The 115,343-nt window shown below is 51.3% G+C and carries 107 protein-coding genes, 1 tRNA gene, 1 other RNA gene and 2 pseudogenes (2 of these 111 cut by a window edge); 42 read left to right on the top strand and 69 right to left on the bottom strand.

Annotated features, from left to right (window positions below):
* A protein-coding gene (locus tag KJB30_RS02145) for a TolC family protein (RefSeq protein ID WP_214296296.1) crosses the window boundary here: on the bottom strand, window positions 1-909 show its 5' portion. It extends 387 nt beyond the left edge of the window; only the first 909 of its 1,296 coding nucleotides appear in the window; it begins with the start codon at window positions 907-909; the stop codon falls past the left edge of the window.
* A gap of 596 nt (window positions 910-1,505) precedes the next feature.
* On the bottom strand, window positions 1,506-1,655 hold the full coding sequence (locus KJB30_RS02150) for a hypothetical protein (protein ID WP_214296297.1): 150 nt from the start codon (window positions 1,653-1,655) through the stop codon (window positions 1,506-1,508).
* Between the two features lie 101 nt (window positions 1,656-1,756).
* Here KJB30_RS02150 and KJB30_RS02155 point away from each other — a divergent pair, with 101 nt between their 5' ends.
* From KJB30_RS02155 to KJB30_RS02185, 7 genes are all read left to right on the top strand, one after another.
* A complete protein-coding gene (locus KJB30_RS02155; RefSeq protein ID WP_214296298.1) occupies window positions 1,757-2,455 on the top strand; it encodes an AzlC family ABC transporter permease in 699 nt (232 codons plus the stop codon).
* Window positions 2,452-2,781 carry an AzlD domain-containing protein gene (locus tag KJB30_RS02160; protein WP_214296299.1) on the top strand — a complete coding sequence of 110 codons (330 nt, stop codon included), beginning with the start codon at window positions 2,452-2,454 and terminating at the stop codon, window positions 2,779-2,781. Before KJB30_RS02155 ends, KJB30_RS02160 begins: the two co-directional genes overlap by 4 nt.
* A gap of 122 nt (window positions 2,782-2,903) precedes the next feature.
* A complete protein-coding gene (locus KJB30_RS02165; RefSeq protein WP_214296300.1) occupies window positions 2,904-3,899 on the top strand; it encodes an ABC transporter substrate-binding protein in 996 nt (331 codons plus the stop codon).
* Window positions 3,900-3,989: 90 nt separating this feature from the next.
* Entirely contained in the window at window positions 3,990-4,895 is a 906-nt protein-coding gene (locus tag KJB30_RS02170; protein ID WP_214296301.1) for an ABC transporter permease, read from the top strand.
* On the top strand, window positions 4,892-5,689 hold the full coding sequence (locus tag KJB30_RS02175; RefSeq protein WP_214296302.1) for an ABC transporter ATP-binding protein: 798 nt from the start codon (window positions 4,892-4,894) through the stop codon (window positions 5,687-5,689). Before KJB30_RS02170 ends, KJB30_RS02175 begins: the two co-directional genes overlap by 4 nt.
* A 63-nt stretch (window positions 5,690-5,752) precedes the next feature.
* Window positions 5,753-6,292, top strand: a complete 540-nt coding sequence (locus tag KJB30_RS02180; protein WP_214296303.1) for a DUF2284 domain-containing protein — start codon at window positions 5,753-5,755, stop codon at window positions 6,290-6,292.
* A 139-nt stretch (window positions 6,293-6,431) separates the two neighbouring features.
* Complete coding sequence (locus KJB30_RS02185; RefSeq protein WP_214296304.1) at window positions 6,432-7,286, top strand: GGDEF domain-containing protein; 855 nt, start codon at window positions 6,432-6,434, stop codon at window positions 7,284-7,286.
* A 138-nt stretch (window positions 7,287-7,424) separates the two neighbouring features.
* Here the strand turns inward: KJB30_RS02185 and KJB30_RS02190 are convergent, their stop codons facing one another.
* Window positions 7,425-7,832 carry a DUF4124 domain-containing protein gene (locus KJB30_RS02190; protein WP_214296305.1) on the bottom strand — a complete coding sequence of 136 codons (408 nt, stop codon included), beginning with the start codon at window positions 7,830-7,832 and terminating at the stop codon, window positions 7,425-7,427.
* A 29-nt stretch (window positions 7,833-7,861) separates the two neighbouring features.
* Window positions 7,862-8,080 (bottom strand): dodecin, encoded by a 219-nt coding sequence (locus tag KJB30_RS02195; RefSeq protein WP_214296306.1) that lies wholly within the window; start codon window positions 8,078-8,080, stop codon window positions 7,862-7,864.
* Window positions 8,081-8,244: 164 nt separating this feature from the next.
* Between KJB30_RS02195 and KJB30_RS02200 the strand changes: the two genes are divergently transcribed.
* The 9 genes and pseudogenes from KJB30_RS02200 (at window position 8,245) to KJB30_RS02240 (ending at window position 17,329) form a co-directional block, all read left to right on the top strand.
* Complete coding sequence (locus tag KJB30_RS02200; protein WP_214296307.1) at window positions 8,245-8,439, top strand: hypothetical protein; 195 nt, start codon at window positions 8,245-8,247, stop codon at window positions 8,437-8,439.
* 156 nt (window positions 8,440-8,595) lie between these two features.
* Window positions 8,596-9,804 (top strand): class I SAM-dependent rRNA methyltransferase, encoded by a 1,209-nt coding sequence (locus tag KJB30_RS02205; RefSeq protein ID WP_214296308.1) that lies wholly within the window; start codon window positions 8,596-8,598, stop codon window positions 9,802-9,804.
* Between the two features lie 2 nt (window positions 9,805-9,806).
* A complete protein-coding gene (locus tag KJB30_RS02210; RefSeq protein ID WP_214296309.1) occupies window positions 9,807-10,265 on the top strand; it encodes a YaiI/YqxD family protein in 459 nt (152 codons plus the stop codon).
* Window positions 10,266-10,268: 3 nt separating this feature from the next.
* The gene (locus KJB30_RS02215; RefSeq protein WP_214296310.1) at window positions 10,269-10,439 is read left to right on the top strand and encodes a hypothetical protein; all 171 of its coding nucleotides are present in this window, start codon (window positions 10,269-10,271) and stop codon (window positions 10,437-10,439) included.
* 8 nt (window positions 10,440-10,447) lie between these two features.
* On the top strand, window positions 10,448-12,196 hold the full coding sequence (gene cydD, locus KJB30_RS02220) for a thiol reductant ABC exporter subunit CydD (protein ID WP_367618910.1): 1,749 nt from the start codon (window positions 10,448-10,450) through the stop codon (window positions 12,194-12,196).
* On the top strand, window positions 12,193-13,827 hold the full coding sequence (gene cydC, locus KJB30_RS02225; protein ID WP_214296312.1) for a thiol reductant ABC exporter subunit CydC: 1,635 nt from the start codon (window positions 12,193-12,195) through the stop codon (window positions 13,825-13,827). Before cydD ends, cydC begins: the two co-directional genes overlap by 4 nt.
* A gap of 158 nt (window positions 13,828-13,985) precedes the next feature.
* A pseudogene (locus KJB30_RS02230) lies at window positions 13,986-14,303 on the top strand (peptide chain release factor-like protein); the annotation flags it as partial.
* A complete protein-coding gene (locus KJB30_RS02235) occupies window positions 14,300-14,737 on the top strand; it encodes a hypothetical protein (RefSeq protein ID WP_214296314.1) in 438 nt (145 codons plus the stop codon). The pseudogene KJB30_RS02230 and the gene KJB30_RS02235, both read left to right, overlap by 4 nt.
* A gap of 96 nt (window positions 14,738-14,833) precedes the next feature.
* On the top strand, window positions 14,834-17,329 hold the full coding sequence (locus tag KJB30_RS02240; RefSeq protein ID WP_214296315.1) for a glycogen/starch/alpha-glucan phosphorylase: 2,496 nt from the start codon (window positions 14,834-14,836) through the stop codon (window positions 17,327-17,329).
* 114 nt (window positions 17,330-17,443) lie between these two features.
* Here KJB30_RS02240 and greB read toward each other — a convergent pair whose 3' ends face one another.
* The 18 genes from greB to ylqF all read right to left on the bottom strand — a co-directional run bounded on the left by greB (window position 17,444) and on the right by ylqF (window position 37,218).
* On the bottom strand, window positions 17,444-17,920 hold the full coding sequence (gene greB, locus KJB30_RS02245; protein ID WP_214296316.1) for a transcription elongation factor GreB: 477 nt from the start codon (window positions 17,918-17,920) through the stop codon (window positions 17,444-17,446).
* A 174-nt stretch (window positions 17,921-18,094) separates the two neighbouring features.
* A complete protein-coding gene (locus tag KJB30_RS02250) occupies window positions 18,095-18,328 on the bottom strand; it encodes a hypothetical protein (protein ID WP_214296317.1) in 234 nt (77 codons plus the stop codon).
* A gap of 180 nt (window positions 18,329-18,508) precedes the next feature.
* Window positions 18,509-20,152: a capsule assembly Wzi family protein gene (locus KJB30_RS02255; RefSeq protein WP_214296318.1), complete on the bottom strand. Its 1,644-nt coding sequence runs from the start codon at window positions 20,150-20,152 to the stop codon at window positions 18,509-18,511.
* Window positions 20,153-20,286: 134 nt separating this feature from the next.
* Window positions 20,287-22,224 (bottom strand): polysaccharide biosynthesis protein, encoded by a 1,938-nt coding sequence (locus tag KJB30_RS02260; RefSeq protein WP_246545440.1) that lies wholly within the window; start codon window positions 22,222-22,224, stop codon window positions 20,287-20,289.
* Between the two features lie 138 nt (window positions 22,225-22,362).
* Window positions 22,363-23,568: a DegT/DnrJ/EryC1/StrS family aminotransferase gene (locus tag KJB30_RS02265; RefSeq protein ID WP_246545441.1), complete on the bottom strand. Its 1,206-nt coding sequence runs from the start codon at window positions 23,566-23,568 to the stop codon at window positions 22,363-22,365.
* A complete protein-coding gene (locus KJB30_RS02270; RefSeq protein ID WP_214296319.1) occupies window positions 23,565-24,224 on the bottom strand; it encodes an acetyltransferase in 660 nt (219 codons plus the stop codon). The genes KJB30_RS02265 and KJB30_RS02270 overlap by 4 nt, the downstream gene beginning before the upstream one ends.
* A gap of 29 nt (window positions 24,225-24,253) precedes the next feature.
* Window positions 24,254-24,859 carry a sugar transferase gene (locus KJB30_RS02275; protein WP_214296320.1) on the bottom strand — a complete coding sequence of 202 codons (606 nt, stop codon included), beginning with the start codon at window positions 24,857-24,859 and terminating at the stop codon, window positions 24,254-24,256.
* Complete coding sequence (locus KJB30_RS02280) at window positions 24,856-25,998, bottom strand: glycosyltransferase family 4 protein (protein ID WP_214296321.1); 1,143 nt, start codon at window positions 25,996-25,998, stop codon at window positions 24,856-24,858. The genes KJB30_RS02275 and KJB30_RS02280 overlap by 4 nt, the downstream gene beginning before the upstream one ends.
* Complete coding sequence (gene asnB, locus KJB30_RS02285) at window positions 25,991-27,952, bottom strand: asparagine synthase (glutamine-hydrolyzing) (RefSeq protein ID WP_214296322.1); 1,962 nt, start codon at window positions 27,950-27,952, stop codon at window positions 25,991-25,993. The genes KJB30_RS02280 and asnB overlap by 8 nt, the downstream gene beginning before the upstream one ends.
* Window positions 27,953-27,954: 2 nt before the next feature.
* Entirely contained in the window at window positions 27,955-29,022 is a 1,068-nt protein-coding gene (locus tag KJB30_RS18345) for a glycosyltransferase family 4 protein (RefSeq protein WP_214296323.1), read from the bottom strand.
* Window positions 29,019-29,978 carry a glycosyltransferase family 2 protein gene (locus KJB30_RS02295; RefSeq protein WP_214296324.1) on the bottom strand — a complete coding sequence of 320 codons (960 nt, stop codon included), beginning with the start codon at window positions 29,976-29,978 and terminating at the stop codon, window positions 29,019-29,021. Before KJB30_RS02295 ends, KJB30_RS18345 begins: the two co-directional genes overlap by 4 nt.
* A gap of 1 nt (window position 29,979) precedes the next feature.
* Window positions 29,980-31,230 (bottom strand): O-antigen ligase family protein, encoded by a 1,251-nt coding sequence (locus tag KJB30_RS02300; RefSeq protein ID WP_214296325.1) that lies wholly within the window; start codon window positions 31,228-31,230, stop codon window positions 29,980-29,982.
* 1 nt (window position 31,231) lies between these two features.
* Window positions 31,232-32,122, bottom strand: a complete 891-nt coding sequence (locus KJB30_RS02305) for a glycosyltransferase family 2 protein (RefSeq protein ID WP_214296326.1) — start codon at window positions 32,120-32,122, stop codon at window positions 31,232-31,234.
* Window positions 32,122-32,640, bottom strand: a complete 519-nt coding sequence (locus KJB30_RS18195) for an acyltransferase (RefSeq protein WP_281415430.1) — start codon at window positions 32,638-32,640, stop codon at window positions 32,122-32,124. The genes KJB30_RS02305 and KJB30_RS18195 overlap by 1 nt, the downstream gene beginning before the upstream one ends.
* The gene (locus tag KJB30_RS02315; RefSeq protein WP_214296328.1) at window positions 32,633-34,078 is read right to left on the bottom strand and encodes a lipopolysaccharide biosynthesis protein; all 1,446 of its coding nucleotides are present in this window, start codon (window positions 34,076-34,078) and stop codon (window positions 32,633-32,635) included. The genes KJB30_RS18195 and KJB30_RS02315 overlap by 8 nt, the downstream gene beginning before the upstream one ends.
* A gap of 181 nt (window positions 34,079-34,259) precedes the next feature.
* Entirely contained in the window at window positions 34,260-35,309 is a 1,050-nt protein-coding gene (gmd, locus tag KJB30_RS02320; RefSeq protein WP_214296329.1) for a GDP-mannose 4,6-dehydratase, read from the bottom strand.
* Window positions 35,310-35,482: 173 nt separating this feature from the next.
* Window positions 35,483-36,319 carry a PA4780 family RIO1-like protein kinase gene (locus tag KJB30_RS02325; protein ID WP_214296330.1) on the bottom strand — a complete coding sequence of 279 codons (837 nt, stop codon included), beginning with the start codon at window positions 36,317-36,319 and terminating at the stop codon, window positions 35,483-35,485.
* Between the two features lie 20 nt (window positions 36,320-36,339).
* A complete protein-coding gene (gene ylqF / locus KJB30_RS02330; protein WP_214296331.1) occupies window positions 36,340-37,218 on the bottom strand; it encodes a ribosome biogenesis GTPase YlqF in 879 nt (292 codons plus the stop codon).
* A 546-nt stretch (window positions 37,219-37,764) separates the two neighbouring features.
* Between ylqF and KJB30_RS02335 the strand changes: the two genes are divergently transcribed.
* The 3 genes from KJB30_RS02335 (at window position 37,765) to KJB30_RS02345 (ending at window position 41,259) form a co-directional block, all read left to right on the top strand.
* Window positions 37,765-39,489 carry an amidohydrolase family protein gene (locus KJB30_RS02335; RefSeq protein ID WP_214296332.1) on the top strand — a complete coding sequence of 575 codons (1,725 nt, stop codon included), beginning with the start codon at window positions 37,765-37,767 and terminating at the stop codon, window positions 39,487-39,489.
* On the top strand, window positions 39,470-40,405 hold the full coding sequence (locus KJB30_RS02340; protein ID WP_214296333.1) for a hypothetical protein: 936 nt from the start codon (window positions 39,470-39,472) through the stop codon (window positions 40,403-40,405). The genes KJB30_RS02335 and KJB30_RS02340 overlap by 20 nt, the downstream gene beginning before the upstream one ends.
* Window positions 40,406-40,599: 194 nt before the next feature.
* Entirely contained in the window at window positions 40,600-41,259 is a 660-nt protein-coding gene (locus KJB30_RS02345) for a flavodoxin family protein (protein ID WP_214296334.1), read from the top strand.
* 70 nt (window positions 41,260-41,329) lie between these two features.
* On the opposite strand, the gene KJB30_RS02350 is transcribed toward KJB30_RS02345, so the two are convergent.
* Window positions 41,330-41,593, bottom strand: coding sequence for a twin-arginine translocation signal domain-containing protein (locus KJB30_RS02350; protein ID WP_214296335.1), 264 nt, complete (start codon window positions 41,591-41,593; stop codon window positions 41,330-41,332).
* Between the two features lie 358 nt (window positions 41,594-41,951).
* Between KJB30_RS02350 and KJB30_RS02355 the strand changes: the two genes are divergently transcribed.
* Window positions 41,952-42,554, top strand: a complete 603-nt coding sequence (locus KJB30_RS02355) for a GNAT family N-acetyltransferase (protein ID WP_214296336.1) — start codon at window positions 41,952-41,954, stop codon at window positions 42,552-42,554.
* Between the two features lie 155 nt (window positions 42,555-42,709).
* Window positions 42,710-42,947: pseudogene (locus KJB30_RS02360) on the top strand (helix-turn-helix domain-containing protein); the annotation flags it as partial.
* Between the two features lie 32 nt (window positions 42,948-42,979).
* Here KJB30_RS02360 and KJB30_RS02365 read toward each other — a convergent pair.
* From KJB30_RS02365 to KJB30_RS02375, 3 genes are all read right to left on the bottom strand, one after another.
* Window positions 42,980-44,509, bottom strand: a complete 1,530-nt coding sequence (locus tag KJB30_RS02365) for a YifB family Mg chelatase-like AAA ATPase (RefSeq protein ID WP_214296337.1) — start codon at window positions 44,507-44,509, stop codon at window positions 42,980-42,982.
* 121 nt (window positions 44,510-44,630) lie between these two features.
* Window positions 44,631-45,425, bottom strand: coding sequence for a peptidoglycan editing factor PgeF (pgeF, locus tag KJB30_RS02370; protein WP_214296338.1), 795 nt, complete (start codon window positions 45,423-45,425; stop codon window positions 44,631-44,633).
* A gap of 127 nt (window positions 45,426-45,552) precedes the next feature.
* Window positions 45,553-46,146 carry a DedA family protein gene (locus KJB30_RS02375; RefSeq protein WP_214296339.1) on the bottom strand — a complete coding sequence of 198 codons (594 nt, stop codon included), beginning with the start codon at window positions 46,144-46,146 and terminating at the stop codon, window positions 45,553-45,555.
* A gap of 90 nt (window positions 46,147-46,236) precedes the next feature.
* Here KJB30_RS02375 and KJB30_RS02380 point away from each other — a divergent pair, with 90 nt between their 5' ends.
* The 3 genes from KJB30_RS02380 to xerC are packed head-to-tail and all read left to right on the top strand — an operon-like array spanning window position 46,237 to window position 49,400.
* On the top strand, window positions 46,237-48,078 hold the full coding sequence (locus KJB30_RS02380; RefSeq protein ID WP_214296340.1) for a bifunctional homocysteine S-methyltransferase/methylenetetrahydrofolate reductase: 1,842 nt from the start codon (window positions 46,237-46,239) through the stop codon (window positions 48,076-48,078).
* Window positions 48,075-48,491: a hypothetical protein gene (locus tag KJB30_RS02385; RefSeq protein WP_214296341.1), complete on the top strand. Its 417-nt coding sequence runs from the start codon at window positions 48,075-48,077 to the stop codon at window positions 48,489-48,491. Before KJB30_RS02380 ends, KJB30_RS02385 begins: the two co-directional genes overlap by 4 nt.
* 12 nt (window positions 48,492-48,503) lie before the next feature.
* The gene (gene xerC, locus KJB30_RS02390; RefSeq protein WP_246545463.1) at window positions 48,504-49,400 is read left to right on the top strand and encodes a tyrosine recombinase XerC; all 897 of its coding nucleotides are present in this window, start codon (window positions 48,504-48,506) and stop codon (window positions 49,398-49,400) included.
* Between the two features lie 42 nt (window positions 49,401-49,442).
* Here xerC and KJB30_RS02395 read toward each other — a convergent pair whose 3' ends face one another.
* The 4 genes from KJB30_RS02395 to KJB30_RS02410 all read right to left on the bottom strand — a co-directional run bounded on the left by KJB30_RS02395 (window position 49,443) and on the right by KJB30_RS02410 (window position 53,103).
* Complete coding sequence (locus KJB30_RS02395; protein WP_214296343.1) at window positions 49,443-50,129, bottom strand: hypothetical protein; 687 nt, start codon at window positions 50,127-50,129, stop codon at window positions 49,443-49,445.
* Between the two features lie 11 nt (window positions 50,130-50,140).
* Complete coding sequence (locus KJB30_RS02400) at window positions 50,141-50,836, bottom strand: DUF4388 domain-containing protein (RefSeq protein WP_214296344.1); 696 nt, start codon at window positions 50,834-50,836, stop codon at window positions 50,141-50,143.
* A 153-nt stretch (window positions 50,837-50,989) separates the two neighbouring features.
* Entirely contained in the window at window positions 50,990-52,585 is a 1,596-nt protein-coding gene (gene scpC, locus KJB30_RS02405) for a succinyl-CoA:acetate CoA-transferase ScpC (protein ID WP_214296345.1), read from the bottom strand.
* A gap of 227 nt (window positions 52,586-52,812) precedes the next feature.
* Entirely contained in the window at window positions 52,813-53,103 is a 291-nt protein-coding gene (locus KJB30_RS02410; RefSeq protein ID WP_214296346.1) for a Dabb family protein, read from the bottom strand.
* Between the two features lie 161 nt (window positions 53,104-53,264).
* Between KJB30_RS02410 and KJB30_RS02415 the strand changes: the two genes are divergently transcribed.
* Entirely contained in the window at window positions 53,265-53,969 is a 705-nt protein-coding gene (locus KJB30_RS02415; protein WP_214296347.1) for a cytidylate kinase-like family protein, read from the top strand.
* 64 nt (window positions 53,970-54,033) lie between these two features.
* Here KJB30_RS02415 and KJB30_RS02420 read toward each other — a convergent pair whose 3' ends face one another.
* From KJB30_RS02420 to KJB30_RS02490, 15 genes are all read right to left on the bottom strand, one after another.
* Window positions 54,034-54,648, bottom strand: coding sequence for a UbiX family flavin prenyltransferase (locus KJB30_RS02420; protein ID WP_214296348.1), 615 nt, complete (start codon window positions 54,646-54,648; stop codon window positions 54,034-54,036).
* Window positions 54,645-55,505 (bottom strand): UbiA-like polyprenyltransferase, encoded by an 861-nt coding sequence (locus tag KJB30_RS02425; protein WP_367618911.1) that lies wholly within the window; start codon window positions 55,503-55,505, stop codon window positions 54,645-54,647. The genes KJB30_RS02420 and KJB30_RS02425 overlap by 4 nt, the downstream gene beginning before the upstream one ends.
* 17 nt (window positions 55,506-55,522) lie before the next feature.
* A complete protein-coding gene (locus KJB30_RS02430) occupies window positions 55,523-56,041 on the bottom strand; it encodes a hypothetical protein (RefSeq protein ID WP_214296557.1) in 519 nt (172 codons plus the stop codon).
* On the bottom strand, window positions 56,022-57,527 hold the full coding sequence (locus tag KJB30_RS02435; protein WP_246545442.1) for a UbiD family decarboxylase: 1,506 nt from the start codon (window positions 57,525-57,527) through the stop codon (window positions 56,022-56,024). The genes KJB30_RS02430 and KJB30_RS02435 overlap by 20 nt, the downstream gene beginning before the upstream one ends.
* Window positions 57,442-58,956 (bottom strand): glycogen synthase, encoded by a 1,515-nt coding sequence (locus KJB30_RS02440; RefSeq protein ID WP_214296350.1) that lies wholly within the window; start codon window positions 58,954-58,956, stop codon window positions 57,442-57,444. Before KJB30_RS02440 ends, KJB30_RS02435 begins: the two co-directional genes overlap by 86 nt.
* A 60-nt stretch (window positions 58,957-59,016) precedes the next feature.
* On the bottom strand, window positions 59,017-59,661 hold the full coding sequence (gene fsa, locus KJB30_RS02445) for a fructose-6-phosphate aldolase (protein ID WP_214296351.1): 645 nt from the start codon (window positions 59,659-59,661) through the stop codon (window positions 59,017-59,019).
* Window positions 59,658-59,936 carry a transcriptional regulator gene (locus KJB30_RS02450; protein ID WP_367618912.1) on the bottom strand — a complete coding sequence of 93 codons (279 nt, stop codon included), beginning with the start codon at window positions 59,934-59,936 and terminating at the stop codon, window positions 59,658-59,660. Before KJB30_RS02450 ends, fsa begins: the two co-directional genes overlap by 4 nt.
* Window positions 59,937-59,949: 13 nt before the next feature.
* Entirely contained in the window at window positions 59,950-60,438 is a 489-nt protein-coding gene (gene folK, locus KJB30_RS02455; protein WP_214296352.1) for a 2-amino-4-hydroxy-6-hydroxymethyldihydropteridine diphosphokinase, read from the bottom strand.
* A 281-nt stretch (window positions 60,439-60,719) separates the two neighbouring features.
* On the bottom strand, window positions 60,720-61,589 hold the full coding sequence (locus KJB30_RS02460; protein ID WP_214296353.1) for an SDR family oxidoreductase: 870 nt from the start codon (window positions 61,587-61,589) through the stop codon (window positions 60,720-60,722).
* Between the two features lie 80 nt (window positions 61,590-61,669).
* Window positions 61,670-65,245 carry a pyruvate:ferredoxin (flavodoxin) oxidoreductase gene (nifJ, locus tag KJB30_RS02465; protein ID WP_214296354.1) on the bottom strand — a complete coding sequence of 1,192 codons (3,576 nt, stop codon included), beginning with the start codon at window positions 65,243-65,245 and terminating at the stop codon, window positions 61,670-61,672.
* A 41-nt stretch (window positions 65,246-65,286) separates the two neighbouring features.
* Window positions 65,287-65,880, bottom strand: a complete 594-nt coding sequence (gene recR, locus KJB30_RS02470; protein WP_214296355.1) for a recombination mediator RecR — start codon at window positions 65,878-65,880, stop codon at window positions 65,287-65,289.
* A gap of 246 nt (window positions 65,881-66,126) precedes the next feature.
* The gene (locus KJB30_RS02475) at window positions 66,127-66,441 is read right to left on the bottom strand and encodes a YbaB/EbfC family nucleoid-associated protein (protein ID WP_214296356.1); all 315 of its coding nucleotides are present in this window, start codon (window positions 66,439-66,441) and stop codon (window positions 66,127-66,129) included.
* A 42-nt stretch (window positions 66,442-66,483) separates the two neighbouring features.
* Window positions 66,484-68,178 carry a DNA polymerase III subunit gamma/tau gene (gene dnaX, locus KJB30_RS02480; protein WP_214296357.1) on the bottom strand — a complete coding sequence of 565 codons (1,695 nt, stop codon included), beginning with the start codon at window positions 68,176-68,178 and terminating at the stop codon, window positions 66,484-66,486.
* 125 nt (window positions 68,179-68,303) lie between these two features.
* Window positions 68,304-68,402, bottom strand: an RNA gene (ffs, locus tag KJB30_RS02485) — signal recognition particle sRNA small type.
* A 127-nt stretch (window positions 68,403-68,529) separates the two neighbouring features.
* Window positions 68,530-68,620, bottom strand: a tRNA-Ser gene (locus KJB30_RS02490).
* Between the two features lie 152 nt (window positions 68,621-68,772).
* Here KJB30_RS02490 and KJB30_RS02495 point away from each other — a divergent pair.
* Window positions 68,773-69,495, top strand: a complete 723-nt coding sequence (locus tag KJB30_RS02495) for a phosphorylase family protein (RefSeq protein ID WP_214296358.1) — start codon at window positions 68,773-68,775, stop codon at window positions 69,493-69,495.
* Window positions 69,496-69,526: 31 nt separating this feature from the next.
* On the opposite strand, the gene KJB30_RS02500 is transcribed toward KJB30_RS02495, so the two are convergent.
* The 3 genes from KJB30_RS02500 to ileS all read right to left on the bottom strand — a co-directional run bounded on the left by KJB30_RS02500 (window position 69,527) and on the right by ileS (window position 73,395).
* Window positions 69,527-69,979 (bottom strand): tetratricopeptide repeat protein, encoded by a 453-nt coding sequence (locus tag KJB30_RS02500; protein ID WP_214296359.1) that lies wholly within the window; start codon window positions 69,977-69,979, stop codon window positions 69,527-69,529.
* 126 nt (window positions 69,980-70,105) lie between these two features.
* A complete protein-coding gene (gene lspA, locus KJB30_RS02505; protein ID WP_214296360.1) occupies window positions 70,106-70,591 on the bottom strand; it encodes a signal peptidase II in 486 nt (161 codons plus the stop codon).
* Window positions 70,592-70,620: 29 nt separating this feature from the next.
* Window positions 70,621-73,395, bottom strand: a complete 2,775-nt coding sequence (gene ileS / locus KJB30_RS02510; protein ID WP_214296361.1) for an isoleucine--tRNA ligase — start codon at window positions 73,393-73,395, stop codon at window positions 70,621-70,623.
* 166 nt (window positions 73,396-73,561) lie between these two features.
* Between ileS and KJB30_RS02515 the strand changes: the two genes are divergently transcribed.
* From KJB30_RS02515 to KJB30_RS02540, 6 genes are all read left to right on the top strand, one after another.
* On the top strand, window positions 73,562-74,605 hold the full coding sequence (locus tag KJB30_RS02515; RefSeq protein WP_214296362.1) for a rod shape-determining protein: 1,044 nt from the start codon (window positions 73,562-73,564) through the stop codon (window positions 74,603-74,605).
* A 113-nt stretch (window positions 74,606-74,718) separates the two neighbouring features.
* Window positions 74,719-75,744 carry a glycosyltransferase family 2 protein gene (locus tag KJB30_RS02520; RefSeq protein ID WP_214296363.1) on the top strand — a complete coding sequence of 342 codons (1,026 nt, stop codon included), beginning with the start codon at window positions 74,719-74,721 and terminating at the stop codon, window positions 75,742-75,744.
* A gap of 16 nt (window positions 75,745-75,760) precedes the next feature.
* A complete protein-coding gene (gene gmhA, locus KJB30_RS02525) occupies window positions 75,761-76,330 on the top strand; it encodes a D-sedoheptulose 7-phosphate isomerase (protein ID WP_214296548.1) in 570 nt (189 codons plus the stop codon).
* Complete coding sequence (locus KJB30_RS02530; RefSeq protein ID WP_214296364.1) at window positions 76,327-77,286, top strand: GSU2086 family protein; 960 nt, start codon at window positions 76,327-76,329, stop codon at window positions 77,284-77,286. The genes gmhA and KJB30_RS02530 overlap by 4 nt, the downstream gene beginning before the upstream one ends.
* Window positions 77,279-78,742, top strand: coding sequence for a bifunctional D-glycero-beta-D-manno-heptose-7-phosphate kinase/D-glycero-beta-D-manno-heptose 1-phosphate adenylyltransferase HldE (gene hldE, locus KJB30_RS02535; protein ID WP_214296365.1), 1,464 nt, complete (start codon window positions 77,279-77,281; stop codon window positions 78,740-78,742). Before KJB30_RS02530 ends, hldE begins: the two co-directional genes overlap by 8 nt.
* A gap of 79 nt (window positions 78,743-78,821) precedes the next feature.
* Complete coding sequence (locus KJB30_RS02540) at window positions 78,822-79,559, top strand: response regulator (RefSeq protein ID WP_214296366.1); 738 nt, start codon at window positions 78,822-78,824, stop codon at window positions 79,557-79,559.
* A gap of 110 nt (window positions 79,560-79,669) precedes the next feature.
* Here the strand turns inward: KJB30_RS02540 and KJB30_RS02545 are convergent, their stop codons facing one another.
* The 4 genes from KJB30_RS02545 to KJB30_RS02560 form a co-directional block, all read right to left on the bottom strand.
* The gene (locus KJB30_RS02545; protein ID WP_214296367.1) at window positions 79,670-80,737 is read right to left on the bottom strand and encodes a peptidylprolyl isomerase; all 1,068 of its coding nucleotides are present in this window, start codon (window positions 80,735-80,737) and stop codon (window positions 79,670-79,672) included.
* A gap of 100 nt (window positions 80,738-80,837) precedes the next feature.
* Complete coding sequence (locus tag KJB30_RS02550; RefSeq protein ID WP_214296368.1) at window positions 80,838-81,788, bottom strand: peptidylprolyl isomerase; 951 nt, start codon at window positions 81,786-81,788, stop codon at window positions 80,838-80,840.
* Window positions 81,789-81,884: 96 nt separating this feature from the next.
* Window positions 81,885-83,603: a SulP family inorganic anion transporter gene (locus KJB30_RS02555; RefSeq protein WP_214296369.1), complete on the bottom strand. Its 1,719-nt coding sequence runs from the start codon at window positions 83,601-83,603 to the stop codon at window positions 81,885-81,887.
* Window positions 83,604-83,654: 51 nt separating this feature from the next.
* Window positions 83,655-84,956, bottom strand: coding sequence for an endonuclease Q family protein (locus KJB30_RS02560; protein WP_214296370.1), 1,302 nt, complete (start codon window positions 84,954-84,956; stop codon window positions 83,655-83,657).
* Window positions 84,957-85,044: 88 nt separating this feature from the next.
* Between KJB30_RS02560 and KJB30_RS02565 the strand changes: the two genes are divergently transcribed.
* Window positions 85,045-85,527 carry a DUF2062 domain-containing protein gene (locus KJB30_RS02565; protein WP_214296371.1) on the top strand — a complete coding sequence of 161 codons (483 nt, stop codon included), beginning with the start codon at window positions 85,045-85,047 and terminating at the stop codon, window positions 85,525-85,527.
* 55 nt (window positions 85,528-85,582) lie between these two features.
* On the opposite strand, the gene KJB30_RS02570 is transcribed toward KJB30_RS02565, so the two are convergent.
* The gene (locus KJB30_RS02570) at window positions 85,583-86,584 is read right to left on the bottom strand and encodes an inorganic phosphate transporter (RefSeq protein ID WP_214296372.1); all 1,002 of its coding nucleotides are present in this window, start codon (window positions 86,582-86,584) and stop codon (window positions 85,583-85,585) included.
* On the bottom strand, window positions 86,577-87,197 hold the full coding sequence (locus KJB30_RS02575; protein ID WP_214296373.1) for a DUF47 domain-containing protein: 621 nt from the start codon (window positions 87,195-87,197) through the stop codon (window positions 86,577-86,579). The genes KJB30_RS02570 and KJB30_RS02575 overlap by 8 nt, the downstream gene beginning before the upstream one ends.
* A gap of 191 nt (window positions 87,198-87,388) precedes the next feature.
* On the opposite strand from KJB30_RS02575, the gene uppP reads away from it, so the two are divergent.
* Both uppP and radC read left to right on the top strand, forming a co-directional pair.
* The gene (gene uppP, locus KJB30_RS02580) at window positions 87,389-88,210 is read left to right on the top strand and encodes an undecaprenyl-diphosphatase UppP (RefSeq protein ID WP_214296374.1); all 822 of its coding nucleotides are present in this window, start codon (window positions 87,389-87,391) and stop codon (window positions 88,208-88,210) included.
* Between the two features lie 27 nt (window positions 88,211-88,237).
* Complete coding sequence (gene radC, locus KJB30_RS02585; protein WP_214296375.1) at window positions 88,238-88,927, top strand: RadC family protein; 690 nt, start codon at window positions 88,238-88,240, stop codon at window positions 88,925-88,927.
* A gap of 87 nt (window positions 88,928-89,014) precedes the next feature.
* Here the strand turns inward: radC and hemG are convergent, their stop codons facing one another.
* Window positions 89,015-90,421, bottom strand: coding sequence for a protoporphyrinogen oxidase (gene hemG / locus KJB30_RS02590; protein ID WP_214296376.1), 1,407 nt, complete (start codon window positions 90,419-90,421; stop codon window positions 89,015-89,017).
* Window positions 90,422-90,565: 144 nt separating this feature from the next.
* Between hemG and KJB30_RS02595 the strand changes: the two genes are divergently transcribed.
* Window positions 90,566-91,468 carry a DnaJ C-terminal domain-containing protein gene (locus tag KJB30_RS02595; RefSeq protein ID WP_214296377.1) on the top strand — a complete coding sequence of 301 codons (903 nt, stop codon included), beginning with the start codon at window positions 90,566-90,568 and terminating at the stop codon, window positions 91,466-91,468.
* 81 nt (window positions 91,469-91,549) lie between these two features.
* Here KJB30_RS02595 and ispF read toward each other — a convergent pair whose 3' ends face one another.
* The 6 genes from ispF to gyrA all read right to left on the bottom strand — a co-directional run bounded on the left by ispF (window position 91,550) and on the right by gyrA (window position 98,163).
* The gene (gene ispF / locus KJB30_RS02600) at window positions 91,550-92,026 is read right to left on the bottom strand and encodes a 2-C-methyl-D-erythritol 2,4-cyclodiphosphate synthase (RefSeq protein WP_214296378.1); all 477 of its coding nucleotides are present in this window, start codon (window positions 92,024-92,026) and stop codon (window positions 91,550-91,552) included.
* Window positions 92,027-92,153: 127 nt separating this feature from the next.
* A complete protein-coding gene (locus KJB30_RS02605) occupies window positions 92,154-92,576 on the bottom strand; it encodes a putative toxin-antitoxin system toxin component, PIN family (RefSeq protein ID WP_214296379.1) in 423 nt (140 codons plus the stop codon).
* Window positions 92,573-92,812 (bottom strand): hypothetical protein, encoded by a 240-nt coding sequence (locus tag KJB30_RS02610; protein WP_214296380.1) that lies wholly within the window; start codon window positions 92,810-92,812, stop codon window positions 92,573-92,575. The genes KJB30_RS02605 and KJB30_RS02610 overlap by 4 nt, the downstream gene beginning before the upstream one ends.
* A gap of 168 nt (window positions 92,813-92,980) precedes the next feature.
* Window positions 92,981-93,994: an NAD(P)H-dependent glycerol-3-phosphate dehydrogenase gene (locus KJB30_RS02615; protein ID WP_214296381.1), complete on the bottom strand. Its 1,014-nt coding sequence runs from the start codon at window positions 93,992-93,994 to the stop codon at window positions 92,981-92,983.
* Complete coding sequence (locus KJB30_RS02620; RefSeq protein ID WP_214296382.1) at window positions 93,984-95,561, bottom strand: HEAT repeat domain-containing protein; 1,578 nt, start codon at window positions 95,559-95,561, stop codon at window positions 93,984-93,986. The genes KJB30_RS02615 and KJB30_RS02620 overlap by 11 nt, the downstream gene beginning before the upstream one ends.
* A gap of 67 nt (window positions 95,562-95,628) precedes the next feature.
* Entirely contained in the window at window positions 95,629-98,163 is a 2,535-nt protein-coding gene (gyrA, locus tag KJB30_RS02625; protein ID WP_214296383.1) for a DNA gyrase subunit A, read from the bottom strand.
* Window positions 98,164-98,867: 704 nt separating this feature from the next.
* On the opposite strand from gyrA, the gene KJB30_RS02630 reads away from it, so the two are divergent.
* The 3 genes from KJB30_RS02630 (at window position 98,868) to KJB30_RS02640 (ending at window position 100,685) form a co-directional block, all read left to right on the top strand.
* The gene (locus KJB30_RS02630) at window positions 98,868-99,305 is read left to right on the top strand and encodes a hypothetical protein (RefSeq protein ID WP_214296384.1); all 438 of its coding nucleotides are present in this window, start codon (window positions 98,868-98,870) and stop codon (window positions 99,303-99,305) included.
* A 73-nt stretch (window positions 99,306-99,378) separates the two neighbouring features.
* Window positions 99,379-99,723 carry a hypothetical protein gene (locus tag KJB30_RS02635; RefSeq protein WP_214296385.1) on the top strand — a complete coding sequence of 115 codons (345 nt, stop codon included), beginning with the start codon at window positions 99,379-99,381 and terminating at the stop codon, window positions 99,721-99,723.
* A 29-nt stretch (window positions 99,724-99,752) separates the two neighbouring features.
* Window positions 99,753-100,685, top strand: a complete 933-nt coding sequence (locus KJB30_RS02640; RefSeq protein WP_214296386.1) for a helix-turn-helix domain-containing protein — start codon at window positions 99,753-99,755, stop codon at window positions 100,683-100,685.
* Window positions 100,686-101,266: 581 nt separating this feature from the next.
* On the opposite strand, the gene KJB30_RS02645 is transcribed toward KJB30_RS02640, so the two are convergent.
* Window positions 101,267-102,757, bottom strand: a complete 1,491-nt coding sequence (locus KJB30_RS02645) for a DUF2779 domain-containing protein (protein ID WP_246545443.1) — start codon at window positions 102,755-102,757, stop codon at window positions 101,267-101,269.
* 107 nt (window positions 102,758-102,864) lie between these two features.
* Between KJB30_RS02645 and KJB30_RS02650 the strand changes: the two genes are divergently transcribed.
* Window positions 102,865-103,866, top strand: coding sequence for a helix-turn-helix transcriptional regulator (locus KJB30_RS02650; protein WP_214296388.1), 1,002 nt, complete (start codon window positions 102,865-102,867; stop codon window positions 103,864-103,866).
* A 72-nt stretch (window positions 103,867-103,938) separates the two neighbouring features.
* Here KJB30_RS02650 and KJB30_RS02655 read toward each other — a convergent pair whose 3' ends face one another.
* Window positions 103,939-105,015, bottom strand: coding sequence for a hypothetical protein (locus KJB30_RS02655; protein WP_214296389.1), 1,077 nt, complete (start codon window positions 105,013-105,015; stop codon window positions 103,939-103,941).
* A gap of 366 nt (window positions 105,016-105,381) precedes the next feature.
* Here KJB30_RS02655 and KJB30_RS02660 point away from each other — a divergent pair, with 366 nt between their 5' ends.
* Window positions 105,382-106,692 carry a hypothetical protein gene (locus KJB30_RS02660; protein ID WP_214296390.1) on the top strand — a complete coding sequence of 437 codons (1,311 nt, stop codon included), beginning with the start codon at window positions 105,382-105,384 and terminating at the stop codon, window positions 106,690-106,692.
* On the opposite strand, the gene KJB30_RS02665 is transcribed toward KJB30_RS02660, so the two are convergent.
* The 6 genes from KJB30_RS02665 to KJB30_RS02685 all read right to left on the bottom strand — a co-directional run bounded on the left by KJB30_RS02665 (window position 106,663) and on the right by KJB30_RS02685 (window position 114,370).
* Entirely contained in the window at window positions 106,663-107,871 is a 1,209-nt protein-coding gene (locus tag KJB30_RS02665) for a Wadjet anti-phage system protein JetD domain-containing protein (RefSeq protein ID WP_214296391.1), read from the bottom strand. The genes KJB30_RS02660 and KJB30_RS02665 overlap by 30 nt on opposite strands.
* Window positions 107,810-109,048 (bottom strand): SbcC/MukB-like Walker B domain-containing protein, encoded by a 1,239-nt coding sequence (locus KJB30_RS18350; protein ID WP_367618913.1) that lies wholly within the window; start codon window positions 109,046-109,048, stop codon window positions 107,810-107,812. The genes KJB30_RS02665 and KJB30_RS18350 overlap by 62 nt, the downstream gene beginning before the upstream one ends.
* Window positions 109,002-111,281, bottom strand: a complete 2,280-nt coding sequence (locus KJB30_RS02670) for an ATP-binding protein (protein WP_246545444.1) — start codon at window positions 111,279-111,281, stop codon at window positions 109,002-109,004. The genes KJB30_RS18350 and KJB30_RS02670 overlap by 47 nt, the downstream gene beginning before the upstream one ends.
* Window positions 111,265-111,897 (bottom strand): DUF4194 domain-containing protein, encoded by a 633-nt coding sequence (locus KJB30_RS02675; RefSeq protein WP_214296392.1) that lies wholly within the window; start codon window positions 111,895-111,897, stop codon window positions 111,265-111,267. The genes KJB30_RS02670 and KJB30_RS02675 overlap by 17 nt, the downstream gene beginning before the upstream one ends.
* A 3-nt stretch (window positions 111,898-111,900) precedes the next feature.
* Window positions 111,901-113,322 carry a Wadjet anti-phage system protein JetA family protein gene (locus KJB30_RS02680; RefSeq protein WP_214296393.1) on the bottom strand — a complete coding sequence of 474 codons (1,422 nt, stop codon included), beginning with the start codon at window positions 113,320-113,322 and terminating at the stop codon, window positions 111,901-111,903.
* 142 nt (window positions 113,323-113,464) lie between these two features.
* On the bottom strand, window positions 113,465-114,370 hold the full coding sequence (locus KJB30_RS02685; RefSeq protein WP_214296394.1) for a LysR family transcriptional regulator: 906 nt from the start codon (window positions 114,368-114,370) through the stop codon (window positions 113,465-113,467).
* Window positions 114,371-114,521: 151 nt separating this feature from the next.
* Between KJB30_RS02685 and KJB30_RS02690 the strand changes: the two genes are divergently transcribed.
* Window positions 114,522-115,343: the 5' portion of an MFS transporter gene (locus KJB30_RS02690; RefSeq protein ID WP_214296395.1), read on the top strand. Its footprint extends 750 nt past the window's final position; only the first 822 of its 1,572 coding nucleotides appear in the window; it begins with the start codon at window positions 114,522-114,524; its stop codon lies off the right edge, out of view.

The following is a 115,343-nucleotide window of genomic DNA, read 5'->3' on the forward strand; positions in this document are numbered from 1 at the left end:
CAAGCCAATGGTGTAGGCGGTATCCTTGCCTTCAACTCCGCCGATGTCCATGCTGGTCGTGTCGCGCCGGAATGCGAGACCGGCTGTAAGATTGGGAATGGATTCAGACCGGGCCAGTGCAACATCCGCATCGCCCCTTGATTTTTCCGCCTCCAGGGCTTTCAGGTCCGGACGTTTCCCGAGCGCCAGCTGCTTCAGGTCAGCCAGATTTTTATTGAGGGAGAGGCCGTTATCCAGGTTTCCTGCAATCGATGGTGCTTCGCCGGCAGGCAGCCCCATGAAGGTGAAGAGTCTGGCTCTTGTTTGCAGAAGCGCCCGCTCGACCTCGATCCGGACACCTTCGCTGCGGGTCAACTCAACCTTGGCCAGATTCATCTCCAATTCGGGGATGTCACCTGCGGCCAGACGGTCCTTGGTAACCTCAAGAAGCTGCCGGTTAAGTTCAATGGAATGGTCCGTCAATTTGAGCCGCTGTTCGGCAAGCATCGCGTCATAAAATACGGCCTTTACTTCTTCGCGTAATGTTCGTTCGCGATCAGCCAACTGCCAGTGGTAGGCCTCCAGTTCGCGCTCAACAACGGTCAGTCGCTTGTCACGCTTGCCTGCCAGCAGAAATTCCTGGGAGACCCCAATCGCCAGGTTGTTTTCGGCACTGCTGCCGGTCAGGGCGCCCGTCCCTCCTTCCAGGTCAAGAGTGGGGTTGGGCAGCAGTCCTGCCCTGGTTCTAGCGGCATCGCGAATGCCTTTTTCTTCACGAAAAGACATGAGGTCGCCATTATTTTGTAACGAAACCTCGACTACCTGCTGCAGTGCAAGTTTTTGTACCTCTGCGAATACCGGTACAGAGGTCAGAAAACACAGGCCTGGCACGAGGAACCATGCTCCTTTTGTAAATACAGTTGTTCCCAAGGGAAAAACCTCCTTCTATTCAGTTGTTTGTGACGAGTTCGAAATGGGTTGTGGACGCATCAGGACGCAGAGATGGATAATCCATCCATGGATGAGGACAAACTGCTCCCGTCGAAGCGTTTTTAGGCTTGAATTTGGGGGGGGACGAACTTGGTAAGGTATACTTCGGGCAAAAACTTGAAGGGATCTGAAACGTGCAACGCCAGAATTGATGGTTTGTAACTGATATGCAGCGGTTGGTTGGTTAGTGGTGCATGGCAGGTGCAGTTAGCACATGTATCGCAACCATCACTATCATTGTGTTGTTCCATGGGAGAACAAGGAGCGTGGTCAGTTGTTGAATGGTTCGAGCAAGATTGAATCACTTTGACGTGATCCTGCATGGCATGCGCACTTTCATGCACGCCATTGATTGTCATGGCCAGCATGATCAGGAGGAAAAATTTGAAAAGGAATTTTAAAGGAATCAGTCTTCGCATATTGAAGTGAAAATATAAGCGGGCACTGCTTCCAATGTCAACGGGCAAATAACGATCAAAGATTATGTGACGCGGTTTATCATAAAGGGCTGCATTCCCCAGCTCTTCGCCTCTCTGTCAGATGGAGCAGGAAGAGCGGCTGCTGTGTTCGAACCCTGTGCCGTCAGGCGAAGGATACCAGGTGCCGGTGACTATCATGACGACATCACCTGCACCGCCTGGTTCAGGAGGAATCTTCGGTCCGCTGCTATCGATCATGCGAGCCAAGGAAATCGATCAGGCCGGGCCAATGCCAGCTGCTTCGCCTTGTCCGGAGGAATCTTCACAAAGCACTTTCCAATGTCGCAAAATTCTGGAAAGATGCGGCCATGTCTTCCACCACCACATCAATACGTTCCGGAATGTCTGCTTCCTGGCCCATCTGTCTGGGCTATTTTCCCATCGGCCTCTCCCTGGGAGTGCTGGCCCAGAAGGGAGGACTGGCCCCCTGGCAGATGGCGCTCATGTCCCTGCTGGTATTTGCCGGCAGTTCCCAGTTCATTGCCGTCGCCATGCTGGGCAGCCAGGCCTCGCCGCTTGCCATTGTTCTGACCACCTTCATGGTCAACCTGCGCCACCTGTTGATGAGCTCGGCCCTGGCGGTGCATTTTCCCGGCGTGAGCCGGCGTTTCCTGGCGCTGTTCGCCTATGGCGTCACCGATGAGAGCTTTGCCGTGAACATGACTCGTTTCAGCCGGGGAGGCTGGAGCCGCCAAAGCGCCATCACCCTCAACCAGGCTGCCAATGCCACCTGGCTGGTCAGCACCGTGGCCGGGGTGTATCTGGGCCAATTCATTCCCAAAGGTGCCCTGGGGATGGACTTCGCACTGACCGGCATGTTCATCTGCCTGCTGGTACTGCAGGTGCACAATGCTGCAGCGGCCCTTACGGCACTGGTCGCCACAGTGGTGTCGGTGCTGGCCTACCTGTGGCTGCCGGGTACCGCCTATGTGATCGTGGCCAGTTGCACAGCAGCCACAGCTGGTTTTTTGTACAGGCGTATGCAGACCGGAAGGGGAATGCGATGAAGATGCCCGATTACCTCTACCTGGTGCTGGGCATGGGACTGGCCACCTATCTCCCGCGCATGCTGCCGCTGATGATCCTCTCCCGGCGCCGGCTGCATCCCTGGCTGAAGGAATGGCTGGAGCTGATTCCGGCCGCTATTCTCAGCGCCCTGATTGCACCCATGCTCTTCACCCAGAGTACTCCCCGCCTGCTCTTCCTGGGTAAGCCTGAGCTTCTGGCAGCCGTTCCCACCCTGCTGTTTGCCATCAAGACCCGCTCCCTGGCCGGAACAGTCATCATCGGCATGCTGGCCTATTGGGCCGTGGGGATTCTGCAGGTCCCTTAAAAAACCATAATCACATTGACCTACAACTACTTAGAGTGTTAATGTGACGCTTTTTGCGCCCAGCCAGCCGTGTGCCGGCAGTCATGGGCTGAATAATTTCACAGGGTGTTCAGGAGGATTTAATGAAAAAAAGAATCAGTCTGTTGGCAGCTTTTTTCATGGTTGTTCTGGTTGCGGTTTCAACGGCTTTTGCCGCTGAGCCTCCCAAAAAGGTCCTGATCGGTGTCTCCAAGATCGTCTCCCACCCGGCACTGGACGCTGTCGTCAAGGGTCTACAGGACGAGCTGGCCGCAGCCCGTGTGGATGCCTCCTACGACCTGCAAAATGCCAACGGCGACATCAACACCGCCGCTTCCATTGCCAATAAATTCCAGTCCGAGAAGGTGAACGTGGCGGTCGGCGTGGCTACCCCCACTTCCCAGTCGCTGGTCAAGAACCTCAAGGGCATTCCTGTCGTATTCACCGCTGTTACCGATCCGGTTAAAGCAGGCCTGGTCGCCTCGCTGAAAAAGGGAGATAAAAACGTCACTGGTGTGTCGGACATGACCCCTGTCAAGCAGCAGATCGAACTGCTGCTCAGGATCAAGAAGATCAAGCGTCTGGGGCACATCTACACCAGCTCGGAAGAGAACGCCGTGGTACTGGCCGGCATTGTCAAGCAGGCTTGCAAGGAGCTGAATATCCAGTTCGTTGAAACCACCGTATCCAAGTCCTCCGAGGTGAAGCAGGCGGTCCAGGCCATCATCCGCCGGGTGGATGCGCTCTACGTCAGCACCGACAACACCGTGGTCTCAGCCTTGAGCGCCGTCTCTGACGTGGCCATGAAGGCCAAGGTGCCGGTCATGTCGGCTGATCCCAGTTCGGCCGAAGCTTACCCTGTGCTGGCCGCCTGGGGCTTCGATTACTACAAGATGGGGCGCGTGACCGGCAAGTTGGTCAACGACATTCTCAAGGGCAAGAAGCCGGAGCAGATTCCGACCCAGTTCATGACCAAAACCAGCGATATTGACCTGCTGATCAACCTGGATGTTGCCAAAAAGCTTGGGCTGACCGTTCCCAAAGATCTGGTCAAGACGGCCAACAAGGTGGTCGAGAACGGCAAACTGGTCAAGAAATAGAGCAATTGGAATCCCGTGATGCCGGTGGCCCCCCTCGCGGACCGGTATCACGGGATTTGCATTTCAAAAAAGGACTAAAGTGGCGTTGCTATGATCGAAGGCATTCTGGTTGAAGGGCTGATTTACGGCATCATGGTCCTGGGGGTATTCATCACCTTCAGGGTCCTCGATTTTCCTGACCTTACGGTGGACGGTTCATTCCCCATGGGGGCGGCGGTGATGGTACAGTGCCTGCTGCTGGGCTATAACATCTGGCTGGCGCTGCTGCTGGCCTTCATCGGAGGAGTACTGGCCGGGGTGGTTACGGCGGTGATCCACAACCACCTGCGGGTGCCCAACCTGCTGGCCGGCATCCTGACCATGACCATGCTGTACTCCATCAACATCCGCATTATGGGCAACCGCGCCAATGTGCCGGTACTCAAGCAGGAAACCATCCTCTCCCGCGTGTCCGAACTGTTCAGCGGCATTATTCCGGAGGACTACGTACTGCTGGTCTTTTTCCTGATCGTGACCCTGGTCATCAAGGTGCTGGTGGACCTGTTCTTCCACACCGATCTGGGCATGACCCTGGGAGCCATGGGCAATAACGAGCAGATGGTCATCTCCCAGGGGGTCAATCCCAAGACACTGAAAACCATCGGCGTGGGTCTGTCCAACGGACTGGTGGCCGTTTCCGGCGCCTTTGCCGCCCAGTACCTCGGTTTTGCCGACGTGGGATTGGGACAGGGAATCATCATCTCCGGCCTGGCCTCGGTCATGATCGGCGAATTCCTGATCATGAAGAGCAACCGCATCGGCGTGTTGACCTTCTGCGCCATCAGCGGTTCGATCCTCTTCCACGGAGTCATGTACCTGGGACGTTATTACGGCTACGTGATCAAGATGACCCCCAACGACCTCAACCTGATCAAGGGGGTGCTGATCATCATGCTGCTGGTGATTACCCAGGCGAAGAAACTTAAGAAAATGACCGGTTCGGTGGTGGCAAAATGATACAGATCAAAGATGTCTCCATGCTCTTCAATCCCGGCACGGTCAACGAGAACCTGGCCATCCGCAACATCAACCTCAAGATCAACGAGGGTGACTTCATCACCGTCATCGGCAGCAACGGGGCCGGTAAATCCACCCTCTTCAACCTGATTGCCGGTACCATCACCCCATCCCAGGGGAGCATCCAGCTCAACCAGCGTGACATTACCCGCGAACCGGAGTACAAGCGGGCCAAGTACATCGGCAGGATCTTCCAGAATCCGCTTTTAGGCACTGCTTCCAATATGAGCCTGGAAGACAACATGATGATCACTTACAAGAAGGGCTTCAAGTGGCTCAGGCGCAGCCTGAACAACCGCATGCGCGACTATTTCAAAACAGAGCTGGTCCAGTTGCGCATGGGGCTGGAGAACCGCATGAAGGAGAACCTGGCCATGTTCTCCGGCGGCCAGCGCCAGGCCCTGACCCTGCTGATGATGGTTCTGTCCAAACCGGACCTGATCCTGCTGGACGAGCACACCGCCGCCCTGGACCCCAAAAACGCCGAGATCGTGCTGGAGCTGACCGATAAATTCATCAAGGAGTACAAGCTGACCTCCATGATGATCACCCACAACATGAGTCATGCCATCGAGTTCGGCAACCGCCTGCTGATGATGGACAAGGGGGAGATCATTTATGAGGTACAGGGGGAGGAGAAGCGGAACCTGACGGTGGAGAAACTGATCGACAAGTTCCACCAGATCCGCCACACTTCCTTTGAAAACGACCGCACGCTTTTGGCCGAGGATTAGTCTGGTTATGGACTTTGTGGACAAAGTGGACTTAATGGACTCAACTATTTCAAGGAAACTTCCATGGCTGACCAGAATGTATTGCAGAAAGTTTTTTACGATCAGGGAATGGGCGACTTTCGCTGGATCGATCCGACCGAAATCGTGGTGGCCCAGTGGGTGCGCCTCAAGTGTCAGTTCGGCTGCGACAACTATGGTCGCAATGCCTCCTGTCCCCCCAACACACCCCCTCTTGCCGATTGCCGTGCCTTTTTCAAAGAGTACCGCCTGGGAACAGTCTTTCGTTTCAACCAGAGCTTCAGCGATCCGGAAGAGCGCCATGACTGGTCGCGCAATGTCAACCGGGCCTTGATTGAGCTGGAACGCAACGTTTTTCTGGCTGGCCATGCCCAGGCCTTCATGATGTTAATGGACAACTGCAATCTCTGCCGCGATTGCGCCAACACCCGCTCCCACTGTCGCAACAAAAAAATGGCCCGCCCCAGTCCCGAAGCAATGGGAGTGGATGTTTTCAGCACCGTAACCAAATACGATTATCCAATCAACGTACTGGATGATTACGGGCAGGAAATGAACCGCTACGCCATCCTGCTTATCGAATAAATTTACCCTCGTAGCACGACCTCTCATCACCCTCCGCACCACCCCTCTTTCCAATTCTTCCCTGAGTCCTAATCACTATGGCTGGTGGTATGAACGGGGTATGATAGAATTGTTTTCAACTCACCAAAGCAGGATCCCCATGATCAAAAAACATGCCTTTCCCATAGCAAACAGTGTCGGTTACACCGCTACGGCAGTCTATCTGGGGTGCGCTGCACTTACAGTAATTATCTTTTATCTTGATCTGATTTTTCCGCGTGGAGTAGCCATCGGCTCTCTATATATCGTGGTAGTGCTGTTGGCTATCTGGTCCCCTGGTACACGTATGATCATGATTGCCGCCCTGATCACCTCTCTGCTGGTTCTTATCGTTTTGCTCTTCAAACCTCCCGCTGAAGCGCCTTGGAAGTCCATTTTCAATCGCGGACTGGCGCTTGTCATTATCTGGATAACAGCCATACTTGGTGCAAAAATCAAGAAAGCTGAGCAAGAGTTGATCAAGATCGCCAGCCACGACTTTCTGACCGGCCTACTCAATCGCCGCGAGATGTATAACCGAATGCATACTGAAATATGCCGCGTGGATCGAGTAGATAAACCTTTTTCTATTCTGATTATCGACATTGATTATTTCAAGCGGATCAACGACAGATATGGTCATGTCACCGGAGACCGGGTGTTGAAAGAAATGTCGGCTATGCTGAAGGAACATTTGCGGGAATATGACTATGTCTGCCGGTATGGAGGAGAGGAATTCCTGGTGGCTGCACCGGAAACCCCCCTTGCCGATGCTCACGAATTGGCCGATCGTCTACGTCGAGAGGTGGAGGCCAAACCTTTCGCCATTCCAGCTCAACCGGCCATTCCGGTCACCATCAGTGTCGGTGTGACTCAACTGGTGAAAGGAGAGCAGATAGAAGCAACCCTCTCCCGCGCCGATAAGGCCCTGTATCAGGCTAAGGAGAGCGGCCGAAACAGGGTCGTTGTAGCTTAGTATCACTTTTTAAAAAAATTGTTTCTCTTAGCGTCTTTGCGGCTTCGCGTGAAAAAGGCCTTTCAACTGATCTCTCGCTCGCTTTGCTTAAGACGCCAAGGCGCGGAGAAAGCCGATTTCCTGGCAATGTCACTGCTTTTACTCCAATCCGCGCCGCTCGATGTTATCCCTGATACGCTGGCTTTTGGTGCGTCCCGGAGGCAGTGTCTCCCCTGCAGGCTGCCCGTTTTTCGGCTGCTCGAGTGAGGGCTGCGGAACGGACCGTGGTGCTTGAGCAGGAATCTCATCCGGCAGACGTCCTCCCGGTGCGCTCTGTTCTTCCAGACGCAGCCTGCGCTCCTGCTCCTTAAGTTCCTGCTGAATCCGGGGATTGCGGATGGTGATATCCTCCCGCCTTCTGACCCGATCACGATATTTTGAAGGAACCTTGTCGATGCTGTCCGTGAAACCGGTTACCCCTTTTTCATTGGTCCACTGGTAAGTGAAAGCACCGGCTGCTGCCGCATGGCAGATCAACAGAAGTGGAACCAGCAAAGCTCTTCCCATGACACGCCTCCGATGGAAACTACAGTCCGTTACTCTTTGAGTTCGAAGGCGACCTTGATCACGACCTGGTACTCGCTGATCCCGCCATCCTCTCCGATATGTCCGCGAATATTTTGCACTTCAAACCAGGAAAGCTTGTCCAGTGAAGTATCAGCCCTGGATATGGCTGTCTCGATGGCCGCCTCGATACCATTGGAGGAAACACCGATCAGTTCAACTTTCTTGTAGATCCTGTCCTTTCCGTACATGGAGCTCTCCTCTGCTCTGATATGTGAACAACCTTAAACAAACGATAACATAAGGCAGGTACGGCGCAACTCCACCGCCATCTCCATTTCATCGCTTTTACTTGTTTCACAGACAGATCAACGTTATTCTCACGAAATTGACAACCGCCGCTCAGGAGTCTTTTATGAAACCTGCCGATGCATCGCCGCTGGACATATATCTGGCCCGGATATGCGAAAACTGCCCGGCCTGCCGCTATGGGCGTCACACGCAGCAGGGGCTTGTCTTTTCACTGGTAAAGAGCGTCGAGAGCAAGATTTGTCCTTTCTGCCGGGCGTACGAGCGGGTACATGGCCGCAAGGCGCATGAACGTGTTTAATCTGTTACTCAGGTTGTTCAAAAATAGTCAGATCGTCGCACCCGCAGACAGCCCCGCGGAGACGTAGCAGCGCTACGTCGCACAAGGCGGGTTTCGAGGACGGCGGCGAGATGGCTGTTTTTCAACAACCTGTTAAAAAAAAAGGAGCCGATTCAGATGCACTCTGATCAAAGAATAGTTGGGCCGGAAACGGTCCAGATGCTGGAACTGGGACATCCCTGGATCATCAGCGACAGCCATACCAAACGGTGGCCCCAGAGCAAGCTGGGCCAGGTGGTATCGTTGACCGATAACAAGGGGCGCTTCCTGGCCACCGCTCTTGTGGACCCCCAGGACAGGATCGTCGCGCGGGTGCTGGCCCGAAAACCGGTCAAGCTGGACCAGGCCTGGCTGAAGAAACGCCTTAAAGCCGCGTTTGATCTTCGCGGGCAGCATGCCGATCTGGGGGACACCAACGCCTATCGTCTGGTGAATGCCGAGGGGGACGGGATCCCCGGCCTGACTGTCGATCGCTATGGGGATTACCTGATGGTGCAGCTTTACTGCGGCGGGTGGCGGCCTCACCTGCCGTTGATTACCCAGGTATTGCAGGAACTGTTGGCACCAAAAGGGATCTATGAAAAGACCCGTCCCCAGAAAACCAGGGAGCTTGAGGCAAGCGGAGAGAGCAAGCGCTACGGCAAGCTGTTGACCGGCACAGCAGCTCCGGAACGCCTGGAGGTACGGGAAAATGGTCTGAATTTTCTGGTGAGCATGGAACAAGGCCTTAATACCGGCCTGTTTCTGGACCAGCGTGCAAACCGGCGCGAACTAATGGCCCGCGTTCAGGAAAAACGGGTGCTGAACCTCTTCTCCTACACCGGCGCGTTTTCCGTGGCCGCTGCAGCATCCGGCGCACATCATGTTACCAGCGTGGATGCCTCCCCCTCCTACACCGAATGGGCCCGAAACAACTTCGGCATCAACCGGATCAATCCCAAACGCCATGAGTTCATCGTTGGTGATTGCCTTTCGGTGCTGGCGGATCTGGCAAATCAGGGTAAACGCTATGACATCATCCTCATGGACCCCCCTTCCTTCTCCACCACCACCAAAAGCCGCTTTACCACCCGCGGAGGAACGTCGGATCTCGTTGCTGCAGCGCTGCCGCTGCTGCCGGAGGGGGGCCTGCTGATCACCTCCTCAAATCATCAGAAACTGGACCTGGCCGATTACCTGAAAGAACTGCGTCGCGCCAGCCTCAAGGCCGGCAGCGAACTGCGGGTCATCTCCCTCAGCAGCCAACCGGAGGATTTCCCCTATCCGGTGACATTTCCGGAAGGCCGCTATCTTAAATATGTGGTTTCAGTGAAAGGAGCCCATTGACGATGCGTATCTGGGTCGATGCTGACGCCTGTCCCCGGGTCATCAAGGAAATCGTTTTTCGCGCCTCAGAGCGCCTGGAACTGCCGGTGATTCTGGTGGCCAATGTGCCCATGGAAAAACACCATTCCCGCCTGATCTCATCGGTAGTGGTTGCGGAAGGCTTCGATGTGGCTGATGATCACATCGCCGAGCAGGCGGTACCGGGCGATGTGGTTATCACAGCCGACATTCCTCTGGCTGCGCGCATCGTGGCCAAGGGAGCGGTGGGACTTGACCCGCGGGGAGAACTGTACACCGAGGAAAATGTCGGCGAGCGACTATCCATGCGCGATCTGATGCAGGAATTGCGCGGAGCCGGGATGATCCAGGGTGGACCGGCCCAGTTTGGATCAACGGATCGCCAGCGCTTCGCCTCTTCTTTGGACACCCTGTTGACCCGCATGTTGAAGGGGAAACGGTAAACCATGAAGAAGCTGCTCACCTGGGGCGCAACCGGTCTTATTACCACTGCCATCCTTGACCCCCTCATCTACGCCATGCTTGATCAGCCAATCCCCTGGCTGCGCGACCTGCTGATGTTTGCAGGAGGCGTGCTCTGCCTCTATTTTTTGATCAAATTCCGTCATGAATGGTGAATGTCCCTGTGAACGATAAAGGTCCACAGGTCGGACAACGCCCCGAAGCCTGGCTGCTTCATGAGGCTGGCAAAGTGCAGGGCGAGCTGGTCATCATGGCGCTGCTCGCTGTGGCACATGGAATGCTGATTGTGCTCCAGGCCTGGCTGCTGGCTAATGCCTGCCAATTGCTGGTTATCGACCGCATGGCGCTTTCCGCCGTGCTGCCCATGGCAGGCGGGGCAGCTGTCGCAGCCCTGTTGCGCGGCCTGCTGGTGCTGCAGATGGAGCGGCACTCCGCCACAGCGGCGGCCAAAGTCAAACAACGCGTACGGCGCATGCTCTACAGCAGACTGCAGGAGCGTGGTCCGGCTGGAGTCCCGGAGACGACCGGGTCATTGGTGGAAGCCATGACCAGCGCCATCGAGGGACTTGAACCGTACATTACCCGTTTTCTGCCCCATGCCGCCCAGGCAGCCCTCCTGCCGCTGATCACCCTGCTCTTTGTCCTGCCTCACGAGTGGCGCTCGGGGTTGGTACTGCTTTTCTCAGCCCCCTTCATTCCCCTCTTCATGATTCTGATCAGTCGCGGATCCGAGCACCTTCACCGCCGCCAGTGGGGACGCCTGTCGCGCATGGCCGGCCACCTACTGGACCTACTGCAGGGCTTGCCGGACCTGAGAATATTCGGAGCCGTGCGGGCCGAAGCTGCTGCTCTGGCAAGGGCTTCAAAGGAGTACCGTGAAGGTACCATGGGGATTCTGCGAATTGCCTTCCTCTCGGCATTTACCCTGGAGTTCTTCGCAACAATCGGCACAGCGATCGTGGCGGTAGTGACAGGATTCCGGCTGCTGAACGGGCAGCTCAGTCTTGGAGAAGGTCTGTTCGTCCTGCTGCTGGCCCCCGAGTTTTATCTTCCCTTGCGCACACTCGGCCTCTCTTACCATGCCCGCATGCAGGGGGCTGCCGCTGCCGAAAAATTAGCCCCGCTCCTGATCCAACCTGCGGACCACGAAAAATCGGCAGGAACGAAGTCCGTTCCACCTGCCAGGAAACCGGAAGTATCCGACGCAAGGGCACCTGACATTATCTTTGAAAAGGTCTCCTTCCATCACGATGGCGAGCGGGGGGGAGTGTACGGAATCGATCTGGCATTACCGGCCGGCAGCATTACCGCCCTGGCCGGAGAGAGCGGCAGTGGCAAAACGACCCTTGCCCGCCTGCTGGTCGGACTCATCCGGCCTCAGACAGGAAGAATAACCATCAATGGAACAGACCTGCAGGAGCTAGATCAGGAAGGATGGCGCGGCCAGCTGGCATGGGTCCCCCAGCAACCCTTCTTCTTCCGCGGCTCGGTCCGGGACAACCTGCTCCTCGGCAGGGCGGATGCTACAGAATCAGAGATATCTTCTGCATTGGAAGAGGCGGCAGCGGCAGGGTTTGTCAGCAGGTTACCCGCAGGGCTGGATACCGGACTTGGTGACCGGGGAGCGGGGCTTTCCGGGGGTGAGTTGCGACGACTGGCAATGGCACGGGCTTTTCTGCGCAACCCTGCTCTGGTGGTGCTCGACGAACCGACGGCAGGACTCGACCGGGAAAATGAACGATTGATGGGAGAAGCTCTGGAACGCCTGGCTGTGGGACGCACGCTGCTGATTATCAGCCACCGTGAAGAGACTCTGGCCCGGGCCGAGCGGGTGGCAGTACTGGCCAACGGCCGCCTGGAACAGGTTGTGTCCCCGGATGAGTATGTGATCCCCCTGGCAGGTGCAGTATGAGAGAGCTGATCGGCATTCTCTCCGGCGCGCGGCGCCAGTGGCCCTGGATGGCGGCCGGAATTGCGCTTTCAATAGTGGTGATTGCTGCCAATTGCCTTCTGATGGCTGTGTCAGGATGGTTCATCGCCTCCATGGCCGTCGCCGGCAGCGCCGGAATCACCTTCAATTATTTCATGCCTTCGGCAGCCCTGCGCGGACTAGCCATCCTGCGCACGGTGGGACGCTATGCGGAACGACTGGTGACCCATGAAGCTGCCCTGCGGGTAGTGGCAGACCTGCGGGTATGGCTGTTCCGTCGCCTGGAACCGTTGGCCCCGGCCGTTCTGGAACGCTATGCCGGCGGCGATGTAGCAGGCCGTCTGCGGGCTGACGTGGATGCGGTTGAGGTCGTCTATCTGCGCATCCTGGCACCACTGGCAGCCGGCTGTTTCACCATTCTGCTTGGCGTGGCCTTCATTGCCTGCTGGAGCATGACTACCGCCCTCATCCTGCTGGTCTTCCTGGCCACTGCAGGCGTGGCCCTGCCGCTTGCAACCCACCGCATGGCGGCCGGACCGGGGGAAAAATCCGTGGAGTTGGCGGCTGAGCTGCGCAGGGAAGTCACCGAGGGTCTGCAGGGAATGGAAGAGCTGATTCTGCTGGGAGCAATGGAGCGCCAGGCTCAGGAGGTCAATCAGCTTTCCGACCGGCTGATTAGAGAGCAGCGGCTTCTTTCAAGGGCAAGCGGCTTCTCGGCAGCAGGCAGCGTTGCCTGCAGCGGTCTAGCCCTTGCCGCTGTACTGATCTGTGCCGGTCAGGAGGTCGCATCCGCTGAAATAGACCCTCCTCTGCTTGTGATGATGCTGCTTTTCTCGGCTGCACTCTTTGAGGCGGCTGCTCTCCTGCCTGCCGCGCTTCAGCAGTTCCCGGCAGCCCGGGAAGCGGTCCGACGCATCAGGGTACTTGCCGATGCTCCACCTCCGGTCCTGGAGCCCGAAGTTCCCGGTAAAACACCCGGCTTGCATGGCATTACATTCCAGCATGTCACCTGCAGCTATAATCCCGGGGCCATGGCGCTGAAGGACTTCGATCTGGAGCTACCCTCGGGATCCTGCACTGCCCTTGTCGGTCCCAGCGGCAGCGGCAAGAGCACGGTTATGGAGATTCTGTTGCGATTTCGCGAGCATGGCGGCATAGTAACCGTGGGGGGAACCGACATCCGCACCATGAGCGGTGATGATCTGCGGAGTCTGGTCTCGGCCCTCCCTCAGCGCCCGCATCTGTTCAACAGCAGCATCCGTGAAAATATTCTGCTGGCCAGACCCGAGGCACTGGAAGATGAACTGCTTCAAGCGGTTGCTGATGCCGGGCTGGCCGGCTGGATCGCCCGACTCCCCCATGGACTCGACACCCTGGTTGGTGAAGAGGGTAGCGCCGTTTCAGGCGGAGAGGCGAGACGCATCGCCCTGGCCCGCGCCCTGCTCAAGGACGCACCGATCATGTTGCTGGATGAACCGACGGAAGGGCTGGATAGCGTGACAGAAAAGGAAGTTGTCATCCGGCTGAAGGAACGGCTGAAGGGAAAAACAGTGCTGCTGGCAACCCATCGCCCGGCATGCCTGGCGCTGGCGGAGCGAGTGGTATATTTTTGATAATATTACAGAATCTTATCTCTCACACGAAGGCACAAAGACACAAAGCAGGTTATGGCCCCAGAGACAGGTTTATTTTGAAAGTATTTTTTCTTCTTGGTGGCTTCGTGGCTTTGTGTGATCAACGCCTTTGGATGGTTTAGTTTGGTATGCATATGATCGAGATACTTGAAACTGACATAAAGATTGAATTCTACCGCGCCTCCGGGCCTGGCGGCCAGCATCGCAATACCACCGATTCAGCCGTGCGAATCAGGCATCTTCCGACCGGGATCGTTGCCCAGGCCTCCGAAAGCCGCTCCCAGCTTCAGAATCGCGAGAAGGCGATGGAACGTCTGAAAGAGGCTCTGGAACGTCGTGAGCGGAAACAGAAAAAACGCATCGCAACAAAGGTGCCCCGCAAGGCTAAAGAGAAACGCCTGACTGAAAAAAAAATTGTTTCCCAGCGTAAAAAACAGCGGTCGGTTACTGAATGAAATCGTCTTCTACTCTTGCCATCACCTGGACCAGGCCGGATCCGGACGAGGAACAGTGGGAGTTTTCCAAGCATCCCGCCAAGCAGGGTTTCTACCATGCCCACAACATAAGCTGGACGCAGATCCTCTCTGCTTCTGAAGAGGGTCGGCTGGAACCGTATCCGCGTTCGGACAGCATTAATGGAATCCGGGTTTCTCTCTCCTACCACCTTTACGATGATTATCTGCGGTATGTTGTTTCAGCCAAACGCGGCTATCGTCTCGGCTATACCAGAATGGAAAAAGACCTTGAACGTGAGGGACACCTTGTCCTGCCTGCCCCGATTGTTCTGCAGTGCGGCCAGGAGGCGCTGCTGTTCTCAGGCTACCGGCGGCTCTGCCTTGCATGGAACCATGGCATTACACCCGGCGTGTGGCTGATACAGCTGGATTAGTTCTGAGAACAATCACCGAATTCCGAGATTTGTGGTATATAGACAGACGACTCAACAGCACTCAAAAATCACCTGAAAAAATAGAAAAGGAATCACATGACACCAAAAGACAACCAGCAGGTTTATAGTCCCGGGCTTACTGAACTCCCCCCGTTGCCGTTGGATGTACCGAGTCTGTCAGAAGACTTCCGCCACTACTATACCCACAATCTGGGGCGTGATAAATATTGCCGCTCGATCCACTACCACTACGCCGCTCTTGCCCTCACCGTACGCGACCGCCTTATGGAACGCTGGAAAAACACGCGGTATGCTTACATCGACTCGGATTGCAGACATGGCTACTACCTGTCGCTGGAATTCCTCATGGGGCGCGCGCTGGGCAATGCCATGCTGAACCTGGGAATTACGGACGAAACATCTCAGGCGCTGTTCGATCTGGGCATTAAAATGGAAGATCTGGTGAGTGCTGAAATCGATGCAGGATTAGGCAACGGAGGGCTTGGGCGACTGGCAGCCTGTTTCCTTGACAGTTGCGCCACTCTGCAACTGCCGGTGATGGGCTATGGCATCCGCTATGAATACGGCATGTTCCGCCAGCGCATCGTCAATGGGCAGCAGGTGGAAGAGCCGGACCGCTGGTTGCGTGACGGCAACCCGTGGGAAGTTGCCCGACCGGAATATACCCAGCGTGTCAGCTATGGCGGCCGCACCGAGTTCTACCGCACAAATGACGGGAATTTTGCCAGCCGCTGGGTTGAGGCCAACAATGTGCTGGCAGTTCCCTACGACATCCCGATTCCGGGGTATCGCAACGGCACGGTAAATACTCTACGCCTCTGGAAGGCCGCTGCTACCGATGAATTCGATCTTGGCGAGTTCAACGCCGGCAGTTATGCCGAATCAGTGGCGGCCAAGAATGCCGCGGAAAACATCACCATGGTTCTGTATCCCAATGATGCAAGTGAAAATGGCAAGGAGTTGCGCCTGCGGCAGCAGTACTTCCTCGCCTCAGCCAGCCTGCAGGACATCATTGCCCGCTGGAACGTGCTCCACAAGGGAGATTTTTCTACCTTTGCCGAAAAGAATTGTTTCCAGCTGAACGACACCCACCCCAGCTGTGCGGTGCCCGAGCTGATGCGCCTGTTGATGGACGAGCAGGGGATGGGATGGGACCAGGCCTGGGATATCACCTCCCGTACCATGGCCTACACCAATCACACACTGCTGCCGGAAGCGCTGGAAAAGTGGCCGATGCAGCTTTTCAGACAGCTACTTCCGCGAATCCTGGACATCATTCTTGAGATCAATGCACGCTTCCTGGCGGTGGTCTCCAACCGCTGGCCAGACGATGGCAATCGTCTCGCGCGCATGTCCCTGATCGAGGAGGGCCCCAATCCCCAGGTGCGCATGGCCTATCTTGCCATCGTAGGCAGCTTTTCTGTCAACGGCGTTGCCGAACTGCACTCACAGCTGCTGGTTCAGGGACTGTTCAAAGACTTTTATGAGCTCTGGCCCCACAAGTTCAACAACAAGACCAACGGGGTCACCCCACGTCGCTGGATAGCCTGGTGTAACGAGCCGATGAGTGCGCTGATCAGTGACACCATCGGCGACGGTTGGGTGGCTGATTTGCAGCAGATCCGCCGTATTGCCCCCCATGCCGATGATGCAGGGTTTCGTGAACGCTGGCATGCAGTAAAACAGGCCAACAAGCAGCGCCTTGCTGACATGGTGTCCCAGGAATGCGGGATCACATTCAACCCTGAATCAATTTTCGATGTTCAGGTAAAGCGTATTCACGAGTACAAGCGCCAACTGCTCAATATCCTGCATGTCATTCATCTCTACAGCCGCATCAAACGCGGAGAGACCACGGGATGGACCAACCGCTGCGTCTTGATCGGAGGCAAGGCTGCCCCTGGTTACTACATGGCGAAACTGATCATCAAGCTGATCAACAATGTAGGCCAGGTGATCAACTCAGATCCACAGGTGGGAGACATGCTCAAAGTCGCCTTTCTGCCTAATTACCGTGTCACTGCCATGGAAATCATCTGTCCCGGCACCGACCTGTCCGAACAGATTTCCACCGCCGGAAAGGAAGCTTCCGGCACCGGCAACATGAAGTTCATGATGAACGGCGCCCTGACCATCGGCACACTTGATGGCGCCAATATAGAAATTCTGGAGGAAGTCGGCGACGACAATTTCTTCATGTTCGGCCTCACAGCCGATGAGGTGGAAGCTATGCGACCCATTTATGATCCCGCTGCCATTATCGATGCTGATGCCGATCTGAAGCGGGTCATGCAGCTTCTGCGCGGTCACTTCAGCATGTTCGAACCAGGCCTCTTCGACCCCATCATAAATGCCATCACCAGTCCCCATGACCCCTGGATGGTGGCAGCTGATTTCCGTAGTTTTATCGATGCACAGCAGCGCGTTGCAGATACGTATCGTGACCGGGAACGCTGGACCCGCATGAGCATAATCAACACCGCCCACAGCGGCAAGTTTTCAACAGACAGGACCATTGAGGATTACAATAACGACATCTGGCGCTTGGAACAGATACCGGTCGCTAGGTAAAGTGTTGCCGCTTTCTTGACTTTCAACGTAAAAGGCGCGGCAGATCCTGATCTGTCGCGCCTTTGTTATTCGGCATCATATGGATTAACTGCTCTTTGAACCGAATGAAAATGTCTATGGTTTCGGTTTTGTTGCACTTATGTCTGTTATATACACAACAAGATCACCATTAGGGCGACGAAGAGTTACTTCATCATCCAGCTTTCGCCCAAGTAGAGCCTGTCCCACCGGCGAATCTATGCTGATACGCCCTATTGCAACATCGATCTCATCGGGTCCCACCAACTGATAGCAGCGTTCATTCCCATCGTCATCCTCATAGGTCACCCAACATCCAAAGGTAACGGACTTGGGACTGACCGGAGTGCTGGCAATCTTGAGTACCTTGAGCCGGGCTCCCAGATGCTTCAGTTTACGATCAATCTCCCGCAGGCGTTTTTTGCCGTAAATGTACTCTGCATTTTCAGAACGGTCACCTTCCGCAGCAGCGTCCGATACGCCCTGTACCACCTTGGGCCTCTCCACGCGCCATAAATAATGATACTCATCCTCAAGTTTTTTCATTCCTGCAGCTGTAATCAGATTGGTCATACATTCACCGCTTTTCTGGCTGCATGATGAACCCGCAGCCACTCAAGATATTTGTGATCATTACTGTGAAACTATTGCACAATCTCGGCAAGAGTATAAAAAAAAACAAGCCGCAGAAACGCAAAAAAGCCGCATCTTACGATGCGGCTTTTTGTACAACTGGCGAAAAAAGAATTACTTTGCAGCAGGAGCAGCAGGAGCAGCAGCAGGAGCTTCTTCTTTCTTCACTTCTTTTTTAGCTTTCTTTGCTTTTTTAGCTTTCTTTGCAGGTTTTTTCTCTTCTTTTTTCACGTCAGCAGCAGGAGCAGCAGGCTCAGCAGCAGGCTTAGCAGCATCAGCAGCGAAAACAACTGCGGAGAAAGAAACAGCAACGAGAGCGGCAACGATTGTGGAGAGAACTTTTTTCATGGGTACTACCTCCTATGGAATGTGTTTGATCTGGTTATTGCACTTGATGTGCCAACACCGTAAATAAATTTAAGTTGTTTATTTATAAGACAATTACTGGAAGGCTATTTTTTCTGTACTTGCAGGGCAACCCTATAACAAACATCAAGCACCTCAAATGAGGCATAAAAAATGTCTATGTCAATACCTGTAGCGAAGTTCGACCATAAACAGCTGATTAGTTCGCTCTGCGCCACTCTCCAAGTTAAAGTTATCAATCTTCTCAACGCCATATACGAATTTGGCATCAGAGTCGCCATAGAACGGCAATGACCAGACAGCACGTCCGGCATGCTTGCGTTCAACTGACTGCATAACACCATTGGGATCATATTGGCCGGAGCTGTTAACTCGCACACGACCGACCATCCCGCGAGTCGTATAGATGTACTCCAGTGCCAGATTATTGCGCGTATCGAACCAATGGCTGTATCGTGTAAAAAAGTCCTGGGTCGCCCCACCTTGGGAATGGCCGATGGGCAGGTTTTTGTAAAGGTAACCTTCAGGAAATGTTCCGTTGGTATAGAGGATCTGATTACCCTGGAAAAACTCAAAACGTAAGTCGTTGCGACCATCGGCAGTAAGCCGCGGAATGTAAAAACCTGCCAGGTAACTTTCCACAATAGGCCAGAAACTGGCCGTATCTTCACCGGAAAACTCACCATACAATTCAGTGTTTGCCAGCCAGGGAATACGGTAGCGCGCCTCGAATCCAGCCAAGCCATTCGAATTATCTGAACTGGTGCCGCCAATCAGGCCGCGTAACGTATCGCCAATACCATTCTTTACTCCCGGCCCACCCACTTGGCGACCAAGATTAAAACCAATTTCCACATTGTCGATTGGTTTAACGGAAAGCTTCAGCGCATAAAACCAGGGCTGGCGCTCAACGCCGTCGGTAATGGTATTCTCAAAACGGGAACCGATCAGTGCATATTTAACTGCTCCGACATAAGGAACAGTGAACGGCTCAGGGCTGGAAATCTTGATCGAATTGAAATTTTCTGCATTATTGCCAAGAGTAATTGAACCTCGATATCCAAGCCCCAGCCAGTTTTCATCCTTGCCGCCCTCAAGCTCCAGCCATTTACCACCCAGCTTGAGGTAGCCGCGGTTGAGTTTAAGAGAAACATCTGAGTCGGTCCTACTATACTGGATCACCGGCTCCAGAAGTCCTGAAGCTTTGTCGCTGACATATCCCTCTACGGCCCAGCGAAGCTCACCATTGTGACCATCACGATATACGGCACCATTGTTGTTTTCTGACAATGGGGCCCCTTCGCTGCCCCGCTGTAGAACTGGGGAAGGGTAGGGATTTTTTGGGCGCAAACCGGATCCGATCCCAAACACTCCATCATTCCCCGGGTCATGAACCGGTCGTTCATAGTTGCGCGGCGCACCATCCAGGTAAACATAGCGGAGGCGCAGGGAAGATATGGGATTGTAATCAAAGAAAGGAACTTTTTTATCAGGAAACTGCCGCAGTGCCACCTCCCTCGGCATAAGCTCGCGGATGCGCGTCACCAGTTGTCGAGCAAAGATATCCTCAGTACCACCAAGACGCTGTTCAGCCTCCAGCAGCAGTCGGGCCGCCTCAGCCTTACTGAAAGGTTTGATCCCTTTGATATCGCTAGTGATCAGTCCAAAGCCGGCAAGCTTTTCCAGATAGCTGTAAACCGGGCTGTCCAGAGGAATATTTGTCGAAGAGAGAACCGCTGCCGATGCAGATGACAACCCCGCAAAAAAGATAAACAGCAGGTATGACAGGATACGAACAACAGCCATCTGAAACGCTCCAGACTTTTAATAATTTGAATATCCCTTTTCCTCCGTTCTACCAGAAGGAAGGAGATATCTGTACGCCAATTTCTAATGGGAGGAGAAAAACAATAGGAAGATTGCCACGACTATGGCAAGTATTATTTTCTGATAGGCAGGATTTTGGCCGTTTCACTTACTACTACAGGCGGGAACAGGTCCGGACGCACTCTCTGGAAAGTAGCAGGCGCTTCACCAGTGAAACTGTATGCGGGTTTAAATTCAGGCACCAGGCACTTCAGCAACTCCATCAGATCATCGATTCGGTCGGTCCTGGCAGCATCATACAGCTTTTCCAGAACCGCCTTCACAGGTTCCAATTCGATATGCACCGGTGCCAGAACTTTAATTTTGTCATGGGCGGTAGGCAGAATGCCCTCACCATCTATCAATAATTCTTCGAACAATTTTTCACCCGGCCGCAAACCAGTTACTACAATATCGATATCTTCATAGGGGACCAGGCCGGAGAGCCTAATCAACTCCTCGGCCAGATCGACAATACGCACAGGGTCACCCATATCAAGCACAAGTATCTCGCTGCCGCTGCTCATACTGCCGGCCTGCAGTACCAGCTGCGTTGCCTCGGGAATGGTCATGAAATAGCGGATGATGCGTTTGTCGGTCACCGTGACCGGACCGCCTTTGGCGATCTGATCCTTGAACAGAGGAATGACACTGCCATTGCTGCCCAAAACATTTCCGAAACGAACGGTTGTGAATTTCGTACCGCTTAAGCGAGAAAGGGCCTGAATGTAAATTTCGGCTGCCCTCTTTGACGCACCCATCACATTGGTAGGGTTGACCGCCTTATCTGTGGAAATCATCACCATGTTGCGAATCTTGCAAGCATGGGCAGCATCGGCCACATTGCGAGAGCCGAAGATATTGTTCAACACTGCCTGGGACGGATTGTATTCCATCATCGGTACATGCTTGTAAGCTGCGGCATGAAACACCACTTCAGGAACAAATGCATCAAATGCGGCAAAAACTTTTTCCCGGTCCCGCACATCAGCCATCAGAGGCAGGATGCGCAACTCCGGAAATCGTGCCACCAACTCCTTCTCAATCTCATACAATGCTGTTTCTGCCTGTTCCAGCAGGATCAGTTTCTCTGGTTTGAACTTTGCTACCTGACGACAGATTTCGCTGCCGATACTTCCTCCGGCTCCGGTAATCAGGACTCGCTTGCCTGTCAGGTACCCGCCGATCAGTTCACGGTCCAGCACCACCGGATCCCGTCCCAACAGGTCCTCGATTTCTACATTCTTGATCTGGGAAATTGTCAGCTTGCCGTTAATCAGTTCCCCGATGCTCGGCAATGTCTTGAAGGTCACATTGGCATTCTTGCAGTTGTCGATAATGCTGCGAATTGTTTGGCCATCGGCAGAAGGCATGGCAATAACTACCTCTTCGATTTCATTCGCAACAATCAGCGATTTAAGCTGCTTGGTTGTACCCAAGACTCGGATTCCGTGCAGCTTCATGCCTTTTTTTTCAGGATCATCATCTACGAAACCGAGAACATTGTAATCCGCACGGGATTGGCGCCTGATCTCCTTGAGCAACAGACTACCCGCTTCACCGGCTCCAACAATCAGAGTAGCCGGTCCCTCGCCACGATGTCCAGTCACATAAATCTCCCGATATACACGCCACACCAGGCGACTTGCAGACAAAAGTGCAGCGAGCAAAAACCAGTCCAGCAAAAAAACGGAGCGAGGAATTGGAGTGAACTGTCGCAGGAATAAAATAGCGGATACAGACAGAATGGAGGAGAGGGTAACTGCCTTGAAAATTTCCAAAGCGTCCTGAACCGATGCATAACGCCAGAGGCTGTTGTAAAAACCTGTCACCAGGAAAACCAGAGGCTTCACCAGCATCACAACGACTAAACATTCCCAGAACAGGTCAAGTTGCTGAGGTGGGATAGTAAAATCAAAGCGCAGCAGAAAAGCAAGACAGAGGGAGAAGGTGATGAGCAGCATATCGCTTAAAAAAACGATCAAGCGACGCTTGGTAAATATGTTCTTCATGGTCGGCACAACCTTGCCTGGAAGGGATTTGGTTGCCGGATCTTATAGAATTTTCATCCAAGATGCAAATTAAAATCAGCAATTGAGGTCAATGAAATCAAAGCAATACCGCACTACGCAGGTTTCTAGAACCCAACCTTAATAAGCGGCTGCATGCATAACCTTTTTCATTGCTTTACAAATATCCTGCATATCCATTTCAGAAAGCGTTGGATGGACCAAAAACATAAGACTTGTCTCGCCCAATTCCTGTGCAACCGGCAAACGCTTGTCTGGTTGCAGACCGCAAAAAGCTTTTTCCAAATAGATTTCACTGCAGCTTCCGCTGTAACAAGGAACTCCTTCTGCAACGATTGCATTCATGACACGGTCTCTATCCCATCCATCTTTAAGCACTTCAGGTCGCACACAAGTATAGTATTTATAATAAGCATGTCCGATTTCAGCTGGGGGTTGCATTACGCGTAGGGCCGGGATGCTATTGAAGCAGTGTGTGAGAATTGAACTGTTGATCTGGCGCCTCTCGATCCATCTTGGCAGCTTTCGAAGCTGTACCCTGCCAATGGCCGATTGCATCTCGGTAAGTCTCCAGTTTGTACCAAAAGACTCATGCAACCAGCGAAACCCGGGTGGATGCTGGCGGTTGTACACAGCATCATAACTCTTGCCATGGTCCTTATATTCCCAAGCCTTGCGCCATAATTCTTCGTCATTAGTAGTCAGCATCCCTCCTTCGCCGCCGGTGGTCATGATCTTGTCCTGACAGAACGAGAAAGCTGCCACGTCTCCCAACGAACCGACCGGCCTTCCCTTATAGGTAGCACCGTGTGCTTGTGCACAATCCTCAATTACCTTTAGTCCATGCTCCCGGGCAAGGTCATTGATCGAATCCATGTCACACGGCCACCCAGCCAAATGAACACATATTATAGCTTTGGTTTGCGGGGTGATTCGAGGACGGATTGTATCAATTGTTATATTCTGGGTAACAGGATCAACGTCCACTACAACAGGAATAGCCCCGCGCATCACACAACTACTGGCAGAAGCAATGAAGGTGCGTGGTGTGACAATAACTTCGTCACCATGGCCAATGCCAAGAGCATATAATGCAAGTTCTAACGCAACAGTACCGTTGGCCAAGGCGATGGCGTGTCGGCAGCCCGTGAAAGAAGCAAACTCCCGTTCGAACTCGCGTCCCTCGATTCCCGTCCAGTAATTGACTTTGCCGGTATGCAGCGGAGCAATGGCGGCCTCAATTTCGTCATTATCAAAAAAAGGCCATGACGGAAAGGGTTCTTCTCGCAGCGGTGTGCCACTATCTATTGCTAATCTCTGGCTCAAGGTTCCTCCAGTGCTTTGATACGTCTTGCCGGGCTTCCGACTACCAATTCGCGGTCATATACATCGTGTATCACTGTAGATCCCGCCCCAACAAGAGCATTACGTCCGATTGTCAGATTGGGGATGATCGTTACTCCTGCGCAGACAAACGTGCCATCACCTATACTAACCGTGCCACACAGTGTAGCTCCAGGGGCGACATGTACTCCATCACCGATTGTACAGTCGTGATCAATACTGGCTTTAGTATTCACAATAGAATTTCGGCCGACCCGACTGTCAGAATTTATAATTGCGCCGGCCATGATTACGGTCCCAGCAGCAACAGTGACTCCACGACCAAGTTGTACCGATGGGTGAATAGCTGATACGAGATCGATTTGGTTATCAGTTAACCATTTTGCCACAGAAATACGTGCTTTATTATTACCAATGGCAACGATACCACCACATATTTGATCCTTAATATTAAGTAGTTCCTGCTTTCCGCCGACAATATCATGACCATAGAACCTTGTGCCCTTCAGGCTTGGGTCATCATCAACCAGAAATGCTATCTCGTATAAACCTTGCCTCTCGAGGATATCTATAACTACCTTGGCATGGCCACTGGCACCAAAGACAAAGATCCTTTCTCGTTCGGTCCGCTTAGTCATGGAGTGTTCCACCTGCTATAAAAAGATTTTTAACTCTCATGTTGTTTTTGGGTACCTTGAAAGACTTCCATCGTCACCTGGCCGTCATGGCTGATTCCTTCCCGTTTAAAAACCTTGATCAGGGTCATCCAAAGGATCTTGAGGTCGAGCCAGAAAGAGTGGTGGTCAACGTACCATACATCCAAGTCAAATTTATCTTCCCAGCTGATTGCATTGCGGCCATTAACCTGTGCCCATCCGGTGATGCCAGGTCTCACCTCGTGACGCCTGGCTTGTTCAGGTGAATAAAGCGGCAGGTACTGTATCAGCAACGGCCGAGGACCTACCAGGCTCAAGTCCCCTTTGATAACATTAAAAAGTTGTGGTAGCTCATCCAGACTCAGATTACGTAAAGAATTACCGAATGGGGTCAGACGCACTTCATCCGAAAAGAGCTGCCCGTCAGCATCCCGTTGGTCGGTCATTGTGCGGAATTTATATACATAGAAAAGTCGCGCATGCAACCCCGGACGCTGTTGCCTGAAAAGAATAGGAGATCCTAGTTTGGTATGAACCAGAATAGCTATAACAATAAGTATCGGACTGAGAACAGCCAGTCCCAAAAATGCTGCCAGCATGTCAAATAACCGCTTCATGGTAAAACGTGACCTCTAGATGTGTTTAGCGCCATAACATCTAGCATCTCGCTGTTTATTTTAGTGACATCAAAACGATTCTCGGCAATTCGGCGACTTGCGTGCCCCATTCTTTCCCATAGATGCCGGTTTTCAATAAACATGATCATTTTTTCTGCTAGTGCACGAGAATTTTTTGGAGGAACCAGATAACCATTTTCACCCGAAATGACGGTTTCACGGCATCCAGGCACATCGGTCGTCAGGATCGGTCGTCCCATGGACATGGCTTCAAGGACAGTACGTGGCATTCCTTCATGATATGAGGGCAAGACATAAACATGGCAGTGTGTAATAAAAGGACGAACATCATTAGATGCACCCAGGTAATTTATATGACCTGAACTTTGCCAGCTTTCGACCTCAGCAGGCGAAATACCATCTGGCGACGGGTCCGCTGGCCCTAGTAAATTGAAGACCACCCGTGGATACCTTTTTTTCACAATCTCGGCTGCTTCTACATACTCCCGAAGCCCTTTATCTCCCAGCAAACGGGCAATCGTTAAAAAAACGACGTCACCTTTGGGCAAACAGGTCATATCGAAATGGGCCAGATTTACACCCGAACCATTCACAGTTACGCACTTTTCATCATTCACAATCTGACGGTCAATAAATACCTGCCGATTATCAGTGTTCTGAAAAATCACTCTTTCGGCACGGACAAGCGCCGAACGATACAGGCAAGCAACCAGACTTCTCAACGCTGTCTGCTTGATACCTCCAGGCTGAAATGCCAGACCTAATCCGGTGATCATGGCATAAAATTGCGTTGATGTTTTTAAGGTACGAAGTGCTAATCCGCTCCAGATAACAGGCTTGATTGTATAGGCTAACACTACATCTGGCGCAATTTCATCAAATGCAGTGCGTAAAGCACGCAATGTCGCCATATCATTACGTGGATTCATGCCATTACGCTGGACAGGATACGGCCGAAATGATACCCCTAATGTCTCTATACGATTACGAGTCACATCATCCGTATCGTCTCCCATGGCAACGACATCATGACCCGCAGCCACAAGGACCTTGATCAAATCACCCCTGAAATTGACCAAAGACTCTGCAAGAGCACCAATAACGACAACTCTAGACACCTGAGCACCCTTTCTCTTCATCCAACCAAGCCTGAAACATCAACACATCCCAAAGATGGTATTGCCAATTGAATTTGCCGGAGAGATGTTCCGTCCATTTTTGCCGTATTGGAGCCGGATTAAAATAACCTTCTTGACGCAAGCGGGATTCGCTCAACAGATCCTCTGCCCAATCCCGTAGCGGCCCACGTAACCAGGAATCGATGGGAATACCAAACCCCTGTTTCGGACGTTCTATCAGTTCCTTAGGAACATATTTATAGAGGAGTTGACGTAATACCCACTTTCCCACTCCGTCTCGCAGCTTGTACTCAAGCGGCAAACGCCATGCAAATTCCACCACCCTGTGATCCAGGAATGGAACCCGAGTCTCAAGACTTACACCCATTGCTGCTCGGTCAACCTTGGTCAAGATATCATCGGGCAGATAACTCAACATATCCAGTGCCATCATTCGTTCAACGTCGCAATGCACCAAGGGCTGACGCGCAATGTCCGTAATTACCGTGGCAGGCTCGGTTGATCCCAAAACTATTGCGCTGGGATCAGGCCAGTGCGATACGAGCCCACGATAAAGCTCAGAAACAGAACGACTCGCCATGACACCTGCTCCTTTGTGCAGACTGTCACCCCAATTCGCCATGCCTGCTTTTTTAGGCAACACGGAAAGAATGGTTTTGGCCATGGCATTCCATTTTTGGGGAGAAACGCTGGTAATTGCAGCTGACAACATGCATCGGGCTTCAACGGGCAGATGAGACAATCGACTCCACAATCGGCTCGTTATCACATAGCGGTTATACCCTCCAAACAACTCATCACCAGCATCACCGGACAATGACACAGTAACGTGCTGCCTGGCCATGTGCGATACCAGGTGAGTTGGGATCTGCGAGGAGTCAGCAAAGGGCTCATCATAAAGGCGGGGTAATTGAGGAATCACATCCAACGCATCCTTAGCAGTGACATACCATTCGGTGTGGTCAGTACGCAGATGCAATGCTACTGCTTTTGCATATCTGGCTTCATCATACAAGTCGTCATGAAAACCTATGGAAAAGGTACGTACTGGTCTGGATGACTGAGCCTGCATCAATGCCACTATTGTGGACGAATCAACACCGCCGGAAAGAAAAGCACCCAGCGGAACGTCAGCAACCATTTGCAAGCCGATCGCATTTTTCAACAAATCTTCGAGCGCATCAACCGCTTCTGCGGCACTACCCGCAAATGGTTTTGCCAATCCAGCCTCCACAATGTGATTGCCAGACCAGTATGGCACCACATGTAGGTCGCGCTGTTGTAATGAAACGGTCAAAAGGTTTCCAGGCTGTAACTTGGAAATTCCCTGATAGATGGAATACGGGGATGGAATACAGTTGTGCCGCATCAGCAATGCTAATGAATTACGATCCACTTCGGCGTTGAATGCAGGATGTACCCTCAGCGCCTTCAATTCGGAACCAAACAAGAAGGTATCGCCCTGCCAACCATAAAACAAGGGCTTCTCACCCAACCGGTCACGTCCCAGTGTGAGAGTGCATGTACTTCTGTCCCACACCGCAAAGGCAAACATGCCAACAGCTCTTATAACTGTATCTTGAATTCCCCAAACATCGAAACCTGCCAGGAGTGTTTCTGTATCCGAATGCCCTTGCCAGTTGGGGGCCAAGCCACCCTCCTCCAGTGACTTGCGCAGGAAAAGGTGATTGTAAATCTCACCGTTAAAGGCGAACACATATCGCCCGCTCGCCGATATCATTGGTTGATGGCCGGCCGGAGAAAGATCAACAATGGATAAACGCCTGTGTGATAAACCAATACCTTGATTACTGTCAAACCACTCACCACTGTCGTCTGGACCGCGATGAGCAATGGCTCTCCCCATTTTTTTCAAAACTTCAATAGCTTGATAATATGTACCAGAGCCCAAATAACCTGAAATCCCGCACATGGCTAGCAACCCTCTCCGGCAGCTCGCAACAATCCAATCATCCGTGGTGCAACTTGCTGAATACAATAATCATCTTCCACTCGTTTACGCCCGGCTGCACCCATCTGTTGCCTCAGCACCGCATCTCCCAACAATGCACCCAGTGCATCTACCCACGCTCCATCTGTATCCGCCAAGTATCCATTCTGGCCATTATTAACAATTTCACTGTTAACACCAACTGGTGAAGCCACCACGGGCAAACCACATGCCATGTACTGAATAAGCTTGTAACCGCACTTGCCACGCTCCCAGGGCGAATCAAGCAAGGGCATGACACCGACATCACACTCCCGTATTGACGCCGCTTCTGTTGCCTCAGACCATGGTACACATTCAACATTCACACCTTCGATGGCAAATGTATCCGCTCCGATAACCCGCAGCTTGAAAACAAACTGACGGCTCAACTCCACCAGAGGTTTATACAGGAGCTTTAAATAACGAATGGTGCTGGGTGAACCAACCCAGACAATCTTTAGTAGATCAACCTCATCACTTGAAATATTTTTTGCTGAATACCTATCAAGATCAATCAGGGTTGGAACAATCTCAACTTTCGCCCCTACTTCTCGTGCACGTTGAGCCAAGTAACTATTGCCGGCCACCACGAGTCGTGCATCGGCCATGAGATGATCGATACGATTACTGAAAAAATGCCGCACTACAGGTGATGAGTGCAGATCATAATTATGAAAAATTGCGTCATCATAATCAAGTACGTACGGCACGTCGCTCAAAAACCAGCGCTCGAACCAGGCAGGAAGCCAGGGTAAAGCTTCTTTCTCTATCCAAACCAAATCAAAATAACGCTTTTTAAAGAGCATCAACAGACGTCGAACATAGGATTGCACCAGACTGGAGAAACCGTATCTCTTTTTGCGATAGCGCTCAGCCAATTGATTATCATCAAACAACGGAGCAACAGAACATTCTATCCCTGCCCCCTCAAGCGATGGAACATACAGCAAAAAACGCATCCGTGAAGAGGCGCCAAGCTGACCGTAGCGGGTCAATAATAATATTTTCACGACCGCAGCGCCCGTTTCAGAGTATTAGGCAAATCGCAATACAACATGCGATATGCATTAAATGTATTAAGCACATCACCTCGTGAGCCCCGTAGAAGCGCAAATCCAACGCGGCTTAGTGGTTCCAGCCCAAGTGATATAGCCAGCAGAATCCAAGCCTGCCATGACTTAAAATGCTTGAAGCCGTAAAGCAATCGACTACGCAGTGAATAAAATAGTCGGCGCGCTTTCACTTGATGGGATGTCCCTCCCCCGGCATGAAACGCCTGAGCATCGGCAAGAAAAACGCACCGGAAACCAGCCTGATGAATACGAAAAGATAAATCCAGGTCCTCAAGATATACAAAAAACCGATCGTCAAACCCGCGCAAAGACTCGAATACAGACCGGCGTATCAGGTAGAACGCCCCAATTACGTGATCGACCGTGGCAGTGGTGTCATGTGCCCAATCTTCCATGTGCATATTTAAATGCCCAAAAATGGGGATGCGATTGAAACCTAAAGTATGTGCGACAAAAGTCCCTAACGATGGAAATCGGGCGCAGCTTCGAGCGATGTGATTTAGTTCATCAACCAGCTGAATTCCGACAAGGCCAACATCAGCATTTTCTGGTTCTTGCATGAAGTTCAATGGAACGACTAGCGAATTTTCATGAAGAAGGGTGTCAGGATTCAGAAACAACAGGTATTCAGCGTTCCCTAGCGCGGCTCCTTGATTACACGCCGCTCCGAAACCACAGTTTTCTGCGTTACGAATAATTTGAAGTCTGAAGGGCAAGACACCCAATGCTTCCACAAGCGCTAATGAATCATCAGAAGAATTATTGTCGATAATGATTACCGACGAGATAAGACCGTTATGGTACTGAGCTATACTTGAAACCGCTTCGGAAAGCTGAGATGCTGCATTCCAGTTGACCATTATGACTTGAATACTTTTACCAGCGGTACCCACATCAAACCTCATTTGTTAAGTTAAAACTGTTCACCATCATCACCGGGATAAAAATAATCCACATATAATCAAATTTTCCGATGTAGGGGTTTGTGGCCGTCGCAATTAAAAATGAAAAAAAACCTGCCAGAAAACACAAAGAAAATAAACGGGTTTGATGGTCCAAAGCTGGCAAAAAAATAAACTTCAACTGCCGCCACACCAGATATATAATTCCACTTAGATAAACAAGGAAACAAAGAATACCGTAATGGTAAATTACTGACACATAAAATAATTCATAAGCCCATGGCTGTTCAAACGACCTTGAATAGCTCGCCGCAGCACCGGCTCCCGCACCAATAATTACATTTTGGCTAATTCCTTCCTTCAAAGCTTCATACTGAAACTTCCGTTCAAGATTGCTTTCATTGGATTGAAAGTCAAAGATTGATTGAAAATTATTTAATAGTAAATCTTTATTTTGCAAACCCATCGAAAGAAGAAAAAGAATAAAAGCGATCATTACCGCACATAGGAGCATCAATCTCGGACCTGAAATTTTGGGAACCTGTTTAGGAAAAAATATTTTACCCACGGCTATGATTCCGCAAAATGACAGCATCGATAAACCGAAGGATAAGTAAATTGCACGTCTACCGGTCAGCATAACAATTACAACAGAGCATAAGAATAAAAGTATGTACTTAACATTAAATTTTGAATCAAATAGAAAACCAATAAAAAAAAATGGGAGAAAGAAAATCAGACTGGCTACACTAGGCAGGGTAAATAGAAAATAATCATCACCCTGATCAACGACGGCAATATCCCCGTATAGAGATTTAAAAACACCTCCGTCAAGCCCAAATGAAGACCCTATATAAAGACCTTGCGACAAGATTAAGATAAATCCAAACCACAAAAAGGCTTTTTGTAATTTTGCTGCATCACCCGGCTTCCAAAAAACACCTAACAAAGTAAAGAGCATCGGATAAATTGCCATGACGGTAAGAACTCTGGTGGCACCGGGATTACCCAGACCTTCTCCGTATAAAGACCATATAAAACCAATAAGGGAAAAGATAAATGATATGATTAAAACGGACTTGGACCATCGCATTTGAAAAGGTCTTTTTACCGCAAGAATCAGAAACCCTCCCATGACCAAAGTTAGCAAAACGATTTTTATACCCTGCAGAGTAGCGGGGAAAACAATCGATAACATCAGTATTGCTAGAAGTAAGAGGCGCGAAAACGCTTCAATATTCATATTACTTACCAACAAGCAACGCAAATACTGCTAAATAATTTTTAAAGTATAGGGGATTGTGTAACCATGAGCGGATATAATGTTTTAAAGCATGGGAAGGTTCTTTCCAACCTGCGCAAAAACGACCAGTTGCAAAATAAACCTGTGCTTTTTCTTTTGGAGTTAGTTCAGCAAATCGTGGCAGTTTTTCCATTCGAGAAACATTGAACTCTCTTTGCAGCACCTGTTTTCGAGCATTGTCCTGGCGGGCTGACATCATGGGGTGCAGGCGGTAATCTGCTACAGGGTCAGCATGATATATAAATGGATATTTCTCTGCTAGACGTACCCACAAATCCCAATCAGCAATCTGTATTTTCGTAGGATGGTGGACTCCACCAACTTTATTGATAGCAGCACGGCGAACCATCGCGGAATGTACAGCCATCATATTGCCGCAGCAAAGAGGGTAGAATACATCCCCCTGTTTGTGCTGCAAGGGATATTGTTCCGATTCCAGGTGCGTGCGTTTACCATTCTGATCGCAAAACCAGGTATCTCCGTATACAACTCCAACGTCGGAATTCATGTCTAGAAGGGCAACCTGTATTGCCAGTTTTTCTGGCAAAATCCGGTCATCGGCGTCGAGCAGGACAATATATTCTCCCCTAGAAATGCTGAACGCAGTGTTCCGTGCTGCAGCCCCTCCCGAATTAGCCTGGTGAACCAGTTTAATTCGGGGATCACGATCTATAAAACTCTGAACAATCGTGGCTGTGGCATCAGTGGACCCGTCATCACAGATAACAAGTTCCCAGTCTGCAAAAGTCTGGTCAAGAACACTTTGGATTGTTTCTGCGACATAGAACTCAGCATTGTAGGCTGCTACAAGTATACTTACCCGTGTGGTCATCAATACTTATCCATCAGTTGTTTCTGCTGTGCCACGATTTCCTTGAGAGTCACAGGATTTCGCCAGTCAAATACAGCCTCCTGCAGGTCCGATTCCCGCTTTTTTGCTAATTCTCGTGTGGTACATATAACCTTCGCCGGGATGCCTGCCACAACGGTGCCTGGTGGAACATCCCGGGTTACAACGGCATTAGAGCCAATCACAACATCATCACCAATTATCAGCCCAGGCATAATAACCGCCCCGTAACCTATAAAAACCCTATTCCCTATTTTCACTGGTTTAAATACATACTTACCCGTAGTTGGCAACAAGGATGCATCATGAGTAAGGACAACGGATTTAGGGGCAAAAACACAGTATTCTCCAATTTCTATTAGCTGTGGACAAATCCCGTCAAGATTTTCAAAATTATAGCTTGTGCCGACCCCTATTTTGAGATTTTGATATCTATTATATTTTGATTCCTCAATCTTCTTTCGAAATTTATCTATGACTTTAAGCACTAGATTAAGCAAAGCGTCCTCCCGCAAACTTTATATTTTTCATGATTTCACGAAAAAAGCTCTGATTTCTTAAGATTAGGAAACAGGCAAACAGATAAGTGGAAAGAAACAAGGGGATGATAATTGCAACCCTAAGCAATGAGCTCCAGTCCATGAATATAGTGAAGAAAGGCATTATTATTGAAAGCATAACAAAGAGGTAAAATCCCGGCATACTAAACTGAGGACAACATTTTTTTATAAAAGGAAGTACTTCATAAAAAATAACTGACATTGCGAAGATGCTCCCTGCACAATAGGAAGCCGCTATACCTATGATTCCATTATATGAGCCGAGCCAAACACCAAGAACTATGCTCAAAGCTAAGCCTGCTGCAAAAGCAGCGGTGCCATGCATGGTTTTGTTCCGGACTACAGTAGAGAGATTTGCCAGCCGAGCGACCCCATAAGCAGTTTGTGCTGCACAAACGCACGCAACGAAGGCAAAACCTGCAAAAAGATCAGCACGCGCCACCAGCTTCATCAGGATCCAAGTACTTGCGGTCAAGACAAAACCGACACTAGATGTTGATATCAGCAATATTGTGAGCCCGGAAAGCAGAGACTTGATTGCATTTTCATCACGTCCACCATTTTCCGACATGTATGGGAAAAAGATGGAACAGACTGGATTAATCAACTGCCCTGAAAGTATTGCGATTGAAAAGGTGGCCGCGTAGGAAGCCAAAGCTTTTAGATCCAGTTGTTGTATAACCAGAAAACGACCATAGTTGTTAAGGCCCCAAATCATGATGAAGCTGAAAAACAGAGGCCATGCCACAGACCAATTGGAGCGAATCCATCCCCGGCTCTGACTAAGCTGGGCTCTCGTGAATGAAATTGCAGTTTTGTATCGCCAGCCTGCCTTCCAAAGCAACAGCTCAAAAAGAATTGCAAACATAGCGACGTAAAGTATGTTTTTCAGCCAGAATCCCAGTATCAATGAAAAAAGCTGAAACAACTGTTGAATAATCTGGAGGCGGGAATACGCCGTGAAACTACGTTCAGCCTGAAAACACAACAGTGTAAGTTGATTACCGGATAAAGCCAGAACGTACACAAGAAACAATCCCACCATCAAATAAGCTTCCTCACCCCAAATCCATTGAGAAAAGGTCATCGGAGACAGAAAAGCGCAAACAGATAAAAGTAAAAGATTTAAGAGCATTAAATGTGCGAGGCCATTGAAAACTAGCCGATGATCCTGTGGCCTGTTTACCAGTGATGTAACCAGAGGGGCATCAAAGTTTACCGCAATGAACTGAACTGCAAACATTGAGACTACAAAAAATTGGGCGAGCATGGCGTAATCATGGTCGCCGAATTGAACCATGATTTTCAGGGCAACAAAGCCCTTAATCATCGTAAAGAGCATCACGCCCATCTGACTGGTTAGTGCCTTTGCTTTCAATTATATTCTTTCCGACGAATGAGCAATCTTCGCACACAACCTCTCTTTGACTCTAAGTCTCGAAAATCCCCAAGACTCAATTGCAATCAGTATCCTGGTAAACCTGTTCCCTTACACTGCTAACGACCATGATAGCTAGCTCTGACGTGGTAGTAGGTTGGAGATTTAATTGTAATGATCATTAACCCTCCGCCCTTTTCTCCCGCTCAGCCATCTTCAAATCTTCATCAGTCATCATATTCACCAACTGCTCAAAACTTGTCTTAATCTCCCAGCCCAGCTCGCGCCTGGCCTTTGACGGGTCACCCAGCAGCAGATCCACCTCGGCCGGACGGAAATATTTGGGATCGATCTGGATCACCACGTTACCGGTGGTGGTATCGATACCTTTTTCGCCTTCACCCTCCCCTTCCCATTTCAGCGGCATGCCGAGACGGGCAAAGACCTTTTCTGCAAAGGTGCGAACCATGTAGGTCTCGCCGGTGGCGATGACGTAATCGTCTGCCTTCTCCTGCTGCAGCATCAGCCACATTGCTTCCACGTAATCCCCTGCAAACCCCCAGTCGCGCTTGGCGTCCAGGTTACCCAGGTAGAGACAGTTCTGGATACCCAGCTTGATCCGTGCAGCAGCACGGGTAATTTTGCGCGTAACGAAAGTCTCGCCGCGGCGGGGCGATTCATGGTTGAAGAGGATGCCGTTACAGGCATACATGTTGTAGCTTTCGCGGTAGTTCTGGGTGATGTAGAAGGCATAGGCCTTGGCGCAGGCATAGGGGGAGCGGGGATAAAAAGGAGTGGTCTCCTTCTGGGGTGTTTCAACTACTTTGCCATATAGCTCGGAAGAGGAGGCCTGATAGAATTTTGTGTTGAGGCCGGTCTCGCGGATCCCCTCCAGGATGCGCACGGCACCCAGGGCATCAACTTCGCCCGTATACTCCGGCACATCGAAGGAAACGCGCACATGGCTCTGGGCGCCCAGGTTGTAAATCTCTTCCGGTTGAATGTTGCGCAACAGAGTGTTGATTGAGCTTGCATCGTTCAGGTCACCGTAGTGCAGGAACAGGCGGACGTCTTTTTCATGGGGATCGCGGTAAATGTGGTTGATACGTCCGGTATTGAAGGAAGAGGAGCGGCGGATCATGCCATGAACTTCGTAACCCTTGGCAAGCAGCAATTCAGCTAAATAGGAACCATCCTGACCGGTGATACCGGTGATGAGTGCTTTTTTCATGTAGACGCTCCAGCATGAGATTTGGCCTTTTGAAAGACTGAAAAAATTATCATAAAAAAGGTAAAAAATCTTTAAAAACCTGCATTAATTCCCAGGTGGAACCTGCAGAAGGCCTCACACGCATACCCGTTGAGGCCTTCTCTGTCTTGAAACAGCACCATGAGGAGGGGGCGCTACCCCCTGGACTGATAGCGTTCATGCCAGAGCCTGGCTGAATCAATATCCTGCATCACACCCTTGACATCGGCAGGAATGCCGCTCTGCACAAAGCGGCCGGTCAGCTTGATGCCGGGGGCGAGTTCTCCGCAGGCATAGAGCTTCCAGATCTCCCTGCCGTAGTCGGTGGTAAGCACATCGGGGGCAAAACGACCGAAGTAGGCGGTCATGTTTTCCACATCCCGCAGCAGAAGTTTGCTCGCATTGTTATTTCCCGCTGCGTCAATTGCCTGGGGCAAATCAATAATGACCAGTCCGTCGCTGCCTGCAAGCACATTGTACTCGGAGAGATCACCATGCACGAGGCCGGCGCAAAGCATGAGCACAATCTGATTGATCATTGCCTTGTGGTACTCTCTCGCCTGCTCCTCCGTTAGGCGAATATCATTGAGCCGTGGCGCAACATCACCATTGGCATCAACCACCAGCTCCATCAGCAGCACTCCGTCGATATAGCTGTAGATCTTCGGCACACGCACGTCAGCATCGGCAAGTCGCTGCAGGGCTACCACTTCGGCATTATGCCAGGCACCTTCCTGTTCCTTGCGGCCATAACGGGAATTCTTCTCCATGGCGCGCGCCTGGCGGCTGTTCCTGACCTTGCGCCCTTCCTGGTACTGGGCCTGATGGCTGAAGCTGCGCTTGCCTGCTTCCTTGTACACCTTGGCACAGCGAACCTCTCCCTTGGAAAGCACCACATAGACCTCGGCTTCCTTGCCGCTCATGAGCTGACAGACCACCTCGTCAACAAGTCCATTCTGTACCGATGTTTCAAGACTCTTGGGAATTTTCATATGTTCTCACTATCACAAAATTATATTGAGGGCTCACAACTCACTTGGGCTGCTGTTTCCGTCGGAATTGCCGTTTCAGGCTCTTCAAAACTGATTCGTCCAACCTTCCCTGCCCGAAGCTCCCGCAGAAAAGCTTCTGCCGCCCTGTGCAGGTCAACCACCCCTCCACTGGCCAGGCAACCGAGACAGCGGCCGATTGCTTCTATGACTTCGTAGGGTTCTTCAGACAGTTCGGAGAGCTTGTATCGCGCTTTGAGCAGCTCGGGATAACGTCGCACCATGAATTCTGCAGCGAAAAGGCCGACGTTTGTGTAGTCAAGAGCGTTGGCACCAATGGCGCCGCTGGTTGCCAGGCGATAAGCCCCCCCTTGATCGCTCATTTCCGGCCAGAGCAGCCCGGGTGTGTCGAAAAGGTGGATGCCGTTACGCAGGTCAATCTGCTGAGCGCGGACGGTAATGGCCGGCTTGTCGCCGACCTTGGCCATACACTTGCCTGCCAGAGTGTTAATCAAGGTGGACTTTCCCACATTGGGAATGCCGACCACCATGGCACGCACCGGATATCCGGGATTGCCCCGCTTTGGAACCAGATGTTTGCAAAGCTTGATCAACTGCTTCACCTCGGCGAGCTGTTTTGCCGACAGCGGCAGAGCGCGAATACCGGAAACAGTTTGAAAACTGCGGACCCAAGCGGTAGTGACGGCAGGATCAGCCAGATCATGTTTGTTCAACACCTTTATGCAGGGCTTGTTGCGGCGCAGTTCTTCCAGCAGGTGATTCGAGCTGGAGAAGGGGAGGCGGGCGTCAAGGACTTCTATAATCACATCGGTTCTGCGAATCAGTTCCGAAATTTCCTCATGGGCCTTGCTCATGTGGCCGGGGTACCATCTAATCGTCATGTAGGTCTTTTCCTCTGTAATCTAACAATTGCTACTGTAGGTCATAGAATAGCATAGGCACATATAAAACAATGAGGTTTATATGCTGGATGCAACTGAAGGTGGTGGTGCCTTTTCTCTGAAAATTATTGTACTTAATATTTCATTGTGAAATTTGAAAGGGCGCAAAGCTGTACTAACCAAATGAAAAGGAATATTTTTCCGTGTGCTACGTTTCCGTGAGATTAAAGAGTGCATCAATTGAAAACACTGTGCAAATATTTTGTTGAATTTTCTAATGTATTTAAGCTAAAGATACTTCCGCCATTCCCTTTATATTTGAAGGCAGCAGGCCACGTAACTTGGGTACCTACATCCCCTGCATTCCTCGCAATTTTCCCCCAAGTTAGCCACAACTAACACTACCGCTGCTGCGCATTCTTTAACCGTCCATCAGCAATCACTTTTTAGCAGAAACATGACCAACAATCCACATTGCTTATCTGTGTCGAACATAATTACTTCTCCGCTTTTTGCTGACCTGCAGTAATCACATAAGGAGGTTGTATGCGGATTAACTGTCACGCCCATATTTTCAATGCCACATCGGTCTTCACCGGTGAAACCCTGGATATTCTTCTTCGAAGGATTAGTGAGCTGGAAATCCCAGACCTGATCAAAAACGAACTTGTCAAGCAGTTGAACAGCCTTTTCAAAAAGGGTGGCAACTACGTTGACGAGGAAACCCTTTTCCGCAGTGTAATCAAAAAGGTCTCCACTTCGGTGGAGTTCAAGAAGATGTTGAAGAACCTCTCTTCCGGTGACAACCTGAAGCTTCAGTTGGAAGGGGGGGCGCTCCTGGAGGATTATGCTGTCGATGGACTGGTAACGCTCATGGGGCAAATCGGTGAAACACTTGGTCAGGATGAAAGTGATGCTTCAAAAGCAGACATCATGGATGCTCTTTCTTTTCTGCGTATCGCCCTGCAACCGAGCATCCGACACGTGACCGACCTCCTCATGCAGCAGTTGACCCTGAAAGACGGGGTTGTAGCGCTGGCGATGGATATCACCCAAAACGGAGAGAATGCGAAACTGTTTGAGAAGCAGCTTGCCGACATCTCGGCGCAGGTTTTGGCTTATCCTGGCCGAATTTTCCCGTTTGTTGCAGTCAACACACGACGTCCAGGTCATTTCGCCATCATGGAAACGGCGCTCAATGGCAGGGGATTTGTGGGGGTAAAACTTTATCCGTCACTAGGGTATGCCATCGACAGTGAAGAGATGTTCAAGGTGTATGCCTACTGTGAAAGCCGCGCCATCCCCCTTCTGATGCACTGCAGTGAAGGTGGCTTTTATTCTGCTCCGGAGACGCGGTTGAATTCAGACCCCTCACTCTGGAAACCGATCCTGGAGAAACATCCACAGTTAAAGATCTGCTTCGCACACTTCGGCGGAGCCAGCCACCTTACTTCAGGCACAATCCCTACCCCGTGCTGGACCCGTACAATTCTCGACCTGATGAAGTCATTTGATGGGGTCTATGCCGATATTGCCTACCACAGTGAACCAATGTCTGGTGGAGATGCGGGAGAAAATTATTTCAATAACCTTGCTCAACTGCTGCAAGAGGACAGCTTCCGTAGACGGATCCTTTTCGGAACTGATTTCTTCTTCTCGCGACAACGTCTCACTGAAAAAAACTACTGGAAATACTTTCAGAAACACCTCACGGAAAACGATTTCCTGCAGATCACGGAGATAAACCCGGCCACCTTTCTGGGTCTCCCGGACTCTGGGCAGAAGGCGGGTCTCGCCATCGAAAACTACATCAGATTCATATACCAGCAGCGAGATTCGCTCCTTTCCGAAGCGCCAGACTGGCTGAAAGGTTCAATCAAAGATCTTTACGGTCCGACGACAGTGCTGCCGAAGCCATCTCTGGGGCCGAAATGGAGCTGGAACAACAAGGTTCACGCTTACCTGTACATGTTTCTTGCCGAAGGGCAACTCAGTGACGTTCAGAAAAAACGGAGCTTTGACGCCGTAGGACTATTCAAACTGCGGGACATGGCTTATTGGAACAAGGGCTTTGAAGCAAAGGAAATATGGGATCAGAAGTTGAAGGCGATGGGAGAAAACCTGGATACTTTCTTCGGCGCTAACGGTGGAAATTACGAGCAGAGCCAGGATACGAAGAAAGCGATGAATAGCCTGGTGGGACTTTTCGATGACGGCTCGAAGTATATTCATGAGGTCGGGGAGGTGTGCGATGCCATTTACCGTTTCTAGCATGAGGAGGGAGAACGCCAGCAAAAGGTTGACAACCTTCTTCCTTACGCTGTTGTCGGTCTGTATGATCGCAAACGGCGCTTTGGCTGACGATGCAGTGAAATTTGAGCACAAGCTGAGCCCGGGCGTGCTCACTGCCCATGGCGACTGGACTGTTGCGGCAGATTACAGGTTGGGAATTTCCACGGAGCTCTGGTCGCAGCCGACAGGAGCGTCCTTCCGCAAGCACCTCGCAGCCCATGTCTCGACCAAAGGTGCCATGGCCGTGGACCCGGATTTGAATACGACACCACTGACAGCAGATGCAGGACTTACGACTTCCATCAACCTCTATCGCCCATCAAAGGTTATTCCGGGAGAACAGCCGGGAGAGTTCCGTACCCTGGAAGAGGGCTTCAACTACGGCCGACTAAGCCTCAGCCTGCTGGGTGGCTATGAAACCGATCAGCGGCTTGACAACCGGAACTTCACCGGCGGAGTGGAACTGGGCTATGTGCTGACCGAGAACCAGAGATTCAAGGCAATTGTTCCTTCCATTTTTATTGGCTATGACTTCGTTAGGGTTGATCATTCCAGATTGCAGCGCTCGCTTGGTGTCAACGACGAAGATTCCGGCCGGCTTCGGCTGTTCGGGTCCTGGAAATTCCCGGTCGGCCAATGGCTCCCCGGGCCGTTCGATCCACTGAATGCTCACCTCGACATCCGTTATTACCTGAGTAGCGGCACACCGGATGTCATTCGGGCGCTGGACAAGGACGATGCTCTCTACATCGCAGGCGCACTTAGCTACAGCTTTGAAAAGCCTCTGCTAGGGTTTGTGAATGCAGCATTCATAAGGGTGGCCGAGGGGCGGATTCCGCCGGTGATCAATGATGTGACTACAGTAACAGTGGGCTTGACGGTGTGGGAACGATAACTGCCGGAGAATCACGACAAGAAAAGTGCCCTGCCGGGATGGTAACAAAAACTACGCAACCGCTTTCAATTTTCTGCCACCGTCCAATTGCCGCACCTTTGCTCCCGGCACTTCGCAGTCAAACAGAATTCTCTATTATTTTCTCGTAGCAGATCGTGCCGCCTGAAACAACAACCACACAAGGAGAAACACACATGAATGTAATTGGAATCAACGGCAGTCCGCGGAAACAATGGAACACAGCCACACTGGTGGCCAAGGCCCTGGAAGGTGCCGCAGCACAAGGTGCCACAACGGAATTGTTTCATCTTTACGATCTGAACTTCAAGGGATGCACGAGCTGTTTCGGCTGCAAAATCCGGGGGGGCAAAAGTTACGGCAAATGTGTAATGAACGACGATCTGGCGCCGGTGCTGGAAAAAATCGCTGCAGCCGACGCCCTCGTCATCGGTTCGCCGATCTACTTCGGCACAGTAACCGGAGAGACGCGCAGCTTTCTTGAGCGCCTGCTGTTTCAGTACCTTACCTATACGGTACCCTATGGCACCCTATGCCCAAAGCAGATCAAGACCGGATTCATCTACACCATGAATGTTCCGGAAGAGCGGAGCAAGGAATTCGGATACGAACAGATCTACAAGACCAACGAGCGCTATATGCAACTGCTCCTTGGCTCTGCAGAGTCGCTGTGCGCCTATGACACCTGCCAGGTGGACGATTATTCAAAGGTAGTGATCGAAAGTTTCGACCCGATTCACAAGGCTAAACGCCGTGCTGAGGTGCTACCTTTGGAATGCCAACGGGCCTTCGAGCTGGGACAGCGGCTGGCAGGAGCCGAGAGTGTCGCGGCGTAGCTGCATACTGAAAAGCCCGCTTTTGGCGGGTCAGGCTGCTGATAAACCCCGTCTATTCAGGCGGGGTTTTCTATTCCTGCCCCTTGAGCATTACAGGCCGGTTGCGCGACGAACAGACCGTTTCACACGTCCGGCACCCGGTGCATTTGTTGTAATCCACCCGAACCATTTTAAGGGCGAGATCTCCCGCAAGCGCCCAGGCTGCCGAATGGACCCCGAACTGCCCAAACCGCAAGAGAGCGCCGCCTCCGATCCCGACCCCCTTGAGAAATTTCCTGCGGGTGAGGGTTGTACCTCCGTTAGTTCCGCAAGGTTCCATATTTTCTTTGTCCATGTCAGCCTCCGTTGGAGCCGTCGTTTCTTATGGTTTTTCGTTGATTACATCGTGCGGATTATTCAAGGACCGGTAGACCGATTCTGCCAAATTATTGCCTGATCGTACGAGATGCTGCTTGTTCAGCAACTGTTCAGCCACCAAATGTGTTGCTATATTTTCCTGTTTACGTAAAACACATTTTACAATTTATTAAGGATTCCAAAATGGACAGCTTTTTCAGGGGAACAGCAGAGATTGATCGAGTCAGATCCGTAACGCTAATGCGATCCACCCTCTATTGATCGGAAGCATTGTCATAAAAAAGCCGGCCGCTGAGAAGTCACCCCAATGAGGTTGGCGAGGCATAGAGTTAGGTATGAATGATGCAAAGACTATCACAGAGCAGTTGCTGACCGGGCCGGCGACAACAGATGTACTGGACGACCTGGCGACGCTCCGGCTCGACATCTTCCGGGAATATCCCTATCTATACCAGGGTCGTCGGAAAGATGAGCTCAATTACCTGGCCACCTATGCCAAGGCACCCGATGCTTGTGTCATTCTCGCCTATGATGGATCTGCCATTATCGGGGCGGCCACCGGTATGCCGCTTATTCATGAAGACGCGCAGGTGCTTGACGCCTTTGCCGGGACGACAGCTCCGCTCGAAGAGATGTATTATGTCGGAGAGCTGCTCTTTCGAGCGGCCTACCGCAATGGTGGACTGGGCCAGAAGCTGCTTGCCCGACTGGAAAGCCACATCCGTTCTCTCGGCTGCTACCGCACGCTCACCAGCGCCACGATTGAGCGCCCCGATGATCACCCCCTGCGCCCGAGTGGCTACATCCCCCTCACAAGATTTCTTTCCCGCACCGGTTTTGTCCGGCTCCCCGGTGTAACCACCCACTTCACGTGGCTAGAGATCGATGGTGTCAAACGGGACCACTCCATGCAATTCTGGAGCAAGAAGTTGATTTGATCGCGCCTTTGAGCTGACGAAAAAGGGGACCGGCTACTTTTCGCCCGTCCCCTTTTTTGGTACTTCGCTTTGCCCGAATCCGCGTCAGGAGATATTCATTCTTTCCCGCCAGCTTCATGATGGAATCAGGTTACCCTGCAACCTTTTTCCCATCCCACCATCACTTTCGGTCACTGACAGCGCTGAGCCCGCTACAGTTCCAGAAACAACTCCGCTTGCATGAAGCAAGACGACTGATGCTGGCAGAACGGATGGATGCCGCTAATGCAGCCTTTTCAGGTTGGCTACGAAAGTCCATCCCAGTTTAATCGTGAGTACAACCGCATGTTCGGTGCACCGCCGTTACGGGATGTGACTAACTTGCGGCAACTGGCGGCAGTGGAAAGGGGATAGGAGGATCGGGGCGGAGAGATCTGGAAAACAACCTATGAGGTTTTACGGTCCAGGCTCCGGTACTGGATCGCCTCGGCGATATGCTGTTCACGGATGGCATCGCTGCCGTCGAGGTCGGCAATGGTGCGCGCCACCTTGAGGATGCGGTTGTAAGTACGGGCGGAGAAGCCGAGGCGGTCGGTGACCAGCTCAAGCATTCGGTTTCCGGCAGCGTCGAGCTCACAATGTTTTTTGATAAAACGAGGGGTCATCTGGGAGTTGCAATGGATCTTGGTGCCTTTATAACGTTCCAGCTGCAACTCCCGTGAATGCTCCACCCGCCGGGCAATTGCAGCGGAACTTTCCGCCTCGCTCCGGTCAACCAGTTCGCGATACTTGACCGCCGGCACCTCGATGTGAATGTCGATACGGTCCAAAAGCGGCCCGGAAATGCGCGAGCGGTAACGGTGGATGGAGATGGGGGTACAGCTGCAAGGATGGATCGGGTCTGCCAGGTAGCCGCAAGGACAGGGATTCATGGCCGCCACGAGCATCACCCGTGCGGGGTAAGTCAGGGAAAGCAGTGAGCGGGAGATGGTGACCCGGCCATCTTCCAGCGGCTGGCGCAGGACTTCGAGCACGTTCTTTTTGAATTCGGGCAACTCATCAAGAAACAGCACGCCGTTGTGGGCCAAGGAAACCTCTCCCGGCTTGGGAGTAGTGCCACCGCCGATGAGACCGACATCCGAAATCGTGTGGTGGGGGGAGCGAAAGGGGCGCACCGCCAGCAAGGCCCGCTCTTTGTCAAGCATCCCGCTGACGCTGAAGATTTTGGTGGTTTCAATCGCTTCTTCAAACGACATGCGCGGCAGGATGGTGGGAATGCGGCGGGCAATCATGGTTTTTCCGGAGCCGGGCGGACCGATCATCAAGAGATTATGAGATCCGGCCGCAGCCACTTCCAGGGCACGTTTGGCGTGTTCCTGCCCCTTTACCTCGCTGAAATCCTCGCCGTATTCGCAGCTGCTGGCAAAGAGCTCTTCCAGATCGACGCAGCAGGAGTCTATCCCTTCCCGGCCGGAGAGGAAGTCCACTACCTGGGACAGAGTGGTGGCGCCGATGATCTCGAGCCCCTCAACGACTGCTGCTTCGGGGGCGTTTTCTGCAGGAAGGATGATGCCTTTCAATCCCGCCCGTTTTGCGGCCACCGCCATGGAAAGGGCGCCGCGAATCGCTTTCAATCCACCATCCAGGGAAAGCTCGCCCAGCAGGCTGTACTCCTGGAGCAAGGCGGTTTTAACCACTCCGGTAGCCGCCAATATCCCGATGGAGATAGGCAGATCATAGGCGGCACCTTCCTTTTTGATGTCCGCCGGTGCCAGATTGGCAGTAATCCGCCGTGCCGGAAAGTCGTAGCCAGAATTTTTGAGCGCTGCCCTCACCCGGTCCTTGCTCTCTTTGACAGCACCGTCCGGCAGACCCACGGTGGCAAAAGCCGGCAAGCCTGGGGCCAGGTCAACTTCCACATCCACCAGGATGGCATCAATCCCGATCAGGGCACTGCTGAGCACTTTTGCGAGCATCAAGGTCTCCCTTGAAACGAGAATTTTTTCGTCGTTGATAGGCGGGAAAAGCTGCGCTGAGATGTACTAACAGGGACGCAGTACTGCGGTTTCAAACGGCAACGAACCTGCAGCGAAAATTCTATTTCAGCATGATGAAGCCCATCTGTCGTCCGGTTACCCCATCATCCCGGCGATAAGAGAAAAACAGCTCCCGCTGGCAGCTGACACACATTTCAGAGACCTGAATGGAACTTGCCTTGATTCCAGCGGAAATAAGTAACCTTCGATTGGCCTCAGCCAGATCCAGACGCCATTTGCCCTCACCATTAGGTTCGGTGCAGGTATCCCAGGCGACATCTCCCTGCTGAAAGGCCTGTTTGACCGGCGCATCGACTTCGTAACAGCAGGGACTGATGCAGGGACCGATTGCTGCCTGGATAGTGCCTGGCGTACAACCGAAGATATTTTGCATGGCCGCTACAGTTTTGGAGACGAGTTTTGAAGCAGTACCCTGCCAGCCGGCATGCACCGCTGCAATTACCTTCTTTTCCGGATCTACCAGCAGAATCGGAGCACAGTCGGCAACACAGATGCCGATCATGATATTGGGCTGGTTGGTGACAATGGCATCACCTTCCACACTGAGGAAATGAGTGAAATCCTCATTCGGTTCATCAATGACCAGAATATCATTGCCGTGCACCTGGCGAACGGTAACCAGGGCCTCCTGGGCAATCCCAAAGGCGCGAGTCAAAAGGCTGCGGTTTCCTTCCACATTATGCTGCTGATCCAGAGTGGTGGTACCCAGATTGAGGGAGTTGTAGGGGGGCCGCGAAACACCTTCATGGCGGGTTGTGAAGCCCTGTACGGAGCAGGGAGTGCCGCTGAATTCAGTGGCAAGATAATGGATACGGCCGTTACGCTTGATCTGCATGTGTAATCTCCAAAACAGTACCTTTATGGGTATGAAAGATCCGTTTATCACAGCCCTTCACAGCCCGTCTTCAGCATCCTGTTATAATAGTTTTGCCTTCTGTACTGCTTTACGCTTTAATATCACGTTATCGTCGCCGCTGGCGCCAGATATACACGCCAATCAGGAGTGCGCTGAACAGAAGCACCCATGCCAGAGCCTGATGGGCATACTGCATGATCAGCTGCTGATTCTCGCCGATGACATAACCGATGCCTGCCAGGATGCTGCACCAGATGCCGGCCCCCAGTAAGGTGTAGAGCGAAAAACGCAAATGGTTCATGCCCGAGAGTCCAGCCGGGATCGAGATAAGGTGGCGCACCACCGGAAGCAGTCGGCCGATGAAAGTCGAAATTTCTCCATGACTGAGGAAAAACCGCTCCACCCGCGCAAATTTATCCGGCGGAATCAGCACATATCTGCCGTATTTGATGATCAGCGGCCTTCCCAGGTAATGAGCAGCGAAATAGTTGGCATATGCGCCCACCAGACTGCCGGCTGTACCGCAGGCAATGGCTGCAACGATGCTCATCTTTCCCTGAAAAGCGAGATAGCCGGCAGGCGGCATGACCAGCTCGCTCGGCACCGGAATAATGGAGCTTTCCATGGCCATCAGCAGAAATATTCCGGGATAGCCCATGGTGCCGATCGTATCCAGCAGCCACTGAACAAGTGCGTGCATTGAATGCTCCATAGTAAGAATAAAACGAGGCATCTTTATACCCCAAGTTGGTGGAACCGGCAACTGCGTAAACTCTGGAGCTCTTGAAATATGAACAAATCTGTAATCGAAAAACTCAAAACAGAAATACTGGCAGGTGACGGTGCCGTGGGCACCATGCTCTACGCCAAGGGGATCAGCCTTGAGAGCAATTTCGAACACCTGAATCTTGTCCGTCCTTCCCTTGTCCTAGAACTGGCCCTGGAATATGTAGCAGCAGGGGCCCAGGTGATCGAGACAAACACCTTCGGGGCGAATTATACGAAACTTGCTGCCATCGGCCTGGGACACAGGGTGGCAGAAATCAATACCGCCGGTGCACGTATTGCCCGCCAGGCTGCCGATCAAGGTAAGAATGTGTTTGTAGCTGGTTCGGTCGGACCACTGGTGCGAGTCAAGGGAGAAGAGCACGAACTCGGGCAGAAAGAGATGCAGGCGATCTTTCAGATCCAATGCGCAGCACTGGCTGCAGGAGGAGTGGATCTGCTCCTGCTGGAAACCTTTGCCTCCCTGGCCCAACTGACTGCCGCCGTGGCGGCGGCCCGCACAACCGGACTGCCGGTCTGTGCCAGTATGGCCTTTCTGGAAGGGGGGCGCAGCAGCGACGGAACAACAGTGGAATCGTTCTGCAGTGCCATGGAGCAAGCTGGGGCCGACATGCTGGGTGCCAACTGCGGCGCCGGTCCGCTCGAACTGGTCAAGGTGGTGCGCCGCCTGGCCTCCCGGACAGATAAGCCCATTGCCGCCTATGCCAACAGCGGCTTTCCGGAATACCGCGATGGCCGCTACATCTACAGGGCGACACCGGACTATCTGGCCTCCATGGCCGAGGAAATGGCCGCAGCCGGTGCAACGCTCATCGGAGGCTGCTGCGGCACCACGCCTGAACACATTGCCGCCATTGCCCGACGCATTGCCGGTACCACCCCTGCTATCCGCCCACGACCCTCAACTATAGAATTTCCCCGGACTGTCGACAGCCCGCAGATTGAGAACTCCTCCTTTTTGAGATCCTGGGGACGTCGCAAGGTGATCACCGTTGAACTCGACCCTCCCAAAGGAATGGACTGCAGCCGTATCATTGAGGGCTGCCGGAAGCTAAAGGAAGCCGGAGCAGATGCCATCAACCTGGCGGAAAATCCCCTGGCGCGGCCCCGTATGGGAAACATTGCCCTGGGAAGTTTGATTCAGCGCGAGGTTGGGATTGAGGTGATTGTCCACATCACCGGTCGCGACCGCAACCTGATCGGCATGCAGTCCGATCTGATGGGGGCCAGCCTGCTCGGCATCCGCTCCATCCTTGCCGTCACCGGCGACCCGGCCACCATGGGTGATCATGCCGGAGCAAAATCGGTTTTCGACCTGCACTCCCTGACCTTGATCAAGCTGCTTGCAGACCTGAATAGCGGCGTCAATGCTATCGGCAATCCGATCGGCAACGGCACCGGCTTCACCATAGGTGCCGCTTTCAATCCGAATACCTCCAACATGGCGGTCCAGGCAGAGCGGCTGCGCAAAAAAGTTTATAATGGTGCCCAGTTCGCCCAGACCCAGCCAATTTATGATCCGGAGGTTCTTCTAAATGCCCTCCACACTACCCATGACATCGACATTCCATTACTGGCCGGCATAATGCCGCTGATCAGCGAGCGCAATGCCGAATACCTGCATAACGAAGTGCCCGGCATTTCAGTTCCGGATAATATCCGTAGCCGTATGCGGGGACTTGAGAAGGAAGCCGGCATAGGTGAGGGATTGGCCATTGCCCGCGAATTTATCAAGGCCACTTTTATCAGTGTGGGGGGATATTACCTGATGCCCCCATTCGGCAAGCACGAATTGGCCCTGGATCTGATCGATTGCATTCATGAGACGGAAAAGGAGTTTATATGATGAGACTGCTTAAGATTCTGCCGCTGTTTTGTTGCCTGGTGCTTACCGCCTGCGTTCATGACACCGGAATAGGCGAAGAGTTCGACAAAAGCACCAAAGATTACAATCGGATGCTCCGTTGGCAGGAGATTCCAAGAGCTGTTGCCACGTACGCCGAACCTGAAACACGGGATGAGTTCATGGCTGCAGCACAAAAACTCCGCACGCGGGCTGTCACCGTAACGGATTACCGTATCCTTACCACCGAGTGCCTGCCGGAGAAAGAGACCGGAGAAGTAGTGGCGGAGTTTGATTATTACATCCTTCCTTCCAACCGCATTAAGACGCTCACCTATAAACAGGATTGGGCATACCGCACCATTAATGAAAAAAAGGGATGGAGGGTGAAAACCCCCCTGCCTGCTTTTGAATAACCAATGCCGACCCTGGATTCCGAAATAAGCCAATTTTGTTCCTACCTGGAAATTGAGCGAAACGTCTCGCCCCATACTATGGAGGCTTACCGCCGCGACCTCTGTCAGCTTGCCGCTTTTGTCCGTCAGGAAAGAGGGAACGACAGCGGAGCAGCCGACCTGGATCACCTGCTGCTGAGGCGTTACCTGGCGCAACTTGGGAAAAGCAACGCCAAAAGCTCCATCGGCCGCAAGCTCGCCGCAATACGCAGTTTCTTTAAATTTCTTCTGCGACGGGGCGCCGTCACCAAAAATCCCGCTGAATTGATTGCCACACCCAAAAAGGGCAGCCGCCTTCCATTTCATCTGGACATTGATCAGGCAACCGCCTTGATGGAAGCGCCGATGGAAGAGCAGAAACATGAACTGCGTGATCGGGCAATTCTGGAAACGCTATACTCATGCGGATTGAGGGTTTCAGAGCTTACAGGACTTGATGTGGGTGACATGGATCTGGCGGGGGGGATGGTGCGGGTAATGGGCAAGGGAGGCAAGGCGCGCATCGTTCCGGTGGGCAGCAGAGCTGTTGCCGCTGTCACGGAATACGTGGCGGAGAGGGTGAACAGTGCAGATCATGATGCGCTCTTCCTCAATACCCGCGGCAAAAGGATCAACCGCCGCAGCGTGGCACGTATCATTGACACCCATGTGCAGCGGCTAGCATCCTACAAAAACATCTCACCCCACACCCTGCGTCACACCTTTGCCACCCACATGCTGGAGGGTGGTGCAGACCTGCGTGCCATACAGGAACTGCTTGGCCACGCATCGCTTTCTACTACCCAGAAATACACCCACGTGGGGATTGATCGCCTGATGGAAGTTTATGACAAGGCGCACCCCAAGGCACATACAAAAACAGAGGGGTAACCCATCTCCCCTCTGCGTACTCTACTCCTGGATACTGCATGTTTACTCCACTCTGACCTCGACCCTGTCCCCGGCATTTACCTTGAGCTTCTTTTCAATACCCGGTCCCACCAGGATGGAACCATCGTACTGTAAATCCATATCAGGCATGACCATGACTGGAAAAGTACCGCTTGTGCCAGTCGTGTTATTAATCAGAACGAGCTTCTTGAAAGATGTATTGTAAAAGTCCCTGATCTGTTTGCCCGTGTTCTGGCTGATTGCAATCATACCAAAAGAATCAAAGCTTGCGGCGGCTTCCCTGTTTTCAAGGTGAGCAACTGGAAGCCTGAGAATGCCGGCCTTGCTGATGGAGTCATGCAAAGCAGAGGGAGCGTCCACAGGAGCAGGCTCGCTCGAGATGGCATTTTCCAGCCGTTTTACGGCCATGTTGAGTGTGATGGCAAGCATCTGCAGGTTGACATTTCTCGTGCAGAGCAGGCAGATCAGGATTCCCGGGCAGTGTTTGACGATGACACGTCCATCGTTGTAGCGAAGATCCATAAGCTCAAGTGTCTCTGAAACCTGAAGGCCATGAACACATTCAAGCAGGTACGCCCCACACTCTTGGACAGCCGCCGGATCGATCAGCGCAGGGAAGGAATTTGATAACACTTCTCCCTTTTCGCTGAAAACCGCGCTTCCGATGACGCCCTTTATACTCTCTAAATGATGCAGGATATCCTGCATGGTTCAGCCTCCTACTTGGGGGGAATCAAGACGTTCCTAATCTCACTTTCAACGCTATCAAGCTGACAGCCAGGATTAATCGCAATACTCAGGTAGTGCTGCCTGGAGTCATACATCAACAGCCCGAAATTGGTTGTCTGTACTGCTGCGGCTTTCACATCTCCCAACCCGAGCAGAGCCCCGAGCCGGTTACCGGTAGTGGCAAGAAACAGACCTTTTCCTGCAAGGGCCCCGGCCTCGATACTCGAGTCCTGCACAGGCGTGCCTTGTTTATCCAGTAACACTGCATAGGTTACGGCGCTGATCTCCTGCAACGCGGCAGCCACTTTACTCATTTTTCTACGCGGGGTGAAATTTATCTTCTCTTCTTTGCCTGTGCCAGCTCTATCTTCGTCAAGGCGGCGGAATGCATCCAGCAGCAGGTAATCTGTCCGACAGTGAATCGTGCACACGTTGGTGGTCATTTCAGGATGGATGCTGAAGGTTCCCCCTGGCCAGCGAATAATCTCAAAAATGGCACGTTCGCCGGACTCACTACCTTGTTCGGCATGAACGATTTCTCCATTTATGAAAAAAATGGTCCCGCTATGGTTGCCATAGGAAACCGTAATACAGCCGGTATACCTGTTGTGCCCCTTAAGCTGGATAACATCCGCAAGCGAAAGTCCGGCCACCGCCCCCTGAAATCCATTAATATTTTCGCCCATTTTTGAAAATCCTGACCTAGAGTTAATCATAAGCGGAATAGGTATGACGAGTGATTAAAATGCATATCGTTGGCAAGTTCAAGAAGAAAGAGCCAGAGCATTAAAAAACCCCGCCGGTAACCCGGCGGGGTTTTATTTTCAGGACGGCTTCTGCTACTCGCAGAGGTCGACTTTAACATCCCAGTTTTTGAGTTTCATTGTGCCGTTGCGCTCCAGGTTGAGGTGCATCTTGAATGCACGATCCCACAGCTGCGGCTCGTGACCAACTTTTCGCTTGAGACAGTCAGCTTCTGCAATGTTGAGATACTCAGTCAGCTGGTCTTTGTAATCCGGATGGGCGCACTTCTCGATAATGCGGCGTGCACGGTCCTTAGGTGCCAGACCACGCAAGTCAGCCAGGCCCTGCTCGGTGATGACGCAGTCAAGATCGTGCTCGGTGTGGTCGATATGCGAGCAGTGCGGCACAACACAAGAAATACCGGTCGGATCTGTTTTGCTCGGACGGCTGGATGGAGTATGCATCATCTTCAAGAAACCGTTGCGAAGGAAGTCGCCTGAACCGCCAAGACCGTTGATCATGCGGGTACCGCCGACCAGCGTCGAGTTGGCATGAGCATAGATGTCGATTTCAACAGGAGTATTCATAGCGATACATCCCAGCCGACGGATAGGCTCCGGAGCATTGGAGATGGAGAGCGGACGCAGGACGATCTTGTCGAAGTACTTGTCCATATTCTCGAAGAAACGCGGGAAACCGGGAGATGCCGAAAGGGAAAGGGAGCAGGAAGAAGCGGCATCGAGCTTGCCTGAATCAAACAGGTCGAGCATGGTATCCTGAAGCACTTCGGTGAAAACGGTCAGGTTGGTGAAAGGTCCCTTGGCCAAGCCGCCGATAACGGCGTTTGCAATTGAACCAACTCCAGACTGGATCGGCAGCAGGTTCTTCGGCAGACGACCAGCCTTTACTTCCTGGGTGAAGAATTCGATAACGTGGTTGGCGATCGCCTCGGAGGTATCATCCTGCTCGGCAAAGGCGCGACCCTGATCACGAAGCTTGGATTCAACCACTGCAATGACCTTGCTAGGATCGCAAGGAATCGAGGTGGAACCGATACGGGAATCAGCCTTGACGATGTTGAATGGCTGACGGTTTGGCGGTGTAGCCGGTGTGAGCAGGTCGTGGATTCCTTCGAAGGAAGGCTGACCGGTGTTGACCTCAATGATGATCCTGTCGCAGATCATAAGGATTTCAGGAATAACGCCGCATGAAGAGGTCGGAACCAGGCTGCCGTCTTCCTTGATGGCGGATACTTCGATTATGGCCAGGTCCAGCTTGCCGCTTTCGGAGTCTTTGGTGTAGAAGCCGTAGCCCAGATCCTGAGCGAAGAGGGAGAGGTGCTTGTCGCCCATACGGATGCGGCCTGCGTTGATACCGGCAGCGATGTTCTTACCGGTCTGATATGGCCAACGGCGGTCGATCATGTCGTTGACTGCCCAGCGGTCTTCAGTTTCGGCACCAACTGAAGCACCTATGAAAAGGTTGAACTTCAGTTTACCCTGCAGACTGTTTTTCTCCACATGCTCAGCAAGGGCGATGGGTACGACTTTAGGGTAACCGGCGGGTGTGAAGCCGGACCAGCCAAGGTTCATGCCGTTCTTGAAGAAAGGGATGGTCTGCTCAGGGGTCATCACTTTGCTTAAAAGTGACTTGCATTGGACGCGGTCTTGCAGTGTTCCGTACTCGGACATCTTCTACCTCCTGTTTGTTTATGGTGTCTACAGGCTATACGCAACCTGATTGAACTTCACACGAGATTCCATTAAACTGCAATAAAGATTAAAACTTACAACATGTTATAAATATTCAACTTTACCGTAAACAAGTAAAACCGGATTTTACGCAACGCTGTATTGTTAGTCAAGTTAAAAGTAAAGCCGATCTAATTCCGTACAAAGGGTATTCGATGTTAGGGATCTTATCCTTCGTAATCAACCGCAACGATTGAAGAGCAGAGAGATCTCATCAAGGGAATAACTTCGCCGGCATGATAGGGGTGAACCTGGTAGGCCTGGAGGTCTTCGAGAGAATCGAAACGAGTGACCAACGCAACATCGTATGAACGCTCAGAGCGGATGATATCCGCACCGGCTTCCAGATGACGAAGTTGTTCGATTTTGCCCTGCATACTGAGCAGCTTGCCATGAACTGCGGCAACACCTTCCTGCGAGCATTCCTTCAGTTTAAATAGAACAATATGTGTAATCATTACTGTCTGCACTCCTTCAATGGCTATTATGTGACCAGGAATTGTATTGTATACATTTACTTCTCACATGAGTCAACTTTCCATCTTTCAATATCTAATTGTACATGTTTAATGGATTGCTATAATTAAGCCGAGAATGATGAATATCTGAGGAGGATGCCATGACCGAAAAACGCTTGATTCCGGCAGTTGAGACACGTATCGGCACCTTGATGGAATACAGCCGGCAAATACAGATGCGGGCAGAACGGAAAATCAGGAGCAATCCCAATCCAACCATAACCATCTCCCGCGAATTCGGTTGCGAAGCCTATCCCGTGGCTGAGCAGTTGAGAGCACAGATGGAAAAAAAGACCGGCGAGCCCTGGCTGCTGGTAGACAGGGCCCTTTTCGATGAGATCGCCCGCAACCACAACCTTTCCGAGCAGGTTATGCAGGGGCTGGGAGAAAAATCGCGATTTCTGGATGAAATCCTGGCCACTTTTTCCCCTCAGTGGAAAACGGAAAAGGATTATTTTCGAGTGCTCTGCCGCCATATCATCTCGCTAGCACAACAGGGCAACGTCATCGTGGTTGGTCGTGGCAGCGCCTTTATCACCCAATCCCTTAGAAACTGCTACCATTTCCGTTTGTTTGCTTCTTCCAGGTTCAAGATACGCTCGATCGAGCACCGCCTTGGTATTTCTGCAGAAGAGGCCGAAAAACTCATTGCACTCAAACAAAGCCAGCGCGATCGCTTTATCCGCGATTTTCTGGACAGAGATGAGCACGATCTGACCGTCTATAATGTTATTTTCAACAATGACCGTAACACATCTGAAAAAATTGCCCGAACCATTACAGAATATATCTGCCAGGCAGAGTGATCAGTCTGCCCCAAAACAAAAGGCGCCCCAACAGGAGCGCCTTTTTCTGTATTTGATACCGTAGTTACTCTCCCCAACGGCTATAAAGGTCGTGCACAATTCCCAACTGATCAAGAATTTTACCTACCACAAAATCAATCAAGTCAGAAATGCTCTCAGGTCGGTGGTAAAAAGCAGGCATAGCCGGAAGTACACACGCCCCGCAACGAGTGATTCTGAGCATGTTTTCAAGATGGATCTGACTAAGTGGTGTCTCCCGGGGAACCAGCAACAAGGGACGACGCTCCTTGAGCATCACATCTGCTGCACGCTCGATCAAGTTCCCCGAAATACCACCTGCTATGCGTGCCAAAGTCCCCATGCTACAAGGAACTACGACCATTGCACCGGGCGCAGCTGAGCCGCTTGCTGCACCGACGAACAGATCGTCAGGTGCCACCACGCTCACGCCCCCTTCCAGCCCCAACTGCCTGCATAGACGCTCTGTAGCAGCCTGCGGATTTTCCGACAGATCAAGGCCAGTCTCCTCACGGCAGACAATCTGCCCGCTGGTACTGGCTGTTACTGTCAGCCGAAACCCGGCCCGGTGCAACTCCTCCAGCAATCTCAAACCATACAGTGAGCCTGAAGCGCCGCTTATGGCCACAAGTATGTGATCTATTTTCCGGGAATTATTCATAGTGGCCTGGCCAGCACTTCGGCTGCAGTACAGATCAGAATGACGACACTGATATATCCGTTCATATTGAAGAAAGCTGCATCCAGCTTGTCCAGGTTGCCGTCCTTCAACAACCAGTGCTCATACAGCAGCATACCGGCTGCAATCAGAATCCCGATCATAAAGAAGGATCCCAGCCCAAGACTGACCAGGAGCCACAGCAAAAGCCCCAGCATGATCAAGTGAAACATCCTTGCTGCCCAAAGAGAGCCCGCCACACCCAGGGCAACAGGTATGGAATGCAGCCCTGCTTTACGATCAAACTCCAGGTCCTGCAGTGCGTAAAGAATGTCGAATCCTGCTACCCAGAAGAGGACGGCACCACCAAGTATCAGTGCCGGCAAATCAATGCTGCCCCGAATGGCAATCCAGGCTCCCATTGGAGCAGCTGCCAGGCAGATGCCCAAGACCACATGGGCCAGGGAGGTAAAGCGTTTGCAGTATGAATAGAGCACCAGAAAGAGCACCGCCAAAGGAGACAGCTGCAGACAGAGGGGATTGAGACGGTAGGCTGCTGCCAGCAGCAGGACCAGGGAAAGCACGATGAAGGAGAATGTCGCACCTTTACCTATCAAGCCTGCAGGGATGGCGCGTCCGGATGTACGGGGATTGTTGGCATCTATCTCCGCATCGATCAACCGGTTGAGCCCCATGGCAGCAGTGCGTGCTCCCACCATCGCCGCAACTATCCAGAATACCTTTTCCGGGGACGGCAAACCTCTGGCAGCCAGCAGCGCACCGGCCAGGGCAAAGGGCAAGGCGAAAATCGTATGAGAGAATTTGATCATTTCGAGAAAAACTATGATTTTTTTAAACACTCTTGAAACCCCATCTTTTATTCACTGCAGGCCCTTTGCATGGTCGCCGCCATTTCATTAAGGGCTGCTGTCAAAAGGTTATTATCAAACATTCCCGGATAATGCTCATATGGATAGTGCTTGTTCAACGTTTCCACCTGCCCGTTTTCACCGTAGGCATAGGTACTGCGCATTTCATAGCTGTATGGAGACAAGGTTACCTGCGTCCCTCCATTCTGGACTACCACCTCGACCAGCAGCTGGGTATAATATTTGCGCCCTCCTGCAGGCTGCCCGAAACCGGTATCGGTGGCAAAATGCCAGGGCGCTGTTACCAGAATTGCCCCCTGGTTTTGCTCCTCCAGAATTCGCAGACGGCGCTCACCCTCAAGGACATTGCGAATTCTTTTCAGCGCCTCTGCCGGCACCAGGTTTACCTTGAAAACGCGGGGTTTTATCGGTTCCGGCTCCGCACGCATATGATAACAACCGCCCAGAATAAGGAGCAGTGCCATTATTGCAACAACGGGCACAATCCTACTCGAGGCCATATTCATGCCAACGGCTCTGAACCAGATCAATAATGCGACTATCCTGAGCAAGTGAGCGAGAGATGTCCCAGCCGGTAGCATCAAGGGCCAGACGGCTTCCGGAGTTGTCGCAGATAAAATCACGACTGAAACTGCAGTTATTGATACAGCGCCATGCAGTTCCATTCATATCGCTTACCGATTCCTTCCCGTCAATAAATACAAGCAGCCGCGCTGCCGAGAACCATGGAGTTTCCCATAGGAAATGAGCTGTTTCCCTTACCATGCCGGGATGAGAATTTTCAAGGGAAATGACGGCACTCTGATGGAATACCCACTCTAACGGAAAACAGAGCCCGGTCACGCCAGGTATTATTCGACACACTAATGAAAACAGGATTCGTTCCCACACTTTTGCCATCCAGCAGTCTTCCATAGGTGGCGGCCCAACTATCGTAGCCGGTATGATGGCGTCATTACGGCGGGAAATGGCGGTAACGCGCATCACTGCGGCAGGAGCAGCCGGTGCATAAGCTCCGGTATGGTTCCCGAAAGGGCCTTCCAAGGTCGTTTCGGCTGGATCAACGTAGCCTTCGATAACCACCTCAGCTCCACACGGGACATGCAGAGGGACCGCTGTACACGGCTCCATTTCAAGTGGAGATTCTCTCAGAAAGCCGGCGAACGTACACTCATCCAGAACACCAGGCAGCGGCAGCATGGAACTAAGGGTAAGTGCCGGGGGGCCACCAAGCACAATGGAGACCGGCATTTTTTCGCCTCTGCAGCGAAACTCTTCCAGATGCCGGTGTGCTCCGCTCCCGATCTTCCATTGGATTGCCAATTCCTGCGGCCCGCGGAGCTGTGCACGGTACATACCGCAATTAACGTTATTGCCATTGGCATCAGCAGTAAAAACGAGGGGCAGGGTTATGTAGCGTTGGTATCCGGAGGCCATTCCATCATTGGGCCAGGAATGGAGAAAGGGAAATGCCGTCAGGTCCGGAGGGGTCATTGTCCTGCAGATATCGGAACGAGTTTTCCTTATACGAGGGGCGTAACGACGAAATTCCGGTAGGGACGAGATCTGCTGATCAAGACTGGAAAGGCTTGGTTCGCTGATGGAATCAAGCAATGCAGACATTCGTGCTGTCAGCTGATCGGGATGATCAATGTTCAATGCCAGACAAACCCGCTGAAGAGAACCGAAAAGATTGGTTGCCACAGAAAAAGACGAGCCTAGTGGCTGTTCGAAGAGCAGTCCTTTGCCTCCATCAGGCGACTTGCACACACGGTCTGTGATGGCGGCAATTTCAAGAACCGGATCTGTCGGCACGGAAATACGCGCCAGTTGGCCGCAGGACTCAAGGCAGGAAATATACTGCCTCAGATCATCCATGACGCGAGTGGCATCCATGCCGTGTCTGCTACTCGAACCTGTTTCTATAATATTCGGCACCGCGACGGCGTCGAATGGCAAGCCGGTAAAGCCGGTCATATTTAACAGCCGCATCTTCCCAGGTAAATCGCTGGGCCATGCCGTTCTGGCGCAATGCAGCCAGCCCTTCCGGATTGTTGAAGTAGGTATAGACCGCCCAACCGACAGTATCAAAAAGTGCCGTGGCGTTATGATTCCAGAATTTGAAGCCGGTACCGGTCAAAGTCGCTTCGTTGAAATTTTCAACGCTGTCTTCCAACCCACCCGTGGCCCGCACGATGGGCGGAGTTCCATAGGCGAGACTGTACATCTGGTTGAGGCCGCATGGCTCGAAGGCGGAGGGCATCACGAAAAAATCGGCACCCGCCTCCACCTTGTGAGCCAAAGCTTCGTTATAGCCGATATAGCAGGCGAATTTTTCAGGATACATAGCCGCAATATCACCGAAATAGAAGTGTGCCCATGGCTCACCATTGCCCACTATCACGAATTGCACATCCATTTCCAGTATGCGATGGATCGCCGCAGCAAGTATATCGGTACCCTTTTGTTTCACCATCCGGGAAACTACTCCAAGTAGCGGTACATCCGGTCGTTGCGGTAGTCCCAGGCTAGCCTGAAGATCGCGTTTGCAGGCAGCTTTACCCTCCGTCACGGTCGTGGGTGTATAGGGGGTGGCTATCATGCTGTCGGTCTCAGGATTCCATTCCTGATAGTCGACTCCATTGAGGATGCCGTAGAGATCCCCTGCACGTTCCCTAACGACTCCTTCCAATCCCCAGCCAAATTCGGCAGTCTGAATTTCGTGGGCATAGCCCTGACTGACTGTATTCAGCAGCGTGGCATGGGTGAGCCCACCCTTGAGAAGGTTAACCTGGTCATCCTTCTCGAGCTCGAGGAAGTTGAAGTGTTTCCAGCCGACATCAAGCACTTCCATCAGGCCGGGATAAAAATTACCCTGATGCTGCATGTTATGCAGTGTCAGCAGCGATGCCGCATCCCCCACATAACGATCATGCAGGTAAGAAGTATTCAGCAAAGCCGGAATTATGCCGGTATGCCAATCATGGGAATGGATGACATCAGGTTTGAAATCCAGCGCTTTGCATAGTTCAAGAGCAGCCTTGGAAAGGAACACAAAACGATTGTCATTGTCCAGATACCCCTCGCCATGTTCCTGATACAATCCCGCCCGACCGTAATATCCTTCATGCTCCAGGAAATATATCGGTACCTCGCTTCCCGGCAGCACCCCCTCATAAACGCCACAGTACTGGTGGCCAATGATACCCATGGGAACTGTGAGCACAAAAGGCAGGAGTCGCAGGCCATATTTTTCCCTGTCAACGGAATAGTAGCGCGGCAAGACCACCCGCACGTCGTGTCCCATGGCAGCCAGGTACTTGGGTAAAGCTCCTACCACATCTCCCAGTCCCCCCTCTTTTGCAAAGGGAGCAGCCTCGGAAGCGGCAAACAAAATGGAAATATGCTCGGAAGACTTCATCCAGGCTCCACTCTAGGTCAGATTTCCTCCCTTCCAGCAGGCTGGAAGGGAGGCGTAGCATTACTTGGGTACGTTTTCCCAGTCTTCGAGAAATTTCTTGATGCCGGCATCTGTCAGGGGATGTTTGGCAAGCTGAATCATGACCGAATAAGGTATGGTTGCTATGTCGGCCCCTATGAGGGCAGAATTGAGAACATGAATCGGATTCCGTACGCTGGCCACGATAATCTCGCTCATGTAGCCGTAGTTGTCGAATATGGTGCGGATATCTTCAATAATTCCCATACCATCCTGAGAGATGTCGTCCAAGCGCCCGATAAAAGGTGAAACATAGGTTGCACCCGCTTTAGCGGCCAATAAAGCCTGCATGGGTGTGAATATGAGAGTGACATTGGTTTTGATGCCCAATGCGGTCAGCGCATTGGTGGCCTTGAGCCCTTCGGGTGTCATGGGCACCTTGACCACAATGTTCTGGTGAATTTTAACAAGCTCCTTGGCCTCTTCAAGCATTCCTGCACAATCAAGTGACACCACTTCGGCCGAGATAGGACCATCAACGATGGAGACGATCTCCTTGATGACATCTTCAAACCTGCGACCCGATTTTGCAATCAGTGATGGATTGGTGGTAACCCCATCAACCAGACCAAGTTCATGGGCCTCACGTATTTCGCGGACATCCGCAGTATCGATGAAAAACTTCATAGTGCCTCCGTGTTATTATTGTTTTTTTTATCAGCAAGGTTATTGCGATATTTTTCAAGACAGCTATGTGAGCAAAAAAAGTGACGCTGACCATCATGTCTGCCAATTACAGCATCATCCTCGGAAACGTACATTCCGCACACGGGGTCACGATAGGTGGCCTCGGCCGCATCACGCTTTGCGGCTGATGAAACCTGGTTCTTTCCGTTTACAAGGGAAATGATGATCCGATAACCAATGTAGATCAAAAGACCCCAGATGAAAAGTCTGATCACATAGACCCTTTCTTCATATTTCAGTCACAGTTTCATCCGATTTGAGGCCGGCAAGTAACTCAACTATGGTTTTCTCCAACCTCGGGTGTTTCAGGCCAGGGGCAAGCACGCAGAGTGGCTCAAGGACAAAGCGTCTCTCAGCCATCCGCGGGTGTGGCACGATCAAATCAGGGGTGTCAACAACCTCTTCACCATACAGTAACAGGTCAAGATCCATGGTCCGCGGTCCGTCAGGTGCGCTTCTGACTCGGCGGAAAACCGAGCTTTCGATCTGCTGCAGGTGATACAAAAGTTCATGGGGAGATAGTCCGGTGGAAAGCCGGAGAACAGCATTGTAGAAGGGGGACTGATCTGTGAAGCCAACCGGTGATGTTTCGTAAAATGGAGATAGGCCGGTTACCCGGCATGTCGGCAGTTTTCCGATCTCTGCAATAGCGCGCAAGAGATTCAGCTCCCGATCTCCCATGTTGGAACCGAGAGCGATGTAAGCAATTTTTTCCACGTCAGAGATTAAAACATAACGGCACAAAGACGTCAACCCACTGTGAATCGAGACACCGCAACAGGCAAAAAAACACCCTGGTAACTAGGAGGGAAAGTCACCAGGGCAGATGAAGACCGTTAGGTCTTCGCAATCATTTCTCTGGTTTTATGATATCAGGCCACTGCTTTTTTTCAAGAATATTTTTTATAACTACCTTTTACAAAAAAACAAAAACCCGGATTCTTTATCTTTTCAGTTGACATGAAATGATCGGTTGGATCCTACACCACGGGTGAATCCTATCTCATAGATGCAGCCAAACCTTCACAATAGGTGGGGTATTGCAAAGTAATGCCAAGTTCGCGAAGCATCCGGCTGTTATCAACAATACGTGATTCACTGACATAGGAAAGCATCAGGGGGGACATGGTTTTACGAGCCTCTTCCATGGTCACCTGTGGTTGACGAGGTTCACCCAGCGCATCGGCACAAGCATTAAAATAGGAAGTCATGCTGCTTGCATTTCCGTCGCTAACATTAAAGATATCGCCATCCCGCCCTTTAGCTGCCGCAGCAGCACAGATACGAGCAAGATCATCGGCATGAATCCGATTGCTGGGACCGGCCTCCTCTTCCCGCAACACCGGCTGCCCCTGACGGATCTGCATCAGAGGAAGGCGTCCCGGACCATAGATGCCACTCACCCGCAGAATAACCACTGATGCCCCTGATGTTGCCCCATATTGCATAAATGCCGTCTCAGCATCCAGACGGCGCTTGCCCATGGCAGATGCCGGGTCTGTTGGCGATGATTCTGTCACCACTCCACCCTTTACTTCGCTATAGACTGAAGTTGCACTCATATAGATTATTTTCGCAGGTGCTCCGGATAAGGCAAGCTGTCTACAAAAGTTCCGTGCACGGGTGTCGGTGATGCCGCCACCGGGTGGGGGAACAAAATAAAAGATGGTGCGACCGGCACTATCCAGCCGAGGGATTGTTGCAGGATCATCAAAGCTGCAGGTGGCCACATTAAGCCCATCAACAGATAACCTGGCCTGCCGATCCGGAGATCGCACCAGACAGGTGACATCGGCACCCTTTTCCATGAAAATACGGGCAACCCTTTCACCAATGTAGCCGCATCCGGCTATCAGAATTTGTGTCATGACTGCTCCTTCTCCTGTTAGGCCAAAAAAGCCCCGCAGATTGCTCTGCGGGGCTTTTTTGGCAAATTTACAATGTGCTTCTACTTTTCACCAAACTCCAGGGCTGCAAGCTTCTGATAATATTCGAAGCGGCTGGCGGTCCAGGCTGTGGCTTTTTTCATCAGCACAGCAGCTGCTTCGGGATTTGCCTTCTGCAGCACCTTATAGCGATTCTCACCGTAGGCATACTCCTCGAACGAAGTGGTCGGGGATTTGCTGTCCAACTGCAACGGGTTCTTTCCTTCGGCAACCAGTGCCGGATTGTAGCGATACAGTGGCCAGTATCCGCATGATACTGCCTTCTTGTTTTCATCGACACCTTTGGTCATGTTGATGCCATGGGCAATGCAATGGGAGTAGGCAACGATGATCGATGGTCCGTCATATGCTTCGGCTTCTATGAAGGCTTTGACCACCTGGCCCGGATTGGCCAGCGAGACGTTGGCTACGTAGACATTGCCGTAGGCCATGGCCATCATGCCGAGATCCTTCTTGGCCATTGCCTTGCCGCCGGCTGCAAACTGGGCCACAGCACCGGTTGGAGTGGCTTTGGAAGCCTGTCCGCCGGTGTTTGAGTAAACCTCAGTATCCAGAACCAGCAGATTGATGTTTTTGCCGGAAGCGATGACATGGTCAAGACCGCCGTAGCCGATGTCATAGGCCCATCCATCGCCGCCAACACACCAGACCGATTTCTTGACCAGATAATCGGCCAAAGGCAGCAACTGCACTGCAGCCGACTCGGTGCAACCTTTGAGAGCTTCCTTGAGTTTTGCAACCCGTTCACGCTGTTTCTCGATACCGGCTTGGTCAGACTGGTCGGCAGTCTTGATCTCATTCATCAGCGGGATAACCGGTTTACAGGATTGGCAGGTGCAGGTAGTCAGTTTATCCAGCAGCTCCAATGCTGATTCGGTGAATTTGTCCACCGCGAGACGCATGCCGTAGCCGAATTCGGCATTATCTTCGAACAGCGAGTTGGACCAGGCCGGTCCACGCCCATCGGCGCGTTTTGCCCAGGGAGTTGTCGGCAGGTTACCGCCATAGATTGATGTACAACCGGTAGCATTGGCAATCATGGCGCGGTCGCCAAACAGCTGGGAGAGCAGTTTCAGGTAAGGAGTTTCGCCACATCCGGCGCAGGCACCAGAAAACTCGAAGGTCGGCCGCACCAGCTGGCTGCCGCGCAGGGTATCCAGCTTGAGCTGTGCCGGATCCATGTCTGGCAGAGAGAGGAAGAAGTCGAAGTTGACCGCCTCATCATGGCGCAGAGGGGGCTGGAACTTCATGTTGATGGCCTTGTGGTTCGGATCTTCCTTGCTCTTTGCCGGGCAATTGTGCACACAGGCACCGCAGCCGGTACAGTCTTCGGGAGCAACCTGAAGCGTATATTTCATCCCTTTGAATTCAGGAAGCTTACAGTCGGTGGATTTGAATGTTGCCGGTGCATTCTCCAGAAGTTTGCCGTCATAAGCTTTCATGCGGATAGTGGCATGGGGGCAGACGAATGAGCAGATGCCGCATTGGATGCAGAGCTGCTCGTCCCATACCGGGATGTCCACGGCGATATTACGCTTCTCGTACTGAGATGTCGCCGTCGGGAAGGTACCGTCAGCCGGCATGGCCGAGACCGGCAGATTGTCGCCAAAGCCGGCGATAATGGTTCCTGTTACATCCTGAACAAACCGGGGCGCATTCGGGGAAACTGACGGCGGCATTGTCAGGCTGCTGGAAGCTGTGGCCGGAACCTGTACCTCATGAATATTTTTGAGAGCCTCATCCACGGCGGCGTTATTCATTGCAACAACTTTTTCGCCCGACTTGCCGTAGCTCTTCTTGATGGCACCCTTGATCTCATTGATTGCAGTTTCCAGGGGAATGATATTGGAGATTTTGAAAAATGCGGTCTGCATGATCACGTTGATGCGTGCGCCAAGACCGAGCTCTTCGCCAAGTTTGATCGCGTTGATCACATAGAACTTAAGTTTCCTGTCGATGATCTGCTGCTGGACTTCCCTCGGCATTTTGTCCCAGACTTCATCATGCTCAAAGGGGGAGCAAAGCAGGAAGGTTCCACCGGGCTTAGCTTTGCTGACCATGTCGTATTTCTCCAGGAAGGAGAAATTATGGCAGGCAATGAAGTCGGCGTTATCGATGAGGTAAGGGGCATTAATCGCCCTGGCTCCGAAGCGCAGGTGCGATGTGGTGATGGTGCCGGCTTTCTTGGAATCGTAAACAAAGTAGGCCTGGGCAAAGTTATCAGTACTTTCGCCGATGATCTTGATCGAGTTCTTGTTAGCACCGACTGTTCCGTCAGATCCCAGTCCGAAGAACATGGCTTCGTAGGTGCCATCCATGGCGTTGCGGAAATCAGGATCGTAGTCAAGGCTGCAGTTGGTGACATCCTCTTTTATGCCGACTACAAAATGGTTCTTCGGCTTGGCTTCCTTGAGATTGTCCAGTACCGATTTGGCCATGGCCGGAGTAAATTCCTTGGAGCCGAGGCCGTAACGGCCGCCGACAATGGTCGGATAACCTGTGAAGCTGAATTTACCATCGGACATGGCTTCGCCGATGGCTGTGCGCACATCAAGGTAAAGCGGTTCACCCAAAGAGCCCGGCTCTTTGGTGCGGTCCAGAACCGCAATGCTTTTGACCGTTTTTGGCAGAGCTTCGATGAAGGCATCCAGCGGGAAGGGGCGGTACAGGTGGACTTTTACGACGCCGACCTTCTCTCCCTTTTTGACGAGACTGCTAACGGTCTCCTGTACGGTGTCGGCTGCGGAACCCATGACCACGACAACCCTTTCGGCGTCTTGAGCACCGGCATAGTCTACCAGCTTATAGGAGCGACCGGTAAGCTTGGCGAACTTGTCCATCTCTTCCTGAACGATTTTGATGCAGGGCTCGTAAAACTGATTGACGGTTTCGCGACCCTGGAAATAGACGTCCGGATTCTGGGCAGTACCGCGCATGACCGGGCGATCGGGTGAAAGACCACGCAGGCGGTGGGCATTGACCAGTTCATCGTTTAGCATGGCACGCATATCGTCAAAAGAAAGCTCTTCGACTTTCTGGACTTCATGAGAAGTACGGAAGCCGTCAAAGAAGTGCAGAAAGGGTACCCGCGAACGGAGGGTAGCGGCTTGAGCGATCAACGCGAAGTCCATGACTTCCTGAACGTTGTTGGAGCAGAACATGGCCCAGCCGGTGGAGCGGCACGACATGACGTCGGAATGATCGCCGAAGATATTCAGAGCGGCGGCAGAAATGGCACGAGCAGAAACATGAAAAACCGTGGAGGTCAGCTCCCCTGCAATCTTGTACATGTTGGGGATCATCAGCAACAGACCCTGGCTGGCGGTGAAAGTAGTGGTCAAGGCACCGGCCTGCAGGGCGCCATGGACTGTACCGGCCGCGCCACCTTCAGACTGCAGCTCCGATACAAGTGGGATGGTCCCCCAGATGTTCTTCTCACCGGCGGCGCTTTTGGCGTCTGAAATTTCACCCATCACTGATGATGGAGTAATCGGATAGATGGCGATGACTTCATTGGTGGCGTGGGCCACGTGGGCGGCGGCGGTATTGCCGTCAATGGTTACCATTCTTCTGCTCATGCTTTCCTCCTCGGGTGGATTAATCGTAAACTTTTACTATCCTACAATTCGTTGCGACCCTGCAATGCCCATTGCACTGTAGCTGCGTCGACAAATTCTATGTCACTGCCTAAAGGAATCCCATGTGCCAGACGAGAAACCTTTATATTGACGCTTTTCAAAAGTTTGGCCAGATAGAGGGCCGTTGCCTCACCTTCCACAGAAAAATTGGTGGCAATAACCACCTCATTAACCCCGCCGCGATGTATCCGCTCCAGTAGTTCTGAGATACGCAGAGCGTCAGGTCCGACACCGGCCAGAGGGGAGATCGCACCTTCCAGCACATGATAGACGCCATGGTAGGCGTTGCTCCGCTCCAGGGCCATCAGGTCCTGGGAATTCTCCACAACACAGATGGTTCCGGTATCACGCCGCCCGGAACAGATGGTGCATGGATCATCCTCGGTAATGGCAAAGCAGGTGGAGCAGGTTCGCACCTTGGCTCGGACCTCCAAAAGCGCTTCAGCCAAAGTGGTCAGGTTCTGGGGTGACTTGAGCAGATGAAAGGCAAGCCTGAGAGCGGTACGCTCACCTACACCAGGCAGCTTTTTCAATTCTCCTACCAGCCGGGACAGCGAGGAGGCCTTAGTTAGCATATTTCCCTACACAAATAAAACAATTTTTTATGTATTATAGCGAGGTTAAAAAAATGCTCCACCCGGTTTTGCGGAACCGAAGATCCGCCGTATGCCCGGGAGGAGCATATATAACACTTTGCCGCACGAAATGTTCTGTCATATGTTTACAACAAAGATAAGTCATCTATTAGCGGAACTAAAAAATTTAGTCAAACTTAAAATTAAAGCTTTTCCGTATCACTGCTGGCAAATTTTAAACAGTACTTAGAAGAGTCCGGGGATACTCATGCCGCCAGTTATTTTGGACATTTCTTCTGAAATTTCAGCATGCACCTTTTTAAGTGCTTCATTGACCGCAGCGATCACCAGGTCCTGAAGCATTTCAACATCGTTAGGATCGACCGCCTCTTTTTTTATTGTAAGTGAAAGAATTTCATTTTTCCCGTTAACCGTCACCGCGACTGCACCGCCACCAGCTGTGGCCTCTGCAGTTTTAAGTGTTGCTTCCTCTTGCAGCTTTGACATCTTCTGCTGGATCATCTGAGCCTGTTTCATGATACTTGCCAATCCCTTGGACATTGTTTCCTCCTGAATGTGATATGCCAGACACTAAACTCGTTCTCAAGCCTCACGGATTTCAGTGATTGTGCCGCCAAATACCCGTAATGCCTCATTGATAACAGGATGAGAAGCAACCTCCTGCTTCAGCTCATCTTGTCGCTGCTCGTGTTCACTCTTTTTTTTTTCAACCAGAGAAAGAGGATTCTCTCCCCCTTCAGGTGTAATCGGGGTGACCCGAAACACTGTTTTCAGACCGGTAAATGCCTGGGCCAAATCCTGAATTTCGACGATCGAGGCAGAATCCTGAATACTGGACAGATAATAGCTGCCTGCCGGAAAACCGATCTCCATGCTACCGGGCTCCTGCTTGAGCGGGCTGCCATGCTCAAGTATCGATCCAAGCACAGGATTCTTCTCACTTACATACCCAACAAATCGCTCCCAATCGCTATGGCTGCCTGGTGCTTGCGCCCGCGGACCTGCACTTGGAGGGGAAGCAGCAGGAGCAGTGGGGGTTGAACTGTGCGTCGGCTCATGTCGACGGGATTCTACTGCAGGGGGAGTACGCTCAGCCTTCCATGGCAGAGCGGGGGTGTGAACCGCGCCAGCTTCCATGACCTTGATTTTCTCCAGCAGTTCCTGCACGGGAACAACCGGCTCGAGAGTGGCCAGCTTGAGCAGGGCTATTTCAAGGATCAACCGAGGAAATGTGGCCTGGGCCATGTCGGCATCTGCCTTGATCAGCAGAGTCAGACGGCGCTGAATTTCCAGTGACGAAAAACCCTCTGCCTGCTGACGAAGCTCATCCAGCTCGGCAGCGGAAACATCCAGGATCTCTTCGGGCTTTTTGACTGAATTGATGACCAGCAGGTTCCGGAAATGCTCGATCAGTTCCTGGCAGAACTGACGCATGTTATAACCGACCCCATCAACCATCTTTACACCAGCCAGTACCCCCTGGGTATCCCCGTTAAAAATCGCCCCCGAGATTTTTCCCAGCAGCTGCCGGTCAACAGCGCCCAGTAATGTGGCAACATCCTCATCCAGTACGATACTGCCGCAACAGGCCAGCACCTGATCAAAAGCTGTCAGAGCGTCGCGCATGCTGCCGTCACCCTTGCGCGCCACCAGTGCAAGGGCAGAATCGTTGACCGTGATGCCTTCAGATTCTGCAATCTGACGCAGCCGTCCGACAATTCGGGTCACAGCTACACGCTTGAAGTCAAAACGCTGGCAGCGGGAAAGGATTGTAACCGGCAGTTTATGGGGCTCTGTTGTGGCTAGAATGAATTTGACATGATCCGGTGGCTCTTCCAGTGTCTTCAGCAGTGCGTTGAAGGCGCTCGTGGAAAGCATGTGAACTTCGTCGATGATGAAGATTTTATAGCGGCTGTGGGAAGGAAGGTACTTGATGTTGTCGCGGAGTTCGCGGATGTCGTCAACACCGGTATTGGAAGCGCCATCTATCTCGAATACATCAGTAGAGGTACCTTTGGTGATTTCGATACACAGGGGACAGACATTACAGGGTTCGTGTGTAACCCCCCGTTCACAGTTCAGTGTCTTGGCCAATATTCGGGCGGTACTTGTCTTGCCGACCCCACGGGCTCCAGTGAACAGAAAGGCGTGAGCCACTCGTCCGGAATCGATGGCATTCTGCAGAGTCCGACTGACATGTTCCTGCCCGGTCAGTTCCAAAAAAGTCTGGGGACGGTATTTCCTGGCCAGAACTTCGTAGTGCGCGCCGTTGGACAAGAGATTGAACCTCACAGGTCATGGTTGTGACCCGACGTCCCGTACGGGAAAAAAGCGGGGGTGGATCGTGCGGGCGTTGGATAGGGAAAGGGGATTAATCTGCTGAAACGTTTACAGGCGCATATGATAGCCGGGTTTGCCCGCGGCACACGACGGGGGCCGCTGCCGTTGCTTCCTTCCGGACCTGGCGGAGTTCACGGCTTGCCGTTGCGCGGGACCCGGCTATCATATCCGCCTGCAAATGTACTAAAAGCTATGTTTGTACAGATGTTGAATTACACTGCCAAAGTATGTCTCATCCTGCGGAACTCGCAAGCGAGTGTTCCTACTTTGTTGCCGTACCAATAAAAATGGCGGAGAGAGAGGGATTCGAACCCTCGGTACGCTATTAACGTACACACGCTTTCCAGGCGTGCTCCTTCAACCGCTCGGACATCTCTCCGCAAGGGAATGGGCAATATAGTATATGCAGTACTCTTTGTCTAGTATTTCGTTAAGATGGGCGTGGACGCGGCTATAAAAAACTAGTAATCTGCAGCGCTGATAACCGCACCTCGTAACGTTTCCCACATTTATTCCCAATGGAGAACAGCCTTGAAGATAGCCATTGTCACCGCCATGCCGGAAGAAACCGGTGCTGTATTGCAGGGAGCGCACCAAAAAAAGAAGGGGATGGTCAACGGCCGGCACACCTGCCGCTGCAGCATCACCGGCCACGAAATCATGCTGGTCGAAGCCGGCATGGGCCTCCTCAATGCCGGCTGGGCTGCGACGCTCGCGGCAGAGGACAAACCTGATCTGATCATTTCGGCAGGGTTCGGAGGAGGCGTTGTTGCCGGACTGTCGGTAGGAGAGGTGGTTATGGCTGAACAGGTTCTGCAGTGGGATGGAACAGGGTTCGAAGAGGTTGCCGTCGGCTTCTACGGCCGTAACAGTGCAGCAGACGCCATGGCTCTGCCCCGGGGCTGCTTTATCACCGGTGATGGCATTTTGCGGAAGGATGAACTGGCCAGTCATCTGACTAATGCAAACAAGCCGGTTGTGGAAATGGAAACTGCTGCCGTAGCCAGGGTCGCCGCAGGCAATGGAATTCCTTTCCTCGGCATAAGGGCCATCAGCGACGCCTGGGATGAGGAACTTTCCTTTTCAATCAACGAATTCTGCGATGACACCATGCGCATCAGGCCAGCTAAGGTACTGGCTACAATCCTGAAACGCCCTTCCATCATTCCACAACTGATCCGGCTTGCTCGCAACAGCAAAGCAGCCGCTGCCAGTCTGGGCAAGGCCATGGAGCGGCTGCTGAAACAGATTTAACCCCAGCTCCGATAGTTGCCAGAAACAGCCATTACCGTAATCCCAATCGCCCCAGCAATTTTCCCAGATATTTATTCAGAAAATGATCACGCGAAAGGAACCGCAAAGGGGGAGGCTTCCTTGTTCCCAACTCTTGAAGCATCAGCAGGATTTGAGGATTACCTCCCTGGGCCGCTCCCTGGCGCAATGCGCTGACAGCTTCTTCTTTAGTACCTGCAACCAGGTGAACTTTGGCGAGGTAAAAATAATGGATCGGGTTCTGCGGTTCACGTTCAATGGCTGCATGGCAGAGCTCAAGCCCTCTGGTAACATGACCGCGCTCCTTGGCCATGCAGAACCCTAAACAGGAATGCAGACTAGGATCATCTTCAGCCTGAAGAGATTTTTCCAGGCAGGCGAGCGCAGCCAGTACGTTCCCTTCCTCCAGCTCTTTCTGTGCTCGTGCAGCCTCTTTCTCTGCACTGGCATGTGGCGATAACTCCATTATGCCTCCGATTACTGCATGGACGTTGGCGACAACCTGCGATCCTTCACACTGTAAAAAAGGGACGAGCTGTATACCTGTAGCCCGTCCCTTCTCAATATTTATTCTATTTCAAAGATTGCCGCTTCACGCTGTTTTTACCCGGCGCTCTTCCCGCAGCATGTCCAATGCCAGCAGGGCCACACCGACGCAGATGAATGAATCGGCTACATTAAATGCCGGCCAGTGGTGGGTCTTCCAGTAAACATCCAGAAAATCGATGACTTCTCCAAGACGCACACGGTCGATCAGGTTCCCCACAGCTCCAGAAAAAATCATGGCAAGTGAAACCTGGGCAAGCTTCTGATCGTGGCGCAATTTGTTAAAAGCTACCAGGATCACCAGGGACGCAACCAGTGAAACCGCAATGAAGAAGGGCAGCCGCCAGGAAGCGTTGGACAGGAAACTGAAGGCCGCCCCCTTGTTGCGGATATAGAAGATGTTGAAAAAGCCATCTACAACCGGAATGGCCTGATAAAGGGTCATGGTTCGGTCAATGTACAACTTGGTGATCTGATCGATCACCAAGCCACAAGCGGCAATTAAAGAAAATAAAAACCAGCGGTTTTTCAAATCATTCCCCCTACTGTTACATTTAAAAACTATTGCACCGCTGCAGTGCACTTGGGACAAATAGCAGGATACTGATCATTTTTACCAAGCTCTTCACTGTAACACCAGCAGCGTTCGCACTTCTCGCCAGGCGCAGCAGTCACCTGAACTTTAAACCCTTCAATAGTTTCGGAGCTCCAGCATTCGCCGCTGAGTTCTTCCGCCAATGATACCCTGGAGACAATAAAGATGCTGGCCAGGTCCGCCTGATATTCACGCAAGAAGCCAAGTAGGTCGGCCGGAGCACTGATGGCAACAGCGGCATCAAGGGGATGCCCGATAGTCTTGGCTGTACGGGCCACTTCCAGTGCCTTTGAAACGTCGCTGCGCACTTTCATAATCCGCTCCCAGCGTTCCACCAGCACATCATCCTTCAGTTCCGGATGAAGCTGCGGGAAAGCTGCCAGATGGATGCTGGATTCATGCTCACCCGGCAGATAGGTCCAAGCCTCGTCAGCGGTAAAGGAAAGCACCGGCGCAATCAGGCGCAGCAGGGTGTCAAGGATGCGGTACATCACGGTCTGTGCGCTGCGGCGCTCCAGAGAGTCCTTCTTGCTGGTGTAGACCCGGTCCTTGAGGATATCCAGATAAAAAGCGCTCATTTCCACAGTACAGAAGCCGTTAACAGCATGGTAGAGAACATGGAACTCGTAATCATTGTAACAGTTCAGTACCTTTTCCTTGAGCAGCTCCAGCTGGTGAAGTGCCCACCGATCGATCTCCGGCATGCTTGCAGGCTCCACACTGTCTCTGGCTGGGTCAAAATCATTGATATTGCCCAGGATGTAGCGACAGGTATTGCGAATGCGGCGATAAGCCTCGGACAGGCGGGTCAGAATTTCCTGGGATATGCGGATATCATCCCGGTAATCCTGGGCCGCCACCCACAGTCTCAGGATCTCGGCGCCATATTTTTTAATAACCTCTTCCGGAGCCACCACATTGCCGACCGACTTGCTCATCTTGCGGCCGGAACCATCAACCACGAAACCATGGGTAAGCACGTTCTTGTAGGGAGCGCGGCCACGGGTACCCACACTCTCGAGCAGCGAGGAATGGAACCAGCCGCGGTGCTGGTCGCTCCCCTCCAGGTACATGTCCGCCGGTGAGCCCAGCTGTGGATTCGGCTCCAGGACAGCGGCATGGGATACGCCGGAATCAAACCAGACATCCAGTATGTCGTTTTCTTTTTCAAAAGAAGCGGATCCGCATTTGGGACAGACCGTCCCGGTCGGCAGCAGTTGCTCCGCAGCCCAGTCAAACCAGACATCCGAACTCTCTTTTTTGAAAATTTCGGCCACGTGATCCATGATGGCACCATCGGCAACGTACTCACCGCAGGCGGTACAGGAAAAGGCCGTAATCGGAACCCCCCAGGAACGCTGGCGCGACACGCACCAGTCAGGACGATTCTCAATCATTCCGTAGATCCGCTCGCGCCCCCACTTGGGGATCCACTGCACGTGATCGATGGCTTCAAGCGCCTTGGTGCGCAATTCGTTCTGCTTCATGCTGATGAACCACTGCTCTGTTGCGCGGAAGATGATCGGTTTTTTGCAGCGCCAGCAATGGGGATAGGAGTGGACGATCTTGGAAACATGCAGCAGTGCTTCCACTTCAGTCAGTTTGTCAATTACGCTCTGGTTGGCGCTGAAAACCTGCTGGCCACCGAAGAACTCAAGGGTTGAAACATACTTGCCGTAATTGTCGACAGGATTGTAGATTTCCAGACCTTCCTTGAGCCCTAGTTCGTAGTCTTCCTGGCCATGACCGGGGGCCGTATGGACACAGCCGGTACCTGCCTCCAGAGTAACGTGATCACCAAGCAGAATGATCGAATCGCGATCATAAAAGGGATGCTGGGCACGTTTCCGCTCCAGAACCGTGGCCGAAAAGCTGGCCAGCACGCTGCCGGTCAAGCCGGTGGTGCTCAGAAAACTGTCCTTGAGCCCCTCTGCTACGATCAGCACACCCTTCTCGGTTTCCAGCGCAACGTATTCAAAATCGGGATGCAGCGCCACCGCCAGATTGGCCGGGATAGTCCAGGGGGTGGTGGTCCAGATGACGACATAAGCCTGCTTGCCTGCCAGAGCAGGAATTGCAGCGGAAAGGTCATCTTTGATTGCAAAACGGACAAAGATCGAAGGGGAGGTGTGATCAGCGTGCTCTACCTCTGCCTCGGCCAACGCAGTAACACAGGATGAACACCAGTGCACCGGTTTCTTTCCTCGGTAAAGGCCGCCGTTGTGGGCGAATTTGGCCAGCTCGGCGGCAGTCAGTCCCTCATACTCGTAGTTCATGGTCAGATAGGGTTTTTCCCAATCACCCAGCACTCCCAGGCGCTTGAATTCCTCTTTCTGAATGTCGATGAATTTAGCGGCATACTCACGGCAGAGCTTGCGCATCTGCAGCTTTGAAACACCCTGCTTCTTTGAGCCGAGGTTTTTCTCGACCTGCAGTTCTATCGGCAGCCCATGACAGTCCCACCCCGGTACATAAGGAGCATGGAACCCTTCCATACGCTTGCCCTTCAGGATGATATCCTTGAGGATCTTGTTCAAGGCATGGCCGATGTGAATGTGACCGTTTGCATAGGGAGGGCCATCGTGCAGCACATAGCGCGGCCTGCTCTGCCCTGCTGTCTCCATGGCGGCGTACAGACCGTTCTGCTCCCATTTGGTAAGAATTTCCGGTTCGCGCTGGGCCAGATTGGCCTTCATGGGAAAATCTGTCTGGGGCAAATTCAATGTGTCTTTATATTCCATGGCATGGTCTCCTCGATAGCTGTTCGGTGCACAAAATCTAAATAAGCTACAGAGATACCATTGAAATGTCAAGGAAACAGGTTCTTTCATCCTTGCAATTGCAGGAACACTCTGCTAGTGTTTTCAATCTTCTTTTACTCAAAAAGCCTGTTGAAAGGACATAAAAATGCTGAAAATATTCGACTACCTCTTTGGCCTGTTCTCCAACGATCTGGCCATTGACCTCGGTACAGCAAATACTCTCGTCTACTTGAAAGGCAAAGGGATTGTTGTACGCGAACCTTCCGTTGTTGCCGTACAGCGGATGCCGAACGGCCGTCAGATGGTACTCAAGGTAGGTATGGAAGCCAAACTGATGCTGGGTCGCACCCCCGGCTCCATCACCGCCATCCGCCCAATGAAAGACGGCGTCATCGCTGATTTCGACATCACCGAAGAAATGCTGCGCTATTTCATCCACAAAGTCCATAACCGCAAGACACTGGTGCGCCCGCGCATCGTAATCTGCGTGCCCTCAGGCATCACCCAGGTGGAGAAGCGCGCAGTCAAGGAATCTGCGGAATCTGCCGGAGCCCGGGAAGTATACCTGATTGAAGAGCCGATGGCCGCCGCCATTGGGGCCGGCCTGCCGATTACCGAAGCTTCCGGCAACATGGTTGTGGACATCGGCGGTGGCACCACCGAAGTTGCCGTCATCTCCCTGGCCGGCATTGTCTACTCCCAGTCCACCCGCATGGGAGGCGACAAGATGGACGAAGCGATCGTGCAGTACATTCGCAAAAAATACAATCTGCAGATCGGTGAACGCATGGCTGAATCGATCAAGATCGATATCGGCGAGGCGTATCCCGGACCCGAAGTCCTGACCAAAGTCGTCAAGGGGCGCGACCTGGTTTCCGGTATTCCCAAAACCATCGAGGTCAACTCCGATGAAGTCCGTGAAGCGCTCAAGGAAGCGGTCAATGCCATCGTAGATACCGTATTGATCTGCCTGGAAAAAACTCCTCCCGAACTGGCCGCCGACATCGTGGACAAGGGCATCTTCCTGGCCGGTGGCGGGGCAGGACTGCGCAATCTTGATCTGCTGCTGCGGGAGGTAACCAAGGTTCCGGTACTGATCGCCGAAAACCCGTTGGATTGCGTTGTTCTCGGGTCCGGCAAGGTTCTGGATGAGCTCGACCTGCTGCGCCGCGTATCGATCTCGTTTTAAGACAAAAGTCCGCACAGAGATACGGAGCACAGAGGAGCATCTCCGCAAGCCTTAAAAGTGGAAGATTTTCTGTACTCCGTACCTCTGTTATACCTCTTCCTTTTCCCCTGAATATGCCATCTCCCACAGTCGACATAATTGTTCCTGTCTGGAACAAGCCTTTTGAAACCCGTGCATGCCTTGCTGCCATCCTTGCCCATTCGCCTGAGGCACGCCTGATTATCATTGCCAACGGCAGTAATCGTGAAACCGAACTGATGCTGGAGGAGTTCTCCGAGCCCTTGGGCGAACGCGGCCTGTTCATCTCCTCTGACCGCAACCTCGGGTTGATCAAAGCAATCAATATGGGCTTGTCACGCTCGGACAGTGACTACGCTGTAATTGTACGCCCGCACGTCGAAGTAACCTCTGGCTGGCTTGAAAACTTACTGGAAGCCGCCCAGGGAGGATTGGCAACGCCACTTTTCAGAGGCGACACCATAAAGGTTCCGAAAATCGCTACCGGCTGCTCGGTAATAGAAACCTTCAGCCTCACTTTTTCGGCTCTGGCCATCAAAGGTGAGCTGCACATGCTGATCGGCGGGTTCAATGAAGAGATGGACGGTGCTGAATGGTGCCTCCGGGATTATATGCGACGTGCCTGGAACAGGGGATATCGCACCAGCGTCAGCTCCGGTTCGATGCTCACGTGCCATCCGGAAGTTGTGTTCGGCTCCCCTGAACGCCGCAGGGAAATTGAACTCTCCAGTAGCGCCCACTACCAAGCGCACTGGGGGATTAACCGCCACTTCTGCATTTACTTCGGCAAACAGGCCGAAGCCGGCAGTTTGGCGGTCCCAATAGACACCATCCTGGATGGAGCCCGACGGGGGCATACCTTCACATTGCTATTACACCGTCGACAGGCTGCCGACTTCCATCGCATTGGCTGGGATTGCCTGCACACCGGGATTACCCTGCAAAAACTTCCCATGCTGGCACCGCGGCGTGACCTGCTCAAGCGACTCGCGTCCATAAAGGCTGCTGCTCCTGAAGCGATCATCGTCCAGTGCAGTGCTGACACGTTACTTTCCGACAGCGTTACGCCGATCCCATTGGCAGAGCTGTCTTCCTTATGGGAACACACCACTGAACTCTAATGGGGGGACTATGATTATGATAGATGAGATCGCACGACAGCTACAGGATCACCATTCGGTAATGACGCTGATCCAACAACAGATGACCCCTCAGATTGCCGAAGTGGTCGAGATAATGAGCAATGCCTTCACAAGCGGCAAAAAAGTGCTGATCATGGGCAATGGCGGTTCTGCAGCGGACAGTCAGCACTTTGCAGCGGAAATTGTGGGGCGCTTCAAGCTGGAGCGTGCCGCTTTGCCGGCCATCGCACTTTCCACAGATACCTCCATTCTTACGGCCATCGGCAATGACTATGGTTTTGATGCGGTCTTCAGCCGTCAGATTGAGGCCCTGGCTGCAAGCGGTGATATCGTGATAGGACTTTCCACCAGCGGCAACTCTCCCAATGTGTTCAAAGCGCTTGAACTGGCTAAGGAACGCGGCTGCCGCACCATTGGACTGTTAGGTAGAGATGGTGGCAGCATCAAAAACATCTGCGATGTGGCCCTGGTTGTTCCCACCAATGACACGCCCCGCGTGCAGGAAGCTCACATCACCATCATCCACATTGTCTGCGACCTGGTGGAAAAAGGACTCTTCACATGAAAATCAAGCCGATGGACCTTTCCGGAGTCAGCACCTATCCGATCAGCGATCGCAACAACAAGGTTTCCCTGAAACGTGACTTTGCGGGTGACATTACACCGGGTATGAGCGTCTCCGCCCTGTTGGCGGCCCTACCCAACCAACTGGGGGGTGAAAGCCTGAATAGCGTCATTAATGCAGTGGTCAAGGCCCGTGAAAACGGCAAGCCCGTCTCCATCGCCATTGGCGGGCATGTCATCAAATGTGGTCTTCAGCCGGTTTTAAAAAAATTGATCGAAGCTGATATCATCACCGCCGTAGCCATGAACGGATCAGCCAGCATCCATGACTACGAAATCTCACTGATCGGCGAGACCAGTGAAGATGTGGGAGCTGTCCTGCACTGCGGCACCTTCGGCATGGCCGAAGAGACCGGACACGACATCAATAGCGCACTTGCAGCCGGTGTCGCCGACGGAATCGGATACGGGGAAGCGCTTGGGCGCTTCATCGTGGAAAATCAAAATCCATACATTGCCTCCAGTCTGCTGGCAACCTGCTATGAAAAGGAAATTCCGGCAACCGTGCATGTGGCTGTGGGAACAGACATCATCCATCAGCATCCGCTGTGTGACGGTGCTCTTCTTGGCCAAGCCACCTTCACAGATTTCCGGTTGTTCACCTCGGTTGTGTCCACACTCGGCAATGGCGGCGTATTTCTCAACATAGGCAGTGCCGTGATCATGCCTGAAGTTTTTCTCAAGGCTCTCTCTGTTGCCCAGAATCTTGGCTTCCACGTAGATCACTTCACAACTGCCAACTTCGACATGACCCAGCACTACCGCCCCCTGCAGAACGTCGTCAAACGTCCCACAGCCGGTACCAGCCGCGGCCTGACCATTACCGGTCATCATGAAATCATGCTTCCGCTCCTGGCCGCTGGTATCCTGGACAAAATTGGAGCCAAGCATGGATAGGAAAACTGTTGAATCTCTTTTTCAGCACATAGGTGATATCACCTGTCTGGTGGTCGGCGACCTGATGCTTGACGAATACCTTTGGGGAAAAGCCGAACGGATTTCACCGGAAGCACCCGTGCAGGTGGTGGACATAGTCCGCGAGGAATTGCGTCTGGGAGGGGCCGGCAATGTTGTCAACAATCTGGTTGCACTTGGTGCTCAGGTCCAAGTCTGCTCAGTTGTGGGAGATGATGACAACGGTTGGTCCCTGATCAAGGAGTTCAATCGCAGAAACGTGACCATCGATGCAATATTCAAGGACCCTGAGCGCAGGACCAGCCGCAAGACTCGCGTCGTTGCAGCTAACCAGCAGATTGTCCGCATAGACAGGGAGTCGCGTGATCCCATTTCCGATAAGATGGAACAACAGGTTTGCGAGTGGATCACCGGCAATATCAGTCGATTTAAGGTAGTGTTGCTGTCCGACTATCTCAAAGGTGTACTCACTCCCCGGGTAGTCGCCACTATAATCAGTGCAGCCCGCTCAGTTGGAATTCCGGTTCTGGTCGATCCCAAGGGAGACGACTATACCCGCTACCACGGGGCAACCCTCCTTACTCCCAATCGTAAAGAAGCAGAAACAGCAGCCCGTATCCCCATTCGTGATAATGCTTCCCTTGACCAGGCCGCACGGAAGATCATGGAGACTGCCGGACTTGACCACCTGCTGATTACACGTAGCGAGGAAGGTATGTCACTCTTCTTGGACTCTGGGGCTGTGCATATTCCCACTGTAGCCCGGGAAGTTTTCGATGTATCCGGGGCAGGTGATACCGTGCTGGCCTCATTGGCCATCGGCATAGCTGCCGGCATGGGTACTACCGAGGCTGCCCGCCTGGCAAATGTGGCCGCCGGCATAGCGGTCGGCAAACTGGGAACTTCTACTGTTTCTGCGGATGAGATCATCAGTGCCGTAGCACTTGTGCACAGCGACAGCGATTCAAAGATTAAAAATCGTGATGTTTTGACTGCGACAATTGCAACAGAAAAAGCACGTGGCAAACGCATCGTCTTTACCAATGGCTGTTTTGACCTGCTGCATGCGGGCCATGTCAAATATCTGCAAAAAGCCCGCAACCTTGGGGATCTGCTCGTCCTCGGCTTGAACAGCGATGCCTCGGTACGCCGCCTGAAAGGAGAGAATCGCCCCTTGATCGGCGAAGAGGAGCGTGCCCACATTCTGGCCGCCTTGAATTGCATCGATTATGTAGTAATTTTCGATGAAGATACTCCGCTGGAACTGATAACTGCCCTCCGACCTGATATTCTTGTCAAAGGCGGCGACTACACGCCTGAAGGTGTTGTCGGAAAAGAAGTGGTTGAAGCGTACGGCGGCAGAGTAGAACTTGTATCTTTTGTTGATGGAAAATCAACTACCAACATTATAGAACGAGTTCTGGAGCGGTATTCCTAACTTTACTCTTTTAATTTTAGGTGGTTTTAGTCTGCCAAATCTGCTATGAGCTGATAAAATTATCATATAGGAGCGGGCCATGGTGTGTAAATCCAGTGACAGGGGACTGTGGGTTATGGGTGTCAAACCCGAGAGTGGGCGTGAAGTGCTTCTCCGCTCGTATCTTGAAACAGGAGGGTACAACTGCTGCCTCGGACAACTGGATGATCTGGCTGAATCACGCCCGTTGGGGATTGTGCTGGATATTTCCCCCTTTTCCGATGACGGTTGGGGACTGCTTCTCAAGATCAAAGAAAATCCTGCTACACGTAACATACCTGTTTTGCCGATCTTCCTCAGCGAATCTGGAGCGGTGGGCGGAGTCTTTCCGGTTGCCGGATTTTTTACTCTTCCGCTGGACGAAACGCACCTGCTGGATCGACTCGCAATTTACGGACTGACAGAAGAGGCCGAAACATGGGACCTGGAAGCTCTTATCGTGTCACGCAATGGCGAGGAAAAACTTGCCAAAACTGTAGAAAAAATTGGTTTTGAAGCTGTCATGGCTTATAACGGCAAGGAAGCGCTGGCTCTGACTTCTATCAAACCGAAGTATCTTGCATTCTGTGCAATGATGCTTGCCGACATGTCGGCTTTTGAATTTTTGGAAAAGCTCCGTCTCTACCCTTACAGCGGTAATATGCCGGTATTCGTGTTACTAAAGAGTGAAATGAAAGATGGAGAAAAAACCGCCATGAGCAGAGATATTGCGCACCTGGTACGTAAAAAAGAACTCAGTTGCGAAGAATTTCTTAGCCATCTGCGCCGACGCGACTGATTTCCAGTTTGTTTTTTTACAACAAAAACAGCCGTTCCCTAATCAGGAACGGCTGTTTTTATTACTGATGATACTATTATCAAGGGCGCCCGAAAGCTCCCACAGAAGAGTTACAACAGTCCCTTCAAGTCTCTGATATCGATCGTGGCCTTGGCGCGAAGATCCTTGGCCCACTGGCTGAAACGTTCCTCCGATTTCTTGCGGTACAGCGACTCTTCAATCTCACCCTTAACGCTTTCAAACGGCTTCATCTTGCCACTTATCCGCTCCTCCAGCTTGATGATGTGAAACCCGGCAGGGGTATAAACCAGTTCACTTATATCCCCCGGTTTCAGGGAGATTACTGCCTGCTCCAGTTCGGGTTGCATATCCCCCTTCCTGAAACGTCCCAACTCTCCGCCATCCTTACGAGCTGCAGGATCTTCCGAATAGGTCTTGGCTAGCTCAGCGAAATCCTTGCCATTTTTGGCCTCGGCCAGCACCATGAGAGCCGTGGTCATGCTGCGTTTGATCTCCTCGGATGAAGCCTTTTCAGTAGCCTTGAAGAAAATGTGCCTGGCGCGAAAAGCATCTTCTTCGGCATATTTTATCCTGTTAGCTTCATAAAACTCCCGCGCTTCTGTTTCACTAACCAGAATCTTGGAGCGGACCTCCATGCTGATCAGTTTGAGCTTTTCAAGCTGCTCCGTCAGCTGACTGCGATATTGATCAAAGGAGAGTCCCTGTCCGGCCAGAGCCGAAACAAGCGCCTCCTGGGACATGTTGTTCTGCTTTTTGACGTCATCTATGGATTGACGAATTTCTTCTTCACTAATCTTGATGTTCAGTTCCCGTATCTTTTGTTCCACCAGGTGTTTTTCCACCAGAGCGTCCAGCGCGGCACGTCGGATCCGATGTCGCTCCGCATCATCTAAAGCGCCTTTTTTCTCCTTTTCCCTGATGGCTGATTGCGCTTCCCGGTTTACTTCATACAAAGTGATAATTTCATCATTGACAACAGCGGCCACCGCATTGATCACCTTACCGGAACTGGTAATGGTGGCTGGCGCCGCTTCGGGCTGCTCTGCCTTGACTGTCGCGACCACATCTCTGGTTACAGGCACAGGTTCCTTATGAGCGCAACCGGAGACGAAGAGCAGGCAGAGTGGCAATAGAGATATAACATTTCGGGTGGTCATACTCACCTCTTCAGAGGACTTACATGTCGAAAGGGTGGGCACGACAGGCCCACCCTTTCGGTTGTGTTCACACAGTCAGGATATACTACCGCTTCTACAATTATTTTTTCTCAGCCGGAGCTGCTGAAGCTGCCGGCTTTATTTCGTTTGGTGCCGGAGCGCTTTCCTTCTTGCCACCCATGGCATTCAAAGCATCTTCCTTGACCGTGATCTTAGCATCTTTCTTGAGATCTTCCTTGATCTTCTGGAAAATTTCCTGCTGCTTTGTAGGCATGATGGCGCCCTTGATCTGCTCCTTCACCTCTTCAAACGGACGAGTGCCAGCAGGGCGCTTGCCGGTCAACTTGATGATATGGAAACCGAAATCTGACTTTACCACATCTGAAACCTGACCTTCCTTCAGAGCAAGGGCCGCTTTTTCAAAAGCCGGTACCATGGAGCCTTTTCCGAACCATCCCAGATCACCACCTTTTGCTGCAGATGAATCAACAGAATGTTTCTTGGCCAGTTCCTCAAAATTTGCGCCTGATTTAATCTGTGCAAGCAGGTCCTTGGCCTCCTTTTCGGTCTTTACCAGAATATGGCTGGCTTTGATCTGCTCGCCAGCTTTAAATTTATCGATGTTCTGCTGATAGAACTTCTTCAGGTCGGCATCTGAAACCTGTGAGTCGGTTTCAACCTTTTTCTTGAGATAAGCCTCGACAATCAGACGTTTTTTCAGATCCTTCATTTTCTCTTCGATTTCAGGTCCTTTGTCGACACCTTCTTTGGATGCTTGCTGCAGGATCAGCTCACGGATAACCATGGTATCCAGCATTTCTTTGCGACCCTGAGGAGTATCGGCCATTGCCTTTAGGTACTCCGGCAAATTTTTGAGTTCCCTGTTGTAGTCGCCGGTGGTGATGGTGCTGCCATTCACTTCCGCCAGTACCTGGCCTTCTTTTTTTGACTCAGCTTTTGATCCTGAAGTTGTCGAGCCGCCCTGGCAGCCGAAAAGTGCAGCTGCACACAGGGTAACGGCAATACATTTAGCAGTGGTAATAGCTTTCACGGAATCTCCTTTTGCAGATACATTAAAGTAGTTAAAAACTTATAAAAACTAGCATAACACCAGGCCCTTATCAAGCGCTTTCTGGCTGCCTGCCGGTCATGCAGGAGCTTCTGCCAGCCCTGCAGCAGCATCGTCACCGATTCCACCAAAACCTTCCTCGATTGTCTCCGCGCGATGCAATGCGGAACGGATGTTGGGCAGAATATTTCTGGCTCCCATCAGGCGGGGAAGATTAGAGTTAAGCAGGATCTTGCGCGGTTCCCCCCGGACACCGCAGAGAATCAACATCCTTCCTGATGCATGCAACTTCTCATAAAATTGCTCGATGGCATAAATTCCGGTTGCATCGATTGCTGTCATGTAGCGTAAACGAAGAATGACCACCGGCTGCAACTTGTCGACGGAAAGAGCCAATTTATGCAGTTTTTCTGCTGAACCGAATAAAAACGGCCCCTGAACATGAAACATACTCACATAGTGGGGAATATTATGATCCTGAACAATATGGTTTTTAGCCTCTTCCAGTGTTTCGGTTGTAAGCGGCGCAACCACTGTAGAACGGGAAACCTGATAAATATACAGCAGGGCGGCCAGAGTCATGCCGACTTCAACGGCAATGGTCAGGTCGGCGACAACCGTCAGGATGAAGGTAATCAACCAGACCGAAATATCTTTACTGCTCAGTCGGAGAATCATCGGGATCTCCCGCCATTCACCCATGTTGTAAGCCACCACGAAAAGAACGGCTGCTAATGTGCCGAGGGGGATGAATCGGGCCAAAGGAGCCGCAAACAGGATTATGAACAGCAGTGTCACAGCATGGATAATGCCTGAGAAAGGGGAGCGGGCTCCTGAGCGGATATTGGTGGCAGTACGGGCGATGGCCCCGGTGACCGGGATACCACCGAAAAAGGGAACCGTAAGGTTTGCAATCCCTTGTGCAACCAGTTCCACGTTGGAATTATGACGGTCACCACTCATTGAATCGGCCACAACTGCTGAAAGAAGACTTTCGATTGCAGCCAGAATCGCCACTGTCAAAGCGGCGGGTAACAGCGGGATGATCAGGTCCTGCCTGAATTCAGGCAACGCGAAGTGGGGAAGTCCGGTCGGAATACCCCCGAACTTTGTACCTATGGTCTCGACAGGTATTCCAAACGAAGCTACGCACGCGGTTACGCCAACCAGTGCAATAATAGAACCGGGCACCCGCCTGGTGATCCGAGGCATAAGCAGGATTACTGCCAAGGATAGAAGTGTCAGGATAACTGTCAGCAGATCTGTGGTACGGATATGCTCAAAAATGAAGCGCATACGTTCGATAAACTCGCTGGGAACTTGTCCGGCCACCTTTAAACCAAGAAAATCCTTGATTTGGGTAGAGGCGATCAGAACCGCTATGCCGTTGGTAAATCCTATGATGACCGGTCTGGGAATGTATTTGACGGCACTCCCCAAACCTGTCAAACCCAGAAAAATCAGAATGCAGCCAGCCATCATAGTTACCATCAGCAGCCCGGACAGGCCATGCTTGCTTATAATGGCGGCTATAACTACCACAAAGGCACCGGTTGGCCCTCCTATCTGACAACGCGAACCACCAAGCGCTGAAATGAGAAAACCGGCTATAATCGCGGTATATATGCCTGCCTGGGGAGTCACACCAGAAGAGATGCCAAAAGCCATTGCCAGTGGCAAGGCGACAAGGCCAACAGTAATGCCGCTGGTCAGGTCAGCAATCAGATCAGAGCGCTTATACCCCTTGAGAGACTCAACTGATTTGGGCAACCATGTGTACATCCTTGAAGATTTCAAAAGATTTCTCCTTCTGATGTGAAGTTTCTATTGCTGGCTAATTCTCCTGCCTTACTTTGTAAGTTGCTTAGCGAATACGGTTCGTTCCAGATTCATCAACTCCAACTCTCCTTCCTCAAATGCACGAATGACACCATACTCACCATCGTAACCGGGCTGCCTGACCACCTGGCCCATTCGCATGCGCCGTATCGCTTCGCATAACGCAGGAGATACAAGCTGGATCTCCTCCAGCGGCGCATGTAGTAACAAGTTGAATTCTGACCCGAAGCAATCGATGGCACAGGCATATTGGCGCATGACCTCTTTGGATGTCGACCCCTTACCGATGATATCGCTTAACACTTCGGCAAGAGGGATCAAGCTGAAAACTTCAGGAGAACCAGGAGCATGCTCGGGCCGGCAGCGGTCGGCCAGGTCCATGATCCGGTGATACACCCCGATGGTCACCGCTTTACCACAGACCGGGCAACGCCCATCGAGCCTTCGTGTTTCAAGCGGATCAAGACAGATTTGACAGGCTCGGTGACCATCGCAATGATATTTGCCTTCTTCCGGAAAAAATTCCACTGTGCCTCGAAACGTCTCGCGCTGTTTCGTCTTAATTGCATCACGCAGAGAAAAGAAATCCAGATCCGTGAAAAAAAGATTGGCTTCGCGCCCCAACCGGGAGGGTGAGTGAGAGTCCGAATTTGAGATTAAGGCGAAACGGTCAAGGGACGAAATCAAGCGATTCATATCAGGATCCGAAGAAAGTCCCGTCTCCAGTGCGAAGACATGCTCGCTCAGATCTCCGAAACATTCCGTTACACTGTCAAAACCCGAGCGGGAGCCAAACAGGGAAAACCAGGGGGTCCAGATATGGGCCGGCACCAAAAAACCTTCCGGAGCATTCTCCAGGAGAATTTCAAGAAGATCGTGACTGTCAAGCCCCAGAATGGGCCGACCATCCGAAGCAATGTTGCCAATTTTGGCCAGGCGGCTATTTATCCGTTCTGCGCTATTAAAGTCGGGAACGTACAAAAGGTTATGCACCTTGCGCACAGCACCGTGACGTTTATAGATGCAGCTTATCTCAGCCGAAAGCAGGAAACGAATTGGACCGGGCGCTGTGGTAACATCTGGAAATATGGCGGGAAAAGTTGTTTCGTCTTTGAGGCGGAAAAGACCTGGCTCTGCAGGCACAAGCTCTTCTTTTAAAAGATTGAACCACCCGGGATGGGTGAAGTCCCCGGTAGCCAGCACCTGAATGCCCTTGATCGCGGCCCAGGCAGCCAGTCCCGGCAGATTACTGTCCCTGCTGGTAGCACGTGAATAGGAAGAATGAATGTGAAGATCTGCTATGATATTCATGACAAGTTCAATATCTTACCAGAATACACTAAAGCGGTGAAGCGTAATCATTGACAAGATGAGACTCTTCACCGTAGAACATACCACTATGATCAATAAGGATAAGCTCAAGAAACAATTCAAGTCCATCCTGTCTCTGGACAGCCACCCCGGGCACATCGCAGCCGGCTTTGCCGTGGGTGTATTTATCAGCTTCACTCCCTTTTTCGGCCTGCACACTCCGCTCGCTATTGCCATGGCATTCATATTCCGGCTCAACAAGGTTACTTGCATAACCGGGGCCTGGGTCAATACTCCCCTGACCGTCGTGCCGGCCCTGGTTGCAAGCTACAATATCGGCCGCTTTCTGAGCGGGAAGCCGGCCAAAGTCCTAGTATTAAAAGATCTGGATTGGCACTCTCTTCAGCCATACGCCAAATCACTCCTGTTGGGGAGCTCGGTCATCGGCTTTACTGCTGCAGTTATCAGTTACTTCGTCTGCTACTGGCTGGTAGTGGTCTTCCGGCGCAAGGATGCCGGATTAAAGGAAATGACGCGGGAAATGGAAGAGGTAGGGGAAGAGCTGGAATAAAACAGATACATCATTTCATCAGAAAGGGCGGGTTGTTTTCCCGCCCTTTTTTTATTTATTTACCGAGCAGCGGACTCATTACCTGATAGGTCAGATAGGCCATCAGCGCTGAAGCCGGGATAGTCAGGATCCAAGCAACAATGATACGTTTGGCAACGTTCCAGTTCACCGCATTCAAACGCTTGGAAAGACCCACTCCAAGAATCGTGGAGGTGATGACATGGGTTGTACTGGTAGGCATACCCATGGCCGAGGCGCCCAGGATGACACCTGCAGAAGCGGTCTCAACGCAAAAACCATGCACCGGCTGGAGTTTTACGAAATCGCTGCCGACGGTCTTGATGATACGCCATCCCCCGGCTGCAGTACCAAGGGCCATGGCTGCAGCGCAAGCCACCATTACCTCCCAGGGCACGACAAAAGTCTTCAGAAATCCGTAGCTGACCAATGCCAGGGTAATAACACCCATTGACTTCTGGGCATCAGCCGTTCCATGGGAAAAAGCCATAAAGGCCGCGGAAAGAACCTGCAGCCTGCGGAAGTTCTTGTTAAGCCCGCCAGGAGACTTGTTACCGAAGATTCTGTAGATTATCAGCATGAAGATGAAGCCGACAATAGTCCCCAGGACAGGAGAGATCAGCAATGCCAGAACGATTTTTTTAAGTCCCGCCCATTTCAGGGCGCCTAAACCGGCGTGAGCAAATACAGATCCCACGATGCCGCCTATAATTGCGTGCGAAGAAGATGAAGGGAGTCCGTAGTACCAGGTGATCAGATTCCAGACTATCGCTCCGACGATCCCGGCGAACACCACCATCTGAGTTACATTGGAACTATCGACAATGCCCTTGCCGATTGTGCCGGCAACCTTGGTGGAAATCATCGCGCCTGCAAAATTAAGCACTGCTGCCATCACTATGGCAGCCTTCACCGATAGCGCCCTGGTTGAAACGCAGGTGGCGATGGCATTGGCGGTATCATGAAAACCATTGATATAGTCAAAGAGAAGCGCTGCCAGAATGACCAGACAGAGCATCACAAGAGCTGCATCAAGCATTTTTCACCACCACGCTTTCCAGAATATTGGCTGCGTCCTCACATTTGTCAGTGGCCCTTTCCAGGGTCTCGTAGATTTCTTTCCACTTGATCAGCTGGATCGGGTCTTTTTCCTCGTCAAACAGCCGGCTGATAGCTTCGCGTGAAACCCGGTCAGCTTCATTTTCAAGGGCGTTGATTTCCACGCATGCCGCGAAAATTTGCTCGTTGGACTTCTGGCCCAGCATGGCCACCGCTTTGTCGACAGCATAGCATGACTGCAGGATGATGAACCCCAGCGACTTGGCTTCGGGCGGAATGGATTCCACGTTGTACATGATGACCCGCGCCGCAGAGGCATCGATCAGATCGATGATGTCGTCCAGTTTGGATGCCAGCGCATAGATATCTTCACGATCAAGAGGCGTGACAAAAGTCTTGTTGAGCTTCTGGATGATCTCATGTGTAATTGAATCTCCCTTGTGCTCCACATCCTTGATCTTGCGCTGACTTTCGGAAGGATTATCAAAATTATCCAGCATTTCCTTGAGTAGTTTAGCGCCCTCGATGATGTTGCCGGTCATCTGCTTAAACAGCAGAAAGAATTTTTCTTCTTTGGGAATAAGTCCAAACATAGTACGCCCCCGTGCTGCAGTAGCAGCTGGATATAAGACTTGTAAAACCTGTTATTAATAGCATGATTTTTTCGGCCTGCCCATAGAAATGTCACCGGCCCGTCCGGTTTACCCAGCGAACAATCTACTGCGTATTGCCTTCGCCGGATTGATGCTGTATTCTGCCCCATCTCCATTAGAAAAGGAACATTATGAATCTGCTACATGCCCTTGTCCTCGGCGCCCTGCAGGGCTTTACCGAAGTCCTTCCCATCAGCAGTTCCGCACATTTGATCCTTGTGCCCTGGCTGCTGAAATGGCCGGAGTCGGGGCTGACTTTTGATGTAGCCCTGCATCTCGGTACATTCATCGCCCTGACCCTGTATTTTCGCAAAGACATCATGGAGATGATATCCTCGTTTTTTGATGCCTTGTCCAGCCGCTCACTGGATACGCCGGCCAAACGTCTTCCTTTCCTGATAATAGCAGCCACTGTACCTGCTGCAGTAGTAGGCAAGCTGTTCGAACACAAGGTAGAAGAGATCTTTCGATCTAATCCATTGCTGATTGCCATCTTCCTGATCGTTTTCGGTATCATTCTCGGCATTACCGATATAGCCGGTCGCAAAGTGCGGGGCTTGGAGGAAATAGGCACAAAAAGCGCTCTTACAATAGGTCTGCTGCAATGTCTGGCACTGCTTCCCGGCGTTTCCCGTTCAGGAATCACCATTACAGCTGGACTTGCACTCGGCTTTACTCGGGAAAGTGCGGCTCGTTTCTCGTTCCTGCTATCCCTGCCAATCGTCATCGGAGCTGCACTGCTCAAAACTATCCACCTGGCCAAACACGGCATACCTGCCGGGGAATTCCTGCCGATGATGGCAGGAATTGTCGCCTCGGCCATAACCGGGTACATCAGTGTCGCCTTTCTGTTGAAATTCGTGCAGAAGCGCAGCATTTCGCCATTCGTGTGGTACCGTGTCATTGCCGGAGGAATTGTAATTTCTGCCCTCTTGCAAGGGTTTAAAGGATAAGGGCAGGCAGGGAATTCAGGAGGGCATATGGGGGGTGGCATCAGCGAATGGCCGGAGGATGAGAGACCACGGGAAAAGATGGCCAAGATGGGCGCCGTCAACCTGACCAATGCCGAACTTCTGGCACTAATCATTCGCACCGGCGACACCGCCAGCAGGAAAAGCGCCATCGACCTGGGCCGGGATGTCATCAGCCATTTCGGTGATAATCTGCGTGAACTGGGTAGCGCTACAATTTCCGAGATTACCGCCATTAAAGGCATGGGTCCCGCAAAAGCTACCGGCATCAAGGCAGCTTTTGCCCTGGCAAGTCGTTTTCAGGCCCGCAAACTGGAAAACCTGGATCGTTTTACCTCACCCCGCCAGGTATTCGACTATTTCCACCACGAGTTCCGTGACAGCCGCAAAGAGTATTTTCTGGTACTGCTGCTGGACGGCAAAAACCGCATCATTCGCCGCGTGCAAATATCCGAAGGTTCCCTCAATCAGAGTATCGTGCACCCCAGGGAAGTCTTCAGCCCCGCCGTGAAGGAATCGGCTGCTGCTGTAATTTTGATCCACAACCACCCCACCGGTGATCCTGCCCCCAGCCAGGAAGATATCTCCGTCACCCGCCGACTTAAGGAAGCAGGGGAGATCATGGGTATCCGGGTTTTGGATCACATAATCATCGGCGAAGATGAATTCATGAGCTTCGTGGAGAAGGGCTTGCTGTAGCAACAAAATAGGGGAGACACATGACCCGTGTTGCCTGAAACGACAAAGGCTCCCTTGAGGAGCCTTTGTACGTGGTGATGTCGAAAATCAGCACAGCGCCAGTGCCTCATCCGAGGCCCGCTGGGCCGCAGCCACGCAATCGTTCAGGCCTATGCCGCGGTAGGAGTTGCCGGTAAGAATCAGCCCCGAATGTGGCTGCAAGAGTTCATCCAGTGCCGCAAGTCTCTTCCCGTGACCGACAGTATACTGGGGAATGGCCTGCTGGTGCCGGAAGATGCGTACAAAAGAAGGTGTGGCCTCGATTCCCATGACGGTACGCAGATCCTGCCTTACCCGTGCAAGTACCTCGTCATCACTCAACTTGATATATTCCGGAAAACAGGCTCCACCCATCATGCTGCGCAGCAATACAGTTCCCTGGGGTGCACGATTTTCAAACATGCTTGAATCCCACAGGGTACCAAGAGTGCTGAGACCCTCTTTTTTTGGAATCAGATAGCCGAAGCCATCCAGCGGATGAGCGATACTTTCACATTCATAGCCGCAGCAGATAACCGTCATGCTGGCATAGCGAATCTGGTTCAAAACAGAGGTGACGGCAGGGTCAAACTCCTCCAGCATGGATGCTGCTGCAAAGGCGGGGGCAGCCACGATGACGAGATCAGCTTCATGAATGCTGCCGTCCTGACCGGTCAGGCGATAGCGGCTGCTGCTCCCCTTTTCCACCCGCACTACCGGGCTGCCCGAGCGGACAACATCTCCCAGGGACTCAGCCAGAGCATCGGAAAGGTACTGGATTCCTTCCCGGAAGGAGGTAAGAACCCCGCCGGGACCGGCGGCACTGGAAACAACCTTGCCTTGGGCAACATCCTGTTTTTTCTTCTTGGCCAGCATGACCATCGCTTTCACTAACCCGCCGTATTCCCGCTCCAGTTCGGCAATGCGTGGAAAACAGGAAATCAGCGACATGGTTTCCGGATCGCCGGCAAAGATTCCGGATACCATTGGCGCAATCAATTTGTCCAGAGCTTCCTGGCCCAGGCGGCGGCGGCCGAAAGCAGCAAGTGATTCATCCTCGCCCCGGGGTGCCGAGGCAACAAAGGGAGTTGGTTCCAAAGCCAGGCGCAGCTTGCCCGGCCAGGATATCAGACGACTCTTGAGGAAAGATGGACCGTTTTCCGGCAGACGATGCAGCTCTCCGCCGGAAAAGATGAAACGTTTACGGGCGTTGTCATTGCTGCGGTGCAGGTTTTGTTCGACACCAATTGCTCTGCAGAGATCAAGGGTCTGGGGTTTACTGTCCAGAAATCCATTGGGGCCCCACTCGCAGAGATACCCATCCGCTTTAATACTGCGGATTTTACCACCGGTACAGGTCTCCTTTTCCAGAAGCGTCAGATCCAGATCTTTTCCTGCTTTAAGCGCCTTATCCCTCAGTAACCAGGCAGTCGACAATCCGGAGATGCCGCCACCAATGACAATGACTTTTTTCATGGGGATTCCTTTTTTCCTTAATGGTCTGGAAAAGATACTACGTCCGCCGCAATTGGCTGTCAAGGCATCCCCTTTCATTGACAGCCAGTGCAAGGCGCTTTACATTAGCTGTAACAACAGATTTAATTTTAAGAGGACACCAACATGGCGCAAACTGATTATTACAAAGCACTCGGGCTTGATAAGAAAGCCACTCCCGAGGAGATAAAAAAGGCCTTTCGTAAACTGGCAGTCAAATATCACCCCGACCGAAATCCTGGAGACAAATCTGCAGAAGACAAGTTCAAAGAGATTAATGAGGCCTATGCCGTTCTTTCGGATCCCAAAAAGAAAGAACAATATGACACCTTCGGCTCCAACGGGTTCCACCAGCAATACAGCCAGGAGGATATCTTCCGAGGTTTTGATTTCGGCGGAACCTTCAAGGATATGGGCATGGGCGGCAATGAAGACATCTTCTCACGTCTGTTCGGCGGTGCTTTCGGACGGGGTGGAGGGATGGGGGGAGGTTACCGGCAGGGTTTACAGAGGGGCAGCGACCTGGAAATGGAAACCGACATCAGCTTTCGGGATGCCATTAATGGTGCGGAAAAGATTATCGCCTTCCGGCGCAACGGCAAGCGCGAGGAACTCAAGGTCAAGGTACCGGCGGGAGTCGACAACGGCAGCAAGATCCGGATCAGCGGCAAGGGGGGACAAGGGGAGGGGGGCGGTCCTGCCGGCGACCTTTTCCTGATCATAAGAGTACTGCCTGACCCGGTCTTCACACGCGACGGCAGTGATCTTTTCGTGGAGCGACAGATCCCTTTCAGTGCCGCATGTCTCGGCACGTCCCTGGACATTCCGACACTGGAAGGTGACAAGCGCATCAAAATCGCTTCCGGAATTCAGCCCGGGACAAAAATCCGTCTAAAGGGATTCGGAGTCAAGCCGCTGGGCTCAAACGCCAAAGGCGATCTCTTTGTAAAAGTAACCGTGCATGTGCCGGAAACGCTTAACGGAGATCAGAAAAAACTAGTAGAAGAACTGGCTCGAAAGGGGCTGTAACCGGTAGTTGTCAGCACAAACAAAAAGGCCTCCGCGGATGTAATCTGCGGAGGCCTTTTCAATTTTTCAACTCTTGATTGATCAGTCTTTCAACCTCATCAACACAACGGCATGGGCTGAAATTCCCTCGCCGGTGCCGGTAAAACCGAGCCCTTCCTCGGTGGTGGCCTTGACATTGACCTGTCCGACCACCGCATTCAGCACCCGGGCAATGTTCTCTCGCATCTGCTGGATATGGGGCGCCATCTTTGGACGCTGGGCAATAATGGTCGCATCGACATTTCCAAGACAATAGCCCCGGCTGTCCGCCACCCCCATCACATGAGCCAGCAGCTTCATACTGTCAGCCCCCTTGAAGGCTGGATCGGTATCGGGGAAATGCTTGCCGATATCACCTTCACCAATGGCTCCCAGAATGGCATCGGCAATGGCATGCAACAACACATCGGCATCCGAATGCCCCAGAAGCCCTTTTTCCCAGGGAATTTCCACGCCCCCCATGATCAGCTTTCTCCCCTCCACCAGACGGTGGACGTCGTACCCGTGTCCTATGCGCATAGTTCCCTTCCTTTAGGTAAAATAAGATTGAATCCTTGAATACACACCACGCTCTTGTCCAGCGTTGGTGTCATAATATGCTGATAAACCGGCTCACACTTTGCGTCGATGTGTCTTCGGCATATGATCATGCCGGCGTCATCAACCGATCACAGATATGAGTTTTAAATTGTGTCACGGAAAGAATTGTCGTGGTGAGAAGTCGCTGTGCCTGACTGAAATCCCGGTCGCCGGTAATAAAGAAATCAGCGCCGCTATCAATGGCACAGGAAAGGAATTTGGCATCCTTCTGATCGCGGGGAAAGTCGATTGTCAAGCCAGTGTGACACGTTACGGTAAAACGCTCCAATAACTCAAACCATTGAGCAAGCATTTCTGGCGGCAACGCAAACTTGGGGCGGGAAAGCACCTCGCGATATTCGGCCATGATTTCGGGCGAAACGACCCATTCCATATCATCGTTGCCGGCAACGAACAAGATAACTGCCTCCGGGATTCGATTCCTTAAAATGGCTGATACCAGTACATTGGTACCGATGACGACCTTCATCGGCCTGCCCGATAGGCTTCGATCTCTTCGGCAATCATTTCGTCACTGATCGCCTGGACGTGCTGCAATGCTTGCGTGGTCTTAAACAATGCCCGCAACTCGTCAAGCCTTGTTGCCTTATCATTGTCCTCGGCAATCAGCACCACTTCAACACGCTGCCCTTTCCGAAACGGCAGATTAGTCAATTCCAGCCTGGCAGGATCGGTGATAGTTATGTATTGTTTGTGAGCGAGCATGACAGGCCCCCTTTATCCCTTTGTTGCCGCAATGTTACCACGTTATGAGCGCAGCTTATCTAAAAATTCTTACCGATTGCGACATGTACGCCCCTCCAGTACACAAAAGCCCCGATGCAGTCAGCATCGGGGCCTTTCAGAACTATTCATAGTCACTAAGATCGAAGACTACCCCTCTGCTTTCAAATCCCGCGCCATTAGTTCCGTGACTGCTTCCCGGGCCGGCTTATCCTCGTGAAGGATCTGAAAAGCCTTTTCCACAATCGGCATCTCAACCCCCAGGCTGCGGGAAAGTTGATAGACTGATTCAGCTGTTTTGACCCCTTCGGCCACCATATGCATCTCGGCAAGAATTTCCGCAAGACGCATCCCCTGACCCAGCTTGAAACCAACCGTGCGATTGCGAGACAGATCACCTGTGCAGGTCAGCACCAGGTCGCCCATGCCTGCCAGACCGGCAAATGTGCCTGGCTGGGCACCCATGGCCACTCCAAGACGATTCATTTCTGCAAGACCACGGGTTATCAGGGCGGCACGCGCATTATGACCGAAGCCGAGACCGTCGCAGATACCGGCAGCAATGGCGATGACATTCTTGACAGCTCCACCCAGTTCTACGCCAGTGACATCGTTATTGGTGTATGCCCTGAAGGTAGGATTACTGAAAGCGCTCTGCACCCGCTGGGCGCACTTTTCATTGCGGGAGGCAGCCACGATCAGCGACGGCAGACCGGCGGCCACTTCGCGGGCAAAGGTAGGACCGGAGAGGGCTACGTAGCGGTTGAGACTCTCTTCACCCAGCATTTCAGCGCAGATCCTGGAAACGGGGAGCAGAGTTTTCAGCTCAATTCCCTTTGATGCATTGACAATTACCGTATCATGACCAATCAGTTCAGCAGCTTGGGAGAGAACAGTACGCATGACCTGCACTGGTGTGACCAGCAGGATCATGGTGCGATCGGCAAGTGCTTCGGAAAGATTGCTGGTACATTGCAGCGCCGGATGCAGGTTAAACCCGGGAAGATAAAGCGTGTTGATCCGATTTGCTGCCATTTCCGCGGCAAGATCCTGCTCAAATATCCATAATGTTGTGTCGCGGCCATTGCGAGCCAGCACATCGGCCAATGCCGTGCCCCAGCTGCCCCCGCCAATTACGGCGATACGCTCACCATTACTCTTCATCAAAACTTTCCTCCATCCTCAAGTCATATCCTTCTGCCATGGCTTGACGGGCAGTTTCAATACTGTCCAGCATCAACCGCCGGATAAAAGGGTGACGCACTTCAGGCAGAAAGCCCCCTACGAGACTCAAAGCACAGGCGAGGGTATGCTGCACCTGTGTTTCATCACTCTTGACCTGTTGCATATAATCTGCAATCAGGAGCAGACGTTTGATTATCTCTGCCCGGCGCGGGATGATCAGTTCCTTGCAGAAACGTGCCAGCTCAACTTCAAGCTCCTGTTCGGGAATGATCCCATCCCTGTTTTTTTTCTCCAGCGCTTCAAGGCGATCTACAGCGTCATAAACGGCCGGCTCCGAAAGTAGCCATCCTTCAAGGCTGGTACAGTCCAGCAGTTCGTTACTTGTAGTCACATAACCCGGAATGCGTGCGACGATACCGTCCAGATGAGACATGCTGAAGCGCGGTACATACGGCTCCGGCCGCAGTGAGTCGGGGCTGAACAGGCGCATATCCACATAAAAATCCGGCGGCAGGTAGTAGCCCTTTTCACGACTGTGATAAAGTGCATCCTTAAGCACTGCCACAGCATAACTAGGCTCGACAGGTTCCAGCAGTTCCCCGGCAGCCACCTCCCGCAGCACCGCCGCAAACTCGCGCTCGTCCTTGATGCGGTAGCTGAGGGCATTGATAACCCCGTCCGACTCTCCCACCAGCAAGAGTAGAGCCGCCAGAGAAGAATCTTCAAGGCTCCAGGAAAAGAGGAGCGAACGCGCACCATAGATATCCAGAGGACCTGCCTGCACCTGATGAAAAGGAAGCGGCACCGGGAAAGTGTGAGGCAGTTCGTTTGGTTCACGAATCCCCATGAAAGAGAGCCGTCGAATACTGCGTCTGATCAGGTCAACAATCTCTCCCTCATGACGCTGTTCCGCCCTGGTAAGAACACCCAGGGAAAATCCGCTTTTTACTTTGCCCAAGGTTATGATTGCCTCGCGAACAACCTCGGGTTGCTCAAAAGAGAGCAGGATCTCCAGCAAGGCAACGGCATCAGGTGTGCCTTCTTCTGAGAGACAGTGAATCATCCGCTCCCGGATTTCATCAGCTGCATCCAGAAACATGTCCATGAACCGCACCAGGCCACGTTCGCCATCTTTGAGGCACTCCTTGATAAAAGCATCAATGGAGGCCGCCCCGTAACCGACCAGGCCTGCAAAAGGAGGAGCTGTGACATCAATACCATAATCCTGCAACGCATCCAGAAGCGCCATGCGTCCCTCCTCTTCCAGATCGGTCCTTCTAAGGGTGATCTGTACGAGTTGGTCGAGCCAGGAGGAATCGTCAAAGAAATCCAGCATGCAGGCGTAGCGGTATATGGCAGTACCGTTTTTCTCATGCCATAACTTACGCACAAGCGGGCTCAATGCCCGACGGCCAGATTTCTGCAAGCGCTTGCCGATCCGTTCCATCTGGTCAGTGGTCAAGTCTTCACGCTTGAGAAAATCCAGCAGGCGGATGATCCGTCGCCGCTCACGCAAGGTTTTGTCGATTTTAAAGGGTCTGGTCATATGGAAATCAGGGTGAGGTTAAGGTTAAGGTTAAGGTTGAAATTCTCCTAGTCCTTAAACCTGAACCTTAATCTACAATTTCATCCCCTTCTTCGTCTTCTTCCTTCTCCGCCAGACGTGCGACGGCCACAACTTTTTCCTTCTCTTCGGTGGTGATCAGGCGTACCCCCTGGGTGTTTCTTCCGATCACCGAGAAACCGGAGACCGGTACGCGCAGGATCTTGCCGTTGTCGGTAATCACCATCAGATCGTTATCATCGGCGACCTGCATGACATTGACAACACTGCCGTTGCGCTCGGTTGTCTTGATGGTGATGATACCTTTGCCCCCCCGGCTCTGGTCCCGATATTCATCGAGATCGGTCCGCTTACCGTAGCCGTTTTCACAAACAGTGAAGATAGTCGAGCCAACAGCGGCGTTATCAACAATCTCCATGCCGATCACTTCGTCTTTGGGCGAAAGCATCATACCCCGCACACCGCGAGTAACACGCCCCATGGGGCGTGCATCATCCTCGTTGAAACGGATCGCCTTGCCTTCACGGGAGGCCAAGAAAACGTCCTTGGACCCATCGGTCAGGGCCACGGAAATCAGCTTGTCTCCATCATCAAGTTTGACGGCAATAATGCCGCCACTACGCACATTGGAGTACTCGACCAGCGGCGTTTTCTTGACTACACCATTCCTGGTGGCCATGAAGAGATAGGTGTTTTCGGTGAATTCCTTAACCGGCAAAATGGTGGTGATTTTTTCGTCCATGGCCACATTGACCAGGTTGACCACAGCCTTGCCTTTAGTGGTGCGGCTTCCTTCGGGAATCTCGTATACTTTGAGCCAGTACATGCGACCGGCGTCGGTAAAGCAGAGCAGGTAATCCTTGGTCGAAGCAATGAAGAGCTGTTCGACAAAATCTTCATCCCGCGTCTTCATACCGGTTTTGCCCTTGCCCCCCCGTCTCTGAGAGCGATAAAGATCCACTGCGCTACGCTTGATATAGCCGGTGTGGGAGATTGTTACCACCATCTCCTCGTCCTCAATGGTGTCTTCCAGAGAAATGTCAGCGGTCTTGTCCACGATCTCCGAGCGGCGCTTGTCGCCAAATTTGTCACGGATTTCGGTCAACTCGGTGACAATGATCTTGAGGATCTCAGTATCTGAAGCCAGAATTTCACGCAAACGAGCGATGAATTTGAGCACTTCCTCATATTCAGCGATAATTTTATCCCGCTCCAGACCGGTCAAACGCTGCAAACGCATTTCAAGAATAGCCTGGGCCTGAATTTCCGACAGCTGCACTGCACCCTCATAACCTGCGGGCACCGGCAGCTGCAGTCGCTGAAGATAATCGGCATCGGCAAAGCGGCCTTCCATCAGCCCCTGCTTGGCCTCAGGCGGAGTCTTGGACTCCCGGATCAGCTCGATGACTGCATCGAGCCAGTCCAGGGCGATCTTGAGACCTTCCAGGATATGGGCACGTGCCAGGGCTTTTTTCAGCTCGAAGTTGGTTCGCCGTGTAACCACTTCGCAACGATGCTCGACGAAGCAGTCCATCATCTGGCGCAGGGACAATACCCTGGGACGATTATGCACAATAGCCAGCATGATGATACCGAAGGAGGTCTGCAGCTGGGTCTGCTTGTAGAGCTGATTAAGCAGAACCTCGGCGTTCTCGTCCCGCTTGACCTCGATTACGATCCGCATTCCTTCGCGGTCGGATTCATCACGGATTTCAGTGATACCCTCGACCTTCCTCTCTTTGACCAGCTCCGCAATTTTCTCGATCAGACGGGCCTTATTGACCTGGTAAGGGAGTTCGGTGATTATGATTGACTGACGCTCGGATTTCTTGGCCACTTCCACATGGGCCTTGGCCCTGATCTGAATGATGCCGCGACCGGTGGCATAGGCATCCCTGATTCCCTGACGACCGTAAATGGTTGCGCCTGTAGGAAAATCCGGGCCCGGAACTTTTTCCAGTAATTCCTCATAGGTGATATCCGGGTTGTTGATGACAGCGATGATACCGTCAATGACCTCGCCCAGGTTGTGGGGCGGGATGTTGGTGGCCATGCCGACTGCGATACCGGTGGAACCGTTAACCAGCAGGTTGGGGAACTTGGAGGGCAAAACGGTCGGTTCAAGAAACTCGTCATTGTAGTTGGGAGTCATGTTGACGGTTTCTTTATCCAGATCAGCCAGCAGTTCGTTGGAGAGCTGGCGCAGACGGATCTCGGTATAACGCATGGCAGCCGGAGAGTCGCCATCCACGGAGCCGAAGTTTCCCTGACCATCAACCAGCATGTAACGCAGCGAGAAGTCCTGGGCCATACGCACAATAGTGTCGTAGGCAGCGGTATCGCCGTGCGGATGGTATTTACCGATAACATCACCGACTACACGGGCCGATTTTTTGTACGGTTTGTTGTAGTCATTGCCCATGTCATACATGGCGTACAGGCAGCGTCTATGAACCGGCTTGAGACCATCGCGCACGTCCGGCAGAGCTCGGCCGATAATAACCGACATGGCGTAATCCATGTAGGAGCGTTTCATTTCGTCTTCAATGTTGACGGATATCTTGTTACTGGGGTTGGTAAGCATTGATCCCTCTTATATCAACTGATAATGATTGGATTGACTGGTGATGAGCTGTTGTCTCACGTCGACGGCTAGCACAACAACAACCAACAACAACATGTAGGACGCCTCGATTATGCTTTTTTCTTCTGACACATTTTCAATATCTTATGAGCACGTGTTCCCCCATTTAATGCATTAAAATGACCCGATTACTGCAAAATTCCTGCAGAATGGCCCTTATTAGTGCATTAATTCTACTGACTAAAAATTAGGAGGCCGACCTGGGATATCTCAGAAGGGAATTATCCTGGACAAATAGGAGCGGATATTATCATGAATTGTCAGCCAAGAGAATAGTTAATAATAACTGTCCCCCTCCCCCTGGGGGACCATCTAACTGGCTTGGAGGTTAAAATCAAAGTTACTGACGATCAAGGGGGAAAGATGTGGCTCAATAGGCCATTTCACACGACAGATTTTGTCGTGTGCCCATGCAATATTAGATCTTGCAGTAGTTCAAGAAGATCCACAATGACACGAACAGCAACCAAAACGGCAAGCATTCTTTCCACTCCGAATGATGAAAACTATAGTCTGAATTCCAACAATGAACGCACTCTTATACCCTAATCTTCTATTCGTTGTTGCCTACCGCACGATACCAATTAGACTGGAGCACCATCCCCATATCCCAAAAATATTCAACATAAGGATAAGGAGAGAAGATGATTGAAAAGGCTTATGACATAATTCCGGCCACAATTGACGTGCAGGCCAAACTAGTAATCCCGTCAAAGATTTTAAACACTTTAATAAATAGCAAGAGACCTAAGCAACTTATATTGACAAGATATATTATGCCGATGCAGGGATATGATTCTAAAGTCAGGTGTATTCGGTTATTTTTACCACATAAATATAGAAAATTTGAACATGACATCAAAGCATCGAGTAGCCTTACCGAAGAACAAATGGCTGCCATGACAAGGAGTATATTTCATTCAGCCACCAGGCACCATGTGAGCCACACCGGTGAGATTAAAATCCAATTACATTTAAGTGCTTATGCAAATCTCTCTGGTGACGTGTGGTTTATAAGGGATGAAAGGGGCATATACCTAGTGAGCCGCCCAGAACCTTCACTTATAACTGAATTGACATAATTTATCTTTGCGCGTCAAAATCTGTCGTGCATTTGTGCCATACTGGGTCAACAATAACTCTAGGAGGCCCAGAATGCCACGCACAGCAGCCGAAACGGCAAACATTCTTTCCAATTTGTATGATGAAAATTTTGCCAATGGATCTTTTGAACCCTTCCGTATCTCTTGGCCACAACTCCGCTCAATATCCGCAGTTACTCGACTTGACGACTATTTTTTGAAAAATATCGCAAGAGAACTTTCCGGCAATGAACGCACTCTTATACCCTTTGATGATTTTCTACTCGTTGTTGCGGAAGATGATTTATCTCACTACCGCAAGGTACCAGGTAGACTACTGGAACAGTACCTTCCTGATATCCAAAAAGCGTTCCTACAAAACGAGGACGTTCCTGCAGACGAAGTTGAAGACGAATAACCGATTTACTTTCGTTTATAGGAGACGATATGTGTGGTTATTGTGTGGAAAGATCCGCTCTTGATATCTTGAATAAAGATATTCGAGGAAATCTGAGTAAGGATGATCTCGGTTATAGCTTGGGTCGTTATTTCTACCTCCGGGAAACACCCAACTTTATTTCAGCCTTGGATAGACTGAGGCGATCTCTGGCACAAAAAAAACAGATATTGTTTCCTGAAGTCCCCCCAATAGTTGTGCTCTATCGAGGCTTGGAAGTCCTTCTTCAACAAGGCTTCGAATCTCCGCTATACCAGCAACTGCTCAAAAGGCCACTTTACAGAGATGCAATTGTTGCCGCCTGCTCCGATCAACAACGCAAGGCCTTTGATTTGGCAACAAATGGCCTTGCAATTAAACACCTAGGATTGCTGTATGATGCGGAAACATATTTTTGGGGAGAGCGGAGTACGCAACTGAGAGTTCTTGCTCAAGTGTTGCCATCGTGCAGAAATCTTATAAAGCATTACATCAGCTGGTGGCTTGAGGGAAAACTACAAAATAAAAATGACTTAAGCAAAGGCAGTGACGCTGAAGCGTACCATCGTTTTGACCTCCTAAGCCGAGCCCTTTATTTTAGCGTACTTATGGTTGGAAGTTGTTTAGGTGGGAAAAAGATGCTTTTAGCCATTGCACAAACATCCCCGGCAGAGACCCCTGCTATTGAAGGCAAAGACCTCTGGTTGCAACGCGTCGCCGCCCTTAAACTATATGACTTGGAAGGATTCAATTCATATTGCAAGCATGTCACAAATCTTCGCGCTACCCACTATTATTACATAAACCAGATGCGCAGTTTTTCTATGGAGCAGAAGCAGTTTTTGCAGGATGAGGTTAGACGCCTTCCTGACGCCGACAGTACGGATGATTTCATCCGTATGTCGAGTTGGCTACGAGAGGAGTTGGATGGTGAAGAAAAATAGAAGACGCTGTAGATTGAAGCGTAAATGCCATAGTAACTTTTTTCTAGAATCTGATATTGCATACACAGCTAGCATTTAGGATTAGTGGCACGCTCTACAATGGTAAAGCACCATATAAACGGAAGCGACATAGCATATTGAACTTTTATGAAACTATATAATGCTGCTAGCTCCTCCAGCGAAAGATTGTGCGCCTTGAGATCGATCAGCTGATGATCGTCGCATTTTCCAGTCAACTCCCTAATCAGAGAATCAAGTTGTTCACGAAATATCAAAATGCGATATGTGCTCGGCTGGCACCATACCTCCAAATTCAAGAGGTTGTGATCGAACATTATTGACGGGAAACCCGCTCTTCTTCGGCAATATTCGTCTACGATATCGTGCACGGATTGGCATCTTGTCCCCGCCCAGATCACCAATGTTGCTTCCGTATGGGTGGATGGGCGGATCTTCTGGAAGGCATACTCCAGGTTTTCTTGCTGAACATCATCGCGAGTGCAGCCATGCATTCGGTCCTGTTCACTAAGCGCTCTTTCTGCTCTGATCAGAAAGGTATGATCTTTATATAAAGACACCATTCATTTACACTTTTTTGGAGGAGCAGCCTTCTTCACTATCACCTCCAACAACTTAACCATCGCCAACGTATCTTGTTTGCAATATTCCAGCAGGTTCTTCCGCACTTGTGCCAACTCTCTCGGTTTATCATAGAGATAACACATCTGATGGTAGGCCTCCATTGCTGCCAAACCATTTCCGATTTTCAATTCATCATAGGACATTCCATTCACAAAAGCCGGCAGGACCGCCTTGATTGAATGTGAGCCTTTTTGCTTCCATGAGTAGAGATGGCGAGCCTGGAAAGGATCGATAAGATCCTTCATATTGTCGATGATTGAGTGAAGCCGTTTTTTCTTTTTAGGGAAATGATCGGCTAGCTCTTTGAGTCGGTTTGATTCAAATGATTTCCAATATGCCAGAACACAAGCCCCATCAGGGATGTCTTCAAGAAGTCTCTGAACAATTCCCTTCCTGGGGTCAAGGTTGGGCTGGGCCAGATATTCGGAATGGTATAGCTTACCACCAGCTCGTTTCTGCCAGTGTAGTGAATACTGAAACGGTACATCCTGGAAGGGGCGCAGACCGTCATACTTGGGAATTGATGCCTCAAAGGTCTCGAAATCCAGGAAATACAGCGGATAACTGAGACTATCTAGAAATTCCCTCAGTTTTTTTTTGTTCACGATCGTTTTCTTGCACAGTGCGGCCTGAGACTGCTGGAGTTGCTTCCCTTTGAGCAAATCCTGAGGTATGTCTTTCAGCTTTTCAATCCCTTGTCGGTAGAGATCAAATGCATCAACTCCCTTTCCTGCCAAGTCGAATACCGAGTCTTCTGGAATTTTATTCCAACAATGGCCGTCGAAATCGCAGTTGTAAGGTTTGCTGCACCAGGGGCCGATAGAAATGTCAGGCTCCTTTCCTTTCAACATCCGTTTCTGTCGGGCAATCTCTTTCTTAACATCCGCCTGTCGTTCCAGCACCTCGACCGTCACATTCTGCCGAGTAAAAAGTTCGTTGTGATCGAGGGCGCCATTGCGGCAATAGCTGGTGTTAAGATGAACAACATAGGCTTTGGTGAGGGTTAGCCCAGAACCGTTAATAACGTAGTACTGCACTGCTGCATCATCAAGATAATGATCCTTTAGCTTGCTGCTCCCCTTCACCTCATACATTTCCCAGCCGCCTCGTACTTTGCGCAAGATGTCGGCTTTGACAAAGATACCGTTGTGCGTAAATGCCGCTTCGTAGATGACCTTTGCTGTGGCTAGTGCAGCTTGGGTTTGCTGAACCTGTTGATCGTAGGAGAATCCCCCGAAAGGAATTAATACTCCTTTAGGGAAAATATCTCGTGCAAGTTCTCCAACCTCATGTCCCTGAGTAAACGCCTGTTCCGCCGCCTCTGATACCTCAAGCAGCTCCGGCTTGTAAGTGTAAAGCCAAAGTGATTTGTGACACTGACGCCCCTTCATGTAACGGGACTTGCTAAGTTGGTAGAGTTGTTTGGGCATAGCGCCTTCCTTCACGACATTGAATCTTGCATATTCAATTATGTTGTGTATCCTACCCCACAAGGGCGACAATTTATGTCGCGTTATTTCTGTATAGGAATATGAAAATGAGCGCTATCTACCGGCAATGGTTAATTCTCAAGATGTTTCCTCAGCGGGGCAAACTTTCGACTACCGTGATTCATGAACGCCTCAAGAATGAATTTGGTATCGATACATCTCTTCGCACCATTCAACGGGACCTCGTTTCTCTAGAGTTGAACGAGTTTCCATTGGACTGTGACAACGAAAACCCAGCTGGCTGGAGTTGGCGAAAAGATGCACCGGCTTTTGGCATTTCAAACATGGACCCAGTTGCTGCTTTGACCTTTAAACTTGCCGAGAAATATTTAGAGCGAATGTTTCCACGGGGAGCCATAGGTGCACTTGAACCCTACTTCAGGGCAGCAAACGAACGGATAAAGATGATATCTGAGTCCAGCTTTTCGCGTTGGCCAGACAAAATAAGAACAGTCACACGAAGCATGCCCATGATCTCTCCGCATATTGCTGAGGATCTTCTGGAAAAGGTCTATACGGCGGTTTTGGAGGAGCAGAGGTTCACCACAAGTTATCGCACCGCCGAAGGAAGTATTAAAGAGTATGATGTGAATCCATTAGGTATGGCCTTTGTAGAGGGTGTGACTTATCTAATTGCGACCCTAAACAAGCATAAAGATCCAATATTATTGCTCCTGCATCGTTTTTTGGAAGTTAAGCCGACAAATATCCCGATAACGATTCCAGAAGGATTTAATCTTGATGAATACATCAAGGAATTAAGTTTTCCTGTGGGGGATAACATCAAGTTGAAAGCATTTTTCTTCAAGAAAGACGATGTTGAACGACTTCGGGAATCGCCAATTGCAACCGACCAAAGATTAACTGAAAAAAAAGATGGTTGGCTGTTACAAGCAAATGTCAGCGACTCTTACCAGTTACGCTGGTGGCTACGTGGGTATGGTGAGAGGGTTGAGGTGATTGCGCCAAAGAGCCTGCGAGCCGAATTCATCCACATGACTCAAGGCTTAAGCAACCTCTATTGTAAATCTCCCTGTAAACGTTCCTGAAATCTCATGTAGTTATGTAGGAGATGATTTCATCAAGATTCTTGCACTGTTTAGAGGCAATCTATTTACCAACTACGCGCTTACATTAGGAGCTGGTATTTCGGTTGCTTCATTTATTATTAACATTTCATTTAATACATTTTGTAATGACTTTCCGTCTAAAGTTTCGAAGCTCCGTTTTTTTACAATGATAACGATGCCAAGGTTAGAGAACATTTTAATTTGGTCAGGCCCAAAATTACAACTCGCAGGAAGTACTAAGAATAAACTACAACTATCTGTACCATGTCTGTGTTTATAATAAATCAATTGGCCAATAGCCGAATATATCTGGCTACTAAATGAAGTTGATGTCTTAACTTCAAAGATAGCTACAGCTTTTCCATTTTTTATAATAGCCCCGTCTACATGACTATTTTGTTTAGTAGCAAAGTTGTTATTCTTTTCTTTATTCCATCTTTTTAACCACTTATTTAAACTATTACACAGAGGACCATGAAGGTATTCGTAAGCATAACCGTCAGATGTCCGGCCACCTTTTGATTTTTTACCCTCAAATTCTTCCCAGTTTGACCACTTGGAGGTCTCCGCCTCATTTTGTTTAATTGAGGTTTTTAATTTAGCTTGCTCTTTAAGTTCGATTACTGCTTCTACAAACAAAAACATTTCCTCAATTATAGAAGGAGAAGACACGGCTCCTACAGGAATGACGTAGCTTTCTTTTTCACCATCCATCGTAGGCACTGTCCATTTTTCAAAATGATTTAAAGTTTTTTGTTTTGGTATTTTGCCTCGAAAAGAGTTGAAATTACCTCTGTGACATAACCATATATCTTTCCTGTGTTTAACTAATGCTCCTCCAGTTCTTCTATCAAGATCCAAAGGAATGTTTATTTCAACATCAGGAGACAATGCTCGTCCTTCCCGTTCGATACAAAATAGGTGTGGCACTCGATTGTTCCATCCACTTGGCAGGCCAACACAAAGCACACCTTCCTTTCTCTCTATTCGTAAAGTGGGGATTGATTCATTTTTACCACTGGGGAAGGTCCATATTCTTTGTTTTTTCTTTAAATTTTTTGAGATAGCTGCTCTAAATTGCGTTATTCCCTTTTTGATTTCTGCTTTTGTTATAACTATCTCTCTCACGAAAAATCCTTTCAGATCTTCAAAGTTATTTCTTAGTAAGCACCGGGAGTAGCAGCATAAACAATGCCATATTCTTCGGCTGGTAAGTGTACTTTATAACTGCCCGATTAAACGGTAAAATATGTCTAAATTACATGACTATGTGACGGGTAGGTAGATTACTCTCAACATTACCTTACAAATTGGCTGTAAAAAGACGGCATGCCCAGGCTTATAGCGGTATTCTAAGGTGAGTTTTCCATAGATTCAGTAGTAACTTTGACAACAGCGATAAAGCAGTCTCCGATAACCCCAATGACTGTCACAGTATATTAGAGGTATCCATAGTTTTTGCTTGCTGCCAGTTAAAATTCAGAGGGGAAAGAAATGACATCTGCCGACAACGAACGCACTAGGGTGAGTCGAGAGGAATTGTATAAACAGGTCTGGGCAGAACCAATGACCACCGTTGCTCTAAGGTACAACGTTTCCTCCAGCTTTTTAGCTCGGATTTGCACTCAGCTGAAAGTGCCTCGCCCCCAACGTGGGTATTGGGCCAAACTCGCTGCAGGGAAGAAATCTAAACAACCGGCTCTTCCAGAAGCTTCTCCTGGCGATGAGATTGAATGGGCTAGATATGGCGAGGCCCGAAGAGTCCCACCTTTGTCGCCGAAACCACCAGAAGGGAAGAAGCGTAGACATCTTACACGCCTTGAGTTACCAGAGCACCATCCATTGTTGGAAGGCGTACGAGAGAAGATGAATGAAGGACGTGAGACCTACAGTGGATATCTAAGACCTCAAAAACGACTTATAGCAGATATAATCGCCTCCAAAGACTCAGCTGACCGTGCGATCGAAGTTGCAAACCAACTCTACTTATTGTGCGAGGCACATAATCACCGAGTGATTTTTTCACCAAACGACCAGCGTTATTATCGCTGCTCTGTTGATGAACGCGAAAAACCATCTGGTAACCATTACCCGGACCTTTGGTCGCCCTCCAGACCTACCGTTGTCTTCATAGGCACGGTAGCTTTCGGACTAACTATTTTTGAAACCAGTGAAAATGTTGAAGTGATGCATGTGAATGACAAGTATATACGCGTCGCTGACATTACACCGGAGATGCGGAAAAAGTTTTCACGCATCCATACATGGACGACCACCAAGGAAATCCCAAGTGGAAGGTTTTGCCTGCAGGTGTACTCACCTTATCCACTGGTTCAGTGGGTGCGGCAATGGCGGGAAAAAATCCCAGGTGAATTCCCTTCCAAATTTAAGCGAATTATAAAAGAACTCGAGGATGAGACTGCTACGATTGTAAAACTCTATGAGGAAGGGAAACGTAAGGATGAAATTGAGAGAAAGAGACAGGAGGAACAGTACCGTGAGTGGCAAGCTCAGGAAGCTGTCCGCCAGCAGATAAAAGCAAAGGAAGATAGTAGGGAGGAACTGTTCAAGGTTATTGAGTCCTGGGCTGAGGTAAAAAGAATTGAAGAATTTTTCAAAGAAGCAGAATGTCGCATAGCCGATGTCGCCGAACCTGAAAACGGAATTCTTATGAAGCGTCTTGAGCTTGCACGACAGTTGATCGGTAGCATGGACGCCTTACAACAATTAGCCACATGGAAAACTCCTGAGGAACGTTTAATCAGACGGGCGGGCTTATTTAATGTCTTCAATTCCGGGAGCTAATGGATCTATATTTTCCTGCTCAAGCACTTTAGGAGGAACCGTTGAAAGAATGGCAAGAGCCAAACCTTCAGTACAGGGATGTTTACTTGCTATATTACTTACCTCATCTCTTCGAATCGTAGTTTTTGTTGTCCCATGCCTTTTCAAAAGATCCGAGTCCATGAGGTGAGGTCTCAGAAGCCGCTGCAGATGTTCCTGTATGTAGGCAAATATTTTTAGTCCACCCTCGTCGATATCTCCCCAATGGTAAAAAGGAATCTGTTCCGGTAACTGAGAATCAAGAAGTCGTAGAAAATCTGCCACACCTGGTGCCGGGAACCCGGCAGTATAAATAACCAGTCCTTCGTCTTGGACCTCCGCTGCATATCTATTGAAGCTAGCCAAATTTTCTATGGTGAGTACAAAGTCTGGAATCTTGGTTATCGCGAGTCCCCTGATGGATTGTGGGGGCAAACCCACAAAAGGAAGAATACCGGAGCAGTCCACATTTCTTCCCGCAAGCTCTAGAATAACATCACCCCGCAGCAATAAAGGGAGGGGAAACTTGACCAGCCCGAGGGTATTCAAAAGCTCGTCTGTTGCTAAATCCGATGGATGATATCTCTTCCAAACTGCTCCGAAACGACTGAGAATTCCCTCCATAGCTTTTGAATTGCCAAACTCCCGCGTACTGAAAGTCCGAAGGTCGAGATTCCGATGCCTTCCTGCAGCCACCGCCTCCAGTGCCTGCACAAGCAATAAGGCAGCACCCATATCCCCTGGGAGCATGCCCGCCGCAGGCCTGTTGCAGCGCCAGCGATCCAAAATATATTCGACAAATTCACGAATCCAAGACTCATCGCCGCTTAACATGGCTTCAAGTGACTCGCGAGCCTGGTCTGCCTTTGTTGCTGCCAAAGAGACGCCAAGGTGCTGGCCAAGACGCGGGCCATCCAGCAATGTGATCCGCTTTAGGATATGAGAATCATAACCCTTTCCCCACTCCAGCTTTACAGTCCGCGCCGCTTCGGCTTCCTGGAGCCCGGCATGTAGTGCCTCCTTTAATTCCGGTAATACCGCTTGGAAGTACTGGGGAGCTCTCTGCTGAGTGATAGGTAACCGAGTAGCACGTTCCCGATCAGGGGACCGCTGCCAGGAGTTCAGAAGCTTGCAAAGAAGGTGCTTGCAACTCTGGTTCATAGATATATTTCCCCGCTCCGGTGGATAAACGATAAGGATTATCTGCACGCAACATCGACCGCATAGCTGGCTTTATTTGCACTACTTCAACACTAACAACCCCACCTTCCCTGGTCACCCATATAATCGTATCCATTACTTCTGCCATTGTGGCATATTTCTCATCCGGTGCGGCTACAACGAGCTGCAGTTGGATGTTTTGCAAAAATTCAATACAGCTGTGACAGGTAGCGACACTAAGCTTCGAAAATGCTTCATCAAAAAGAGATAAACTTATGCCGCCACGATGCTTCCCATATTCCTCCTTCAGCCGATACGCTGCGGCAAGGGAGGCGCCAATTGCTACATAGAAGGGAGTTTGGTTCTCACCGCCGGAGCCTTTCTGAATTCGGTGACCAAGGTTTGCGGTGCGGTTCCCCTCTAAGTCTCTCATCTCCACGTCAAAGACCAGAAAATTACGGTAGTCCTGTAGTAGTTCAGCTGCCTTGGGATCTTGAAGGGCGGCTGTGATGTCATCTAATGCCTTCCGGTGAGGATTGTCAGGATCATTGGTCGCCGGATCAAATAAACCTCCCACTTCCTGGGCCGCCTGGCTATTGCAGGCTTTAGCAAAGTCTATGATGTGCTTGAACTCTGGATTCGATGCATGTTTGAAGGTGTAAAGCTCTCCATGGAAAGGATGTTTCGCCAATGTCATGTTGAGCTGAGAAATTTTACTACGGACAGCGTCGAGTTTACCGACCAGGCGACCGACGAACTTGGCCCTGAATGTATCCTCTACTTCTCGCAGTGCTCTTGCAGATTTTTCTCGGTATTCGGCAAGAGTCGTCTCAACCAAATACCGCCTCTTTTTCCTGATGATCGCCGCATACTCCTCGAACACCTCAGGTGGCCGCGAATCGTCACCTTCTTCAGTTGCGTAAAGAAGGTAATATTCTGCATATTCCTTCACTATAAATTTTATGTTGCGCTCTATCGCTGATTTGGCGGAAGCAGCCAGTTCCTTGGCCTTGTCGCTGACCACCTTCAGGTCCCCCTGGGTCTGTTCCCTCCAGCGATCAAGAAGTTCGGCTGCAGCTGGCTGATCGAGCAGTTGATTGGCACGAGTTTCCATCAAAAGAGCTTGATAGTTAGCTCGCTGTTGTTCCAAGGCAGCTAAAAGATTTTCGTTCTGCACGTAGTCTCTCTGCCTGCTTACGCTCTTCTGATAGCCTCCCGATCTCGCCCTTCAGGCTAGCTTCTTCTTTATCTAATCGTTCTATTTCTTTGGTCAGGTTCTTCTCCCGTGTGTCCAGAGCCAGTTCGGCAAGCCGCGCCTCAAGCACCTTTAGGGTTTGTTGTGCGCTCGTTCGCCTAGAAACCACCGCTTCTGTGGAAAAAGAATTTTCGGTATAGTCACGTTTGTATTCTTCCAGCACAACTTTCAATGAGTCCAATTGCTGCTGATCACGCTCAAGCGCCTCTTTCTTGCCACCAATCTCCCGCAGCTTCTTCTGATAGGTTTCTTTCAATAGTTCCCGGGAAGCGCGGCCCAGAATTGGTGACAGAGTCTTTGTCTCGGAAACCAAGCCGCCGGTGCTAATCATTCCATCGGCCGTCGCAGCACGGTCATGAGACAGAAGATCCTTTTCTGTCTCGACACAGATGAAGTTCCCCAGCTGCCGATTTATAAAGGCCTGAGCATGGAGATTGTCAGTCGTCAAATGTTCTGCAACAGATCCTTTTTTGCGGGCGTCCTTATATTGATCGGTCTTCGTCGTATTAATAATGCTGCACCCAGGGAAATCCCGTCTGCCTTCATGCCGGTACAAATTCACTGCCTTCTTGACTTGCTCCGGGATCACGACCAGCGCCTCGCGCTTATGCCCCAGAATACTCTCGATTGTGTTCCGCCAGGTCTCATTGGTTAAATCGACAAGATCACAAAGCGGTTTTGCCTCAATGCCGCGCTCCTTTAGAAACTGGATCAAGCCCAGGGTACTACTGGTCAACGGTGCTTTTCCATGTTGCACCTGCTTCAAGGAGCCCGTGAGGTCTCTTTCGACCTTAATTACGCTGGCAATGTCGCCACAGAGACCATTATATCTACTGCTTAGTAGGGGTAGTGCCTTTTCCAGGGATATCCGCATGTTGGCAAGAGCACCATCAAGTTCAACAGGTTTCTCCGGCCACATGGCTGTGCTCACCATATCCTCAGACGGAAGCACCCGGGCCACATCGGCAATTGCCGCGGATAGAGCCTCTGTTGAAGGAATCATCTTCAGCTTTTCGAGTCGCTGCAGCAGGCGTCGCAACCCACTGATCTTAGCGCCTGCCTCACTTTCGATCGTCTTGTTCTGATTTATATCCAGTTGCAGGCTTCTACGCTGATTTTCAAGATCACTATTCTTCAGTTCCGAGCGTCTTTCGCCGAGTATGCCGAGCAGCTCGTCCCTTTTCTTTTCTAAACCCCCGACACGTAAGCCAAGTTCCTCCTTTTTCTCCTCTAGGTCGGCCATCGCTTCCCTAACAGGATCGGCACCCTCCTCAACTAATTCGATATGTGCGCAAAGGTCGATATACTCCCCCATGACCTGTTCGACATTACCAGCCTCGACTTTTTCGCAAAATCCTTCAAGGCGGCCGAGGGCGTTGACCCTCCTGCTGACGGAATCAGCTTTTTCGGCCATATCTCGGTAGTTTTTTAAAGCGCTTTGCAGTTCCTTGATCTGTAGGTCATCCCGATCCAGCATGTACTTCCGGATGAATTGGGTCGGGTTCTCTATCTTATCGAGAGACACCGCTGCCTGAACTGCCTTCAATACTTTCTTGTCGTCGTTCGGCGCTCCTGCATGTTCGCTCAATGTGGTATAAAGGTCAGCAGTAAACTTTCCTGGCTCGTGATGAAAGCGGGTGGCCGGACAGGCTTTGGCCAGCCTCTCCTTAACACGGGCCCAGGGCAGAACGATTGGACGAGTGCCTTCCCCTGGGTCAAGGAAGAGGTCTTTCTTGCCGACAAGCCCGGGGCAGATGAAATACCCTTCCACCTTTTCAGCCATATCAGCCATGGATGCATAAAGTCCCAAACCGACGCAGGTGGTTTCATTGGTTTCGTAATCATAGAAATTTAGTGCCAGAAAACAGTTAGCTTTGTCGCGGGGCTTGATTTTTGCCGACAGCTCAGGATCCTTTGGATCAGAGAGAAGTCCAAGCACATACTCCCAGACTTTACGTGAAGATGTCTCGTTGCTGCCCCGGTTAAGAACAAGGTACCTCTTGTTGGCACCAGTCATCACCGTCTGAATGGCGTCAAGAAGTGCAGATTTACCTGCCCCGTTGTCGCCTATGATTGCGGTGTTACCGACGATTGGTATCTCAACGGCCTGCAATCTGAACCATTGGATCATTATCGCCTTACTCAGTGTCTTCATTGGCCCTCCCAGTCCCTTCGACTTCGTCCGTATCAACATCACCGATGAGAGCAAATTCCTCTAGAGCCTGTAGATAGGAATGCGTCACGACATCACGGATAGATGGTCTAATCCGAAATCGGATAAGTTTGTCCTCGTCCTCATCTTTTTCCAGAAGTCCTTGGCGGGAGAATGTGTTTAAAATTGCCCGCAGCCGGACCAGTCCCGGCCGCTTTCGCTTGGTGTGCGACTCATAGATATCGAGAAGAACTTCACTGTCAGTGAATGCCTGTGAATTTTCCCCGATCCTGCATTCCTGGACGTACCGCTCATAATTCAGTCGCAGCGCAAGCAGGAAAAGAGAATGTTCGGAATCAAGCCCCACCAAAAGGGACAGTTCCCGAGGGACCACACCAACATACCCTGCAGTGCGGTCACAAATAAGATCAAGTCCTAGGGCGTCAAATAGATTACGGAAGTAGTCCTCATGATCAAGCAAATGATGATATGAACGCTGATCGCGCCTGTTATCGCAGAACAGAAACTGTCTCTCCATAGCAATGGCAGCTGCTCTGCGCAGCTCATCAATGATAATGGTCTCATCCTTATCGTATATTCGCTTGAGTTCGTGGAGCATTCTCTACCCCTTTATTTCGATAATGAAATCACTGCACTCCAATAGATCACAATCAAATCGTTCTCCGGTGCGTTGGACGGTAATAGCAGGCATGTTTGGCATAGGCTTTCCTTTCATGCTGCCAAAGAAAGGCACAAATGAAAAAGCCACCAGGTCCTCGATCGTCTCGATCTTGAAATCCTTGGCGGCCATCGCCTTCTTCTCTCCCATCTGTTTAACGATAAATGCACCAACCTTGGCCGGAGTCATCGCACGTCGCTGAAGATAAATTTTGTTCAGACGCTCCTGTTCTTTCTTTTCAGCACTGATCTCTTCATCTTCCGCCAACTCACCATAAAAGGGTTGCCGCCGTTTATGCGGCTTTCGCACACTTCGATGTCCCAAAAGACCTATGGTGAGCCAACGAGTGGGCTGTGGTAGACCGTGTAATTCATCTTCTGGGGAATCATCAGACATTTGACCCAAAGCATTTAGCAAATTAATACCTCGATTGGTCATGTCGGGCACATTCCTGTCCATGTACCGCACCATTTCCGCTACACGTGATTCGAGACGCATGCGGTACAGATCGATCGCGTCAAGGCGCCGGTCAACAGAACGGAATATCCGGGCAATAAAATGGATATCGTTTACCAATTTGTCCATTGCGAGAGATGGGGAGAGATTCTTGTCCTCCTGGTAGACCTTGGACAAGATTTCCATCGTGACAGGAGTATATTCGATGTATTGCAGGAGGTTTAGGATGTTCGTACGGTGGCGAAAAGGGTTATTCTCAGCTTGGAGCGACTTGTAGTCAGAGATCAACAGCGTTTCAACGAAATCGTCGAAAAAAGTGGAAAGAGCTAGCTTCGGGCTATGTTGCCTGGTTATTATTTCCTGGAAACCGCGAAGGCCGGAAAAGATATTCTGTAGGTGTCGTGTGAAATCTCTTGCAGCACGGACAACTTCAATGAAAGCCCGGCCGTGAGTTTCTGGGTGGTTCGTTATTGCCTCTAACTGAACATTGATGGAAGCAATGGTGCTGCCATAGTTCTTCTTCTCTGCGTGGGCAACTCCTTCGAGTGCTTCGAGCAACAAGCTCGAATGCGGCGGCATAAGAACATTAGTGTTATATCCGTCAGCTTCTTCTTCCAGCCAACCCGTCTGTACTAATCGTCGGTAGATGTACTCTGCAGCAATACCAGGAGAATCCTTGACTGGTTCATCTCCATCTTCCTCTTGAACTATGTACAGTAGCCGCCCCTTTCGGGCGAGAAGCTCCTCGATCTCATCCTTAACCATAGCTCTACGAGGGAATGCAGCCTCATAGGCAAGATCCTCATCAGAAAAATACCTAAAGAGAAATAGCAAGACCTCTTCAAACAGGTACCTGTTTGGTCCCGCTAACGGCTTAAATATCTCGTCTGGGAGCTTTCCGAATAACAAATTAACCTCGGTGACCTTAGTACTCTCCGGCTTTTGTCAGATCGTCTGGCGGCTTTCGCAGGCCGCATGAGTGATACTTTAGCACAAGTATTAGACAGAATAAGTCGCGATCCTTGATTATGTGTTCTTCAATGGCAGACGCCTATTGAATCGGTGAGTTGTCCGCGCAAACATCCCGAACGCACCCACGCAGCCAGCGATGAGCTGGATCGGCATCCACTCGCGGGTGCCAGAGCAATGAAACCGTAATATCCGGTGTGGAGATTGGAAGAGGAAAACTATACATGCCGGCTCGCAGATTACCGGTGTGTCGCTCAGGAACACTGGCGATCAGATCAGATGCACGAGCTAATGCCAGCGCGGTCGAAAAGCCACCTACGATAGTGACAATTTCCCGTTCCAGTCCAAGCGGTTTCAAAGCTTCATCAATCGGACCCTGAGCAATCCCCCGGCGGGAAATGCAGATGTGCCTGCCGGTCGCATACCGGGAGGGAGTGATCTCGCCTTGGCTTAGCGGGTGTCCGATTCGCACCACGCCGATGAAACGGTCGTGGAACAGTGCCTGCGTACGCACCTCCGGACTGGTAGTCTTACCCACAACTCCGGTTTCCAGATCGACAATCCCGTCTCGAAGTGACGTGCTATCTCTGTTTACCTTCTGGATGAAGCACAGCCGCACGCCGGGAGCTTCCGCACCGACGCGAGCGATGAGGCCCGGTCCAAAATTTTCCACAAATCCTTCGCTTGTGCGCAGGGTGAATATCCGGACGAGGTGTTTAAGGTCTAGTTTCTCTGCTGGGCGTAGAACTGATTCTGCGTCCTGTACGAGCTGACTCACCCGCTCGCGAAGTTCGAGAGCTCGGGGGGTAGGAACGAGGCCGCGTCCTGCCCTTACCAGCAGCGGATCGCCCATCGTCGCACGCAATCGCGCCAGCGCTCGGCTCATCGCAGAGGGACTGAGCCGCAACCGTTGTGCTGCGCGTGCAACGCTGCCTTCCGCGAGCAGCACATCAAGGGTTATAAGCAAATTGAGATCTGGGATAGACATGCTTCAACCATAGCACAGCTTGATCGTGATATGGCGCAAAACGCACGAATAAAGTGCAAATGGTGCGTCTTCCGCCGTATCAGATAAAAGAATATATTATTTTTATGAACAACTCCGTGATCGATGTCTAGTCAGTTTAAGGAGATGCCTTATGAATAAGATCTTCTGGCTCCTGAAATGGGATAGAAATCCAAAAGAATTCCAGGGAAGTGAAGCTAATCCACTGCTGGTCAAGTATTTCAAGAACACTTCCATCACGGAAAGTGGAAGTACGGAACATATACCTTCGGGATGGGCACTCGCCAGCCTTTCATTATCAATGTTGCTGTCCTCGCTTGACACCAGCATTGCCAATGTTGCCTTGCCGACGTTGGCACAGGCCTTCACCGCCTCCTTCCAGGAAGTCCAGTGGGTTGTCATCGCGTATCTCCTCGCCATCACTACCCTAAGCGTCAGTGTAGGACGGCTCGGTGACATCATCGGCCGCCGACGGCTATTGCTGTCCGGAGTCTTTCTGTTCACGACTGCCTCGGTCCTGAGCGGCGTTGCACCCACACTCTGGCTGTTGGTTGCCGCCCGAGCAGTGCAGGGCCTGGGAGCGGCCATCATGATGGTCCTCACCATGACGTTTGTTGGTGAGATTGTTCCAAAGGCAAAGATTGGCAGGTTCATGGGGTTGCTCGGTACGATGTCCGCAATTGGTACCGCTCTTGGCCCATCGCTCGGCGGAGTTCTAATGTCCGGACTCGGCTGGCGTGCCATCTTCCTTCTCAACCTGCCTCTGGGTATCCTGACTTTTCTTCTCGCGCATACCTACCTGCCCGTCGATCGCCGACAACCGAAGATTGTACGGGCCGAATTTGACAACATGGGCACTCTGCTGCTTGTTTTGGCTCTCGGGGCTTACGCACTTGCCGTGACAGTTGGACGCGGTAATTTTGGTTCGCTCAACATTGCTTTATTGTTGGCAGCT

The sequence above is a fragment of the Pelotalea chapellei genome (genome assembly GCF_018531195.1).
Classification (GTDB): Bacteria; Desulfobacterota; Desulfuromonadia; order Geobacterales; family Pseudopelobacteraceae; genus Pelotalea; species Pelotalea chapellei.

Excerpts from the sequence above, each read along its gene's own strand:
- KJB30_RS02155 (WP_214296298.1), top strand. The coding sequence starts at position 1,757 with ATGTCTTCCACCACCACATCAATACGTTCCGGAATGTCTGCTTCCTGG.
- KJB30_RS02160 (WP_214296299.1), top strand. The coding sequence starts at position 2,452 with ATGAAGATGCCCGATTACCTCTACCTGGTGCTGGGCATGGGACTGGCC.
- KJB30_RS02165 (WP_214296300.1), top strand. The coding sequence starts at position 2,904 with ATGAAAAAAAGAATCAGTCTGTTGGCAGCTTTTTTCATGGTTGTTCTG.
- KJB30_RS02170 (WP_214296301.1), top strand. The coding sequence starts at position 3,990 with ATGATCGAAGGCATTCTGGTTGAAGGGCTGATTTACGGCATCATGGTC.
- KJB30_RS02175 (WP_214296302.1), top strand. The coding sequence starts at position 4,892 with ATGATACAGATCAAAGATGTCTCCATGCTCTTCAATCCCGGCACGGTC.
- KJB30_RS02180 (WP_214296303.1), top strand. The coding sequence starts at position 5,753 with ATGGCTGACCAGAATGTATTGCAGAAAGTTTTTTACGATCAGGGAATG.
- KJB30_RS02185 (WP_214296304.1), top strand. The coding sequence starts at position 6,432 with ATGATCAAAAAACATGCCTTTCCCATAGCAAACAGTGTCGGTTACACC.
- KJB30_RS02190 (WP_214296305.1), bottom strand. The coding sequence starts at position 7,832 with ATGGGAAGAGCTTTGCTGGTTCCACTTCTGTTGATCTGCCATGCGGCA.
- KJB30_RS02195 (WP_214296306.1), bottom strand. The coding sequence starts at position 8,080 with ATGTACGGAAAGGACAGGATCTACAAGAAAGTTGAACTGATCGGTGTT.
- KJB30_RS02200 (WP_214296307.1), top strand. The coding sequence starts at position 8,245 with ATGAAACCTGCCGATGCATCGCCGCTGGACATATATCTGGCCCGGATA.
- KJB30_RS02205 (WP_214296308.1), top strand. The coding sequence starts at position 8,596 with ATGCACTCTGATCAAAGAATAGTTGGGCCGGAAACGGTCCAGATGCTG.
- KJB30_RS02210 (WP_214296309.1), top strand. The coding sequence starts at position 9,807 with ATGCGTATCTGGGTCGATGCTGACGCCTGTCCCCGGGTCATCAAGGAA.
- KJB30_RS02215 (WP_214296310.1), top strand. The coding sequence starts at position 10,269 with ATGAAGAAGCTGCTCACCTGGGGCGCAACCGGTCTTATTACCACTGCC.
- cydC (WP_214296312.1), top strand. The coding sequence starts at position 12,193 with ATGAGAGAGCTGATCGGCATTCTCTCCGGCGCGCGGCGCCAGTGGCCC.
- KJB30_RS02235 (WP_214296314.1), top strand. The coding sequence starts at position 14,300 with ATGAAATCGTCTTCTACTCTTGCCATCACCTGGACCAGGCCGGATCCG.
- KJB30_RS02240 (WP_214296315.1), top strand. The coding sequence starts at position 14,834 with ATGACACCAAAAGACAACCAGCAGGTTTATAGTCCCGGGCTTACTGAA.
- greB (WP_214296316.1), bottom strand. The coding sequence starts at position 17,920 with ATGACCAATCTGATTACAGCTGCAGGAATGAAAAAACTTGAGGATGAG.
- KJB30_RS02250 (WP_214296317.1), bottom strand. The coding sequence starts at position 18,328 with ATGAAAAAAGTTCTCTCCACAATCGTTGCCGCTCTCGTTGCTGTTTCT.
- KJB30_RS02255 (WP_214296318.1), bottom strand. The coding sequence starts at position 20,152 with ATGGCTGTTGTTCGTATCCTGTCATACCTGCTGTTTATCTTTTTTGCG.
- KJB30_RS02260 (WP_246545440.1), bottom strand. The coding sequence starts at position 22,224 with ATGAAGAACATATTTACCAAGCGTCGCTTGATCGTTTTTTTAAGCGAT.
- KJB30_RS02270 (WP_214296319.1), bottom strand. The coding sequence starts at position 24,224 with ATGACTAAGCGGACCGAACGAGAAAGGATCTTTGTCTTTGGTGCCAGT.
- KJB30_RS02275 (WP_214296320.1), bottom strand. The coding sequence starts at position 24,859 with ATGAAGCGGTTATTTGACATGCTGGCAGCATTTTTGGGACTGGCTGTT.
- asnB (WP_214296322.1), bottom strand. The coding sequence starts at position 27,952 with ATGTGCGGGATTTCAGGTTATTTGGGCTCTGGTACATATTATCAAGCT.
- KJB30_RS02300 (WP_214296325.1), bottom strand. The coding sequence starts at position 31,230 with ATGAATATTGAAGCGTTTTCGCGCCTCTTACTTCTAGCAATACTGATG.
- KJB30_RS02305 (WP_214296326.1), bottom strand. The coding sequence starts at position 32,122 with ATGACCACACGGGTAAGTATACTTGTAGCAGCCTACAATGCTGAGTTC.
- gmd (WP_214296329.1), bottom strand. The coding sequence starts at position 35,309 with ATGAAAAAAGCACTCATCACCGGTATCACCGGTCAGGATGGTTCCTAT.
- KJB30_RS02325 (WP_214296330.1), bottom strand. The coding sequence starts at position 36,319 with ATGAAAATTCCCAAGAGTCTTGAAACATCGGTACAGAATGGACTTGTT.
- ylqF (WP_214296331.1), bottom strand. The coding sequence starts at position 37,218 with ATGACGATTAGATGGTACCCCGGCCACATGAGCAAGGCCCATGAGGAA.
- KJB30_RS02335 (WP_214296332.1), top strand. The coding sequence starts at position 37,765 with ATGCGGATTAACTGTCACGCCCATATTTTCAATGCCACATCGGTCTTC.
- KJB30_RS02340 (WP_214296333.1), top strand. The coding sequence starts at position 39,470 with ATGCCATTTACCGTTTCTAGCATGAGGAGGGAGAACGCCAGCAAAAGG.
- KJB30_RS02345 (WP_214296334.1), top strand. The coding sequence starts at position 40,600 with ATGAATGTAATTGGAATCAACGGCAGTCCGCGGAAACAATGGAACACA.
- KJB30_RS02350 (WP_214296335.1), bottom strand. The coding sequence starts at position 41,593 with ATGGACAAAGAAAATATGGAACCTTGCGGAACTAACGGAGGTACAACC.
- KJB30_RS02355 (WP_214296336.1), top strand. The coding sequence starts at position 41,952 with ATGAATGATGCAAAGACTATCACAGAGCAGTTGCTGACCGGGCCGGCG.
- KJB30_RS02365 (WP_214296337.1), bottom strand. The coding sequence starts at position 44,509 with ATGCTCGCAAAAGTGCTCAGCAGTGCCCTGATCGGGATTGATGCCATC.
- pgeF (WP_214296338.1), bottom strand. The coding sequence starts at position 45,425 with ATGCAGATCAAGCGTAACGGCCGTATCCATTATCTTGCCACTGAATTC.
- KJB30_RS02375 (WP_214296339.1), bottom strand. The coding sequence starts at position 46,146 with ATGCACGCACTTGTTCAGTGGCTGCTGGATACGATCGGCACCATGGGC.
- KJB30_RS02380 (WP_214296340.1), top strand. The coding sequence starts at position 46,237 with ATGAACAAATCTGTAATCGAAAAACTCAAAACAGAAATACTGGCAGGT.
- KJB30_RS02385 (WP_214296341.1), top strand. The coding sequence starts at position 48,075 with ATGATGAGACTGCTTAAGATTCTGCCGCTGTTTTGTTGCCTGGTGCTT.
- KJB30_RS02395 (WP_214296343.1), bottom strand. The coding sequence starts at position 50,129 with ATGCAGGATATCCTGCATCATTTAGAGAGTATAAAGGGCGTCATCGGA.
- KJB30_RS02400 (WP_214296344.1), bottom strand. The coding sequence starts at position 50,836 with ATGGGCGAAAATATTAATGGATTTCAGGGGGCGGTGGCCGGACTTTCG.
- scpC (WP_214296345.1), bottom strand. The coding sequence starts at position 52,585 with ATGTCCGAGTACGGAACACTGCAAGACCGCGTCCAATGCAAGTCACTT.
- KJB30_RS02410 (WP_214296346.1), bottom strand. The coding sequence starts at position 53,103 with ATGATTACACATATTGTTCTATTTAAACTGAAGGAATGCTCGCAGGAA.
- KJB30_RS02415 (WP_214296347.1), top strand. The coding sequence starts at position 53,265 with ATGACCGAAAAACGCTTGATTCCGGCAGTTGAGACACGTATCGGCACC.
- KJB30_RS02420 (WP_214296348.1), bottom strand. The coding sequence starts at position 54,648 with ATGAATAATTCCCGGAAAATAGATCACATACTTGTGGCCATAAGCGGC.
- KJB30_RS02430 (WP_214296557.1), bottom strand. The coding sequence starts at position 56,041 with ATGAATATGGCCTCGAGTAGGATTGTGCCCGTTGTTGCAATAATGGCA.
- KJB30_RS02435 (WP_246545442.1), bottom strand. The coding sequence starts at position 57,527 with ATGCGGCTGTTAAATATGACCGGCTTTACCGGCTTGCCATTCGACGCC.
- KJB30_RS02440 (WP_214296350.1), bottom strand. The coding sequence starts at position 58,956 with ATGAAGTCTTCCGAGCATATTTCCATTTTGTTTGCCGCTTCCGAGGCT.
- fsa (WP_214296351.1), bottom strand. The coding sequence starts at position 59,661 with ATGAAGTTTTTCATCGATACTGCGGATGTCCGCGAAATACGTGAGGCC.
- KJB30_RS02460 (WP_214296353.1), bottom strand. The coding sequence starts at position 61,589 with ATGACACAAATTCTGATAGCCGGATGCGGCTACATTGGTGAAAGGGTT.
- nifJ (WP_214296354.1), bottom strand. The coding sequence starts at position 65,245 with ATGAGCAGAAGAATGGTAACCATTGACGGCAATACCGCCGCCGCCCAC.
- recR (WP_214296355.1), bottom strand. The coding sequence starts at position 65,880 with ATGCTAACTAAGGCCTCCTCGCTGTCCCGGCTGGTAGGAGAATTGAAA.
- KJB30_RS02475 (WP_214296356.1), bottom strand. The coding sequence starts at position 66,441 with ATGTCCAAGGGATTGGCAAGTATCATGAAACAGGCTCAGATGATCCAG.
- KJB30_RS02500 (WP_214296359.1), bottom strand. The coding sequence starts at position 69,979 with ATGGAGTTATCGCCACATGCCAGTGCAGAGAAAGAGGCTGCACGAGCA.
- ileS (WP_214296361.1), bottom strand. The coding sequence starts at position 73,395 with ATGGAATATAAAGACACATTGAATTTGCCCCAGACAGATTTTCCCATG.
- KJB30_RS02515 (WP_214296362.1), top strand. The coding sequence starts at position 73,562 with ATGCTGAAAATATTCGACTACCTCTTTGGCCTGTTCTCCAACGATCTG.
- KJB30_RS02520 (WP_214296363.1), top strand. The coding sequence starts at position 74,719 with ATGCCATCTCCCACAGTCGACATAATTGTTCCTGTCTGGAACAAGCCT.
- gmhA (WP_214296548.1), top strand. The coding sequence starts at position 75,761 with ATGATAGATGAGATCGCACGACAGCTACAGGATCACCATTCGGTAATG.
- KJB30_RS02530 (WP_214296364.1), top strand. The coding sequence starts at position 76,327 with ATGAAAATCAAGCCGATGGACCTTTCCGGAGTCAGCACCTATCCGATC.
- hldE (WP_214296365.1), top strand. The coding sequence starts at position 77,279 with ATGGATAGGAAAACTGTTGAATCTCTTTTTCAGCACATAGGTGATATC.
- KJB30_RS02540 (WP_214296366.1), top strand. The coding sequence starts at position 78,822 with ATGGTGTGTAAATCCAGTGACAGGGGACTGTGGGTTATGGGTGTCAAA.
- KJB30_RS02545 (WP_214296367.1), bottom strand. The coding sequence starts at position 80,737 with ATGACCACCCGAAATGTTATATCTCTATTGCCACTCTGCCTGCTCTTC.
- KJB30_RS02560 (WP_214296370.1), bottom strand. The coding sequence starts at position 84,956 with ATGAATATCATAGCAGATCTTCACATTCATTCTTCCTATTCACGTGCT.
- KJB30_RS02565 (WP_214296371.1), top strand. The coding sequence starts at position 85,045 with ATGATCAATAAGGATAAGCTCAAGAAACAATTCAAGTCCATCCTGTCT.
- KJB30_RS02570 (WP_214296372.1), bottom strand. The coding sequence starts at position 86,584 with ATGCTTGATGCAGCTCTTGTGATGCTCTGTCTGGTCATTCTGGCAGCG.
- KJB30_RS02575 (WP_214296373.1), bottom strand. The coding sequence starts at position 87,197 with ATGTTTGGACTTATTCCCAAAGAAGAAAAATTCTTTCTGCTGTTTAAG.
- uppP (WP_214296374.1), top strand. The coding sequence starts at position 87,389 with ATGAATCTGCTACATGCCCTTGTCCTCGGCGCCCTGCAGGGCTTTACC.
- radC (WP_214296375.1), top strand. The coding sequence starts at position 88,238 with ATGGGGGGTGGCATCAGCGAATGGCCGGAGGATGAGAGACCACGGGAA.
- hemG (WP_214296376.1), bottom strand. The coding sequence starts at position 90,421 with ATGAAAAAAGTCATTGTCATTGGTGGCGGCATCTCCGGATTGTCGACT.
- KJB30_RS02595 (WP_214296377.1), top strand. The coding sequence starts at position 90,566 with ATGGCGCAAACTGATTATTACAAAGCACTCGGGCTTGATAAGAAAGCC.
- ispF (WP_214296378.1), bottom strand. The coding sequence starts at position 92,026 with ATGCGCATAGGACACGGGTACGACGTCCACCGTCTGGTGGAGGGGAGA.
- KJB30_RS02605 (WP_214296379.1), bottom strand. The coding sequence starts at position 92,576 with ATGAAGGTCGTCATCGGTACCAATGTACTGGTATCAGCCATTTTAAGG.
- KJB30_RS02610 (WP_214296380.1), bottom strand. The coding sequence starts at position 92,812 with ATGCTCGCTCACAAACAATACATAACTATCACCGATCCTGCCAGGCTG.
- KJB30_RS02615 (WP_214296381.1), bottom strand. The coding sequence starts at position 93,994 with ATGAAGAGTAATGGTGAGCGTATCGCCGTAATTGGCGGGGGCAGCTGG.
- KJB30_RS02620 (WP_214296382.1), bottom strand. The coding sequence starts at position 95,561 with ATGACCAGACCCTTTAAAATCGACAAAACCTTGCGTGAGCGGCGACGG.
- gyrA (WP_214296383.1), bottom strand. The coding sequence starts at position 98,163 with ATGCTTACCAACCCCAGTAACAAGATATCCGTCAACATTGAAGACGAA.
- KJB30_RS02630 (WP_214296384.1), top strand. The coding sequence starts at position 98,868 with ATGATTGAAAAGGCTTATGACATAATTCCGGCCACAATTGACGTGCAG.
- KJB30_RS02635 (WP_214296385.1), top strand. The coding sequence starts at position 99,379 with ATGCCACGCACAGCAGCCGAAACGGCAAACATTCTTTCCAATTTGTAT.
- KJB30_RS02640 (WP_214296386.1), top strand. The coding sequence starts at position 99,753 with ATGTGTGGTTATTGTGTGGAAAGATCCGCTCTTGATATCTTGAATAAA.
- KJB30_RS02645 (WP_246545443.1), bottom strand. The coding sequence starts at position 102,757 with ATGCCCAAACAACTCTACCAACTTAGCAAGTCCCGTTACATGAAGGGG.
- KJB30_RS02650 (WP_214296388.1), top strand. The coding sequence starts at position 102,865 with ATGAGCGCTATCTACCGGCAATGGTTAATTCTCAAGATGTTTCCTCAG.
- KJB30_RS02660 (WP_214296390.1), top strand. The coding sequence starts at position 105,382 with ATGACATCTGCCGACAACGAACGCACTAGGGTGAGTCGAGAGGAATTG.
- KJB30_RS02665 (WP_214296391.1), bottom strand. The coding sequence starts at position 107,871 with ATGAACCAGAGTTGCAAGCACCTTCTTTGCAAGCTTCTGAACTCCTGG.
- KJB30_RS02670 (WP_246545444.1), bottom strand. The coding sequence starts at position 111,281 with ATGAAGACACTGAGTAAGGCGATAATGATCCAATGGTTCAGATTGCAG.
- KJB30_RS02675 (WP_214296392.1), bottom strand. The coding sequence starts at position 111,897 with ATGCTCCACGAACTCAAGCGAATATACGATAAGGATGAGACCATTATC.
- KJB30_RS02685 (WP_214296394.1), bottom strand. The coding sequence starts at position 114,370 with ATGTCTATCCCAGATCTCAATTTGCTTATAACCCTTGATGTGCTGCTC.